Origin of the sequence: Methylobacterium terricola, from assembly GCF_006151805.1 — a bacterium.
Lineage (GTDB): Bacteria > Pseudomonadota > Alphaproteobacteria > Rhizobiales > Beijerinckiaceae > Methylobacterium > Methylobacterium terricola.
The window spans coordinates 1-100,155 of sequence record NZ_VDDA01000019.1 but is presented as its reverse complement, the minus strand read 5'-3'; the positions used below and the strand labels follow the sequence as shown (position 1 = coordinate 100,155).

The 100,155-nt window shown below is 66.4% G+C and carries 92 protein-coding genes, 1 tRNA gene and 3 pseudogenes; 52 read left to right on the top strand and 44 right to left on the bottom strand.

Annotation, left to right across the window (positions count from 1 at the left end; all coding sequences use genetic code 11):
• The first annotated feature begins 778 nt into the window (after window positions 1–778).
• The 8 genes from FF100_RS27840 (at window position 779) to FF100_RS27805 (ending at window position 10,242) form a co-directional block, all read left to right on the top strand.
• Complete coding sequence (locus FF100_RS27840) at window positions 779–1,747, top strand: NAD-dependent epimerase/dehydratase family protein (protein WP_139039008.1); 969 nt, start codon at window positions 779–781, stop codon at window positions 1,745–1,747.
• Entirely contained in the window at window positions 1,744–2,490 is a 747-nt protein-coding gene (locus FF100_RS27835; protein ID WP_139039007.1) for an SDR family oxidoreductase, read from the top strand. The genes FF100_RS27840 and FF100_RS27835 overlap by 4 nt, the downstream gene beginning before the upstream one ends.
• Before the next feature lie 9 nt (window positions 2,491–2,499).
• Window positions 2,500–3,888, top strand: a complete 1,389-nt coding sequence (locus FF100_RS27830; protein ID WP_139039006.1) for an NAD(P)-binding domain-containing protein — start codon at window positions 2,500–2,502, stop codon at window positions 3,886–3,888.
• Window positions 3,889–4,017: 129 nt separating this feature from the next.
• Window positions 4,018–5,616, top strand: a complete 1,599-nt coding sequence (locus FF100_RS27825) for an ABC transporter substrate-binding protein (RefSeq protein ID WP_139039016.1) — start codon at window positions 4,018–4,020, stop codon at window positions 5,614–5,616.
• 17 nt (window positions 5,617–5,633) lie between these two features.
• On the top strand, window positions 5,634–6,665 hold the full coding sequence (locus FF100_RS27820) for an ABC transporter permease (RefSeq protein ID WP_139039005.1): 1,032 nt from the start codon (window positions 5,634–5,636) through the stop codon (window positions 6,663–6,665).
• Window positions 6,666–6,669: 4 nt separating this feature from the next.
• Window positions 6,670–7,545 carry an ABC transporter permease gene (locus FF100_RS27815; RefSeq protein ID WP_139039004.1) on the top strand — a complete coding sequence of 292 codons (876 nt, stop codon included), beginning with the start codon at window positions 6,670–6,672 and terminating at the stop codon, window positions 7,543–7,545.
• Window positions 7,545–9,206, top strand: a complete 1,662-nt coding sequence (gene nikE / locus FF100_RS27810) for a nickel ABC transporter ATP-binding protein NikE (protein ID WP_139039003.1) — start codon at window positions 7,545–7,547, stop codon at window positions 9,204–9,206. Before FF100_RS27815 ends, nikE begins: the two co-directional genes overlap by 1 nt.
• Before the next feature lie 109 nt (window positions 9,207–9,315).
• Entirely contained in the window at window positions 9,316–10,242 is a 927-nt protein-coding gene (locus FF100_RS27805) for an N-carbamoyl-D-amino-acid hydrolase (RefSeq protein WP_139039002.1), read from the top strand.
• Window positions 10,243–10,338: 96 nt separating this feature from the next.
• Here FF100_RS27805 and FF100_RS27800 read toward each other — a convergent pair whose 3' ends face one another.
• Window positions 10,339–11,007, bottom strand: a complete 669-nt coding sequence (locus FF100_RS27800) for an aspartate/glutamate racemase family protein (RefSeq protein WP_139039001.1) — start codon at window positions 11,005–11,007, stop codon at window positions 10,339–10,341.
• Between the two features lie 14 nt (window positions 11,008–11,021).
• Between FF100_RS27800 and FF100_RS27795 the strand changes: the two genes are divergently transcribed.
• Window positions 11,022–11,363, top strand: a complete 342-nt coding sequence (locus FF100_RS27795) for a hypothetical protein (RefSeq protein WP_139039000.1) — start codon at window positions 11,022–11,024, stop codon at window positions 11,361–11,363.
• A 76-nt stretch (window positions 11,364–11,439) separates the two neighbouring features.
• Here FF100_RS27795 and phnF read toward each other — a convergent pair whose 3' ends face one another.
• Complete coding sequence (phnF, locus tag FF100_RS27790) at window positions 11,440–12,189, bottom strand: phosphonate metabolism transcriptional regulator PhnF (protein WP_139039015.1); 750 nt, start codon at window positions 12,187–12,189, stop codon at window positions 11,440–11,442.
• A 146-nt stretch (window positions 12,190–12,335) separates the two neighbouring features.
• On the opposite strand from phnF, the gene phnG reads away from it, so the two are divergent.
• The 10 genes from phnG (at window position 12,336) to FF100_RS27740 (ending at window position 20,719) form a co-directional block, all read left to right on the top strand.
• Window positions 12,336–12,749 carry a phosphonate C-P lyase system protein PhnG gene (phnG, locus tag FF100_RS27785; RefSeq protein ID WP_139039014.1) on the top strand — a complete coding sequence of 138 codons (414 nt, stop codon included), beginning with the start codon at window positions 12,336–12,338 and terminating at the stop codon, window positions 12,747–12,749.
• Complete coding sequence (phnH, locus tag FF100_RS27780) at window positions 12,749–13,336, top strand: phosphonate C-P lyase system protein PhnH (protein WP_139038999.1); 588 nt, start codon at window positions 12,749–12,751, stop codon at window positions 13,334–13,336. The genes phnG and phnH overlap by 1 nt, the downstream gene beginning before the upstream one ends.
• A gap of 4 nt (window positions 13,337–13,340) precedes the next feature.
• Window positions 13,341–14,465: a carbon-phosphorus lyase complex subunit gene (locus FF100_RS27775; protein ID WP_139038998.1), complete on the top strand. Its 1,125-nt coding sequence runs from the start codon at window positions 13,341–13,343 to the stop codon at window positions 14,463–14,465.
• Entirely contained in the window at window positions 14,462–15,352 is an 891-nt protein-coding gene (locus FF100_RS27770; RefSeq protein WP_139038997.1) for an alpha-D-ribose 1-methylphosphonate 5-phosphate C-P-lyase PhnJ, read from the top strand. The genes FF100_RS27775 and FF100_RS27770 overlap by 4 nt, the downstream gene beginning before the upstream one ends.
• Window positions 15,353–15,389: 37 nt before the next feature.
• Entirely contained in the window at window positions 15,390–15,860 is a 471-nt protein-coding gene (locus FF100_RS27765; protein ID WP_139038996.1) for a GNAT family N-acetyltransferase, read from the top strand.
• Entirely contained in the window at window positions 15,857–16,630 is a 774-nt protein-coding gene (gene phnK, locus FF100_RS27760; RefSeq protein ID WP_139038995.1) for a phosphonate C-P lyase system protein PhnK, read from the top strand. Before FF100_RS27765 ends, phnK begins: the two co-directional genes overlap by 4 nt.
• Window positions 16,630–17,346: a phosphonate C-P lyase system protein PhnL gene (gene phnL, locus FF100_RS27755; protein ID WP_139039013.1), complete on the top strand. Its 717-nt coding sequence runs from the start codon at window positions 16,630–16,632 to the stop codon at window positions 17,344–17,346. The genes phnK and phnL overlap by 1 nt, the downstream gene beginning before the upstream one ends.
• A 12-nt stretch (window positions 17,347–17,358) precedes the next feature.
• Window positions 17,359–18,495, top strand: a complete 1,137-nt coding sequence (locus FF100_RS27750) for an alpha-D-ribose 1-methylphosphonate 5-triphosphate diphosphatase (protein WP_139038994.1) — start codon at window positions 17,359–17,361, stop codon at window positions 18,493–18,495.
• The gene (gene phnN, locus FF100_RS27745) at window positions 18,495–19,028 is read left to right on the top strand and encodes a phosphonate metabolism protein/1,5-bisphosphokinase (PRPP-forming) PhnN (protein ID WP_139038993.1); all 534 of its coding nucleotides are present in this window, start codon (window positions 18,495–18,497) and stop codon (window positions 19,026–19,028) included. Before FF100_RS27750 ends, phnN begins: the two co-directional genes overlap by 1 nt.
• 152 nt (window positions 19,029–19,180) lie before the next feature.
• Window positions 19,181–20,719, top strand: a complete 1,539-nt coding sequence (locus tag FF100_RS27740) for a CYTH and CHAD domain-containing protein (RefSeq protein WP_139038992.1) — start codon at window positions 19,181–19,183, stop codon at window positions 20,717–20,719.
• A 25-nt stretch (window positions 20,720–20,744) separates the two neighbouring features.
• Here the strand turns inward: FF100_RS27740 and rlmB are convergent, their stop codons facing one another.
• Window positions 20,745–21,608: a 23S rRNA (guanosine(2251)-2'-O)-methyltransferase RlmB gene (gene rlmB, locus FF100_RS27735; RefSeq protein WP_139038991.1), complete on the bottom strand. Its 864-nt coding sequence runs from the start codon at window positions 21,606–21,608 to the stop codon at window positions 20,745–20,747.
• A gap of 129 nt (window positions 21,609–21,737) precedes the next feature.
• Between rlmB and FF100_RS27730 the strand changes: the two genes are divergently transcribed.
• Both FF100_RS27730 and FF100_RS27725 read left to right on the top strand, forming a co-directional pair.
• Window positions 21,738–21,813 (top strand) — tRNA-Glu (locus tag FF100_RS27730).
• A 105-nt stretch (window positions 21,814–21,918) separates the two neighbouring features.
• Window positions 21,919–23,730, top strand: a complete 1,812-nt coding sequence (locus FF100_RS27725; protein WP_139038990.1) for a DUF6538 domain-containing protein — start codon at window positions 21,919–21,921, stop codon at window positions 23,728–23,730.
• Window positions 23,731–24,336: 606 nt separating this feature from the next.
• Here FF100_RS27725 and FF100_RS38695 read toward each other — a convergent pair.
• The 5 genes from FF100_RS38695 to FF100_RS27700 all read right to left on the bottom strand — a co-directional run bounded on the left by FF100_RS38695 (window position 24,337) and on the right by FF100_RS27700 (window position 30,320).
• A complete protein-coding gene (locus FF100_RS38695; protein WP_425463363.1) occupies window positions 24,337–24,447 on the bottom strand; it encodes a hypothetical protein in 111 nt (36 codons plus the stop codon).
• Window positions 24,448–24,643: 196 nt separating this feature from the next.
• Entirely contained in the window at window positions 24,644–25,462 is an 819-nt protein-coding gene (locus FF100_RS27715) for a hypothetical protein (RefSeq protein ID WP_139038989.1), read from the bottom strand.
• Window positions 25,462–27,150: an AAA family ATPase gene (locus FF100_RS27710; protein ID WP_139038988.1), complete on the bottom strand. Its 1,689-nt coding sequence runs from the start codon at window positions 27,148–27,150 to the stop codon at window positions 25,462–25,464. Before FF100_RS27710 ends, FF100_RS27715 begins: the two co-directional genes overlap by 1 nt.
• A 6-nt stretch (window positions 27,151–27,156) precedes the next feature.
• On the bottom strand, window positions 27,157–28,788 hold the full coding sequence (locus tag FF100_RS27705) for a restriction endonuclease subunit S (protein ID WP_139038987.1): 1,632 nt from the start codon (window positions 28,786–28,788) through the stop codon (window positions 27,157–27,159).
• Window positions 28,785–30,320 carry a class I SAM-dependent DNA methyltransferase gene (locus FF100_RS27700; protein WP_139038986.1) on the bottom strand — a complete coding sequence of 512 codons (1,536 nt, stop codon included), beginning with the start codon at window positions 30,318–30,320 and terminating at the stop codon, window positions 28,785–28,787. Before FF100_RS27700 ends, FF100_RS27705 begins: the two co-directional genes overlap by 4 nt.
• A gap of 878 nt (window positions 30,321–31,198) precedes the next feature.
• Between FF100_RS27700 and FF100_RS38045 the strand changes: the two genes are divergently transcribed.
• From FF100_RS38045 to FF100_RS27685, 3 genes are all read left to right on the top strand, one after another.
• Entirely contained in the window at window positions 31,199–31,852 is a 654-nt protein-coding gene (locus FF100_RS38045) for a hypothetical protein (RefSeq protein WP_246102430.1), read from the top strand.
• 101 nt (window positions 31,853–31,953) lie between these two features.
• Entirely contained in the window at window positions 31,954–32,289 is a 336-nt protein-coding gene (locus tag FF100_RS27690; RefSeq protein WP_139039011.1) for a DUF3768 domain-containing protein, read from the top strand.
• Window position 32,290: 1 nt separating this feature from the next.
• A complete protein-coding gene (locus FF100_RS27685) occupies window positions 32,291–32,680 on the top strand; it encodes a hypothetical protein (RefSeq protein ID WP_139038985.1) in 390 nt (129 codons plus the stop codon).
• A 50-nt stretch (window positions 32,681–32,730) separates the two neighbouring features.
• Here FF100_RS27685 and FF100_RS27680 read toward each other — a convergent pair whose 3' ends face one another.
• The gene (locus FF100_RS27680; RefSeq protein WP_139038984.1) at window positions 32,731–32,997 is read right to left on the bottom strand and encodes a helix-turn-helix domain-containing protein; all 267 of its coding nucleotides are present in this window, start codon (window positions 32,995–32,997) and stop codon (window positions 32,731–32,733) included.
• A gap of 111 nt (window positions 32,998–33,108) precedes the next feature.
• On the opposite strand from FF100_RS27680, the gene FF100_RS27675 reads away from it, so the two are divergent.
• From FF100_RS27675 to FF100_RS27615, 11 genes are all read left to right on the top strand, one after another.
• A complete protein-coding gene (locus FF100_RS27675; RefSeq protein WP_139038983.1) occupies window positions 33,109–35,070 on the top strand; it encodes a hypothetical protein in 1,962 nt (653 codons plus the stop codon).
• 414 nt (window positions 35,071–35,484) lie between these two features.
• Complete coding sequence (locus FF100_RS27670; RefSeq protein ID WP_139038982.1) at window positions 35,485–37,893, top strand: hybrid sensor histidine kinase/response regulator; 2,409 nt, start codon at window positions 35,485–35,487, stop codon at window positions 37,891–37,893.
• Window positions 37,894–38,363: 470 nt separating this feature from the next.
• Window positions 38,364–39,839, top strand: a complete 1,476-nt coding sequence (locus FF100_RS27665; protein WP_139038981.1) for a sensor histidine kinase — start codon at window positions 38,364–38,366, stop codon at window positions 39,837–39,839.
• Window positions 39,840–39,872: 33 nt separating this feature from the next.
• Window positions 39,873–40,253: a response regulator gene (locus FF100_RS27660; RefSeq protein ID WP_139038980.1), complete on the top strand. Its 381-nt coding sequence runs from the start codon at window positions 39,873–39,875 to the stop codon at window positions 40,251–40,253.
• Window positions 40,254–41,190: 937 nt separating this feature from the next.
• Entirely contained in the window at window positions 41,191–41,931 is a 741-nt protein-coding gene (locus FF100_RS27655; protein ID WP_139038979.1) for a Crp/Fnr family transcriptional regulator, read from the top strand.
• Entirely contained in the window at window positions 41,928–42,170 is a 243-nt protein-coding gene (locus FF100_RS27650) for a hypothetical protein (RefSeq protein ID WP_139038978.1), read from the top strand. Before FF100_RS27655 ends, FF100_RS27650 begins: the two co-directional genes overlap by 4 nt.
• A 206-nt stretch (window positions 42,171–42,376) precedes the next feature.
• On the top strand, window positions 42,377–43,087 hold the full coding sequence (locus FF100_RS27645) for a Crp/Fnr family transcriptional regulator (RefSeq protein WP_139038977.1): 711 nt from the start codon (window positions 42,377–42,379) through the stop codon (window positions 43,085–43,087).
• Between the two features lie 338 nt (window positions 43,088–43,425).
• Entirely contained in the window at window positions 43,426–43,668 is a 243-nt protein-coding gene (locus tag FF100_RS27640; RefSeq protein WP_139038976.1) for a DUF6894 family protein, read from the top strand.
• A gap of 168 nt (window positions 43,669–43,836) precedes the next feature.
• Window positions 43,837–47,133, top strand: coding sequence for a GAF domain-containing protein (locus FF100_RS38035; RefSeq protein ID WP_246102429.1), 3,297 nt, complete (start codon window positions 43,837–43,839; stop codon window positions 47,131–47,133).
• Window positions 47,134–47,137: 4 nt separating this feature from the next.
• Window positions 47,138–47,512, top strand: a complete 375-nt coding sequence (locus tag FF100_RS27620; protein WP_139038975.1) for a response regulator — start codon at window positions 47,138–47,140, stop codon at window positions 47,510–47,512.
• Between the two features lie 398 nt (window positions 47,513–47,910).
• Window positions 47,911–50,814, top strand: coding sequence for a PAS domain-containing protein (locus tag FF100_RS27615; RefSeq protein ID WP_139038974.1), 2,904 nt, complete (start codon window positions 47,911–47,913; stop codon window positions 50,812–50,814).
• Between the two features lie 112 nt (window positions 50,815–50,926).
• On the opposite strand, the gene FF100_RS27610 is transcribed toward FF100_RS27615, so the two are convergent.
• From FF100_RS27610 to FF100_RS27600, 3 genes are read right to left on the bottom strand one after another with little or no spacing between them, the layout of a single operon-like run.
• Complete coding sequence (locus tag FF100_RS27610; RefSeq protein WP_139038973.1) at window positions 50,927–51,130, bottom strand: CsbD family protein; 204 nt, start codon at window positions 51,128–51,130, stop codon at window positions 50,927–50,929.
• 37 nt (window positions 51,131–51,167) lie between these two features.
• A complete protein-coding gene (locus FF100_RS27605; RefSeq protein ID WP_048430991.1) occupies window positions 51,168–51,344 on the bottom strand; it encodes a DUF1328 domain-containing protein in 177 nt (58 codons plus the stop codon).
• A 34-nt stretch (window positions 51,345–51,378) separates the two neighbouring features.
• Complete coding sequence (locus tag FF100_RS27600) at window positions 51,379–51,621, bottom strand: hypothetical protein (RefSeq protein ID WP_048430990.1); 243 nt, start codon at window positions 51,619–51,621, stop codon at window positions 51,379–51,381.
• A gap of 126 nt (window positions 51,622–51,747) precedes the next feature.
• On the opposite strand from FF100_RS27600, the gene FF100_RS27595 reads away from it, so the two are divergent.
• Both FF100_RS27595 and FF100_RS27590 read left to right on the top strand, forming a co-directional pair.
• The gene (locus FF100_RS27595; RefSeq protein ID WP_139038972.1) at window positions 51,748–52,047 is read left to right on the top strand and encodes a hypothetical protein; all 300 of its coding nucleotides are present in this window, start codon (window positions 51,748–51,750) and stop codon (window positions 52,045–52,047) included.
• A 794-nt stretch (window positions 52,048–52,841) separates the two neighbouring features.
• Window positions 52,842–53,438, top strand: coding sequence for a hypothetical protein (locus tag FF100_RS27590; protein WP_139038971.1), 597 nt, complete (start codon window positions 52,842–52,844; stop codon window positions 53,436–53,438).
• A 145-nt stretch (window positions 53,439–53,583) separates the two neighbouring features.
• Here the strand turns inward: FF100_RS27590 and FF100_RS27585 are convergent, their stop codons facing one another.
• The 8 genes and pseudogenes from FF100_RS27585 to FF100_RS27555 form a co-directional block, all read right to left on the bottom strand.
• Window positions 53,584–54,567, bottom strand: coding sequence for a hypothetical protein (locus FF100_RS27585; protein WP_139038970.1), 984 nt, complete (start codon window positions 54,565–54,567; stop codon window positions 53,584–53,586).
• A 159-nt stretch (window positions 54,568–54,726) separates the two neighbouring features.
• A complete protein-coding gene (locus tag FF100_RS27580; protein ID WP_139038969.1) occupies window positions 54,727–55,053 on the bottom strand; it encodes a hypothetical protein in 327 nt (108 codons plus the stop codon).
• 95 nt (window positions 55,054–55,148) lie between these two features.
• Window positions 55,149–56,048 carry a hypothetical protein gene (locus tag FF100_RS27575; protein WP_139038968.1) on the bottom strand — a complete coding sequence of 300 codons (900 nt, stop codon included), beginning with the start codon at window positions 56,046–56,048 and terminating at the stop codon, window positions 55,149–55,151.
• A 462-nt stretch (window positions 56,049–56,510) separates the two neighbouring features.
• Window positions 56,511–57,257, bottom strand: coding sequence for an alpha/beta hydrolase family protein (locus FF100_RS27570; RefSeq protein ID WP_246102442.1), 747 nt, complete (start codon window positions 57,255–57,257; stop codon window positions 56,511–56,513).
• Window positions 57,258–57,434 (bottom strand): annotated as a pseudogene (locus tag FF100_RS38030) (alpha/beta hydrolase); the annotation flags it as partial.
• Window positions 57,435–57,504: 70 nt separating this feature from the next.
• The gene (locus FF100_RS27565; protein WP_246102438.1) at window positions 57,505–57,951 is read right to left on the bottom strand and encodes a cytochrome P460 family protein; all 447 of its coding nucleotides are present in this window, start codon (window positions 57,949–57,951) and stop codon (window positions 57,505–57,507) included.
• A 61-nt stretch (window positions 57,952–58,012) separates the two neighbouring features.
• Window positions 58,013–59,047, bottom strand: coding sequence for an alpha/beta fold hydrolase (locus FF100_RS27560; RefSeq protein ID WP_139038965.1), 1,035 nt, complete (start codon window positions 59,045–59,047; stop codon window positions 58,013–58,015).
• 60 nt (window positions 59,048–59,107) lie between these two features.
• Window positions 59,108–59,524, bottom strand: coding sequence for an organic hydroperoxide resistance protein (locus FF100_RS27555; RefSeq protein WP_139038964.1), 417 nt, complete (start codon window positions 59,522–59,524; stop codon window positions 59,108–59,110).
• A gap of 369 nt (window positions 59,525–59,893) precedes the next feature.
• Between FF100_RS27555 and FF100_RS27550 the strand changes: the two genes are divergently transcribed.
• Complete coding sequence (locus FF100_RS27550; protein WP_139038963.1) at window positions 59,894–61,486, top strand: ATP-binding cassette domain-containing protein; 1,593 nt, start codon at window positions 59,894–59,896, stop codon at window positions 61,484–61,486.
• Window positions 61,487–61,503: 17 nt separating this feature from the next.
• Here the strand turns inward: FF100_RS27550 and FF100_RS27545 are convergent, their stop codons facing one another.
• Both FF100_RS27545 and FF100_RS27540 read right to left on the bottom strand, forming a co-directional pair.
• Window positions 61,504–62,796 (bottom strand): sensor histidine kinase, encoded by a 1,293-nt coding sequence (locus FF100_RS27545; RefSeq protein WP_139038962.1) that lies wholly within the window; start codon window positions 62,794–62,796, stop codon window positions 61,504–61,506.
• Complete coding sequence (locus FF100_RS27540) at window positions 62,793–63,536, bottom strand: response regulator (RefSeq protein ID WP_139038961.1); 744 nt, start codon at window positions 63,534–63,536, stop codon at window positions 62,793–62,795. The genes FF100_RS27545 and FF100_RS27540 overlap by 4 nt, the downstream gene beginning before the upstream one ends.
• A 209-nt stretch (window positions 63,537–63,745) precedes the next feature.
• Here FF100_RS27540 and FF100_RS27535 point away from each other — a divergent pair, with 209 nt between their 5' ends.
• Window positions 63,746–65,485, top strand: coding sequence for a redoxin domain-containing protein (locus FF100_RS27535; RefSeq protein ID WP_139038960.1), 1,740 nt, complete (start codon window positions 63,746–63,748; stop codon window positions 65,483–65,485).
• Between the two features lie 354 nt (window positions 65,486–65,839).
• Here FF100_RS27535 and FF100_RS37325 read toward each other — a convergent pair whose 3' ends face one another.
• The 5 genes from FF100_RS37325 to FF100_RS27515 form a co-directional block, all read right to left on the bottom strand.
• Entirely contained in the window at window positions 65,840–65,995 is a 156-nt protein-coding gene (locus FF100_RS37325; RefSeq protein ID WP_171070354.1) for a hypothetical protein, read from the bottom strand.
• 420 nt (window positions 65,996–66,415) lie between these two features.
• On the bottom strand, window positions 66,416–67,828 hold the full coding sequence (gene pyk, locus FF100_RS27530; RefSeq protein ID WP_139038959.1) for a pyruvate kinase: 1,413 nt from the start codon (window positions 67,826–67,828) through the stop codon (window positions 66,416–66,418).
• A gap of 53 nt (window positions 67,829–67,881) precedes the next feature.
• A complete protein-coding gene (locus tag FF100_RS27525) occupies window positions 67,882–69,138 on the bottom strand; it encodes a glycerate kinase type-2 family protein (RefSeq protein ID WP_139038958.1) in 1,257 nt (418 codons plus the stop codon).
• Window positions 69,139–69,148: 10 nt separating this feature from the next.
• On the bottom strand, window positions 69,149–70,228 hold the full coding sequence (locus FF100_RS27520) for a tartrate dehydrogenase (protein ID WP_139038957.1): 1,080 nt from the start codon (window positions 70,226–70,228) through the stop codon (window positions 69,149–69,151).
• A 40-nt stretch (window positions 70,229–70,268) separates the two neighbouring features.
• Window positions 70,269–71,567 carry an MFS transporter gene (locus tag FF100_RS27515; protein WP_139038956.1) on the bottom strand — a complete coding sequence of 433 codons (1,299 nt, stop codon included), beginning with the start codon at window positions 71,565–71,567 and terminating at the stop codon, window positions 70,269–70,271.
• A 166-nt stretch (window positions 71,568–71,733) separates the two neighbouring features.
• Between FF100_RS27515 and FF100_RS27510 the strand changes: the two genes are divergently transcribed.
• The 3 genes from FF100_RS27510 (at window position 71,734) to FF100_RS27500 (ending at window position 74,097) form a co-directional block, all read left to right on the top strand.
• Entirely contained in the window at window positions 71,734–72,438 is a 705-nt protein-coding gene (locus FF100_RS27510) for a GntR family transcriptional regulator (protein WP_139038955.1), read from the top strand.
• Window positions 72,439–72,828: 390 nt separating this feature from the next.
• On the top strand, window positions 72,829–73,011 hold the full coding sequence (locus FF100_RS27505; RefSeq protein WP_003600567.1) for a DUF3606 domain-containing protein: 183 nt from the start codon (window positions 72,829–72,831) through the stop codon (window positions 73,009–73,011).
• Window positions 73,012–73,293: 282 nt separating this feature from the next.
• A complete protein-coding gene (locus FF100_RS27500) occupies window positions 73,294–74,097 on the top strand; it encodes an ImmA/IrrE family metallo-endopeptidase (protein ID WP_246102425.1) in 804 nt (267 codons plus the stop codon).
• 415 nt (window positions 74,098–74,512) lie between these two features.
• Here FF100_RS27500 and FF100_RS27495 read toward each other — a convergent pair whose 3' ends face one another.
• The 3 genes from FF100_RS27495 to FF100_RS27485 are packed head-to-tail and all read right to left on the bottom strand — an operon-like array spanning window position 74,513 to window position 77,355.
• A complete protein-coding gene (locus tag FF100_RS27495; RefSeq protein ID WP_139038953.1) occupies window positions 74,513–75,727 on the bottom strand; it encodes an ABC transporter substrate-binding protein in 1,215 nt (404 codons plus the stop codon).
• A gap of 36 nt (window positions 75,728–75,763) precedes the next feature.
• Complete coding sequence (locus tag FF100_RS27490) at window positions 75,764–76,087, bottom strand: 2Fe-2S iron-sulfur cluster-binding protein (RefSeq protein ID WP_139038952.1); 324 nt, start codon at window positions 76,085–76,087, stop codon at window positions 75,764–75,766.
• A gap of 14 nt (window positions 76,088–76,101) precedes the next feature.
• Window positions 76,102–77,355, bottom strand: coding sequence for a cytochrome P450 (locus FF100_RS27485; protein ID WP_139038951.1), 1,254 nt, complete (start codon window positions 77,353–77,355; stop codon window positions 76,102–76,104).
• A 147-nt stretch (window positions 77,356–77,502) separates the two neighbouring features.
• Here FF100_RS27485 and FF100_RS27480 point away from each other — a divergent pair, with 147 nt between their 5' ends.
• On the top strand, window positions 77,503–78,048 hold the full coding sequence (locus FF100_RS27480) for a MarR family winged helix-turn-helix transcriptional regulator (RefSeq protein WP_139039009.1): 546 nt from the start codon (window positions 77,503–77,505) through the stop codon (window positions 78,046–78,048).
• Window positions 78,049–78,072: 24 nt separating this feature from the next.
• Here the strand turns inward: FF100_RS27480 and FF100_RS27475 are convergent, their stop codons facing one another.
• A complete protein-coding gene (locus tag FF100_RS27475; protein WP_139038950.1) occupies window positions 78,073–79,317 on the bottom strand; it encodes an NAD(P)/FAD-dependent oxidoreductase in 1,245 nt (414 codons plus the stop codon).
• Between the two features lie 410 nt (window positions 79,318–79,727).
• Here FF100_RS27475 and FF100_RS27470 point away from each other — a divergent pair.
• Both FF100_RS27470 and FF100_RS27465 read left to right on the top strand, forming a co-directional pair.
• Window positions 79,728–80,023, top strand: a pseudogene (locus tag FF100_RS27470) (transposase); the annotation flags it as partial.
• Window positions 80,024–80,291: 268 nt separating this feature from the next.
• The gene (locus FF100_RS27465) at window positions 80,292–81,596 is read left to right on the top strand and encodes a PQQ-dependent sugar dehydrogenase (RefSeq protein WP_139038949.1); all 1,305 of its coding nucleotides are present in this window, start codon (window positions 80,292–80,294) and stop codon (window positions 81,594–81,596) included.
• Between the two features lie 130 nt (window positions 81,597–81,726).
• Here FF100_RS27465 and FF100_RS27460 read toward each other — a convergent pair whose 3' ends face one another.
• Window positions 81,727–82,713, bottom strand: a complete 987-nt coding sequence (locus FF100_RS27460; RefSeq protein ID WP_139038948.1) for a helix-turn-helix transcriptional regulator — start codon at window positions 82,711–82,713, stop codon at window positions 81,727–81,729.
• A 68-nt stretch (window positions 82,714–82,781) separates the two neighbouring features.
• Here FF100_RS27460 and FF100_RS27455 point away from each other — a divergent pair, with 68 nt between their 5' ends.
• From FF100_RS27455 to FF100_RS27430, 6 genes are all read left to right on the top strand, one after another.
• Window positions 82,782–84,824 (top strand): AAA family ATPase, encoded by a 2,043-nt coding sequence (locus FF100_RS27455; protein ID WP_139038947.1) that lies wholly within the window; start codon window positions 82,782–82,784, stop codon window positions 84,822–84,824.
• A gap of 8 nt (window positions 84,825–84,832) precedes the next feature.
• Window positions 84,833–85,078, top strand: coding sequence for a hypothetical protein (locus FF100_RS27450; RefSeq protein WP_139038946.1), 246 nt, complete (start codon window positions 84,833–84,835; stop codon window positions 85,076–85,078).
• A gap of 147 nt (window positions 85,079–85,225) precedes the next feature.
• Window positions 85,226–86,026 carry a hypothetical protein gene (locus tag FF100_RS27445; protein WP_139038945.1) on the top strand — a complete coding sequence of 267 codons (801 nt, stop codon included), beginning with the start codon at window positions 85,226–85,228 and terminating at the stop codon, window positions 86,024–86,026.
• A gap of 20 nt (window positions 86,027–86,046) precedes the next feature.
• The gene (locus tag FF100_RS27440; protein ID WP_139038944.1) at window positions 86,047–87,030 is read left to right on the top strand and encodes a hypothetical protein; all 984 of its coding nucleotides are present in this window, start codon (window positions 86,047–86,049) and stop codon (window positions 87,028–87,030) included.
• Between the two features lie 412 nt (window positions 87,031–87,442).
• Window positions 87,443–88,009 carry a hypothetical protein gene (locus FF100_RS27435; RefSeq protein ID WP_139038943.1) on the top strand — a complete coding sequence of 189 codons (567 nt, stop codon included), beginning with the start codon at window positions 87,443–87,445 and terminating at the stop codon, window positions 88,007–88,009.
• A 412-nt stretch (window positions 88,010–88,421) separates the two neighbouring features.
• Window positions 88,422–90,239, top strand: a complete 1,818-nt coding sequence (locus FF100_RS27430; RefSeq protein ID WP_205825039.1) for a site-specific integrase — start codon at window positions 88,422–88,424, stop codon at window positions 90,237–90,239.
• A 26-nt stretch (window positions 90,240–90,265) separates the two neighbouring features.
• On the opposite strand, the gene FF100_RS37320 is transcribed toward FF100_RS27430, so the two are convergent.
• The 4 genes from FF100_RS37320 to FF100_RS38025 form a co-directional block, all read right to left on the bottom strand.
• Window positions 90,266–90,433: a hypothetical protein gene (locus FF100_RS37320; RefSeq protein WP_171070353.1), complete on the bottom strand. Its 168-nt coding sequence runs from the start codon at window positions 90,431–90,433 to the stop codon at window positions 90,266–90,268.
• Between the two features lie 2 nt (window positions 90,434–90,435).
• Window positions 90,436–90,996 carry a hypothetical protein gene (locus FF100_RS27425; RefSeq protein WP_139038942.1) on the bottom strand — a complete coding sequence of 187 codons (561 nt, stop codon included), beginning with the start codon at window positions 90,994–90,996 and terminating at the stop codon, window positions 90,436–90,438.
• A 103-nt stretch (window positions 90,997–91,099) separates the two neighbouring features.
• The gene (locus FF100_RS27420) at window positions 91,100–91,435 is read right to left on the bottom strand and encodes a hypothetical protein (protein ID WP_139038941.1); all 336 of its coding nucleotides are present in this window, start codon (window positions 91,433–91,435) and stop codon (window positions 91,100–91,102) included.
• Window positions 91,425–91,676 carry a hypothetical protein gene (locus FF100_RS38025; RefSeq protein ID WP_139038940.1) on the bottom strand — a complete coding sequence of 84 codons (252 nt, stop codon included), beginning with the start codon at window positions 91,674–91,676 and terminating at the stop codon, window positions 91,425–91,427. Before FF100_RS38025 ends, FF100_RS27420 begins: the two co-directional genes overlap by 11 nt.
• A 196-nt stretch (window positions 91,677–91,872) precedes the next feature.
• Here FF100_RS38025 and FF100_RS27410 point away from each other — a divergent pair, with 196 nt between their 5' ends.
• The gene (locus FF100_RS27410) at window positions 91,873–92,472 is read left to right on the top strand and encodes a DUF4142 domain-containing protein (protein ID WP_139038939.1); all 600 of its coding nucleotides are present in this window, start codon (window positions 91,873–91,875) and stop codon (window positions 92,470–92,472) included.
• Window positions 92,473–93,012: 540 nt separating this feature from the next.
• Here FF100_RS27410 and FF100_RS27405 read toward each other — a convergent pair.
• From FF100_RS27405 to FF100_RS27370, 8 genes and pseudogenes are all read right to left on the bottom strand, one after another.
• The gene (locus tag FF100_RS27405) at window positions 93,013–94,413 is read right to left on the bottom strand and encodes a hypothetical protein (RefSeq protein WP_139038938.1); all 1,401 of its coding nucleotides are present in this window, start codon (window positions 94,411–94,413) and stop codon (window positions 93,013–93,015) included.
• A 15-nt stretch (window positions 94,414–94,428) separates the two neighbouring features.
• On the bottom strand, window positions 94,429–95,007 hold the full coding sequence (locus FF100_RS27400) for a hypothetical protein (RefSeq protein WP_139038937.1): 579 nt from the start codon (window positions 95,005–95,007) through the stop codon (window positions 94,429–94,431).
• Window positions 95,008–95,237: 230 nt separating this feature from the next.
• Window positions 95,238–95,816: a hypothetical protein gene (locus FF100_RS27395; RefSeq protein ID WP_139038936.1), complete on the bottom strand. Its 579-nt coding sequence runs from the start codon at window positions 95,814–95,816 to the stop codon at window positions 95,238–95,240.
• 220 nt (window positions 95,817–96,036) lie between these two features.
• A complete protein-coding gene (locus tag FF100_RS27390; protein ID WP_139038935.1) occupies window positions 96,037–96,828 on the bottom strand; it encodes a DNA-directed RNA polymerase in 792 nt (263 codons plus the stop codon).
• Window positions 96,829–98,162: 1,334 nt separating this feature from the next.
• A complete protein-coding gene (locus tag FF100_RS38690) occupies window positions 98,163–98,411 on the bottom strand; it encodes a DUF6894 family protein (protein WP_425463362.1) in 249 nt (82 codons plus the stop codon).
• A 290-nt stretch (window positions 98,412–98,701) separates the two neighbouring features.
• The gene (locus FF100_RS27380; protein ID WP_139038934.1) at window positions 98,702–98,941 is read right to left on the bottom strand and encodes a recombinase family protein; all 240 of its coding nucleotides are present in this window, start codon (window positions 98,939–98,941) and stop codon (window positions 98,702–98,704) included.
• Window positions 98,938–99,621 (bottom strand): recombinase family protein, encoded by a 684-nt coding sequence (locus tag FF100_RS27375; protein WP_246102423.1) that lies wholly within the window; start codon window positions 99,619–99,621, stop codon window positions 98,938–98,940. The genes FF100_RS27380 and FF100_RS27375 overlap by 4 nt, the downstream gene beginning before the upstream one ends.
• Window positions 99,622–100,039: 418 nt before the next feature.
• Window positions 100,040–100,155 (bottom strand): annotated as a pseudogene (locus FF100_RS27370) (IS5/IS1182 family transposase); the annotation flags it as partial.

Sequence of the window (100,155 nt, the reverse complement as noted above, 5' to 3'; positions counted from 1 at the left end):
GGACCTGGGCGGGCTCGCAGGGGATCTGGTGGAAGGAGGCGACGAGGGCCAGCGCCCCGAGGCCGGAATCGGGCCGGGCGGCGGGCAGCTCGGCCTGACCGGGGCCGGCCTGTGCGGCCGTGTTCTGCACCATGTCCCGCTCTCCCCCATTCCGAGGCGCGCCGTGCCGGCGCGAACCCACGCCGCGTTCCGCTCCCGGTCTACAACGTACACGAGATTTCGACCGTTCGTGACCAGCCTGGAGCGGCCCGGGGCGGCGAAGTCGCGGCACCTCTCCGGGACGCGCATGTGTCACGCCGGCCGCCCGGAGAACCCCTTTGTCCCGGGTGGATGATGGTTTCATGACACCTGGACGGCGGGGCGGCCGACCCTGTGCGGACGGACGGCTGCCCGGGCGGAACGGTGCGCCCCTCCCCGATTCTTCCCGAAACGTGCGCGTCCGTCGCAGGGGACACCCCGATCCCGGCCGGATTCCGGATCAGGCCCGCGGGAATCCGGTGCGAGCCGAGCCCGGCGCCGGGTCGGTCGCGGCGGCCCGTGATGCTGTGCGGGCCGCAGGATTCGTTTCCCGGTTTGGCCCCCTCCGCCGGCCCGGAGCCCATCGTCGTCAGTAACGCAGAAGTTGTGCGGCGGGGACCGCGGCCGATCCTCGCCCGGGCGCCGGCCCGCTTCGTGCATGGCCGGGACAGGACATCATCGAAGGGCCACGCGTGCCGGCATTCCCCATCCGCGACGAACCGCCCGCCCCCTCGCCGGCCGGCTGGCCGCGGCCGTCCGCATGAGCATCGTGATCCTGGGCGGGGCCGGCTTCGTCGGGCTGAACCTCGCCCGCGCCCTCGTCGATCGCGGCCGGAGCGTGCGGCTCCTCGACCGGGCGCCGCCCCCGCCGCCGCTCCTGCGGGCGCTGGCCGCCCCGCCGGGCTCCCTCGTCCTCGGCGACGTCACCGATCCGGCCTGCCTCGCATCCGTGATCCGGCCCGGCACCGACGCCGTGGTGATCGCCGCCGCGGTAACGGCGGATGCCGCCCGCGAGGCGGCCGATCCGGGTTCGATCCTCGCCGTCAACCTGACGGCGATGGTGCCGATCCTCGACGCCTGCCGCCGGGCCGGGGTGCGCCGGGTGGTGAACCTATCCTCGGCGGCGGCCTACGGCGCGGCGGATGCGGCTGTCCTGTCCGAGGATCTGGCGACACGGCCGGAGAGCCTCTACGCCGTCACGAAGTTCGCCTCGGAGGCGGTGCTGGCGCGGCTCTGCGGCCCCTGGGGCCTCGACGGGGTCAGCGTGCGCCTGAGCGCGGTGTTCGGTCCGTTCGAGCGCGACACGGGTTTGCGCGACACCCTGAGCCCGCAGGCGCAGATCTGGGCCGCCCTGGCGGCCGGGGCCCCGGCCCTGCTGCCGCGGCCCGGCCGGCGCGACTGGCTCTACGCCCCCGACGCCGCCGAGGCCGTGGCCCGGCTCATCGCGGCGCCGCGGCTGGAGCACAGGCTCTACAACGTGTCGAGCCCGGCGGTCTGGCCGGTCCTCGCCTGGGGCGAGCGGCTGGCGCGGGGGAAGCCCGGCGCCGTCTGCCGCCTCGCCGAACCCGGAGAGACCCCGACGATCGCGCTGCACGGCGAGCGCGACCGGCCGCCGCTCGCCACCGCACGGCTGCGCGACGAGCTCGGCTGGGAGGCGGCCCATGGCTGCGCGGCCTCCGCGGACGCGTTCCTGGCTTGGCAATCCCGGTTGAAGGAGAGTGCGACATGAGGCTCGACGGCAAGGTCGCGGTGGTGACCGGCGGCGGCTCCGGCATCGGCGCCGCGACGGCGCGGCTGTTCGCCGAGGCCGGCGCTCGGGTGGCGGTGATCGACCGCGACCGGACGGCCGCCGAGGCCGTGGCCCATGAGATCGGCGGCCTCGCCCGCGCCTCGGATGTCGGCGATCCCGACGCGGTCGCGGTCGACACGGCGGCGATCGTCGACGCCTTCGGCGGCCTCGACGTGCTGGTGACGGCGGCGGGCTTCTCCGTCGGCGGCACCGTCGAGACCACCGCGCCGGAGGATTGGGATGCGGTGTTCCGCGCCCATGTCGGCGGGACCTGGCTGTGGGCGGGGCAAGCGGTGCCCCTGATGCGGGCGCGGGGCGGCGGGGCGATCGTCACGGTCGCCTCGCAGCTGGCGCTCGCCGGCGGGCGCGGCAACAGCGCCTACATCGCCGCCAAGGGTGCGGTGCTCAGCCTCACCCGGACCATGGCGCTCGACTTCGCCGCTGACGGCATCCGGGTCAATGCCGTGGTGCCGGGCGCGATCGAGACGCCGCTGCTCGCCCGCAGCTTCCGGCGCGCCGCCGACCCCGATGCCGCCCGCGCCGCCTCGGAGGCGCGGCACGCGATGAAGCGCCTCGGGCAGCCGGAGGAGGTCGCCCGCGCCATCCTGTACCTCGCGAGCCCGGCCGCCTCCTTCACCACCGGCGCTGCCCTGCCGGTCGAGGGCGGCTGGCTCTCGGCCTGAAGGAACCGCATGTCCCTCGACGCCCTGCTCGTCCGCATCCGCGACGAGATCGCCCGCACCGCGCATCCCCGCGCGCCCTGGCTCACGCCGCGCAAAGGCCCGGACGGCGAGCCGGCCCACGACGTCATCGTGGTCGGGGCCGGCCAGTCCGGCCTCGCCATCGCGTTCGGGCTGATGCGGGCGCAGGTGACCAATGTCCTGGTGCTCGACCGGGCGCCGGAGGGCCTGGAGGGCCCCTGGCTCACCTACGCCCGGATGCGCACCCTGCGCAGCCCGAAGGACTTCACCGGGCCCGATCTCGGCCTGCCGGCGCTGACCTATCAATCCTGGCACGAGGCCCGTTACGGCGCGGACGCCTGGGAGGCGCTCGATCTCATCCCTCGCGAGGACTGGGCCGCCTACCTGGCCTTCGTGCGGGTGGCGACGGGCGTGCCGGTCGAGAACGGCGTCACCGTGACCGGGATCGCGCCGGCGGAGGGGCTCATCGCCGTGACGGATGCCCGGGGCCGCGTGCGCCACGCCCGCAAGGTGGTGCTCGCCACCGGCCAGGAGGGAGCCGGGCGCTGGGCGATCCCCGAGGTGCTGGCCGACCTGCCGGCAGGCCGTGTCGCCCGCACCGACGACGCGATCGACTTCGCGGGGCTCGAGGGCAAGCGCGTCGCGGTGATCGGCGCCGGCGCCTCGGCCTTCGACAACGCCGCGACGGCGCTCGAGGCCGGCGCCGCCGAGGTCCATCTGCTGTGCCGGCGCGCGGAGGCGCAGGTGGTGCAGCCCTACCGCTGGCTCACCTTCGCGGGCTTCCTGCGCCATCTCGGCGACCTCGACGATGCCTGGCGCTGGCGCTTCATGAGCGCGGTGATGGGCTTGCGCGAAGGCTTCCCGCAGCCGACCTGGGACCGCTGCGCCCGGCATCCGAACTTCCATTTCCGGCCCGGCTCCCCCGTCACCGCGGCGCGGATGGAGGACGGCGCAGTTCGCCTCGACACGCCGAAGGGTGCGGTCGCCGCCGATCGCGTCATCGCCGCCACCGGCATCGCCGTCGATTACGCCGCGCGGCCCGAATTGTTAGCGTTTGCCCACAACATCGCCACCTGGGGCGACCGCTACGCCCCGCCGCCCGAGGCGCGCGACGACCGCCTCGCCGCCTATCCGTATCTCGGCGACGATTACGCCTTCACCGAGCGCGAGCCCGGCCTGACGCCGTGGATCCGGGACATCCACCTGTTCGGCATCGCCTCCACGGTGAGCCACGGCCCCTCCGGCTCGTCGATCAACGCGATGACCACCGCCGTGCCGCGCCTCGTCTCGGGCCTCACCCGGGGGCTGTTCGTCGCCGACCTCGACCGGCACTGGGCCGATTTCCGCGCCTACGACGTGAAGCAGGCGGTGCTGCGCTGACGCGATGCCTCGGGAGCGCCTGTTCCCGGAACGATCCCCGGTCTCGGGTGACCCGTGCTGGAACGGCCCTTGCAAGACGGCCGGCCGGAACCAGGGATGCAGGAAGGGACGGGCGTGACGAAGACCAGCATGCGGATGGGTGGCCTCGCGGCGGCGTTCCTCACCGCCCTCGTCGTGGCGGCGCCGGCCCACGCCCAGAGCCGGGCCGAGACCCTGCGCTACGTCACGGGCGCGGCGGTCAACACCCTCGACCCGACCATGCCGGGCACGACGCGCGAGGCCTTCGCGATCAGCCTCTCGACCTATGACCGCCTCGTCAGTTTCGGCCGCAAGAAGCTCGGCGACAACTGGGTGTTCGACCTCGACGCGATCCGCGGCGAGCTCGCCGAGCGCTACGAGGTCAGCCCCGACGGCCTGACCCTCACCTTCTTCCTGCGCAAGGACGCCAAGTTCCAGGACGGCACCCCGGTCACGGCCGACGACGTGAAGTGGTCGCTCGACCGCGCCGTCTCGGCGAAGTCGCTCGCCGGGCCGCAGCTCCTCACCGGATCGTTGACCAGCCCAGACCAGTTCACGGTGGTCGATCCCCACACGTTCAAGGTGACGCTGCCGAAGCCCGACCGGCTGGCCCTGCCGAACCTCGCCACTGTCTACGCCATCATCATCAATTCCAAGGTCGCCAAGGCGCACGCGACCCCCGAGGACCCGTGGGCGCAGGCCTGGCTCAAGGATCACGCCGTCGGCAGCGGCGCCTACAGCGTCGACGTGTTCAAGCCCGGCGAGCAGGTCGTGCTGAAGCGCAACGCCGACTGGACCGGCGCCGCGCCGGACAAGCCGGCCGGCTTCAAGCGCGTCATCGCCCAGACCATCCCCGACCCGGCGACCCGCGCCAACCTCGTCGAGAAGGGCGATGCCGACATCGTCATCGACCTCCAGGCCAACGACGCGCTGGCGCTGAAGGAGCGCGGCAAGCTGAAGGTGATCGCCACGCCGCAATTCAACGCGCTGACGCTGATCTCCTTCAACACGAAGATGCCGCCCTTCGACAAGGCGGAGGTGCGCCAGGCGCTCGCCTACGCCCTGCCCTACGACGCGATGTTCAAGGCCGCCCTGTTCGGCCGCGGCAAGCCCCTGTTCGGCGCGACCTGGGGCGAGGGCGATCCGGCCGCCGCCTTCCCGGTGGCGCAACCGGTGACCCTCGATCTGCCGAGGGCCAAGGCTCTGCTCGCCAAGGCCGGGCTGCCGGACGGATTCTCGACCACCTTCAGCTTCAATGTCGGCCAGGCCGCCACCGCCGAGCCGATGGCGGCGTTGATCCGCGAATCGCTGGAGAAGATCGGCGTCAAGGTCGAGATCCAGAAGCTGCCCGACGCCCAGATGTCGACGCAGGTGAGCGAGAAGAAGCTGCCGTTCTTCACCGAGGGCATCGTCGCCTGGCTGCCGTCGCCCGATTACTTCTACCGCAACTTCTACACCGGCAACCAGCGCTGGAACTACAGCTCGATCGACGATCCGGAGATCAACGAGCTCGCCGCCAAGGCCCGGTTCGAGCGTGATCCGGCCAAGTACGACGACGAGGTCCGGGCGCTGAACCGGCGCAACTTCGCCCTGATGCCGCAGATCCCGATCTGGCAGCCGAACCAGGATGCCGTGATGGCGCAATCGGTCGAAGGCTATACTTATCAGTTCCACCGCCAGGTCGATTACCGCGACCTGTCGAGGAAGTAGCAAGGGAAGGAGTGCTCATGGCCTCCGCCGGTATCGTCGCCCGGCGCACCGGGCGGCGTTTCCTGTCGTCGCTCCCGGCGCTCCTCGGCGTCCTGGTCTTCACCTTCCTGCTGATGCGGGTGCTGCCCGGCGATCCGGCGGTGTTCTTCGCCTCCGGACCCAATGCCGGCAAGGCGGAGATCGAGGAGATCCGCCGCCAGATGGGCCTCGACAAGCCGGTGCCCGAGCAGCTGGTGCGCTATCTCGGCGATGTCGCCCGCGGCCAGCTCGGCCGCTCGATGACGACCGGCCAGCCGGTGCTGACCGATCTGCGCCAGCGCCTGCCGGCCTCCCTCGAACTCACCTTCACGGCGCTCGCCATCGCGCTCCTGCTGGCGATCCCGCTCGGCATCGCGGCGGCGCTCCGGCCGGGCTCGGTGGTGGACCATGCGGTGCGCTTCCTGTGCGCTCTCGGGGTCTGCGTGCCGACCTTCGTGTCGGGCCTGCTGCTGATCTACGTGTTCTACTACCTGCTGGGCATCGCCCCCGATCCGACCGGCCGGGTCGACGTGTTCGCCGCGAGCCCGCCGGACATCACCGGCTTCCTGCTGATCGATTTCCTGCTCGTCGGCGACTGGGAGGGCTGGCGCGCCGCGGCCGGGCAATTGGTGCTGCCGGCGCTCACCATGGCGCTGTTCGTGCTGGCGCCGCTCGCCCGCATCACCCGGGCGGCGATGCTGAGCGTGCTCGGCAGCGACTTCATCCGCACCGCCCGCTCGCTCGGCCTGCCGCGCCGGCGGGTGATCGTCACCTATGCGCTCCGCAACGCGATCCTGCCTGTCCTGACCATCGCGGGCATCGTCTTCTCCACCATGCTCGGGGCCAACGTGCTGGTCGAGAAGGTGTTCTCCTGGCCGGGCGTCGCCTCCTACGCCCTCGATGCGCTGCTCGCCTCGGATTACGCCCCGGTCCAGGGCTTCGTGCTGCTGATGGCGAGCCTGTTCGTCGTCGTGAACCTCACGGTCGACGTGCTGTACGGCCTCGCCGACCCGCGCGTCTCGATCGAGTGATCCGATGAACGCCGTGTCCCCGACCCTCGCCCCGCCGCCCAGCACCCTGCGGCACGCCGCCTGGGTGCTCCGCGAGAACCCGCTCACCGCGGTCGCGGCGGCAGGCAGCGCGCTGCTCTGCCTCGTCGCGCTCTTCAGCCCCTGGCTCACGCCGTACGATCCCATCGCCTCCGACGTCTCGGTGGCGCTCCAGCCGCCGAGCGCGGCGCACTGGGCCGGCACCGACCAGCTCGGCCGCGACGTGCTCAGCCGCATCATCGCGGCGACGCGGCTCGACCTCGCCATCGCGCTCTCGGCGGTGAGCCTGTCCTTCGCGCTCGGCGCGGTGATCGGAGGGGTGAGCGGCTATGCCGGGGGGCGGCTCGACCGGGTGGTCGGGCGCCTCGTCGACGTGCTGATGGCCTTCCCGCTCTTCGTGCTGGCGATGGCGCTCGTCGCGGCCCTCGGCAACCGGGTCGAGAACATCGTCATCGCCACCGCCATCATCAACCTGCCGTTCTACATCCGCTTCGCCCGGGCCGAGGTGAACGTGCGGCGCGAGGCCGGCTATGTCGAGGCGGCGCGGGCCGGGGGCGAGGGCCACCTCGCGGTGGTGCTCCGCTTCCTCCTGCCGAACGTGCTCCCCGCCATGGCGGTGCAGATCTCGCTCAACCTCGGCTGGGCGATCCTCAACGCCGCGGGCCTCTCCTTCATCGGGCTCGGCGTGCGCCCGCCGACGCCGGAATGGGGCATCCTCGTCGCGGAAGGGGCCCGCTTCATCACCACCGGCAAGTGGTGGCTCGTCGCCTTCCCGGGCCTCGCCCTGATGCTGGCAGTGCTCTGCTTCAACCTGCTCGGCGACGGCCTGCGCGACATCCTCGATCCCCGGATGCGGACCTGATGCAGCCCTCCCCCTTGCTGTCGATCGAGGACCTGCGGGTCAGCTTCGCGACCCGTCGCGGCCCGGTCGAGGCCCTGCGCGGCGTCTCCCTGGCGGTCGCGCCGGGCGAGAGTCTCGGCCTCGTCGGCGAATCCGGCTCGGGCAAGTCCGTCACCGCCTTCGCGGCGGCGCGCCTTCTCGACCGGGCCGGGCGCATCACCGGCGGCCAGGTGCGCTTCCGCGGCCAGAACGTGACCCGGCTCTCGGCGGCGGACCTGCGGGCGGCGCACGGCCAGGCGATCGGGATGATCTTCCAGAACCCGCGGGCGGCCCTGAACCCGATCCGCACCATCGGCCGCCAGCTCGCCGACGTGCTGGCGGTGGGCGGCCTGTCGAAGGCGCAAAGCCGCGAGCGGGCGCTGGAGAGCCTGGAGGCGGTGCGCATCCGCGACGCCGCCCGGCGCCTCGACGCCTATCCGCACGAGCTCTCGGGCGGGATGTGCCAGCGGGTGATGATCGCCCTGGCCTTGGCCTGCCGCCCGGCTTTGCTGATCGCCGACGAGCCGACCACCGGCCTCGACGTGACGACCCAGAAGACCGTGATGGACCTCGTCGCCCGGCTCACCGCCGAGCGCGGCATGGCGATGATCCTGATCACCCACGATCTCGGCTTGGCGGCCCAGTATTGCGATCGCATCGCCGTGATGGAGCAGGGCCGCCTCGTCGAGGAGGGCGATCCCGGCGCGCTGTTCGCCAGTCCCCGCCACCCCTACACCAAGCGGCTCGTCGCCGCCTCGCCGACCCCGACCTCGACGCTGGCCGACCTCGTGCCGGAGGGCCCCCGTCCGCCGGCCCGGCCGCGGCCGACCCCCGCCCCCGGCACCCCGCCGCTCCTCGAGGTGCAGGCCGTGAGCAAGGTCTTCGGCGGCGCCATGGCGGTCGAGGACGTGTCGTTCAGCTTGCGCGAGGGTGAGAGCCTCGGGCTCGTCGGGGAGTCGGGATCAGGCAAGAGCACCACCTCGCGGATGATCTGCCGGCTCCTCGATGCGAGTGCCGGGCAGATCCTGTTCGACGGCGAGGCGATCGGCACGATCCCGGCCCGCGACTTCCACCGCTCGCCCCATCGGCGCGCGATCCAGATCGTGTTCCAGGACCCGACCGACAGCCTCAACCCGCGCTTCTCCGCCTTCGACTGCATCGCCCATCCGCTGAAGCGCCTGACGCCGCTGCGGGGCGAGAGCTTGCGGTTGCGGGTGATCGAGAGCGCCGAGCGGGCCGGCCTGCCGCCCGCCCTCCTCGACCGTTTCCCGCACCAGCTCTCCGGCGGCCAGAAGGCCCGCATCGGCATCGCCCGGGCGATCGCCGTGAAGCCGCGGCTCCTCGTCCTCGACGAGCCGACGGCGGCCCTCGACGTCTCGGTCCAGGCCGGGGTGCTCCGGCTCCTCGACGACCTGCGCCGCCAGGACGGCCTCGCCTTCCTGTTCGTGAGCCACGACCTCAACGTCGTGCGGATGATGTGCGAGCGCACCCTGGTGCTCCAGGGCGGGCGGGTGGTCGAGGAGGGCGTCAGCCGCGACCTCTTCCGGGCGCCGCGCACCGCCTACACGCGGGAATTGCTGGCGGCGATCCCGCATTTCCGGCCGGGGCAGCCGCGGGGGCTCGCGGCGGAGCCGGCGGCGTGAGCCTTCCAACCCCGGTCGTGCGCGTTCCTCCTCGTCCCGCGGGGGCAGGGCTGCCTGCGGGCGAGCCCGCGCCATTCCGTCAACTCGTTCCAGTACCTGAGGACTTTTCATGCGCGTGATCCGCACCGCCGCCGCCCAGCTCGGGCCGATCCAACAGGCCGAGGACCGCGACAGCGTCGTCGCCCGGATGATCGCCCTGATGGACGAGGCGAAACGCCAGGACGCCGACCTGATCGTCTATCCGGAACTGGCGCTCACCACCTTCTTCCCGCGCTGGTACCACGAGGACCGGGCCGAGGCGGATCACTGGTTCGAGCGCGAGATGCCGGGGCCGGCCACCGCCCCGCTCTTCGCCCGGGCCCGCGAGCACGGCATGGCGATGTCGTTCGGCTATGCCGAGCTGACCCCGGAAGGCCGGCACTTCAACACCTCGATCCTGGTCGACCGCGACGGCACCATCGTGGGCAAGTACCGCAAGGTCCACCTGCCCGGCCACGTCGAGTTCGACACCGAGCGCTCGCACCAGCACCTGGAGAAGCGCTATTTCGAGCCGGGCGATCTCGGCTTCCCGGTCTGGCGGACGATGGGCGGCATTCTCGGCATGTGCATCTGCAACGACCGGCGCTGGCCCGAGACCTACCGGGTGATGGGGCTGCAGGGCGTCGAGATGGTGGTGCTCGGCTTCAACACGCCGTCGGTCAACGGCCAGCGCGGGAGCGAAGGCCTGGAGGACCGCCTGTTCCACCATCGCCTCTCGGTCCAGGCCGGCGCCTACCAGAATGCCACCTGGGTCGTGGCGGTGGCCAAGGCCGGGAGTGAGGACGGCCACCCGCTGATGGGCGGCACCCTGATCTGCGATCCGAACGGGAAGATCGTGGCGGAACTCCCGGGCGAGGCCGACGGGGTGATCGTCGCCGCCTGCGACCTCGACGAGACCCGGTTCGGCAAGGAGACGATCTTCGACTTCGCCCGCCACCGCCGCCCCGAGCATTACGGCCGCATCACTGCCCAGACCGGCGCGGTGCTGCCCGACTGAGGTCGCACGAATTCCGATCGGTTGCGGCGCAAGGCGGATGCCGGGTTCGCTCAAGCGTGTGGAGCGAGGCTCCGCGGTCGCGGGCTGGAAATGGTATCAGCCGACCGCCACGATGCCGATCGCCATCGCGACCGCGGCCTGGGTCGGGTCGATGACCGGGATGCCGAGCTCCTGCTCGAGGCCGCGGCGGTGAATTGCCATGCCGGCGCAGCCCATCACGAGGGCGCCGGCTCCGTCGCGGTCGCGCAGGTCGCGGCCGACGGCGATCATCCGCGCAAGCGTGTCCGTGCCGCTCGCCGTCTCGGCCACCGTCATCTCGAGCGCCCGCTCGCCGGCGAGGCGCTCGGCCACGCCCATCTGGCGCAGCGCCCGCAGGTGGCGCGGGATCGAGCGGCTCGCCACCGCGATGACGCCGAACCGGTCGGCGCGCGCCAGCGCCGTCAGCACCCCGCACTCGGCGATGCCGAGCACTGGCCGGTCGGTCGCCTCGCGGCAGACATGCAGGCCGGGATCGGAGTAGCAGGCGATGACATAGGCGTCCGCCGCCTCGCGCCGCACCAGATCGCGCAGCGGCAGGGCCACCTGCTCGACATCGGCCTGCGACTGGATGCCGAACGGTCCCTCGGCGAGGGTCATGCAGTCGATGGCGATGCCGGCCCGCGCGAGCAGCGCCAGCGCCCCGTCGAGGCCGCGGGTGACGGTCTCGTTCGAGTTCGGGTTGATGACGAGGATGCGGCGCTCGCAAGCCCGATCGGTCGTCTGCATGGTGACCTCCTGGTGTGTCAGACCTTCAGCCTAGCAAGTTTCGGACGAGGAGCGTTCGTCTGAGTGAGCCCGCCTTCGACACCGTGATCCGCGGCGGCACCGTCGCGACCGCGAGCGACGTCTTCTCCGCCGATCTTGGGGTCCGCGACGGCCAAATCGCCGCGATCGGGCGCGCCCCGGACCGGCGCGTCACCCTCGCCGACGCCATGGTGGAGGACCGCACCGGCTTCACCCCCTATGTCGGCCGCACCGTGACCGGCTGGCCCGAGACGGTCCTGTGCCGCGGCCGGGTGATCGCCGAGGGCGGCGCGGCGACCGCGGAGGCCGGCAGCGGCGCGCCGATCCGGCGGGGCTGAGCACGGCACCGGCACCCCGCAGCCCCCGCTCCGATCGGGCGATGTCCGCTCGCCGGAGGGGGCGTGAACGGACCTCCTATCCCTCCACCACCAGCTCCACCCGATCCGCCGCGAACAGGCTGCGGGTCGCCTGGATCGGCACGCCTGCCGCATCGACGTTGACGCTGGTGAGCACGATGAGCACACGGCCCGGGGCGAGGTCGAGGCGGGCGGCCTCGTCGGCGGCGGCCGGACGGGCGTGGATGCGGGTCGACCGGCGCGTATAGTCGGCGATGCCGTACTCGGCAAAGGCGCGGGTGAGCGAGCCGAGGGTCGCGTAGGCCCGGTCGAAGCCCGCGAAGCGCGGCAGCGGCAGGCAGGTGCGGGCGGTCGAGAGCGGCGTGCCGTCGGCGCGGTGGACCGTCTGCAGCGCCAGGATGGACGCGCCGGGTGCGATTTCCAGGGCTTCCGCGGTGGCCGGATCGGCCTGTACGGTCTCTGTGCCGATGAGGTCGCCCCAGGCCTCGCGGCCCGCCTTGCTGACGATCTCCGAGAACCGGGTGCGCCGGCCGATCGGGTAGGCGAGCCGGGGCGTCTCGACGAAGGTGCCGCGCCCCTGGGTCGCCCGCACCAGGCCGCGCTCGGCGAGCGCCGCCAGCGCCCGGCGCACGGTATGACGGTTGACCCCGAACCGCGCCGCCAGCGCCGCTTCCGTCGGCAACTGCGCGCCCGCCCCCAGGCGCCCGGCCTCGATGTCGGCGGCCACGCCGTCCGCGATCTGGCGCCAGGCCGCCAGGCCCTCGCCCCGCGCCAGAACCGTCACCGTGCCGTCGCCGCCCGCATCCATACCGTCATCCAAACTTCATTTGCTCCGGGATCGTCGGTTGTCTATACCATTAGATAACCGAGATGCCAGCGGACCCCGCGATGCCCGATCCTAACCCGGCCGCCCGCCGGCCCGAAGCGCCCGACCTCACGGCCCGCCGCGCCGTGATGGCGTTGTGCGGCGAGGCTCACCCCGAGGAGCTGCGCCGGGCGCTGCTTCAGCTCGGCGCGGCCGAAGATCCCGAGGACCTGCGCCCGCCGGAGACCGGCCTGGTGATGACCCGCGGCCGCATCGGCGGCGACGGACGGCCGTTCAACCTCGGCGAGGCGACGGTGACCCGGGCGGCGGTGCGCCTGAGCGGCGGCGAGACCGGCTTTGCCTACCATCTCGGCCGCGACCGGGCGAAGGCCCGGCTCGCCGCCACCCTCGACGCCCTGTGGCAGGTGCGAGGGCGCCGCGCGGCGGTCGAGGTGGCGCTCGCCCCCGTCGCCGCCCGCCGGGCGGAGGAGCGCGCCGCCGAGGCCCGCCGGATCGCGGCGACGCGGGTGAATTTCTTCACCATGGCCCGAGGAGAGGATTGATGCTCGCCCGCGGCTTCACCGACCCGGTCCACGATTCCCAAGGCGTTTTCCGCGCCGTGATGGATGCCCTGGCGCGCCCCGGCACGATCCAGGGGCTCGCGACAGGCCTCGAGCCTCCGTCGCCCCTGACCGCCGAACTCGCCGCCATCGCCCTGGCGCTCGCGGATGCCGACGCGCCGCTCTGGCTCGACGAGCCGCTTCGGCAGCACCCGGCGGTGGCGGAGTTCCTGCGTTTCCATACCGGCGCCCGCCTCACCGGCACGCCGTCCGAGGCCGCCTTCGCGCTGGTCTCGGACCCCGCGGCCTGCCCGGAATTCGGCACCTTCGCCCAAGGGACGCCGGCTTATCCCGACCGCTCCACCACCCTGGTGCTCGCGGTCTCCGATCTCTCCTGCGGTGAGGGCTGGCGCCTCGACGGCCCGGGCATCCGCGGCGGCGCCCGCCTCGCCGCCGCGCCCGTGCCGGCGGACATGGTCGAACGCCTCGGCCGCAACCATGCCGGCTTTCCGCAGGGGGTCGACCTGATCCTCGCGGCGGCTGGCCGCCTCGCGGCCCTGCCGCGCTCGACCCGCGTCACCGGAGGCTAGCGCCATGTACGTGGCCGTGAAGGGCGGCGAGGCCGCCATCGCCAATGCGCACCGGCTGCTGGCCGAGGCCCGCCGGGGCGATTCCAGCGTGCCCGAATTGTCGGTGGCGCAGATCCGCGAGCAGATGGCCTTGCTCGTCGACCGGGTGATGACCGAGGGCTCGCTGTACGATCCCGACCTCGCCGCGCTCGCGCTGAAGCAGGCGCGCGGCGACCTGATCGAGGCGGTGTTCCTGGTGCGGGCCTACCGCACCACCCTGCCCCGCTTCGGCGCCTCGGAGCCGGTCGAGACCGGCGCCATGAGCCTCCGCCGGCGCATCTCCGCCACCTACAAGGACCTGCCTGGCGGCCAGGTGCTCGGGCCCACCTTCGACTACACCCACCGCCTCATCGACTTCGCCCTCGCCGCCGAGGGCGAGGCGCCGGTGGCGGCCGAATCCGAGCCGCTGGCGGATGCCGCCCATGCGCCGCGGGTCACCGATCTCCTCGGCCGGGACGGCTTGATCGAGCCCTCCGCCGCCGACGACGGGTCACCGCCCGGCGATCTCACCCGCGAGCCGCTCGACTTCCCGGCCGACCGGGCGCTCCGTCTCCAGGCGCTCGCCCGCGGCGACGAGGGCTTCGTGCTGGCTTTGGGCTACTCGACGCAGCGCGGCTACGGCCGCACCCACCCCTTCGTCGGCGAGATCCGGGTCGGGACGGTGGCGGTCGAGTTCGTGCCGGAGGAGCTGGGCTTCGCGGTGCCGCTGGGCGAGATCGACCTCACCGAGTGCCAGATGGTCAACCAGTTCCACGGCACCGCCGAGGTGCCGCCCCAGTTCACCCGCGGCTACGGCCTCGCCTTCGGCCAGAGCGAGCGCAAGGCGATGGCGATGGCCCTCGTCGACCGCGCCTTGCGGGCCGAGGAGCTGGGCGAGCCGGTCGGCGCCCCGGCGCAGGACCAGGAATTCGTGCTCGCCCATTGCGACGCGCTCCAGGCCACCGGCTTCGTCGAGCACCTGAAGCTGCCCCACTACGTCGATTTCCAGGCCGAGCTGGAGCTGGTGCGGCGCCTGCGCGCCGAGCACGCCGCCCGGCATGCGGCGCCCAAGGCCGGGACCGCGGCCGAGATGAAGGAGGCCGCCGAATGAGCGCCGCCCAACCTGACACCGGCTACAACTTCGCCTATCTCGACGAGGGCACCAAGCGGATGATCCGCCGGGCGATCCTCAAGGCGATCGCGATCCCCGGCTACCAGGTGCCCTTCGCCTCCCGCGAGATGCCGATGCCCTATGGCTGGGGCACCGGCGGCGTCCAGGTCACCGCGGCGATCCTGGGGAAGGACGACGTGCTCAAGGTCATCGACCAGGGCTCCGACGACACCACCAACGCGGTCTCGATCCGCGCCTTCTTCGCCCGCACGGCCGACGTCGCGGTTACCACGCGCACCCGCGAGGCGACCGTGATCCAGACCCGCCACCGCATCCCGGAGGCGCCGCTGCACGAGGGCCAGGTCCTGGTCTACCAGGTGCCGATCCCCGAGCCGCTGCGCTACCTCGAGCCGCGCGAGACCGAGACGCGCCAGCTCCACGCGCTGGCGGAGTACGGGCTGATGCACGTCAAGCTCTACGAGGACATCGCCCGTCACGGCCACATCGCCACCACCTACGCCTACCCGGTCGAGGTGGCGGGCCGCTACGTCATGGACCCGTCGCCGACGCCGAAATTCGACAACCCGAAGATGGACGACTGCCCGGCGCTCCAGCTCTTCGGCGCCGGCCGCGAGAAGCGGATCTACGCCGTGCCGCCCCACACCCGGGTGAAGAGCCTCGACTTCGAGGACCATCCGTTCCGGGTCCAGACCTTCGACCGTCCCTGCGCGCTCTGCGGCGCGGAGGGCGTCTATCTCGACGAGGTGCTGCTCGACGATGCCGGCGGGCGGATGTTCGTCTGCTCGGACACCGACCATTGCGAGGAGCGCCGGGCCGATGGCCATGTCGGGACCGGCGGCGTCGCGGAGACGGTGGCGCATGCCTGAACCGATGAATTCCGAACGATCCTTGTCCGAGACGCCGATGTCCGACCTGACCGTCCGCCGCGCCCGCACGCCCGACCTGCCGGCGGTGCTCGGCCTGTACGCCGAGCTGAACGGCGGCCGGGTCGCGACCCTGCCCCAGGCCGAGGCGCTGCTCGCCCGCCTCGACGCCTATCCCGATTACGGGCTCTACGTGGCCGAGGTCGAGGGCCGGATCGTCGGCACCTTCTGCCTCGTGATCCTCGACAACGTCGCCCATTGGGGCACCCCCTCCGCCCTCGTCGAGAGCGTGGTGGTGGCGTCCGATCAGCGCGGCACCGGCCTCGGCCGGCGGATGATGCGGGAGGCCGGCCGGATGGCCCACGAGAAGGGATGCTACAAGCTCGCCCTGTCCTCCAACGTCGACGCCAAGCCCGCGCACCGCTTCTACGAGAGCCTCGGCTTCGAGCGCTACGGCTACAGCTTCCGCCTGGATCCCCCCTTCATCCGCGACGAGGAGACGGCGGCATGAGCGCCCCCCTGCTCCAGGCCCGCGGCCTGGCCAAGCATTACGGCGCCCGCACGGCGTGCGCCGACGTCTCCTTCGATCTCGATCCCGGCGAGGTGCTGGCGATCGTCGGCGAATCGGGCTCCGGCAAGTCGACGCTGCTGTCGCTCATCGCCACCGAGCTGGCTCCTGAGTCCGGCAGCGTCTCGTACCGGATGCGCGACGGCGTGGTGCGCGACCTCAGCCACTTGAGCGAGGCCGAGCGCCGGGCCCTGATGCGCACCGACTGGGGCTTCGTGCGCCAGGACGCGGCCAAGGGCCTGCGCATGGCGGTCTCGGCCGGCGGCAATGTCGGCGAGCGGCTGATGGGGGCCGGCGCCCGCCATTACGGCAACATCCGCGGCACGGCGCTGGACTGGCTCGCCAAGGTCGAGATCGCCGCCGACCGGATCGACGACCCGCCGACGCGCTTCTCCGGCGGCATGCGCCAGCGGCTCCAGATCGCCCGCAACCTCGTCACCCGTCCGCGCCTCGTGCTGATGGACGAGCCGACCTCGGGCCTCGACGTCTCGGTCCAGGCCCGCCTCCTCGACCTGATCCGCGGCCTCGTCGCCGAGCTCGGCCTCGCGGTCGTCATCGTCACCCACGACCTCGCGGTGGCCCGCCTGCTGTCGCACCGGGTGATGGTGATGCGCGCCGGCCGGGTGATCGAGACCGGGCTCACCGACCAGGTGCTCGACGATCCGGCCGAGCCCTACACCCAGCTCCTCGTCTCCTCGGTGCTCGCCGCATGATGCCCGCCCAAGAGTATCCGGCTCTCGAATTCCGCGACGTCGCCAAGACCTTCACCCTGCATCTGCGCGGCGGCGTGCAGCTGCCGGTGATGGGCGGCGCCGATCTCGCCGTGTATCCCGGCGAATGCGTGGTGCTCGGCGGGCCGTCGGGAGCCGGCAAGTCCTCGCTCCTCAAGATGGCCTACGGCAATTACCGCTGCGACCACGGACGGATCCTGGTGCGCGAGGCTGAGACGGTGACCGATGTCGCCGCGGCGTCGCCCCGCGCGGTCCTGTCCCTGCGCCGCCGCACCATCTCCTACGTGTCGCAGTTCCTCCGGGTGATCCCGCGGGTCGGCGCCCGCGAGGTCGTGGCCGCCGCCGGCCGCGAGGGCGGCATGGCGCCGGACGACGCGCTCGCCCGGGCCGAGGAGCTCCTGTCGCGCCTCAACCTGCCCGAGCGCCTGTGGGACCTGCCGCCCGCGACCTTCTCCGGCGGCGAGCAGCAGCGGGTCAACATCGCCCGCGGGCTGATCGCCGAGCGGCCGATCCTGCTCCTCGACGAGCCGACCGCCTCCCTCGACGCGCGGAACCGCGCCGTGGTGGTCGAGCTGATCCGCGCCCGCCAGGCCGCCGGGGCGGCGTTGCTGGGCATTTTCCACGACACCGACGTGCGTGAGGCGGTGGCGACCCGGGTGGTCGACGTCACGGCTTTCGCGCAGACGCGCGCGGCATAGCAGGGGACCTCCATGCAAGACCGGATCCTCGACAACGCCACCCTGGTGCTGCCCGACCGGGTGCAGCGCGGCTGGCTCGCCATGGTCGACGGCTGCATCGCCGAGATCGGGGAGGGCCGCGCCCCGGAGCGCGGCCTCGACCTCGGCGGCGACCACCTGATCCCGGGCCTCGTCGAGCTGCACACCGACCATCTCGAGAGCCACTACGCGCCCCGTCCCAAGGTGCGCTGGCATCCCCTCGGCGCCGTGCTCGCCTACGACGCGCAGATCGCGGCGTCCGGCATCACCACGGTGTTCGATTCCCTGCGCGCCGGCAGCGACCCGGACGGCAGCGGGCTCGGCCCCGAGCTGATGCAGCTCGCCGGCGCGATCGAGACCGCCAAGGGCGCCGACCTGTTCCGCGCCGAGCACCGGACGCACCTGCGCTGCGAGATCCCCTCCGCCGACCTGATGGACACGGTGCGGGACTTCCTCGCGCGCTACCCCGTCGGGCTGATCTCGCTGATGGACCACACCCCGGGCCAGCGCCAGTTCCGCGACATCGAGAAGTACTACACCTACGCCACCCGCGGCGGCCGCTCGATCGCCGAGATCCAAGCCAACACCGCCCTGAAGATCCGCGACGGACAGGCCTTCAACGCGGTCAACCGGCCGGCCCTGGTGGCGCTGGCGCAGGAGCACGGCATCGCGCTCGCCAGCCACGACGACACCACCCTCGCCGACGTCGACATGGCGAGGGACGAGGGCGTGCGGCTGGCCGAGTTCCCGACGACGCCCGAGGCCGCGCAGGCGGCGCACGCGGCCGGCATCACCGTGATGATGGGGGCACCCAACCTGATCCGCGGCGGCTCGCATTCCGGCAACGTCGCCGCGGAGGCGCTGGCCCGCGAAGGCCTGCTCGACGTGCTCTCCTCGGACTACGTCCCGGCGAGCCTGCTGATGGCGGCGCTCAGTCTGCCCGAGCGCGTCGCGTCCATCACCCTGCCCGACGCGATCGCCACCGTCACCGCCAACCCGGCTCGCGCGACCGGCCTCGACGATCGCGGCGCGCTGGCCCCGGGTCTCCGCGCCGACCTCGTGCGGGTGCGCCTCGCCGAGGGCGTGCCGGTGGTGCGCCAGGTCTGGCGCCAGGGCCGGCGGGTCGTCTGATGGGCGCCGGCGGCTTCGTCCTGGTCGTCGGCCCGAGCGGGGCCGGCAAGGACACCCTCCTGCGGCTCGCCCGCGACGCCCTGGCGGGGGATCCCCGCTACGTCTTCCCGCGCCGCCTCGTCACCCGGCCGCCCTCGGCCCACGAGGACAACGAGCCGATCGGCGAGGAGGACTTTTCGCGGGGCGAGGCGGAGGGGCGCTTCGCCCTGTCCTGGCGCGCCCACAATCTCGGCTACGCGCTGCCGGAGACGAGTGCCGCGCTCGCCCGGGACGGGCACGTCGTCGTCTGCAACGTCTCGCGCCGGGTGGTGGCCGAGGCGCGCCGGCGCCTGCCCGCCGTCACCGTGGTCGAGGTCACGGCGCCGCCCGAGGTGCTGGCCGTCCGCCTCGCCGCCCGCGGCCGGCGCGAGGACGGCGATCTCGGCGCGCGCCTCGCCCGCTCGGCCGCGGTGACCGCCGACCTCGTGGTGATCAATGACGGTGCGCCGGAGGCCGGGGCGGACAGGCTCATCGCCCATCTGCGCGGGCGCTGACGCGGCCCCCGCCCCGCGAGACCTTCCCGACGGGAGGTCGCCCCGGAATCCGCGCGCCCATGGGCGGCCTTTGCGAAACTTTTTCGCCTCGTCCATGATTCCCGATCGGCGCCGCCGCCGTGCGGGCCGAACGGGAGACCAGGACCACCGTGATGAGCGAACCGCGCGAGACCGAGCTGAAGCTGGATGTCGAGGCCTCCGACCTCGCACGCCTGCGGGAGCATCCGCTGCTCGCCGGAGACTGGACCGAGTCCGAGCTGACCTCGGTCTATTACGACACGCCGGACGGCCGCCTGCGCGAGGCCGGCTACACCCTGCGGGTGCGCCGGAACGGCGAGCGCCACATCCAGACCGTGAAGGCGCAAGGGCCGGCCGCCGCCGGCCTGTTCGACCGGCCGGAATGGGAGGTGGACGTCGCCGGGCCGGAGCCGGAGCCGGCCGCCTTCGCCGGCACTCCCGTCGCCAAGCTCCTCGACGGCACGAAGGACCTCGCGCCCCTCTACACCGCGACGGTGACCCGCAGCACGCGCCGCCTCGCCGATACGGGGCCGGGCGGCAGCCGCATCGAGGTGGCCCTCGACCGCGGCCGGGTCTGGGGGCCGGACGACCGCGTCTCGCCGGTCAGCGAGATCGAGCTGGAGCTGACCGGCGGCGCGCCCGCGGCCTTGTTCGCCCTCGCCCGGTCGCTCGCCGCCGACGTGCCCCTGCGCCTCGGCGTCCTGAGCAAGTCCGAGCGCGGCGAGGCCCTGGTCGAGGGCCGCCTCGGCCGCGCCGTGAAGGCCGCGCCGGTGGCCCTCGACCCGGAGATGAGCGCGGCGAAGGCGTTCCAGGCCGTGGCCTATGCCTGCCTGCGCCAGATGCGCCTCAACGAGACCGTGCTGCTGGCGCGCCGCGACGTCGAGGCCCTGCACCAGCTGCGGGTGTCGCTGCGCCGCCTGCGCTCGGCCTTCTCGCTGTTCGGCGCGGTGATCGAGGACCGGCGCATGCCGGGGATCAAGGCCGAGCTGAAGCGCCTGAGCGAGCCCTTCGGCCACGCCCGCAACCTCGACGTCTATCTCGGCAAGACCCTGCCGCGCGAGCGCGAGCGGCGTCCGGACGAGACCGGCCTCCTGATCCTGGAGCGCCATCTCGAGACCGAGCGCGAGGCGGCCCACACCGTCGTGCGGGCGGTGCTGGAGGGCCGGGAGTGGCGCCAGCACCTCCTCGACCTCGTCGCCTGGATCGAGGCCGGCCCCTGGCTCGGCCCCGACAACCCGCATGCCGCCCGCCGCGACGGCCCGGCCCGGGCCTTCGCCACCGAGGAGCTGGAGCGCCGCCGCCGCCAGGTGAAGAAGCGCGGCCGCCACCTCGCCGATCTCGACCCCGAGGCGCGCCACCAGGTCCGGATCGCCGCCAAGAAGCTGCGCTACGGCGCCGAGTTCTTTGCCGCGCTCTATGACGGCAAGAAGGCCGCCAAGCGCCACAAGGTCTTCGTCGCGGCGCTCGCCGACCTGCAGGACCATCTCGGCGACCTCAACGACATCGCCACCGCCCACACCCTGGCGGCCGAGCTCGCCAGGGGAGCGCCGGAGGGCGCGGTCTTCGCCGCGGGTCTCGCCACCGCCGACACCGAGGCCCGCACCGGGCATCTGCTGGCCGAGGCCGCCACGGCGCACGAGGCGCTGATCGACGTGCGCCCGTTCTGGCGCTGACCCGCCGCGCCCGCGTCTGCCGCCTTCAGGCGCGGGGCATCAGGGCATACAGGGTGATCGCGGCGGCGTTCGAGACGTTGAGGCTCTGGATCGCGCCGCGGAACGGGATGCGGGCCATCACGTCGCAGCATTCGCGAGTGCGCTGGCGCAGACCCTTGCCCTCGGCTCCGAGCACCACCACCAGCGGCGCCCGCGGCCCGACCGCGTCGAGGGTCTCGGGCGCCTCCGAATCGAGCCCGACCCGGGTGAAGCCGCGCTCGCCGAGCTCGATCAGGGCCTCGGCGAGGTTGCGCACCACCACGAACGGCACGTGCTCGAGCCCGCCCGAGGCGGATTTCGCCAGCACGCCGGTGACCGTCGGCGAGTGCCGCGCCGTGGTGACGATGGCGGTGACGCCGAACGCCGCCGCGGTGCGCACGATGGCGCCGACATTGTGCGGATCGGTGATCTGGTCGAGGGCGAGCAGCACCGCGTCGTCCGGCAGCGTGTCGAAGGCCGGGCCCGCCAGCGGCTCCGCCTCGAGGTAGAGCCCCTGATGCACCGCGTCCGGCCCGAGCAGCCCGGTGATGGCGCCGGGCTTGACGATCTCAGGCGAGATGCGCAGCTCGCCCACCTCCTCGGCGAGCCGGAGCGCCGCGTTCTCGGTGGCGAGCAGCCGCCGCAACTCCCGGTTCGGGTTGCGCAACGCCTCCGAGACCGGGTGCCAGCCATACAGCACCGCCGGCCCGTCGCCGTCGCCCCCCGCCTCGCCGCCGGACCGTCCCGCGCCGCTCCTGCCCTGCCCGACCTTGCCGTGCGAGGGCCTGCCCTGCCCGGGCTTGCCGTATCCGAACTTGCCTTGGCCGAATTTGCCCGGCCCACCCGCGCGCGGCCCCTGCCTCGTCGTCATTTCGTCGTCCCGCCCGCGTTCGAGGCTCCACCAAGCGCCGACAAGACCGAGCCCTCGTGTCCCGTCAAGCCCATCAATCCGGTTGCCCTCCCGGCAGAACCCCACTATAGCTCCCCTCGCCCCGCTTGAGCGCCCTTCGTCTAGCGGTCTAGGACGTCGCCCTTTCACGGCGAAAACACGGGTTCGAGTCCCGTAGGGCGCGCCATGCGGTGGCTAAGCCATTGCAATCTCAGAATCTGTTGGTTTTCAGGTGCTTACCCGCCGGCGCGTGCTACACTCGCGTGCTACGGGACCAAGTACGATGGGCCGCATGAAGTTCGTTCAGCGCCGCGCCGGCCGTTACGAGTTTCGCTTTCCCCTCCCCGACGATCTCGCTGGCAAACCAGCCCCGCCTCCCTGGCCGGAGGCGCTGGCGGCTCTCGTCAATGTGCGAACCGGCCGCTTCAAGACCGAGGTCATCCGCTCTCTTCAGACCAATGACGGCCCGACGGCCGATCGGCGGGTGCTCGCTCACATCGCCGAAGCGCACCGGCTCGTCGATCAAGCGCGGCGCTTGCTGAGCGAGGGGCCGGAGGCAGCAATTAGCGCGGACCAGATCGCTGCTCTGGCGCGCGACCATGAGATCCATCTCCTCGGCACGGACGAGGTGATCCGCACGAAAGGCATCGGGCTCGATATGGCTTGCGAGGACGGCCAGGGCCCTCACGACGGGCTCGGTATGACGCTCGACGATCTGCGGGCCTACCGGATGCTAATCGAGGAGTTGGACCGCTACACGCGTCAGCAAGTCGCGCAGATGCGACCGGGCGAGTCGACGAGTTCCTTCGTCAATCGCGCGGTCGAGGCTCGTGGTATCGCTCTGGCGCCCGATGATCCTGCCTGGCGGCAGCTCGAACTCGCCTTTGCAAAGGCTCAGCGTGATGCCCTCGCCGGCATCCGAGCACGGCTCGCGGGTGACGACGTAGCGACCCCTGAGCGGCCATCTGAGCAGCGCCCAGCTGAGCCCATCGGCTTGGCGTTATCCGCCGCTCTGCGGCTATGGTCGGAAGCCGGCGGCGCTGGCGCAAGAAGGCCTCAGCCTTCCTCTATTGCCGAGGCCGAACGGGCCGTGCGACGCTTCATCGAACTCAATGGTGACGTGCCAATCACCGCGATCACCAAGGCTCAAGCACGCGCCTTCCGGGATGCCCTGGTTCAATTGCCAAAGGCACTCCCTGCCCGGTTCGGGCGGCTGCCCCTCCCTGAGTTGCTCAAACAAGATCTAAGCAGCTACCCGCGGCGCAATGCTCAGACTGTCAATAAGACCCTAGCCCTTCTCAGTGGCGTACTCACCCGTGCTGAACGTGACGGGCACTTCGAGGCGCTGCCAGCTTGGTCAAACCCGTTCCACATTGGCTTCGACGTCGCACCCGCCGAACGTGAACCCTATGAGCCATTTAGTGCAGCGGAACTGCAACGCCTGTTTGCTTCGCCTGTCTACGCGCGAGGTGAGCGTCCTCTTGGCGGTCAGGGTGAAGCGGCATACTGGTTTCCGCTGATTGCACTGTTTAGCGGCGCAAGACGCACTGAGATTGCCCAACTTAAAATTGGGGATGTGCGCCAGGGAGAGGCCGGTATTTGGTATCTTGACATCACCAATGAGGGCGCTGACCAAAACTTGAAGACCGCCTCGTCGGCTCGATCAGTGCCGGTCCATCATGAGTTGATCCGGCTCGGTTTGTTAGGCGTGGTAGCAACGCAAGCGAAGCTGTATCCACTGACGGCGCCACTCTGGCCTGCGTTTGCCCCACCTATCGACGCGAAAGCTAAAGCGTGGACCAAGTGGTTCGGGCGCTATCTTGGAATGCACGTTATCGATCACTCAGCAAAGACATTCCATTCGTTTCGGCACACCTTCAAGCGTGCTTGCCGTGAGGCGGGACTGAGTGAAGAGGTTCACAATGCATTAACAGGTCACGCTGGCGGCGGCGTTGGCCGCCGCTACGGGCGCGAGCGACGGGCTGATGGAACACTCGACTGTGGCATACCGCTTGCCCGGCTGCAGAAAGACATTGATAAAATCGTCTACCACGGGGTACAGTTTCCTGCCTCAGATGTGTATAACATCAAAAATACAATGTAATTTATTATTTGGATATGCATCGTAATTTAAGAACATATGTAGATATAAAATCAAATTTTGCTGATGAGCACGAAGCTGACGCCCGACTTTTCAGCGATGCCTATGAAGGTGCCGCTGCTGACTTAAATCCCTTCCTTGCCGCCAGTCGCATCGCCCAGTGCGTTGATATAATCGATGTTTATCATCAACTGGGCTGAGTACCCCATCATCTACCCCAACGCTGTTACTAGCTCCTGCCGAACGCACTCAGCCCGAGGTGAGCATGGTCGCCTGAGAACCCCGGATGATGGTAACGTTTGGCGACCAGTGCGTTCCCAATTAACACTCGGTGAAGTTCACGACCGCATACGATTTGTACAGCTTGCTGGGCGGGTCAGCCTTATTGATCCGGCGGATTCCCGGCTAGGCTGATGCGTGCCCACCGGTGCCGCTTTGTGCCTACAGGCTAATCAGAGGCCTTCGCTGGCATCTCCTTGGCGGTACAAGATCTGCTGCCGGTCAGCGACTACCTCTTAGCGAGCGCAGTTGATCGAACGGCTACGGACCAGCCCCGTCGGCTTCGACCGCGATTCCTTCTTTACTGTAGAATTGGCGGGTTTCCGACTCCTACATCAGAAGAGCCACGTCAATGCGCCCTGGCCTTGTTGCTAGCAATGCCTTGCCCTTTTCGGTCGCCAGAAAACGGCCGCGCGCAGGCGAAGCGATCAGCCCGGCCATGCTCATGTATAACTTGGCCCAGTGGATGCGATTGTGAAGCGCGCTGGCGGCCACTTGGCAGGAGCTCCTCGCGTTCCATAGCCGTCAGGGCCAGGTCAACTGCAATTTGTTCGACGATGTGGGCCATGCGGGTCTAATCGTCAACGGCAAGACGTAGGACGGGCAGCTTGACAGCCTAGTAGTCAGGGATTGTCATCTACGAATCGATAAGGCTTTGAAGCCAAGGATAATTGTTGTCTCTTCTTTTCTTCACATGATTATACATTTCTCCACTAAAATCGGATCCCGGTGAGATAGCGCGTCGGATGGCAGTCAAAGCAGACTTAAATTTTTTCTCACGCTTTGGAGTCCCATCCAGTTCATCGTACCGGTCTTTCGCAGATGATATTTTCTGATCAAGATCTCGAATTTGCGTAAGGCGCATTTTCTTAAGCGCATCCTGATGTAGATGATAGAGCTCTACTGATATCTCAACCCGCTTACGGTGATGAAGATCTTCCGTAGCTGGTACGGGATGACCAGACTCCAAGGAGCAACCAAGCAACTTCCAATCTCCATCCTCGCACGGATCAAGAAGCATAGGCTCCTCATCATCAAGATCGTCAGTAGCTACATAAGCTCGAACAGCTTCATTGCGTAGAGGAAAATGATCAGCTTTACCACCAGCAGTGCCGCCAAGCACGTCAAGGCGCCTACTGTTGCAGAAGGTGCATATATATCGGAAATTACGATAGTCGAATGCCAGCCAGCGATATCCCGAGGGCTCCTGCTTGGCTTCTGCCACCCGGTTCTTAGGACGGAAATGATCTATCGCGTTGTCTGACCTAGCTGCTGGCGCTTCGCAGATCCAACAACGCTTGTCAGATAGAAGCGCGAAGCGATCTTTCAGGCACCTCCAGACATCCGATAGGTCGTCAGGCTTCAAGCCTTTATCGTCCATATCTTTCTTGGCAGCAGCCGCTCTTTCAAGCCAACCTTCCGGCAGCTCGATCTTTTCCTGATCAATCCATCGCATCACTCGTCATCTCCAGATTCGTCAAGAACATCAGCAACTACCTTTCTAGCAATTTGTTCACGTTCTTCACGGCTTAAACGAGAAACACCTTTCACAACGTCCTCGGTCTTGAGTGCCTCAAAACGCTCATGCAACAATTCGCTTCTCAACTTTAGGTAACGCATATACTCGTCATCAGGGTGATCGAATCGGAACCCAAGACGCCCCAATTCGCGGTTGACCCTTGCGAGGTCTTTCTGCTCTTCATCTGTCAGTCTATCTTTGCTGCCAAGTTCGCGTTGTTTTTCAAGAAGCGCCTGCGTATCTCGATCTAAAGTTGATGCAATACCGAACATATCACTTGTTATAATGGATGCGTAGCCCATTCCTTTCGGACTTTCTTCCGGGAAAACTGACACGACCTGGCGGTCACGCTCGCTTCCCCGGCTGACCAGAATCTGGACCTGCTCTCGCTGTAGCTCTGCTATCGCCATGGGGTTATGCGTCGTAAGCACCACATGGCTGCTATAAGATCCTGAATCTCCGTCAGCTTCTGAGATAAAGTGCTCGATGTATCTAAGATAATCGACGCTCCAACGCGGGTTCAGATGAGTGTCCGGTTCATCGAGAAGAAACAAGCTCTCTTCCCCCGCAGTGAAGCGCATAAGACCTAAAACAGTTAGAAGCTGCCTCTCACCCTCACTCAGCTCCACAAATGTAATTGGCTCTTCATTCTTCTTTACGCGAACGTTTATTCGAATTTCATCGATAAGTTGAGAAACGTGGGTGCTTTCAAGATCGCGGAAGAACTCTGCCGGCGTCTGTTCTCCTACTAATTTCCGCAATGCAGCGAGATCCCTGATTAGATGGTACTTAAATTCTAACTGCTTTCGATTACCCCACTGAGAAACTACTTCAGTACGTTTGAAGCCAACAGGGCACAGAGAGATTTTCATCAAGCGGTCAAGGAAGCCCTGCACGACGCCTTTTGCATTCCAGAAGCGGCTATCGCCCTCTTTCGACATCCAGGGTGGCTGCCTTAAAACAAACATCACAGAGTCCAGCCCCGTCTCAGGATCTAGATTAAGCTGTTCCGCAAGAAATTTCTTAACTGCCGAGCTATCAACTATGAGGAAAGCTAATAAGACAAATTGACTGTGTTCAGGTAGCGCGAAAAACAGCCGTTTGAGCCCGGGGTCGTCCCCTGATCGGAGCTGCTTATCGTATCTAGTTAAATAGGGCAAATAGATATTTTTGAGGCGATTACTTTCGCCGGAGTAGTAGCTGAACACAAACCGAGGCAAATTATTTTCATCCCTTAAAAACTCTGAAACGCGAAGTGGTTCTCTTTTATTTATCTCACCTGACGCTGATGGATGCGCCAGCTGCTGCATTTCGATCTTCCATGGTTCCGCACGATCAGGATCGTGCTGTAGAAAGATCTTACGAGCTCTACTATCCTTCCCAATCTCATAGGAGAGTTCGAAGGCAAAATCGATCTGAGGTCTGCTTGCACGGGTAGGGCTGATGAGCTCCCTGAAAATAATAGAAATTGCTTCAAGGACGTTCGATTTTCCCGTGCCGTTCCAGCCGATAACTACTGTTACCCACTGCTTTTCGTCAAAATCTATGTACACATCCTTGAGATTTTTGTAAGCGTGCGTCGGGCTGCTTTTGGTGCTCCCGATCCTAAATTTGTCAAGCCTCATAGGAATTCACTTTCGCAGTTTCACCCTGTCGCCAAGCTTCAATCCAGATGACAGATCAGTTATTTCCTGAACGTCAATCTTTTCCTCCCTATATAGATCCAGCAACTGCCTGTATAATTTCTCCACATCCTCAGTGTGGGAGCCATCTTGAACGCCACAACGCTCAAATAGCTCTTGAGAACTCAACCATCCCTTTGCATTATCAAGCACCTCAAATATTGTGCGCGCCATATCGAGCGTCTTCCCTTGGCTTACGGGGATCCGTATCTTGGTTTTTGAAGGCTGGTTTATTCGATGGCGCTCAATTCTCTCTAGTAGTGAGCTGGCAGGCTCGTCGTTTTGATCTTGATCTACAAGTTCGCCGCGGAACGCTTCGGCGAGGAGGGCCTCGTTAAGTCGCCTAACTAGGCCTAGAGTGTACTTTGCGTGGTCCGCCACACGGTCGATCTTAGCGAACGCTGCTTCGATATGAAAGACGATTTCTTCTGCCTCCCCGTAGGATGGCACAGGGATCAGCATCTCAGATAATTTTGACTTGCTGATTGAAGCAAGATTAGTAGTCTGCTTTCCTTCATCAAAAAAATGTTTCTGCCCGAATTCATTGGTATAGTACGATAAATAGCGAGGTGGGATTGTGCCCGGTTTCAAGCGAACACGAAACACATGATTCTGATGGATGCAGTTGGCAATCTGTCCATCCCACACCCAGCCTCGTCCGAGTTTGTCGCGGTCTCCTCCCTCGTTCATGAGAACGTCACCCTCGCGAAGGATTAGCGCCCTGGCCTCCTTAGCGGTTACGCCTACAGTCTTCATCTCCCGTAGGTCGAGCCAGCCTCGCTGCACGTTTGCCACACGTAAGTACGGCAACTCCAGCAATTGATCATCTGATTTGCGTTTTTTGCCCAAAGTGATGCCCGCCTTGACATCAGCGATTTCTCCAAGTTGGGTTATTTTCCAATGAGACAGATGGTTAGCTTTTTTGTCGCTGTTCGCTCCAGTGTCTTCTATTAATCTCAATCCATCATCAAAAAACTTGGTGAGAACAGCTTTTTTGTAGTGAGACACAAGTGCTTCGACGCGGGTGAGTTCAGTGTGGGCGTGCCTTAATCTCGCATTAAGCGCATCCAATTTAGCGACGATGCGCTTTTGCTCAGCAAGAGGCGGGAGAGGAAATGGAACCTGCTGCACCTTTGAACTAGAAAGCTCTAGAAAAGTTGTTCCACTAGCAAAATTTTCAAGAAATTGCTTCGACCATCTTAGATAATATCGAGCAAATTCTGCAGAAATCCCGCCGAACAACGTTAGACTCTTGAAGCCTTGATTTGTTGCAATAGGGTTTGCTGCAATTGCGCAATAGCCTATTGGCGCGCGGGACGTGAAAAGTACCGCACCGGCAGGGAGAAGCTTGGCTGCGGATTTCCTATAGCCTTGCTCAGATAAGCTCCGACGGCCACGTTCGATAAAGGTTTTCTCGTAGCCTGCAAGATCGGCGGGGGTTATCCAAGCGATCCCTCCATCCTGGACAAAATTGGTTGGGTCATTCGCAGGCGGCGTACCTCCTCCCGTCACGTCCGCAATGCTTCCGATTGATGTCCAGCTCCAGCTCTTGGGGATCGGCCAGCGCGGCTCGATGCTCATCCTGCCACCTCCGGAAACTCATCACCAAGCTCTCCCATCAACGTCTCGATTTCCAGTGTGGCGGCCTGAAGATGGCCCAGGATGGCAGCAGCGATGTCGTCCGGCTCGGTCAGGCGTTCTTCAGCCTCTTCTTCTGCCTCACGCAACCAGGTGATATCGAGATTGTCGCTGCGACGGGCAATCTCCTCACGTTTAAACATACGCCAGCGACCGGCTTCGCCCTCGTCCTTTCCGCGTTTTGCGCCGTAAGGGTCTGTACCGAAAGCCTGTTCAAAATCTTTGAAATGGACATCCATCAGCGGAGCCGTCTTGCCGAATTTCGGCATCAGCGCGCGCAAATCATAGATCCAGACAGACTTTGTATTTCCAATCTGTGCCCTGCCGCGTGTCAGAAATATAACGTTGGTCTTAACGCCTTGGGCGTAGAAAATGCCGGTCGGCAGGCGTAGGATTGTATGTAGATCGCACCAGTCCATCATCATCTGGCGAAGCTGTCTGCCGCGTCCGTCTTCGAAAAGCACGTTATCCGGCACTACGATGGCGGCACGGCCGCCGGGCTGAAGAGCGCGGATGCAGTGTTCGACAAAAGGGAGCTGGTAGGAGGCGACTGAGGCGGTGACTGAAAGGTCATCCCGCGTTGTTGCGCCGCCTGCTGGTCCAAACGGTGGGTTGGTGAGAATTAGATCGGCTCGACCGAGGCCCTTGCCCTTGTCGGAGAGCGTATCACCAAGATCGATATGGTCGCTATCAATGTCGTGCAAATAGAGATTCATCAACAGCAGGCGCAGGGTACCCGGAACATTTTCCATACCGCGAATGGCCTGACGTTTCTGAAAATCCCGCTCACGTTCTCCAAGATTAAGATAATCGTCGGTGCGGGCACGCATGTAGCGGTCCGCTGCTATCAGGAAGCCGCCAGTTCCAGCAGCGGGATCCTGGATAGCTTCGCCGGGTTTCGGCTGCATGAGGCGGACCAATAGCTCGATAAGCACGCGGGGAGTGAAATACTGCCCAGCGCCGCGCTTAGTTTCTTCAGCGTTCTTCTGTAAAAGGCCTTCGTAGATGTCGCCAAACTGATCCCGCTCTTCTGAGAACCAATCTAGTTCGTCGATAGCCGTAACCAGGGCGGTTAGGTTCTGCGGTTCCCGCAGAAAAGTAGAGGCGCCGTCAAAAATTTTTTGGACTAAGTCCGGGAGCGGCTGAGCGTTTGCATAGCGGTTGCTTTCATCCGGTGTAACACTTCCACCTGGCGGGAGGATGAGCGCGTCGTCTTTGCCGAGGCGAGTGGTCGTGGCGCTGAGTGTGACGAGGATCTTGCGGTAATGCTCTAGCTTGGCTAGACCGTTGGCTGCAACTATGTCTGCCCAGCGCATACCCTTTGGTAGGCTGCCCGTTTCGCGATTGCGCTCTGCCATCATCTTTAGGAACAACAGGTAGGTCAGCTCGGTGACATACTGCTGGTAAGTTATGCCGTCCTTGCGCAAGACCGTGCATAGGCGCCAGAGTTTCTGGACGATGGCGTTCGCGTTCATGGCATGGGTCTTTTAAAGTCAGGGCTTATGGCTGCGCTTGTAGCGAGCGGAGGTTTCTGGTCAACGTGCATCAGTATGTCAGGCGGCGGGGGCTTCCCAGCCCGGCTGCCTCACGGTGCCGGGCCGAGCCCGCTTGATCCGCACGGCGCCTACCTGGCGGGGTGGATCGACGAGGGCTGCGATAACGCGATGGCCCTGTGGCGTGAGATCCGGGGGCAGGGCTATCCCGGGACGAGCCGGCAAGTGCATCGCTTCGTCGCCGAGCGCCGGACGAGGTCGGTCCGATCAGGCCGTACGCCCCGCTACGCCAGGGCCTGCGCGTCGGAGCCGCCAGGCACGCAAGCTCTATTGCCGTCCGCACTACAACTGGCGTTGTTGCTCGTCCAGCCAACCGCGGCGCTGGATGCGAGCGATGCAGTTGTGGTGACCTGCCTCGAGCAGGATGACACCGCACGGACTGTCACGGGTCTGGCGCTGCCATAAAAACTCAGAGTCATTGGTATGTCTCTCCCTCGGTAGGAAACTGCCAGAGAGTCTTTACCGAGTGCGTATTTTGGCTCTGGGGAGGTTGGTAGCCATAGGCCGACGACGAGCACCAAAGACAGCCCGACACACCCGAGCGGCAGCACTGGTTGCTGTCGAAATCCGGCCAATATATTGACTTATCTGTATTTTTGTGCGATGGTATTGTTGTTAAATGATTGATCAGTGCGCCGCACTGGCGCGGATCGATGTCAGCTAAGGAGATCTGCAATGCACCAGCGACCACCCTCCCTCGCCCGGCGTCGATCGCCGCCGCCCGGCCAACTTGCCCTCCACGTCAGCATCTTCGCCAAGGCCCCCGCTCCGGGGGCCTTCTTCGTTTCAGGAGCCTGCCGATGAGCGCCAAACCTGCTCCCCAGCTCGTCGCCGAAGTGCCGCTGCGGCCCATGACACCGGCACTCGTCCTGTTTGGCCGCGATGATGCCGGTCGGCCTCGGGCCGCCTGGTTCGATGTCAGCGAAGCCAAACTCGCGGCGCAAGCGGCCGAGGTGATGAACCTCCGATTGGTGCAACTCGCCGACGACGAGCAACGCACTTTCGCCGATCAGTTCACCCATGGCCGGCTGTTCGGTAGCGGCCGCGCCTTCATCCCCTACATCCGGCGCGAGCTCTTCCCCCGCCTCCTCGAACTCGCCGGCGTTCAGGTGGAGCCAGACGGCACGAGCTTGGATCCTGCCGCCGAGGATGGCCCGCCCGCGGCGACGCAAGAGCCGGAACGGGGAAAGCCGCCCCGCGCGACGACGGCAGCCCCTTCGCCGCCCGCTCCGCCCGGCCCCTTCGTCGGGCACAAGCTGCCGCGCGACCGCGACGAGATCGGGCTCGGCAGCATCGTGCTCGCCCACGAGGGGTCCGACGAGGGCTGGTGGGAGGCGGAGGTGATCGGCATCAACGGCACCGTCCACTCGCTCCGCTGGCGCGACTACCCGACCCAGCCCACCATCCTGCGCCGCGCCGACGAACTCGCGTTGCTGCCGCCCGCGAAAGCCTAGCCTTTCCACGCCCCCACCCGAGCCACACAGGCTGGCTCGGGTCCTCAGCGGCCGGCCGCCCGCCGCCCCCCACCTCCCTTCCGACATTCGAGGCTCTCATGCTGACCACCGTCCTCGACGTGGATCGCACCCGCGCGCTCAACGACATCCTCCGGCGCTCCCTCTCAGGCGGCCTGCTGATGCTCACCGCTGGCGTCATCGCCCTCGGCCGCGAGCGCCAGCAGATCATCCTCGACGCCATCGCCGCCTACGACGGCTTCACGCCTGACAACGATCCCCGCGGCGAACACGACTTCGGTGCGCTCGAGGTTGCGGGCGAGCGGGTGTTCTTCAAGATCGACTACTACGACCGCGCGATGACGGGGCACTCCCCGGATCCGGCCGACAGCAGCATCACGACGCGGATGCTGACCGTCATGCTGGCCGGGGAGTACTGACGTGGACGGACGCAGATTGCCAGCCTCGGCCATCCCCACCCCCGGGCCATGGCTGGTGCGCGGTGAGGCCGAGCCGGGCGCATCGCCCGCGCAAACCATGCTCGGGGTCGAGCCGGCGGCCGAGGACCGCCCGGGTGGCTGGCCCTACTTCATCCGGCGAGATGCACCTGTCGAACCCGGCGGCTGCCCGCTGCACATCGCCACCGGCATCCAGCGGCTCGCCGATGCCCAGCTCCTCGCCGCCGCGCCGGATCTCGCGGAACGGTTGCTCGCGCTGCTCACGGCGCCCGCACTCCGAGCGCGCGACCCCGACGCCCGGACCCGCGCGGCGATCGGCGCAGCTTGGGCCCTCCTCGTCCGAGTCGCCCCTCAGCTGGAGATCGGCGCGTGAGGTTGCCCGCGCACCCGGTGCAACCAGCCTCCTCGACCCGGTATCGAGGTTCACCCGGACTTCGCCCGCCGCCCGGCCCGCAACGGCATCGGCGGCTCGGCCCCGGCTTCGGGCTCGATGAACAGCGCCGCGATCGGCACGGTGAGGGCGACCGCCATCGCCTCCAGCGTCGAGATCGTCACGTTCTCTGAGCCGCGCTCGACCCGCCCGACATAGGCGCGGTCGATGCCGGCCAAGAGCGCCAACCGCTCCTGCGAGAGGCCCTTGGCGACGCGCAGCCGCCGCAGATTCCAGCCGATGAGTGCTCGCGCCTCCATGGCGCGAGAGAGCCAGTCCGCGGCTTGACAATCGACGGACCAACAGTCCCACATTCTCGCCATCAAAGGGCTCGGCCGCAGGCCGTCGGCCCGCTCCACGGAACCTCCGCCATGCTGCTGTCCGCCTCCGGAGCCTATTTCCTCGTCGCCTTGATCGCCGCCGCGGTGAGCTACGTCGTGGCGCACCGAAAGGGCCTCAACGCCGTCGGTTGGGCGTGGGCCTCGCTGTTGTTGCTCGTCCCCGCAGCGATCCTGCCGTTTGTGCCCTCGCGGCAGAGGCCGGACCGGTCGAGTGGCTTACCGGATGAGACTTGGCAGGCCCTCCTTGCCTACGATCCCGACTTCAAGGCGGCCGCGGGGCAGCTCGCTCCCTACGGCGCGCCTGCCCTTGACGAACTGCGGCGGACCTGGGCGGCGGTACCCGACAAAGGGGCGTTGCCGTCGATGGTCTCGGCCATCGAAGCACGGTGGTCGGGCTACACGGCAGCGGGTTTGACTCACGTTGAGACTCAAGATGGGATTGCGGTGCTGCGGGACGCAGCGGGGCATTATCACGTCGGCGAGCGTCAGACCGGCGACCTCCGCACGGCGCGCCTCATCGCCTCGGCCAGCGCGCGGCGGGCGCGCACGTCCTCGGTGGCTGGCGTCGTCGTCGGAGTTGCGGTCCTGGCCGCCGCGCTGACCGATGTCGGCCCGGCGCGTGCCCAACTCAGCGCAACCGGGATGACGGTGCCGAGCTGCGAGACCTACGATCGCGAGCGTCCGCGCGGTGGTGCTTTGGAGCAGCTGTCCGATCTGTTCGGCCTGTCGATCTACCGGTGGGGCGACGCCGAGTATGACCGCTATCGGGCATTCCTGCTGGACTGCAAGCGCACGCTTCCGGGCTTCCGCGAGGATATGACATTGCGCGATTGGGCAACTGCCGTCGAGAAGAGCATCGCCACCCTGAAGACCTACACCGGTTACGTGAACCGGTTCGGCGAGGCGATGGGCCGACAGAACGGATCTCGTCCCCGCCCGGGCGAGCCGGACTACACGCGCGCCTTCGAGATCCTGTCCTGCGACCGCTTCACCGAGGCGACGGTCAACGCGTGGACGCGCGGTGGGCCGCCTGATGCCTCGACGGCCGCACCGTTTTCGGTGCCGCTGGCGGCATGGCGCTACGAGGTCTGGCGCGCCTTCGAGAACCGCGTGCTGGCTTGCGGCAAGAAGTCCGGCTCGCCGGTCGAAGCCGACGAGAGCTGGATGCGCGTCATCGTCTCGCAACAGGAGGCGGGGAATGCCGCTGCGATCCGGCAGGCGCAGCAGGAGGAGGCCGCTGTCGCAGCACGGCTTGCCGGCATTCTGAGCCGGGCCGCCGAAGCCGAGAACTCAACCTCGGCCGACGACATCGCTGGCAAGCTCAAAGCCGTCGATGCACTCGCGGCGGGGCTGAAGCTCGCCCCCGACGAAGCCGCGCAGGTTGCGGCGGCACGAGCGCAGATCGGCGCACGGCTACGGGCAGCCCGACTGGCCGAAGCCGAAGCCTGGGAGCGGGACCGCCCGGCTCGGGAAGCGCGAGCCCAGCAGCAAGAAGAAGAACTGGCGGGCCTGCAACGTCAAAACCGCGAGCGTGATGATGCGGCAACGGCCGAGCGTGAACGAAACGTCCGAATCGAGGCAGAACGGCAGGCTGGGACCCGGGCGCAAGCCGAGCGGCAGGCGGCGGAGGCGGTAGCGCAACAGCAACGCGACGCAGCTCAGCGCGCCGCCGACCGGGCGGCGCAGGAGCGAGCCGCTGCCGAGACCCTGGCTCGCCTCCGGCGCGAGGAGGAGACGGCGCTGGCGCGTGATCCGTGCAACCGGGTCGAAGTGCGCCGGCAGTTAATGGAGGCCGCCAATGCGATGGACCGCGCACGCTTCGGGGGGCGCAAGCTGCTCGATTTGACCCGTGGGCTTACGAATTCGGGGCAACCGGATGCAGTACGTTCGTGCGTGTTCGACGCCGAGTGGTCTTCGGGTCAGCGTGGGCTGGTAACGATCACGGTGCGTAAGAACTCATTCGGTGACGATCTGATCGAGGTGCGTCCGTGAAATGATTCGCCATCGTACCCGGGACAGCTGATGTAAAGTTTCAAAGCCAGCGAACATAACAGCCCTGCGCTCCATCGATCACGCAGGGCTGTGACACCGAAGGGCTCCCCTAGCGCCGGCTGATCGGGCCAGGAGGTTGGGGCGCCGGGGGCTCGCTGGGTGGGTCGCCCTCGGGCGGGGCTGGGTCCGGCGGCGGGTCGCCGATGGGCGGCAATGGATCGTCTCCCGGCCGCGGCGTGTCCGATTGCATGTCATTCCCCTCAGAGGCGCCCCTGGGTAAGGGCGGACGTCAACGCGCGACGCGGACGAACGTCGCGGCCGATTTAAGGCCAACCTGTGCCGTGTTGCCGCGTTATGCGCTTTGCGATCGTCGTCCCGCGCCGATTCGGAAGCTGCTCGCGCTCAGAGGGGGTCATGGACGCAGAGATCGAGAGGCTGCGGCAGCGCGAGCGCGAGCTCGAAGCCCGCGTCGCTAGGCTTGAGGCTGAGCGCGGGGATGGCCTGCGCCGGCCGGATCGCGGTGAGCGGACTTCCGCGGCCTCCACCGACCTTCTGTTCACGGCAGCGGAGAAGACCCGTATGCCGCAGATCATCACCGACCCCAACTTGCCCGACAATCCCATCGTATTCGCCAATCGGGCCTTCCAGAACCTGTGCGGCTACGACGCTGCCGAGCTGATCGGGCGCAACTGCCGCTTCCTTCAGGGCCCTGGGACCGACCCGGCCGATGTCGCCAAGGTCCGTGACGCCATCGCTGCCCGGCGCGATGTGGTGGTCGAGATCCTGAACTACCACCGCGACGGCACGCCGTTCCGCAACGAGCTCTACGTCAGCCCCGTCTTCGATCCGGATGGGGGACAACTCCGCTACTTCTTTGCGAGCCAGCTCGACGTCACCCGCTTCCGCACCACCGAAGGGGTCTTGGCCGAGAGCGAAGCCCGGTACCGGACGCTCTTCGACGCGGTCGACAGCGGGTTCTGCATCATCGAGATGCGCTTCGACGCTGACGGCCGGGCGGTCGATTACCGCTTCGTCGAGGTGAACCCTGCCTTCGCGGCGCAGACGGGCCTGCATGACGCGGCCGGGCATTGGGTGAGCGAACTCATACCCGGGCTCGAACGCTCCTGGTTCGATACCTACGGCGAGGTTGCGCGGACTGGCCAGCCCGTACGGTTTGAGAGTGGGTCGATCGCGATGGGGCGCTGGTACGACGTCCACGCCCTGCGCATCGGCGAGCCCGAGCAGCACCGGGTCGCCATCCTGTTCAACGACATCACCGACCGCCGCCGCCTCGAAAGCCACCTGGAGGCCACCGCTCAGGAGCGAGCCGACGAGCGCGACATGGTGTGGCGCGCCAGCCGCGACCTCTTCGTGGTCTGCGGCTTCGATGGTGTCTTCCGCAAGGCGAACGCCGCCTGGACTGAAACGCTCGGATGGGATGTCGCCGATATCATGGGAACCCGCTTCGACGCGTTCGTGCATCCCGACGACTATGCGCAGGCCGCTGCGGCCTTCGAGCGCATCAGCGCCGGGCTTCCGCTGCATGACATCGACGTGCGCGTTCGGACGAAGGACGGCGGGTACCGGTGGCTTTCATGGAACGCCATTCCGAGGGACGACCACTACTACGCCGCTGGCCGCGACATCACGGAACGTCGGGCGCTCGAGGAGCAATTGCGCCAGTCCCAGAAGCTGGAGGCTGTCGGTCAATTAACCGGTGGCGTGGCTCATGATTTAAACAACCTACTCACAGTCATCAAGTCCTCGACCGACCTGCTGAAGCGACCCAACCTAGCGGAGGAGCGCCGGCTTCGCTACGTCAGTGCCATCTCGGACACGGTCGATCGGGCTGCCAAGCTCACCGGTCAGCTCCTCGCCTTCGCCCGGCGGCAGGCGCTGCGTCCCGAGATTTTCGCGGCGAACCGTGCGGTGGTGGCACTCGCCGACATGGTCGGCACGCTTACGGGAGCACGCATCCAGGTCGAGCTCGACCTGCCGGACGGAGAGCGGCGGGACCTTCACATCAACGCCGATCCGAGCCAGTTCGACACCGCCCTGGTGAACCTGGTCGTGAACGCCCGGGACGCGATGGACGGCGAGGGCCGCCTGCGCATCGGGCTTCGCCGCGCCAGCCGCATCCCAGCTGTTCGGGCGCATCCGCCACAGCACGGCGACTACCTCGCGGTTTCGATCTCCGACACCGGCGCCGGCATCGCACCCGAGAACCTGGAGCGCATCTTCGAGCCGTTCTTCACCACCAAGGTCGTCGGCCAGGGTACGGGGCTCGGGCTGAGCCAGGTGTTCGGCTTTGCCAAGCAATCCGGCGGCGAGGTCATCGTCGAGAGTAAGGTCGGCGAGGGCACCACCTTCACCCTTTACCTCCCACGCATCGCCGGGGCCGAGGCCGCGAACCCAGCCGTGGAGCCGGAGGCGCTCGCCGAGGGGCACGGTACCTGCGTCCTCGTCGTGGAGGACAACCTCGACGTCGGGGCCTTCGCTCAGCAGGCCCTGCGCGAGCTCGGCTACTCGACGGTCTGGGCGACGGATGCGGACAAGGCGCTGGCCGAGATCGAGCGCATTCCCTTCCGGTTCGAGGTGGTGTTCTCCGACGTTGTGATGCCGGGCATGAACGGGGTCGAACTCGCGACCGAGATCCGTCGACGACGGCCCGACCTGCCGGTGGTTCTGACCTCCGGCTACAGCGACGTGCTCGCGGCCGAGGGCACGCACGGCTTCGACCTGCTGCGCAAGCCGTACTCCGTGACGGACCTGTCGCGGGTGCTGCGACGCGCCGTGCAGGATGCGAGGGCGCGCGGCCGCTAACGGCCGCCGCGCGACAGTGTCTGATCATGAGTAGTTCGAAATCATGCCTTGCACCCACTTGTCGAAAATTCTTTCGAAATGTTGAAACCCAAATTCATTAGTAATATCTCCCCTGGCGCATCCTTGATCGCGCCGTTTATGGTATCATGCCGCCATACCATCTGCTTTACAGGATGCTCAAATGGCGGTAGCGTTGAATAATGTTCTAGCATCTCGTGACTCGAACAATTTTTAGACGGAGTGCACCGATTTCGACTCAAAAAGATGACTTTCGACATCTGAGATGCCGACCAAACCCAGCTGCCAACAGCCATTGCGATGAACCCGGTGCACATGAAGCGGGTGACACGGTCGCAGGTTGCGGTGGCCGGCCTCCTCTGAGGGAAGCGTCACGAAACAGCCAAGCCACAATCTGATTGTGTCCCAAATGAATTGCAGGTAGGAGCGCGGCTTCATCGAAAGAACGCTGCGTGACCGGGCCTCCGCTTAAATCACTTACTCGCGAAGAGCTGGAAGCCGAAGTCTTGCGACTTCGCGAGGCCATGTATGGTGTTGACGCCGAAGCGCAGCGAGTTCAGCAGCAATCGGATGTCGCGTTCCTGCAAAGCGTGCTGTCCTCGTCAGCCGATTGCATCAAGGTGCTCGACCTCGACGCCCGGCTGACCTTCATGACCGATGGGGGCATGAGGGTGATGGAGATCAGCGACTTCAACGATGTGAAGGGCTGTCCGTGGCCCGACTTCTGGACAGATCAGGGCAACCGCGATGCCTTGGCGGCTTTGGATGCGGCGCGGTCAGGCGGGCTCGGTCATTTCCAGGGGATGGCTCACACCTATCGGGGCACGCCCAAGTGGTGGGACGTGCAGGTCACGGCGATCCGTGGCCCGGATGGGCTGCCTCAAAGGCTGCTTGCCGTCTCGCGTGATATCACTGCCCAGAAGGCGGCAGAGAGCCACCTTGCTGCCAGCGAGGCGCGCCTCTCCACCGTGATGGAAACCGTGCCGGTCGGGATCCTGCTGGCCGAAGCTCCCTCCGGGCGCATCCTGATGGGTAACCGGCGGCTGGCCGAAATCCTCGGCCACAGCACCCTCTACGCCTCGTCCAGCAACGCCTACGGCGAGTTCGTCGCCTACCACGCGGATGGCAGGCCGGTGGACGCACAGGACTATCCGCTGGCTCAGATCACCAGCGGCCTGTGCAAGAAGGCTGCGATCGAGGTGCTGTACCAGCGTCCAGACGGCGAGCGGCGCTGGATCGCGATTTCCGGCGAGGCGATCGAGGACGAGCAGGGCGAGACAGTCGGCGCGGTGGTCGCGGTCAGCGACATCGGCGACCGCAAGGCGGCGGAGGCGCAGCAGGACATCCTCAACCGCGAACTGTCCCACCGCCTCAAGAACACCCTGACGCTGGTCCAGTCTATCGCGTCGCAGACCCTGCGCAACGCTCCAAGCCTCGATGCGGCCCGCGATGCACTGGCCGCCCGGTTGGTCGTGCTCGGCAAGGCGCACGACATTCTGCTGGCCGGGCAGACCGATAGCGCCAGTGTCGACCAGGTGGTGCGGGAGGCATTGAGCCTGCACGATGATAACGGCCGACGCTTCCGGGTCAGTGGCCCGAGCCTGTTTATCGGCCCCTCGGCGGCGCTCTCGCTCGGGCTGATGCTGCACGAGCTGGCGACCAACGCCGTGAAGTACGGGGCGCTCTCGGTGCCGAATGGCTGCGTGAATGTCGGCTGGGCAATAGATGGTACGGGCGCGGCTGCTGAGTTCTGGCTGGACTGGCGCGAGCAGGGTGGCCCGCCGGTGACGCCGCCAACCCGCAAGGGGTTCGGCTCGCGGCTGATCCAGCGCGGATTGGCCGGAGGCGAGGTGGCACTGCGCTACGCCGCCGAGGGCGTGGAATGCACCTTCAGCGCACCGCTCGCGGGTTTGCGCGTGGACGTCTGACAGCACCGACACAGACTTTGCGAAGGACGTCTGATGCCCTTGAAACCCGGTGCGGTGGCCCTTGTCGCTGAAGATGAACCGCTCGTGCGGATGGAAGCTGCCGACGTGCTCGGGGATGCCGGGTTCGATGTGCTCGAAGCCAGCACGACCCCGGCGGCGCTCGCCTTCCTTGAGATGCACCCGGAGATCACGCTTTTGTTCACTGACGTGGTGATGCCCGGGCCGATTGACGGGCTGGCGCTGGCTCACGAGGTTCGGCGTCGGTGGGCCGAGGTGAAGATCATCATCGTCTCGGGTCGGGTCACTCCCGATCCGGCGCAACTGCCGGAAGGCGCGCGGTTCTTGGAGAAGCCGTATGATCCTAACAGGGTGGCACGGATGGTTCGGGAGATGGGCTTGCGTCCCACGACCTGATTGAGCGGTAACATCACCCGCATCGATCCCCATTCCGGACGTTCATCGCGTGGGCATTCGAGAACCGCTGCCCACCCGTCGAGGATGCTCGCTTTCGTGCGGGTCCAACGGCTCCCACGGGCTGGCAGCGGGCCGGGGTGTTCCCTCCGAAGAGACCCGGCCCGCCAGTCTCGCCGTACGGGTGATCGGGAAGGCGAGACGACAAAGGTTTTGCACCCCATCCGCTGATGCACAATCTTTACGGAAGGATTAGACCATCATAGGGCGGGCCGGGGCGTTTTCTCCGTCATGGGGACCCGACCCGCCTGTGACGCCAGCCGAGCGGCTTTGGTGCGGCAGGCCGGTGTGACTGCCGAATCAATGATACCCTGCTGGATTGGTTCCGGATCCGCGGCAGACCCTGGCTCGACGAGGAGCTGTTCAAAATGCGCCGGCATGGCCGCCCCTCGCACCAAATCGCGGGGGCGATCGTTGGCACAACGGAGCTGGATTCAGCACGCCGATACTTCCCGCCACACGCCATCACATCTCAAAAAGCATGAGCGTGGCCGGTGTACCCAATTCCCGCTTCCTACCCACAAGGACAAGCGAGCGGAGCTTGGATACTGGGGTTAAAACCCAACCAGCTTGGCTATGTGATGGGCTGTGATGGGCGAAGGACCACTCGGGGTGAGAAGCGGATGTTCGATGCCAATGACGAGCATTCGGTTTGGGAGCGGCAGCGTACATTGTGGGAGATAGCTCAACGTCTTCCTGCCGTCCGGCGCCCTTCAGGCATCGCTATGGTCCGACAGCGTACCAAGTACAAATCCTTGTCTTATGATCCTTGTCAGGCATAACCCCTGATGTATTTGAGACCATCATCGGCTGATCTGAGACAGGTGCTGATGGCTGGGAGAGCCGCGTGCTTCCACCTGCAAAGTAAAAGGGAGTCGCTATGACCCCCACATTCAACCACTCCATGGACATGCTCATCCGCAAGCTGGACAGCATCGCGCAGCTTTCCGACGAGGAGCGGCGGGCTATTGCGAGCCTCCCGGTCACCGGCAGACTTCTAGGACCAGATCAGGACATCGTGCACGAGCACGACCATCCGTCGCAATGCTGCCTGCTGCTGGACGGCTGGGCATGTCGCTACCAGATCCTCAGTGAGGGTAAGCGCCAGATCTTCTCGTTCCACATCCCGGGCGACATCCCCGACCTGCAAAGCCTGCACCTGAAGGTGATGGACCACAACGTGTGCACGCTGACCCAGGCCACGGTGGCGTTCATCCCCCACGAGGCGATGCTCGAACTGACAGCCGCCTTCCCCGCCATCGCCGCGACGCTCTGGCGCGATACCCTGGTGGACGGGGCAATCTTCCGGCAGTGGATGGTCGGCATGGGCCGACGTACCGCGTGCCAGGCGGTCGCTCATCTCTTCTGCGAGATGTACGTGAAGCTTGAAGCTGTGGGCCTCGCGCGGGATCACGCCTACTATCTGCCACTCACGCAGTCGGAACTGGGCGACGCGCTCGGGCTGTCGAACGTCCACGTCAACCGTGTGCTGAGGGAACTGCGCACCAACGAATGGATTACACTGCACGGTGGGAAGTTAGAGATCAAGAAATGGCGGGAGCTCACCAATCTGTGCGGCTTTGATCCGACGTATTTGCATCTGGAGCGGCACGCCGCATGAGTCTCCACCTTCAATCAGTGCGCGTTAAGACAGGCAGCCACGACACGGAAGGGCTGCTGATCTTCGCCGATGATCTCCTCGTGGCCGTGCTGGTCCGCCTGTCCGACGATCACGAGGAGGATGCGGGCAAGTGGTTCCTCGAAGCAGGTTTCGACGGTGCTGATGATCCCGTTCAGCCCAAGTTCGTGGATCTAGACGAAGCCCAGGCGTGGATTTACCGTCGGCTGGGTGGGCATTAGCACCGTTGCACGATAATTCAGGCAGCAAGCGCAGGAATTTGACAGCAACGGGCGCTATCATTAAATTTTGGTGCGATAGCGCACTAACCAACGCCTATTGAAATTTCTGGCTCATCGCACCATTTACGCTTTATCGTCTGCCGATTTGTTCGGGCGCAGACGCTTAGGAGACCGCGTGTGCTCTTGCCCCAACCGGGAGCAGAGCCGTGGCTCAGCCTCAGCACGGAACCGTTCGCAACCGCCTCCTCAAGGCGGTCTCGCCCGACGACTTCGCCCGTCTCGCCCCCCATCTGGAAGCTCAGCCGATCAAGCTGCGCCAAGTGGTGATCACCCCCAACGAGCCGATCAGCCACGCCTGCTTCATCGAGGAGGGGCTCTGCTCGATTATCAGCCACACGGCCGAAGGTCGGCTGGAGATCGGCACCGTAGGCTATGACGGCTTCGTCGGTACGCCTCTCGCGCTCGGCACCAACCGGACCCCACACGCCTCGCTGGTGCAGGCAGAAGGCACGATGCTGTGCATCCCAGCAGCTGCCTTCCGTGCTGCCCTCGATGAGAGCGCGACCCTGCGGGGCGTCCTCGTGCGCTACGTGCAGAGCCTGATCGTACAGGTAGGACAGACCGTCTACGCCAACGCGGATCTCAACATCGAGGGGCGACTCGCCCGCTGGATCCTCATGATCCACGACCGCCTTCAGAAGGACGAGATGCCGCTCACGCACGACTTCATGGCGCTGATGCTGGGCGTGCGCCGTCCAGGTGTAACGACATCCGTGCACATCTTGGAGGGGGCTGGGCTGATCAAAGCCATGCGCGGGCGGGTTCGCGTGCTCGACCGCGAGCGGCTGATGGAGTTGGCGGGCGACACCTATGGCGTAGCCGAGGCCGAGTACGAGCGGCTGCTGGCTGAAGCTTGAGGATCGAGCGTTCGCGCTGGTGCTGCCCAGACCCCTGTGGAGTTTACAATGCGATGTTGAAGGCTTTTCGCTGATGACAAATCGAAGACTTGCCTACGAGAAAAATTAATCCGTCTCGGGGCAAGTTGCTGATATTGAGGTGAAATTCGTCAAACATCCTCATTTGATTGGCTGCATGGTGCCATTTTGACGCTGTGAACGGCGAATGTCACTTCTTAGATCTATGTTGGCGCATCGCCAAGTCCGCCAGCTTACGAACAAGAATCGTCGGTATCGATCACCGCCCCTCTGGCGACTGCGAGACTTGTGTGCTCTCGGCATAATTTATTAAGTTCGGCATGCCCCGTTTCTTCTTCGATATCAAAGACGATCACCTGGAGACCGACGATGTGGGATCCGAATTCCCCAATGCCCATGCTGCCCGCGACGCTGCGATTATGATCCTGCCTAACATCGCGCGGGATCACATAGCGTCACATGTAAGCCGAGAGATCTCGGTATTGATGCGCGACGAGGCAGGGCGAGGGCTCTTCACAGCCTCCCTCGGTCTCACCGCCGAGTGGTTGGTCGAGAGCGCCTGAGACATTCTCTGAGGCCAGTTTGTACAGGACGCCTTTTCTTAAGGGTCTGCTGCGGCTCGAAAGCAGGCCCCCTCATGGTCAAGCTGATTGGGTTTTGACCCTAGCGGCACGATGCTCAGTCTGCGAGAAGGTGGAGGCGGGGCGCGATGTGGCCCTATCGGCCTCGCGATGCAGAACGACACACCCGGCACAACCATCTGCGACCCCGACCGCCTCGCAGCCCTCGATGCGCTGGCCATCCTGGACACGCCACCTGAGCAAGGGTTCGACGACATCGTTCGTCTGGCGGCCCGTCTCTGCGCGACACCGGTCGCCCTCGTCAGCCTGGTCGCCGCGGATCGGCAATGGTTCAAGGCCCGCGTGGGCTTCCCGCCCTGCGAGACCAGCCTCAATGCCTCGGTCTGCGCTCACGCTCTCGTCGAATCGGATCTTCTCGTCATCCCAGATCTGACGGCGGACCCGCGCACGGCCGCGAACCCGCTCGTCACCGGCGAGCCCTCCATCCGGTTCTATGCCGGCGCACCGCTGCGCTTGACGGGCGGACAGGTCGTCGGCTCCCTGTGCGTGATCGATACTGCCGCCCGACCAGGAGGCCTGACGCCTGACCAGGCCGACGACCTGCGTGCCCTGGCGCGCCAGGTTTCGACCCTTCTGGAGATGCGCCGCGAGGTCGCGCATCGCGACGAGGTTCTCGACAGTCAGCGCGCCGAACTGCAGCAGGCGCGACGCCTCGAACTCCTCGCAAAGGCCTCTTCCTCACTCATCGCCGCGACCGATCCGGCGGCCGTGCTCGAACCGATCCTGGCCACGGGCACGCGAGCCTTGGGCTTCGACCTGTGCTTCATCTACGACATCGACCCTGAGGGCCGGCATCTACGGCTGATTCAGTCGATCGGCACCACCGACGAACAGCGGGCCGCCTTGAGCTGCGTCGATCTCGATCTGCCGCTCTGTGGGATCGTCGTTCGCACACGTCGACCTCTCGTGCTGGAGGCCGTGCAGGCGAGCATCGAGCCGCGCTACGCGCTCGCGCGGGAGGCCGGCTTCGACGCCTTCGCGGGCTATCCGATCCTGAGCCGCGGTCAGCTCGTCGGGGTGTTGTCGTTCGTCTCGACGCGCGAGCCGGCCTTCGACGCTGGAGCCCTGACCTTCTTCGCCACGCTCGCTCGGCTGATGTCAAGCGTCAGAGAGCGCCTCGATGTCGATGCGGTGTTGCGGGCCAGCGATACCCGCTCACGGCTCGCCCAGGAGGCTGGTCACATCGGCACCTTCGAGGTCGATGTCGCGAGCGGCCTTTCGCGCGTATCGGCCGAGCACTGTCGGATCTATGGCGTACCGGAGGCCGGGGTCTACTCGCTGGAGACGCTCACGGCGCTGGCCGTTCCCGAGGACCGCGCGCTCCCCTCGACCCAGGCCACGATCCGGGATGGCACGGCCTCGACCGAGGTGGAATACCGCATTCGGCGCGCCAACGACGGTGCCTTACGCTGGATCTCACGGATTGGCCGCTTTGTGCGGGACGACGCCGGCGCAGTGCTCCGCATGGTCGGCACGGTTCAGGACATCACCGCCCGCAAGGAGGTGGAGGCGGAATTGCGGGCCAGCGAGGCCTTGGCCCGCGAGAACATCCAGCGCGTGCAACTGGCCCTGGCGGCCGGCGCGATCATCGGCACATGGCACTGGGACCTGCCGACCGACCGGTTCACGGTCGATGACGCCTTCGCCCATTCCTTCGGTCTCGATCCGGCGCTCGGTCGAGACGGTATCCCCCTGGAGCAGATCGTCGCCACTGTTCATCCCGACGATCAGGCGGGTCTGGCGGCAGCGATCAACGAGGCCATCGCGCGGGGCGGAGCCTATGCTCACCAATATCGGGTCCGGCGCGCGGACGGACACTATTACTGGATCGAGGCTAATGGGCGGGTCGATCACGGGTCGGACGGCACCCCGCTGAGTTTCCCCGGCGTCCTTCTCGATGTGGAGGAGCGACGCGCGGCACAGGAAGCGTTGCGCGCGAGCGAGGCGCACTGGCGAGGCTTGTTCGAGCGCCTGAGCGAAGGATTTCAGCTGACGGAAGCGATCCGCGACAGCGCAGGTGTCATTACGGACTTCCGGATCATCGATATCAACCCGGCCTGGACCACACAAATCGGGATTCCAGCCGACCAAGTCATTGGATATACCGCACACCAAATTTTCGGAGGGAGCGCCCAGGACTGGATCACTGCATTTAGCCAGGTGGTCGAGATAGGCGAAACTTGGCGTTTCACCAAGCAGTTCGCTCCTAACGGCCGCTGGTACGACGGCAATGCGTTCAAGCTCGACGGCGACCGCTTCGGGGTCATCTTCCTGGATGCGACCGCGCGTGTCAGCGCGGAAAGCCGCCGCATGGCGCTCCTGGCCCTCGGCGACGACCTGCGCGACCTGACGACGGTCGGTGCGATGACTCAGGCCGCCGCCGAGATCGTCGGGCGCACCTTGGGCGCGACCCGCGCTGGGTTCGGGCGCATCGTCGGCGAGGTCGAGTACATCGACATCGAACAGGACTGGACCGCACCGGGTCAGGTCAGCATCGCCGGACGGCACCGCTTCGACGATTACGGCGACATACGGGCCAACCTTGCCCAAGGCGAGCCACTGGTCATCGACGACGTCACGACCGACCCGCGCACTAGGGACGATCCCGGCCCGATGCAGGCGATCGGCATCGGTGCCCTGATCAACATGCCGGTGCGTGAGCGCGGGCGTGCCGTCGCGGTGTTCATCGTCCACGACGTGCGGCCCCGGAACTGGACGGCCGAGGAGCTTGCGTTCCTGCGCAACGTCGCCGACCGGGTCGAAGTCGGCGTAGCGCGCGTGCGTGCCGAGGAGTTGCAGGCAGTCCTGAACAAGGAGCTGGCCCATCGGTTGAAGAACACCCTCGCCATCGTCCAGTCGATCGCCACGCAGACCCTGCGAGGTGTCACTGAGCGCGACCTGGTCGAGGCGTTCGAGCGCCGCGTGCTGGCCTTGTCACGGGCACATGACGTGCTGATCCAGAAGAACTGGTCGGCCGCCAAGTTGCGATCCGTGATGGAGAGCGTATTGAGTATGCAGACGGACCTAGACCGGTTTGCGCTCGACGGTCCTGACATGGACATCAGCCCGCAGGCTGCATTGTCGCTATCGCTTCTGCTGCACGAGCTCGCCACCAACGCCCTCAAGTACGGCGCGCTTTCGGCTACGACCGGTGCGGTCCGTGTAAGATGGCGCGCCAACAGCGGCGCTGCTCCGACGTTGGTCTTAGACTGGGCTGAAACGGGCGGGCCTGTGGTGACGCCACCACGCAACAAAGGCGGCTTCGGGTCGCGCCTGATCCGCATGGGATTGCTCGGAACCCGCGAGGCCGACCTGGATTTCAATCCTGGGGGCCTCAGAGCTCAGTTCCGCGCGCCGCTCGCCGAAGTTCAGGTTCAGGTTCACTAGTTCCATGGGTCAGTCTCACCCCCCGGCCTTGCCCCGAGTTCTCGTTGTCGAGGATGACCCGATCCTGATGATGGCGTTGACCGAGTTCGTCGAGAATGCGGGCTGTGAAGCCGTTGAAGCCACCAACATCGTCGAGGCGATCCAGATTCTGGAAGCCCGCACCGACATCCGCACGGTGTTCACCGACCTCGACATGCGCGGCTCGACCGCCGGGATGGAGCTGGCGCTGCTGATCCGCGATCGCTGGCCGCCGATCGAACTGCTGATGGTTTCCTCGCAGCCGTGGGATGCCACGCAGATCCCATCCCGCGGGGTCGTGCTCGGCAAGCCGTTCGACCGGCGGAAAATCGAGGCTACGCTTCGACGGTTCGCTGAATAGCTTACATGTGAAGTATGCAGCTGATACAAACTTGGCTGATAGGATGGACTGGGCGTCTCGTGGTGCGACACGCTGCAGGCATATAAACATGCATTATGGCGGCAAGCTCCGCGTTAGACGCGAGTACATTGGTTTATATCCGTCGAAATATCTCTGTTGTCCATTCTCGAATCGATTTTGAGCTCTAAAGAAGCCATTTCCGACAGATTTTGACTTCGCTCACATTGCGCTTGGGCGCTCGCCTTGACCGTTATGCGAGGCGCCCACAGGTGGAAAATTTCTGGCATAACGTTTACGATTCGGTCGCGCGCCAATCAATTCAGGCCTGATTGGAGCATGGGACGGTGACGCTGATTTCTCTGTTTTCGTAATGAGTTAGCTTCGAGGAAGGGTGTGGCGTGCCGGGACGTGAGTTAAGCAATCTCTCGCGGGAGGAGCTGGAAGCGGAGGTTTGGCGTCTGCGCGAACGGGTTCGCACTGGCAGCATCGATGCGGCCCGTCAGAACGCCGTGTTCGAGAGCGCCCTGGATTTCGCGATCGTCGTCACGGATCGCGAGGGAACCATCACCGACTGGAACAGTGGCTCCGAGCACGTCATGGGCTGGACCGCCGAGGAGATGCGCGGACAGGACGCCGCGCGCTTCTTCACGCCCGAGGACCGGGCCAACGGCCGGGTCACCTACGAGATGGAAACCGCCCTCAAAAATGGGCGCGCCCAAGATGAACGCTGGCACCTCAAACAGGGGGAGGAGCGATTCTGGGCCTCCGGCGAGATGATGCCGTTGCGCGACGACGACGATCGGCACATCGGCTTCGTCAAGATCATGCGCGACCGCACCGCCGAGCACATGGCCGGGGTGGCCCTCCGCGCAGGAGAGCTGCGCCGCCAGGCACTGCTTGAGCTGAGCGATCAGCTGGCTGAGCACGACCGCGATACCGCCAGCCTCGCCGACGTGGCGAGCGGCATCCTCGGCCGAGCCCTGGGCGTTCAGCTCGTCGGATACGGGCTGGTGGATCCTGAAACTGAAACGATCGACGTCGAGCGTGACTGGACCACCGACGGCGCGCATTCCATCGCCGGCTCGCTCAGGTTTCGAGATTTCGGCTCCTATATCGATGACATCAAGCGCGGTGAGACAGTCGTCATCGGCGACGCTCGCATCGACCCGCGCACCAGCGCCCATGCTGATGCATTGGAAGCGATCAGCGCCCGCGCTTTCGTGAACACGCCGGTGGTCGAGCACGGCCGCCTCGTATCGCTGTTGTTCGTCTGTAGCGCCACTCCGCGCAAATGGACCAAGGACGAGCTGCTGTTCATCCGCGAGGTGGCCGCACGGACCCGCACGGCAACGGCCCGCAAGCAGGCCGAAAGCGCCCTGCTGGCGCGAGAAGCGGAGCTTCGGCTGGTCGCCGATGCCCTACCGGTGCTGGTCGCATTCATCGATCGCACACTGACCTACCGCTTCGTCAATGCCGCTTGTCAGTGGTGGTTTGGACGCGCCCCGGACACGGTGGTGGGGCGGACCATCGATGACCTCCTTGGCGAGAGTGGCCTAGCTGAGCGTCGTGCCGGGATCGAGCGGGCCCTGGCCGGTGAAACCGTTCAGATGGACCTGGACTGGCCGTGGTCGGATGGGCGGCGACGCATCGCGGCCATCCGCTATACACCCCGCCGCGATGCCAGCGGCAGCGTCGACGGGTTCTACGTGTTCGCGCAGGACGTGACCGACCTGCGCGATGCGACGGCCCTGCTGGCCGCCCGGGCAGATACGCTGGCGCACGAGGTGGCGGAGCGGACGGTCGAGCGCGACCGGATGTGGGAGACCTCTCCGGACCTGATGCTGGAGATCGATTTCGACGGGGTGTTCCAACGGGTCAATCCGGCCTGGACGCGCCTGCTTGGCTACGCTCCTGACGAGCTCGTCGGCCATCACGTCAATGAGTTTGTCCTGCCAGCGGACCATACCGAGACGACCGGAGCTTATACGCAGGCAGCCGAGGGCGGGCAGCCCCGGCTCGTGAACCGCTACCGCCACAAGAACGGTTCGGTGCGATGGATCTCCTGGTCGGCGGCCCCGGCGGGACGAATGACCTACGCCACCGGCCGCGACATCACGGCGGAGAGAGAACAGGCGCAGGCGCTTGAGGCGACCGCGGAGGCTTTGCGCCAGTCACAGAAGATGGAAGCCGTGGGCCAGCTCACGGGAGGCGTCGCGCACGACTTCAACAACCTGCTGACGATCATCCGCTCGTCGGTGGACTTCCTGCGTCGTCCGAACCTCCCCGAGGAGCGGCGCAAGCGATACATGGATGCGGTCTCCGACACGGTCGAGCGTGCCGCCAAGCTGACCGGGCAGCTGCTGGCGTTTGCCCGCCGTCAGGCGCTCAAGCCGGAGGTGCTGAGCGTCGGAGAGCGACTGCGCGCAGTCGCCGACATGCTCGACACCGTCACCGGTGCCCGCGTGCGAGTGGTGACCGAGCTGCCGGACCATCCCTGCTTCATCGAGGCCGACGTGAGCCAGTTCGAGACCGCGCTGGTCAACATGGCGGTCAACGCCCGCGACGCCATGGAGGGCGAGGGCACGCTGACTTTGCGGCTCACCTGCGGACTACCGATGCCGCCGATCCGGGGACACGGGGGTGGTCCTGGCCCATTCGCCAAAATAGAGCTCAGCGATACCGGCAGCGGGATCGCCGAGGTGGACCTGGCCAGGATTTTCGAGCCGTTCTTCACGACCAAGGAGGTGGGCAAGGGCACGGGCCTTGGGCTGTCGCAGGTCTTCGGCTTCGCTAAGCAGTCGGGCGGCGACGTGAGCGTGCGAAGCGTGGTCGGCGAAGGCACGACGTTCGCGCTCTACCTGCCCGAGGTTGCGGCGCCGGTGGACCAGGCGAACGACCTCGAGGAGACCAGTCCCGCGCCCGACGGGCGCGGCTTGAGCGTGCTGGTCGTCGAGGACAACATCGAGGTCGGAAAGTTCGCGACCCAGATCCTCGAGGATTTGGGCTATCGAACCGAATGGGCGGCCAACGCGGAGGCCGCGTTGGAACGGCTCGGCCGCGACGGCGACGGGTTCGACGCGGTGTTTTCGGACGTCGTGATGCCCGGAATAGGCGGCATTGCTATGGCAGAAGAGCTGCGCCGCCGCCTGCCGACGATGCCGGTGCTGCTCGCCTCGGGCTACAGTCACGTGCTCGCGCAGAACAGCACGCACGGGTTCGAGTTGCTGCACAAGCCCTACTCGGCCGACCAGCTCTCGCGAATGCTACGCCGTCTCATCCATAGCCATCAGCGCCGCCGTTAAAAGCCGACGCCCACCCAGTGGGTAGAATCACAATTCTAGTTCCGATGATCCGCGTGAATAAAAAAGCCGCCCCTGCGTGGGGCGGCTTACCTCAGTCTGCCTGAGTGGCGCGTCAGAGCTTGCTCTTCACCGTGTCGGCGGCGTTCTTGATGCCGTCCTTGACGTCGCCAGTGGTCTTCTGAGCCTCGCCCTTCAGCTCCTGGGCCTTGCCCTCGGCCTGAAGCTTCTCGTTGCCGGTGGCGCTGCCGATGCCCTGCTTGATGTTGCCGATCGCCTCGTTGGCCAGACCCTTGATCTTGTCGGTGGTGCTGCTCATCGGACTGCTCCTGCGACTTAAGGGAAAGGAGATTGCTTCAAACGCGCGGGGCGCGACCGCGCATTAGGCCGACGACGGCCGAGATCGCGAACAGGACGATCGCCACGAAGAACACCAGCTTAGCAGCTTCCATCGCCGTGCCGGCGATCCCACCGAAACCGAAGAGGGCGGCGACCAGCGCCACGACCAGGAAGGTGACAGCCCAGGACATCATGGAGGTGAGCTCCCAAGGAGTGAGAAAATGCCAGTCAGCGGACCGCGTAGGGCGAGGCGAGCACCACACGCACCTTGCGGGGCAAGGCGGCGTGCGGAGTTGCCGGCGCGGCCTGAACCGTGGTGGGCGGGGCCTCCGGCGCGGTCAGCGTGCTGACGGGCAGCCGCAGCCCGGTATCGCCGAGGTAGACCGCCGCACTCGGCTCGGCCGACGCCGCAACGGAGCCCGCGAGGGTCACAGCTGCGGCAAGCATCGCGGAGAGGAGAGCGGTCTTCATGGCAGCAATCCGAAGCTTGACTGTCTGATGTGCTAAGAACGGCTAAGCTCGGAGGGGAGTTCCGTGGATTTTTGAGATGCGAGGGGTGGAACCTTGCCGAGCGGCACGGCTCACGGAGGCGGTCCGATGGCCGAGCGTATCGACGGCCGCGTGCAGTTTCGAGCGGCGGATGCGCCAATGGTGACGCTCGACGCCGCCGCCCATGGCTACGCCGTCAAGCGATGCGGCGAGCGGCGGCGCAGGCATCACCGATGCCGGCGTATGCTGCGGTGGAGTTTGCTTCGCCACGAAAAATGCCGGGTGGAGGAGACCCCCACCCGGCTTCCGATGCTTCAGCGAATGACCGCCCGCGTACGGATGACCCGCACGCCATCGTTGGTCGCAACCAAGTGCGTGAGCGCCACGGTAAGGTGGCGCTGCAGTTGACCTGGCCGGCCTTGAAACACGACGGTCCCAGTGCTCGGCCACCATTGAATGATTTCGCCTTCGTCCGAGCGGAACCGATGCAGGCGTTCGCGGTCGTGCCAAGACCAATCCCCGAACACCCCGCAGTCGATGACGGCGTTTTGTAGGCCCAAGAGTGAGCCTTTATACTTTGGATTCATCGTACGATCTCCGACCCCGGCAATAAATCCGGCAAAGATTATTTTACCGAGTCGTGATTTGGCCTGACGGGACACCTAAATCTGGGCCTACCACGCTGCAGGAGCCTTGACGGCTTGATGCAGGACGGGCCGTCTGGCACCGGGGGCCAACGTGACCCGAGCTCGCCTCGTCCTTGAGGCGGCCTATGAAGGCCCACTGCTGGCCAGTCTACTCAACGCCTCCCCGCGGCGCCTTGGGTAGCGTGCTGCTAACGCGACTCGGCGGGGTACCCCTGGCAACGCGGACGCATAGATCGACGGAGTCATAGTGCAGGCGCTGCTGCCGGCATGATGGTACAACATTGGACTTGTATATCTTAACCTATGGACACCAATGTTTGGGAGTTCGGCGTTTATTCGATCGTTATCAGTCCGAGATATTGTGCGGATTAACTTGTTTACACTGCACCATAAGATATCACAAACGGTCTGATCTGACTGGTTTTGACGCTGATGTCCCAAATCAGGAGTCGGTAAAATATAATTTCAGCTGCAGCTTCCCCCGACCGTTGGTATGCCAACGCTTTCGAGGCCTGCATTCATCAGCTTGCAATGTGCTTCCTATGCGGAGTGCATATGGAGAGTCATGTGCATATAGACACTGATTTCCACATCACCACACTGGTACATGCCTACAGCGACATGCTGATCATGAAGATGGGAGAAGGGTACACCCCCTACATCCTCTCCCTCCTATACAAGCCCCTTCGGGGCCCCCGGGAATGGGTACTGGGGGAGATGAAGCAGGGGATCACAGAGGCCTACAAGACCCTCTTGCTCCGGGTTGCCCGCAAGCCTCGCTCCCCCGCCCACCGCAATCGCCTCCCCGAATGGGTCCTCGTTCCGGACTGGCCCGTGCCGAAGGGGGCCAAGGCGAGCCTGCGCGAGGTCACGCTCAACAACGGTCTGCACTACCAGGGGCTCGCCCTCATCCCGCCCCGGAGCCGCCTCCGTGAAGGCCTCGACGCTCATTTCGCCACCCACCAGGCCCTCTACACCCGCGGCGCTGTCGCTCGCATTCACGCCGAGCCCATCACCCAAACGCCCCGGCGCGCCGCGTTTTACCTGTTCAAGTCCCTCCAGCGTCGCCGAGCGGACTTTGATAGTGTGATCATCCTACCTCGGGCGATTTCCGAGCTCGATGATAGCGGTAAAGTACGCAACGCAATCTAGATGGATTTATGTGTTAATTTATTCATAGATATTTAGCGTATTCCAACATCCAGATCTCGGTCATATTGATGCTGAGGCTAGAATTAGATAGCAAATAGTTTACAAATTGCCGGGGCGGTTGCCCGCCCCAGCGCATAAATCACATTCAGCGACGCTTCCAGACCGCTTTGCGCGCCCGAAGCCGCAGGAATTCTTTATCTGTACCGAAGCATATCACGTGGATCACCGCCTTCTGTCCCTCTTTCATATTCAAGAAGCGGGACTGCTGTTTCAAGTTGACCTCGAGCTCAATGGTCCGCCGCCCCGCCGGGTCACGACCACGCTCGACCACCGGCGTCACCCCAAACTCGAGATCATCAAGGATATCGAGTTGCTCGCCGTCCTCCGTGTCCTCATCGCAGCCACGGTCCATTACGCTCTCCTCGCCCTCCCCCGCTTCAACGTCGTCCGGTTCCTCGAAGGAGCCGCCATCCTCTAAATCGGCCAGGATCATGTCCTTCGGCGCACTCACCCGCTTATCATCCAAGTTGTAGTACTGCTTGGCGGCGGCGTAGTCCTCTTCGGTCCGAATTTGCTTGCGCCCCTTCTTCGGCTTGAGCGCCTCCCGCTCCAGATAGGCCTCGTAAAGCTTCTCGATGCCACCGGCCTGCTCGATCTCCTCGGCTACGAGGTGGACCGGCGTGCCGACGGTCATGATCTCGTGGAGGGCGGCAGCGTACTTGCCGGTACGGCTGCGCGCCTGCTTGGACGTCGCGTCGCACACGTAGTTCATCGTGTGTCGCAGCGCGTCAGTATGGTGAGTGCGCGCCTTCAGCTTCTGCTTGCCGGTCTGGAAGAACGGCTGATCGAAAAACGCCTTCCAGGCCTTATAATCATTGGAGTAGTGGCGACCGATGCCGACGCACATGGCCAGCACTTCGTACAGGTCGCGGCGGTAGCCCGCCTTCAGCTTGCGGAACTTGGACTGGGCTTCCAACGCCAGTCCGTTCGGGTTCTCCTTGATACGACGCCGAAGGTCCGAGTTGTCCGGCAGGAACGGTCCGCGATCGTTGCTTCCCTCGATGGGCTCAGTCGTCCAAGCATCATCCAACTGCTCGGGCTTCTTCGTGCCGCGCTTGCGCTTCGTCATGATAGTTTGGCCTTGGTGGAGCAACGCGCGCCGTTCTCGTTACGAGAAATGCAGGGTATCGCGGGTGCGCCGTTGCTGATGAGGGGGGCCGCCGCGGAGGGGGGATGAGCCCGACCGTGGCGGTGTGTTGAAGAAGCGCCTAGAGGTAACGGCGCTATATCAGCCGACGCGCTTGCGCTCGCCCGCCGCGATGAGGGCAGCAACGGCTTCCTGGTAGGGCCACTGCTCGGCACCCGTCCAGCCCATCGGCTTCTCCGGCGGATGGAGCGACGCAGGGAAGGTTTCGCCCAGGATCAGCTCCAAGATTTCGATCTGCTCAAGGCCGAACTGCAGACCGAGACCGACGAGACCGGAGTAGTCGATGATCACCGGTCGGTCGGTGGTGTAGCCGATGCGCCAGCGCACACTGCTGCCAATGGGATGGACTCGGCGCTGATGCACGTCGTACATCAACGGCTTGGTCGAGCTCTTGTTCTGTTCCACCATGTTGTGGCCTCCAGCCCTCGGGTTGAGGGCAAGGCCGTTGTACGCCACGTCACATCGGGTAGGGGGTCGCGCTGTGTGGCGACCCCTTCCTAAGTCTATGATTCTTTGTAAGAAACTGCATCCAGCAGATCCTCAGGGAGGGGCTGGAGCGTCGGTGCGGCGGGGGGTAATGGATGGGCGAGGTTGAGCGTCAGGAGCTCGTAGTCTCGCTCTTCCAGTCGCGCCTTCACAAATTGGTACTCGCCAACCGCTCGTCGCAACCCTGGCAAATCTCCAGCTTTCTCCAGCAAATTTCTAGCAAAAAGCGCCCAACTAGTTCTCTTGGGCTGAAACAGCTGGCTGCCAAAATGGCCATTCCAAACAAATCCCGCGAGAAAATCCCACTCTTTTCGGCATTGCTTACCCACTGTTTCACCGCCTAAATACGGATAGTACTTTCTGATTGTGGCATGTGCGTCGGTGCCTTGCTTTTGGTTGAAGAGAGATAAGGCTGTTTTCCATCCTCCTTTCTGTTTGGTATCTTCAACGTCGTAGCGGAGAGAGAAGTCATACAATGGGGCGCATCTTCGCTGATGACGACGGCGGATCTGTAATTTGAGGTCGAGCATTCTTGGACTATGTGCAACAGCAAATTTTCGGATACTGCCTGGATTTCTTAGTATATTTCGCAATATGTCTCTGGCATCTGGATTATCTAGATAATTTTCACTTAGATTTTCTTCGATTTTATAAGTCTTATCAATGTGCCACAGCAACTTGGTAGCAGCACAAGCGTCTGCTGAGGCCAGCACATCATTACTAACTGCCAGATATTGATCTGGATATTCCTTTTTATCCCGTTGCCTATCGTTGAGTTTATGTCCAAAAAGGACTGCGATTTGCATTTTATAAAGGCGAATAGCTCGCAGATGCAGTGAGTTCTGCGCATCTAGAATAAAATTTATATCATTAGATACGTTGTAGATACGATATTTGGAATTTTCTAGCGGGATCATGCGTATCCTCGAGCTTACTACAAGTGAACCTGACTTGGGGGCCTAAGGGGATATGGAACTGCCTGCGCTCCTGACTAGCTGTATGCATCTACTGTCGAAGTGCATGTCCACGGATGACCATAATCCGTGCCGGCAGGTCGAGCTTAACCAGAGGGCGTGATAGGCTGCCGTAGCACGTAGGCCCCTGGAGTAGGAATCCCGACTCCGCGGGAGTGCGGCTTCTTCTTCCCGATCGCCTAGCCCCAACTCTCCGACGCCATCTGCTTCCGCCAGGTGCAGAGCCAGTGCGAGGAGTGTGCCCGTCCGCACCTCCACTGGGTTTCTCACCTCGGCGACGGTCGGCGGTGGGTATGCCAAGATCTCAAGCTTGCGCGACTGCAATGAGCACCTGGTCCGGCAGCGTCCGCGCAACAAAGACCTGCTCGTCCAGCTTCAATATATGAAGGAAACCACCGCCGAACCCTAAATGCGCCGCTTCCTGGCCCACCGCCGCGGGTCGACCTGGAACGGCGTCGGTGCCGCGGCCAGAATTGGCTTCCAGGTCTCACTCCAGTCTTCGAGGGGCGCGGGATCGGACTTGTGGGCGAGGTCGAGGAAGGTGAGCCCGACCTCGGCGGTGGCCCGCTTCACCAAGGGGTTCAGCGGCCAGCCATTCCGGAGGGAGCGTTTGGTGAAGACGTTGTGCGGACCGCCCTGAAACACCACCAGGGCCTTCCGGGGGGTCGGGATCGCCGCGTAGGCGTCGATGCGGTCCTGGGCAGGCGAATAGCGGCCCGGAATGCGGATCGTGTCCTCCGTTGTAGTGAAGTGGAGCGTGGGGACGTCAACCGCAGCGAGGACCGCCGCGAGGTCGGTCTCGCCGTAGAAGGGCGACGCCGAGATCACGATGCTCGCCGTGAACCGCGGGTCCCGGAAGCTCAAGGGCTTCCCGTCGCGGATCACCTGGGCGCCGGTGAGGATCAGGGTCGTGTTCGCCCCGAAGGAGTGCCCGGCCGCGACGATGCGCTTGCGGTCGATGGCGGCGTGGACGGGGCTGTCACGCCGCAGCAGGCGGTCGAGGCCGAAGCTCACGTCCCGCGTCCGTTCGATGGCCTCACGCTCGTCCGCCGCGCCGCTGAGACGGTCGAGGAGCAACAGGGGGCTGCCCTGCCACAGCGTCTCGTCGCTGCCGGCGTGCTGGATGGGCACATTGGCGGTCCCGCGGGCCAACCATCCCTCGCCGAGGTAGCTGTAGCCCTTTCGGGAGCCGCCGAGCCCGTGGGAGAAGACGATCAACGGGACCGGACCCTTTCGGGTCGAGGTGGCCGGCCAATAGAGCCGGACCGGCTCCGGGGCATCCCACCCGCGGATGTGAAGCAGGGGATCGCCCGGAGGCAGCCGCCTCATCGATCGGGATCCGGGATAACGCCGCGATGCGCCGAGCCACGGATGACTCCGCGGCCCCGTCGCGCGAGCGTCAACGGGCGTAGCGGGTGAAGACGAAGTCGCGCTCCTTCACCCGCGCCTCGTGGCAGGCAAAGCAGGTCTGGTGCTGCGCCGCGTCGACGGGCTTGCCATCGATGAAGCGGCCGAAGCCCCAGCCGCCCGATTGCGGATAGCGCGTCGCGTCCTTGACCATGACCTGCACCGTCGTGGCGGGGCCCGGCACCGTCGCCGACTCGAACTCGCTGGAGGGCGTGCGCGTCCAGGCGAGCTTCACCAGGACGCTGCCGTCCGGGAACGGCAGCGTGCCGGCCCGGTAGGCCCGCACGGCGACGTCGTTGCCGAGCACCGCCCGCAGCTCGTTCAGCGGCGCGTCCTCGAGGGCCGGGGCGATCAGGCGCCAGTCGCGGTAGCCGTCCGGGACGGTGACGCCGTAGATCGGCGAGGCCGGTTTCGCCTCCTCGCCGGACGCCCGCGCCATCGCCAGGGCGAGGCCGGCGGCGGCACACAGGAGCAGGGCGCTCCGCCCGCTTGCGTGACGATCAAAAGCCATCGACGTCCACCACCGCCTGCGCGAAGGCCCGGGGCGCCTCCTGGGGAAGGTTGTGCCCGATACCGCCGGTGATCGTGCGGTGCTCGTAGCGCCCGGAGAATTTCTTGGCGTAGGCCGCGGGGTCGGGATGGGGGGCGCCGTTCGCGTCGCCCTCGAGCGTGATCGTCGGGATCGCGATGGTCGGGAAGCCGGCGAGCTTGCGCTCGGTCTCGTCGAACCGCGCCTCGCCCGGCGCCAAGCCGAGCCGCCAGCGGTAATTGTGGATCGAGACGGCGACGTGGTCCGGATTGTCGAAGGCCGGGGCCGAGCGGGCGAAGGTGGCATCGTCGAACCGCCATTGCGGCGAGGCGAGCTCCCAGATCAGCCGGGCGAAGTCGCGGGTGTAGCGGGCATAGCCCTCGCGCCCCCGCTCGGTGGCGAAGTAATACTGATACCACCATTGCAGCTCGGCCTTCGGCGGCAGCGGCATCGCGTTGGCCTGCTGGCTGCCGATGAGGTAGCCGCTCACCGAGACGAGGGCCCGGCACCGCGCCGGCCACAGGGCGGCGAGGATGCAGGCGGTGCGGGCACCCCAGTCGTAGCCCGCCACGAGCGTCCGCTCGATCCCGAGCGCGTCGAGGAAGGCGACCGCGTCGTGGGCGAGCGCGGCCTGCTGGCCGTTGCGCGGCGTCGCCTCGGAGAGGAAGCGGGTCGCGCCGTAGCCCCGGAGGAAGGGGATCAGCACCCGGTACCCCGCCGCCGCGAGCACCGGCGCCACCTCGGCGTAGCTGTGGATGTCGTAGGGCCAGCCGTGGAGGAGCAGGACCGGCTTGCCGTCCGCCGGGCCGGCCTCGACGTAGGCGACCTCGAGGTCGCCGGCCTGGACCCGCTTCAGCGGACCGAACGCGGCTTGCGGTCCTGATCCCGCCGGGGACGCACCCTGCGCCGCGGCGGCCGGACCGATCCCGGCGACCGTGCCGGCGGCCAGGACGGCACCGAGCTGTCCGAGCAGCTGCCGACGTTCCAGCGTGACGATCTCGTTCATGGCAACAACCCTCGTGATGATGGGAGCGGTCCGACTTCAGCAGGCCGGACGGATCGAGGCTCAGGCGACCGTCAGCACGACGTCGATGTTGCCGCGCGTCGCCTTCGAGTATGGGCAGATCTGGTGGGCGGCGGCGACGACCTGCTCGGCCAGGGTGCGATCGAGGCCCGGCACGTCGATCGTCAGCCGGGCGCTGAGGAAGAAGCCGCCGTCGTCCTGGTTCAGCCCGATCTCGGCGTCGATGCTCGGCGGCCGGGGCAGCGCGATCCCGAGCGTTCGGGCCGCGCGCTCCATCGCGCCCTCGAAGCAGGCGGACCAGCCGGCCGCGAAGAGCTGCTCCGGGTTGGTTCCCTCCCCGGCGCTGCCGGGCCGGGACAACCGCAGGTCGAGCCTGCCGTCGGGGCTGCGCGCCGTGCCCTCGCGCCCTCCGACCGTGTGAACGTGAGCCGTGTACAGGCGATGTGCCGTGTCGGTCATGGATCGATGCTCCTGGCGGTCCGCAGCGGCCCGTGGACCGGACGGCGGTGCGACGCCCGGCTCATGCCGTCCCCGTCGATCGTCGCCGGCATCGTCGTGCCCCCGCGGTTTCATCCCCAGTAAGCGGCCGGTTTTTGTGCCGAGTATGTGCTAACAAGCCGGTTTTGTAAGCGCATGTACGCTGCCGGAGCCGGGCGCCGGACCGGACTGGCCGCGAGGCCGGCGATCCCGGCGCTTGCGCGTGATCCCTGCCCTTGCGCGTGGTCCCGGCCGGGACTATCAGCGGCGCCCCTGCCGGAGCCGCGACGCCGATGAGACTGACCCTGACCGCAATGCCGATCCGCCTTGCCGCCAGGACCGTCTCCTCGCATGCCAGCCCAGCTCTCGCTTCTGAACGTCACGTGGTCCGCGCCTGACGGGCGCGCCGTCCTCTCCGACCTCTCCGTCACTTTCGGGCCCGAGCGAACCGGCGTCGTCGGCCGCAACGGCGCCGGCAAGAGCACGCTGCTCGGCCTCCTGGCGGGACGCCTGAGACCGTCCTGCGGCAGCGTCGTTCGCGACGGGACGGTCGCGCTGCTGCGCCAGTTCGCGAGCCTCGCCCCCGACGAGACGGTGGCCGACCTGTTCGGGGCGAGCGCCGGCCTGGCGCTGCTGCGCCGTGCCGAGGCCGGCGCGGGCGAGGCCGACGAGCTCGCCGCGGCCGACTGGACGCTCGAGGAGCGCCTGACGGGGGCGCTCGCCCTGATGGGCGTGCCGGTGAGCCCCGGGACGCCCCTGTCGCGCCTCTCCGGCGGGCAGCGTGCCCGTGCGGCGCTCGCGGCAGCGATCTTCGCGCGGCCGGATTTCCTGCTGCTCGACGAACCGACCAACGACCTCGATTCCGACGGGCGGCGGGCGGTTCACGAGGCGCTGCGGCGCTGGCGCGGCGGCGCGATCGTGGTCAGCCACGACCGATCCCTGCTGGACGCGATGGACGCGATCGTGGACCTGGAGCCGACGGGGGCGAGCCGCACCCGAGGCGGCTTCGAGGCGTACCGGCAGGCCCGTGCGGCGCGCCTCGCGGCCGCCGAGCACGACCTCGCGGTGGCCGAGAAGCGGGCGGCGGACCTCGCCCGCCGGGCACAGGAGACGGTCGAGCGCCAGCAGCGCCGCGACGCGGCCGGGAGTCGCCGCGCCGCGCGGGGCGACCTTCCCCGCCTCCTCGCCGGGGCCCGCCGGGACAACGCCGAGCGGACGGCCGGCGGCAGCGCGCGCCTGGCCGAGCGGCAGCGCGCCCTCGCCGAGACCGATCTGGCGCAGACGCGCAACCGGATCGCGTCGGTGAAGCCGGCCGCCCTCGCGGTCCCGCGGAGCGGCCTTCACGCCGACCGTCATGTCCTCGCGGTCGAGAACGTGACGGCCGGCTACCGGCCGGGGCGGCCCGTCCTGACCGGCCTGTCCCTGGCGATCACGGGTCCTGAGCGCGTCGCTTTGTGCGGGCGCAACGGGTCGGGCAAGTCGACCCTGCTCGCCCTCGTCGCGGGTCGCCTCGGCCCGTGGTCGGGACGGGTGTCGGTCGGCGTGCGCGCCGCCCTGCTCGACCAGCGCCTCGGGCTGCTCGACCGCGACCGGACCGTGGCGGAGAACTTCGCGCGCCTCAACCCGGGGGAGGACGCGAACGGATGCCGGGCGGCCCTGGCGCGGTTCCAGTTCCGCGCCGCCGCCGCCGACCGGACCGTCTCGTCTCTGAGCGGCGGCCAGCAGGTCCGGGCGGCGCTGGCCTGCGTGCTCGGCAACGCGGCGCCGCCCCAGCTCCTGATCCTCGACGAGCCGACCAACCACCTCGACCTGGAGGCGGTCGAGGCGCTGGAACTGGGCCTTGCCGGCTACGACGGCGCGCTCCTGGTCGTCAGCCACGACGAGGCGTTCCTCGGGGCCTTGCGGATCACGCGGCGAGTCGGCCTCGACGATCCCGCCGGGTGACCTGCGCGAGGGCGCGTTCAGGCGAGCGTGACGACGGCTTCGAGACCGCCGCCCGGGCGGTTGCTTAAGGTGAGCTTGCCGCCGAGCGCGGCGGCGAGCTGGTCGGCGATGGCGAGGCCGAGGCCGGTGCCGCCGGTGTCGCGGCTGCGTGATTCCTCCAGCCGCACGAAGGGCAGCAGCACCGCCTCGAGCTTGTCCGCCGGGATGCCGGGCCCCCGGTCCAGGACCGCGATGGCGAGCCGGCCCTCCTCCGCCCTCACGTCGATCTCGGCTCGGCCGGCGTAGCGCAGGGCGTTGTCGATCAGGTTGGTGAGGATGCGACGCAGGGCCTGCGGGCGCGTCGCTACGGTAACGTCGGCCAGGGCGGTGAGGGTCACGTCCCGGCCGGCGTCCTGGTAGTCGAAGACGAGGCTCTCGATGAAGGCGCGCAGGTCGAGGCGGGCCGTCGGCTCGACGTCGCCGTGCACGCTGCGGGCATAGGCGATCCCCTCGCGCACCAGTGCCTCGACCTCGTCGAGATCGGCCAGCAGCCGATCCTGGTCGGGCCCCTCGGCGCCCGTCTCGACCCGCAGCCGCATCCGGGTGATCGGGGTCTGGAGGTCGTGGGAGATCGCCGCCAGGATGCGCACGCGCTCGTCGAGGTGGCGAGCGATGCGGGCCTGCAGCGCGTTGAAGGCTCGTCCTGCGCGGGCGACCTCGTCCGGCTCGGCTTCCGCGAAGCGGGTCGCGGGCCGGCCGGGCTCCAGCCGGTCGGCGGCCTCGGCGAACCGGGTCAGCGGGCGCACCGCCAGCCGGACGGCGAGCCCGACGCAGGCCGCCAGCACGAGGAGCTGCACGCCCAAGGCCACCGGCAGCCACGACGCGACCGGTCGCATCGCCGGCCGCACGTCGATGGTCAGGCCTGAGCCGTCGGCGAGCACGACGTGACCCTGCAGTCGCTCCGTCGGCCCCGGCAGCGCGTCGAACCGCACGGAGAAGCGCGGCGCGAGGGCGGTGCGGATCTCGTCCGCGATCATCCGCGTCCGGGATGGGAGGTCGGGCGTTCCGGCCGCGCCGGGACCGAGTTCGTAGCGATAGGTCGGCCGGTCGAGCAGCGGCAGCCACCCGGCCCTCTCCTCGGCCGGAAGCCGATCCAGCAGGGCGACCGCGACGGCGACGTCGCGTTGGAGCGTCGTCAGCATGACCGCCCGCGCCGACTGGTCCCGTTCCAGAAGCATGATCGCGAAGGCGAGCCCCTGCCCGCACAGGAGCCCGGCGAGCAGGATCAGGAAGAGCCGGCTGCGCAGGCTCCCCGGCAGGCGCGGCCTCATTCCTCGCGCGCCTGCGCGATGACCACGGGCATCGCCAGGACGTAGCCCTCGCTGCGCACCGTCTTGATGTAGGCCGGCTCGCGGGCATCGTCCTTCAGGCGCTGCCGCAGGCGGCTGACCAGAAGGTCGATCGAGCGGTCGAACAGGTCGGCCTCGCGGCCCTGCGTGAGGTTGAGGAGCTGGTCGCGCGAGAGAACCCGCTGGGGATGATCGAGCAGGACGCGCAGCAGCCGGTACTCGGCGCCGCTGAGCGGCACGACCGTCCCGGCCTCATCGAGCAGGTGGCGGGCGGTCGTGTCGAGCCGCCAAGCGCCGAAAGCGACGAGCCGGCCGGCCTCGGTCACCTGGAGGTTGGGCGGCAGCATCCGGGTCCGGCGCAGGACCGCCTTGATCCGCGCGAGCAGCTCGCGGGCCGAGAACGGCTTCACCAAGTAGTCGTCGGCGCCCATCTCCAGGCCGACGATCCGGTCGGTCTCGTCGCTGCGGGCCGTCAGCATCAGCACCGGCGTCGTCCTGTGCCGGCCCGCCCGCAGCTCCCGGCACAGGACGAGGCCGTCGTCTCCGGGCATCATGATGTCGAGCACCACGAGGTCGACCCGGTTCGCCTTGAGGAAGGACCGCATCTGACGGCCGTCGGCGGCCAGGCTCACCCGCAGGCCGTTCTTCCTCAGGTAGCCCGAGACCATCTCGCGGATCTCGCGATCGTCGTCGACGACCAGGACGTGATCGATGTGCTCCACGGGTCCCGTCCCCCTTTCGCGCCAGGGATAGCGGGGCCGGGCCCGTCCGGCGAGCCGGTTCCGGTAACGCAATGTAGCCGGCCCGGCCGGTATCCTCGGGCGGGATCGCGCGGCCGCTACAGAGCGGTACAAGGATGGGGCGCGCCGCACACAGGCGGGACATGCAGGGCTGATGAGGAAGGGCGCTCGGACCAAGAAGGAGCCCGCCCGTGATTCTCGCCATCGCCGCCTATCTCGCGGGCGTGCTGACCCTCCTCAGCCCGTGCCTCGTTCCGGTGCTGCCCTTCGTGCTCGCGCGGGTCGACCGGCCCTTCCTGACCGGCATGTTGCCGTTCCTGGCCGGCCTCGGCGCAGCCTTCGTCGCGGCCGCCGGACTCGCCACCCTCGGAGGCGGTGTCGTGGCGTGGCTCGGCACGGCCGGTCGCGTCCTGGCGTTGAGCGTGCTCGCCGTCTTCGCACTCACTCTCCTGTCACCCCACGCCTCGGCGTGGCTGCACCGGCCCCTCGTGCGCCTCGGCGGGATCCTGTCGCGGCGCGCGGTTGAGCCGGGCTCCCGCCTGTCGAGCGGGATCCCGGGATCACTCGGCCTCGGCGCCGCCACCGGCCTGCTGTGGACGCCCTGCGCCGGACCGATCCTCGGCCTCGTCCTCACCGGCGCCGCCCTGAACGGGCCGGGATGGCAGACGGCGGCGCTGCTGGCCGCCTATGCCTTTGGGGCCGCGACGGCCCTGGCCGCAGCCGCCCGCTTGGGCGGCTCGGTGGTCGCCCTGATCCGCCCGCATCTCGGGCTCGGCGAGCGTCTGCGCCAGGTCGCCGGGGCCGCCATGATCGCGGTGCTCGCCGCGGTCGCCCTCGGGGCCGATGCGGACCTGCTGGCGCGCTACCCCGCGGCAGCGACGACCGCCGTGGAGGACGCGATCCTGAGGGTGCTGCGCGTCGATCCCGCCCAGGCCGCTCCGACCGCCGCTCCGACCGCTGGCGATCTCCCGGTCGAGGGCCGGCTGCCGAGCCTCTCGGGCGCCACGCACTGGCTCAACGGCGAGCCGCAGACGGTCGAGGGATTGCGGGGCCGGGTCGTGCTGGTCCATGTCTGGACCTATTCCTGCATCAACTGCATCCGCACGCTTCCCACCCTGCGCGCATGGGCCGAGCGGTACCGGGCGCAAGGACTGGCCGTGATCGGCATCCACGCGCCCGAATTCGCCTTCGAGCGCGATATCGGCAATGTCGCCGCGGCGATCCGGCGCTTCGCCCTGCCGTATCCGGTGGCGGTCGACAACGAGTTCCGGCTCTGGCGCGGCCTGCGCAACGCGTACTGGCCGGCTTTGTACGTCGTCGATGCGCAGGGACGCATCCGCCATCACCAGTTCGGCGAGGGAGGCACCGCGCAGGCGGACGCTGCCATCCAGGCCCTCCTGGCTGAATCCGCCGGAGGTCGTGCCTCCAACGACGGCCCGACGCCGACGCGAGCGGCCGGTATCGAGGCCGGTCCCGATCTCGCGCATCTTGCGTCCACTGAGACCTATGTCGGCTCGGACAAGGCCACGCATTTCGTGTCGCCGGAAGGAGTGTCGCCCGAGCCACGCCTCTATACCCCCGGTCGGCCGCGGTTGAACGAGTGGTCGCTAGCCGGACACTGGACCATCGAACCCGAATACGCCCGGCTCGATGCACCGGGCGGCAGCACGACGTACCGCTTCCGGGCGCGCGACCTCCACCTCGTCGTCGGGCCCGGACCCGACGGGCTTCCGGTGCCGTTCGACGTGTCTCTCGACGGCGAACCACCCGGCGCGGATCACGGCGCTGACATCGGATCAGACGGCGGCGGCGTCGTCGCGGCGACGCGTTTGTACCAGCTCGTTCGCCAATCCGGCCCCGTGCGCGAGCGCACGTTCGCGATCCGCTTTCATCGTCCTGGCGCTCGCGTCTATGCATTCACTTTTGGTTGAGGGTGTTGGGTGATCTGCTTCATTGTGTTTTGTATGGCCGTAACAGTCGTTATAATGTCCAGATACTACACGCACTCCATCGATCGGCTTTGTTGACCCAATCCGCGCGGTAGCCAAAACCGCCTAGCTCAGCTCGGTCAGTAGTTCGCGTGTCTCACCAGCGGCAGAGTGAGAGGGCCTCAGCCCCCTGCGCTGGCCGTCCGGAGCAAGCGAGCCAGAGACCAGCTTGACTGTGCGAAGGGCTGTTGAGGGTGATGAGCGGCCATTGGCCTTTCGCCCCGAAGCGGACACGCCGCTTCCGACCCAACCCAGCCGCTCAGACCATCACCGGCGCTTCTCAAGCGCGGCCGCTCGTCAGTCCTCAGGCAACTCGGCTCGCAGAGAACGCATGAAAGGCGGGAGCTTATCAACCTCATACTGTTTGAGCGATGCGACCCGCTGCTGTTCGAGGAAGTCGAGCCCTTCGCGGGCCGCCATCTCCTTCTCGACGGGGACCGATTGCGCCATCATTTCGTGGTATCGTGCTTCCACTTTGCGTCCCACGCCCGAGAATGAGAAGTCGTTCTCCCAGACGTGTCCGAGGGTGCGAGGACGGCGTGGATGACGTTGCCGATTTGCGTGCCCAGGAGCGTCATCAAGCCCGCCCTGGTGCCGGAGGCGAGCGTGCGGGCGAGATCAGGACCGTGTCGGCCCTCGGCAAGAGGAAAAGTAATACAGCCGTGGCGAGAAACAGGACATAGGAGTGCAGATGGAGAATGAAGCGTCCTGGACTAGCATGAGTTCGGGATTGCCGATCTGTTTGCGGGTGTCCTTGAATGCCGTGCGCTGAGGCTCGCTGTATATCATGATATATTAATCAGATAGTAGGACGTATTGCCGGCGCAAGATTGAGACGTGGCACGGCCCTTTACGCGCCCGCCAGATATAGATTCAGATTTGAAATAACCGGATATTGTTGGTGTTTCCGGTCGTATGGAAGGGAATGCCGGCCGCAATGATGATGTCATCGTTGGGCTTCGCGAATTCCTCGGCCTGCGCGTGCTGCGCTGCCTTGGCGACCATCTCCTCATAGCTGGCCACGTCCTCGGTCTGCACGCTGTGCGCTCCCCAGAGCAGACACAGCCGTCGCGCGGTCGCAAGGTTCGGAGTCAGCGCGAGGATCGGGGGCTGGGGCCGCTTGCGCGCCACCCGGGCCGCGGTCGTGCCGCTCGCCGTGTAGGTTACGATCGCCTTGGCGTGCAGCGCCTCGGCGAGCGTCGCGGTCGCGGTCGCCACCGCGTGGGGCGGCGTCTCCTCCTCGCCCGGGTCGGAAGCCCCCACGATCGAGCGGTAGAGCTTGTGCCCCTCCACCGAGCGGATGATCCGCTCCATCATCGACACAGCCTCGACCGGATACTGGCCGGTCGCCGACTCTGCCGAGAGCATCACCGCGTCGGCGCCGTCGTAGATCGCAGTCGCCACGTCGGAGGCCTCCGCCCGGGTCGGAGCCGGCGCGCCGACCATCGAGTCGAGCATCTGCGTCGCCACGATCACCGGCTTCACCGCCAGCCGGCAGGCGCGGATCAGCTCCTTCTGGCGCCCGGGCACGTCCTCGTGCGGGATCTCGACGCCGAGGTCGCCGCGGGCGACCATCACCGCGTCCGACAGGCGGATGATGTCCTCGATCCGCTCCAGCGCCTGCGGCTTCTCGATCTTCGCCAGCAGCCCTGCCCGGTCGCCGACAAGGGCACGCGCCTCAACCATGTCGGAGGGCTTCTGGACGAAGGACAGGGCGACCCAGTCGACGCCCAGCTCGAGGCCGAAGGCGAGGTCGGCGCGATCCTTCGCGGTCAACGGCGAGAGGTCGAGCAGCGTGCCCGGCAGGTTGACGCCCTTGCGGTTGGAGATGACCCCGCCGGTCACCACCTCGGCGGTGATGGACGCGGCATCCAGGCCGGTGACGCGCACCCGCACCCGGCCGTCGTCGATCAACAGGTCCTGCCCCGGCACGACGGCAGCGAAGATCTCCGGGTGGTGCAGCGGAATGGACTGCTTGTCGCCGTCGCGGCCCTCCAGCACGAAGCGCACGCCCTCCCCCGCCTCGAGACTGAGGCGACCGTCCTTGACGGTGCCGATGCGGATCTTCGGACCCTGAAGGTCCTGAAGAATCCCGATCGGGCGGCCCACCTCCGCCTCGAGCGCGCGGATGGCGGCGTGGACCCTGGCGTGGTCGTCGTGGGTACCATGGCTGAAGTTGAGGCGGAACGTGTCGACCCCGGCCAGGAACAGGGCCTTCAGCCGATCGGGAGCGGAGCTCGCAGGGCCCACGGTGGCGACGATCTTGGCGTGGCGGTGACGGCGCATGACGCGATCCGGCCGCGGGGAACGGCCGCCTTCTGATCTCGTGGAGAGGGAGGTCAGGCGATCAGGATCGCCCGGAAGTCGTTGACGTTGGTGAGGGTCGGCCCGGTGACGACGCCGTCGCCGAGGGCCTCGAAGAAGCTGTGCCCATCGTTGCGGTCGAGGCTCGCCGCGAGCGACAGGCCGAGGGCTGCGGCGCGCGCCTTGGTGTCGGGCCCCAGCACGGCGCCCGCGATGTCCTCCAGGCCGTCGACGCCGTCGGTGTCTCCGGCCACGGCGTAGATGCCGGGATGACCGTCCAGGACCGCCCCGAGCGCCAGCAGGAATTCCACGTTGCGCCCGCCGCGGCCGTCGCCGCGCACCGTTACGGTGGTTTCGCCGCCCGAGAGCAGCAGGCAGGGTTTCGGCACCGGCAGATCGTGGGCGGCGACGCTTTTGGCGATCCCGGCCATGACCTTGCCGACTTCGCGCGCCTCGCCTTCGATTGCGTCGCCGAGGATAAGAGGGGTGAGGCCCTCGCGCCGGGCGAGGCTCGCCGCAGCCTGAAGCGCCATCAGCGGGGTCGCCACCATCCGCAGGTCGGGGTTGCCGAGCCGCGGGTCGCCGAGCTTGACCGATTCCCCCCGACCGCTCGCGAGGTGGAGGCGAGCCTCCGGCAGCTCGATCCGGTAGCGGTCGAGGATCGCCAGCGCGTCGGCGCAGGTCGTCGGGTCCGCGACGGTCGGGCCGGAGGCGATGTCGAGGGGATCGTCTCCGGGCGTGTCGGAGATCAGCAGCGTCACCACCCGGGCCGGATGGCAGGCAGCGGCGAGCCGCCCGCCCTTGATGCCCGAGAGATGACGGCGCACGCAGTTCATCTCGCCGATCGCCGCGCCGGATTTCAGCAGGGCGTGGTTGACGGCTTGCTTGTCAGAGAGCGTCAGCCCCGGAGCCGGCAGCGACAGCAGGGCCGAACCGCCGCCGGAGATCAGGCAGAGCACGAGGTCGTCGGGCGTCAGCCCGGCGACGAGGTCGAGGATGCGTCGCGAGGCGGCTTCGCCGGCGGCATCCGGCACCGGGTGGGACGCCTCGACCACCTCGATCCGGGTGGTCGGGGCGCCGTGCCCATAGCGGGTGACGACGAGCCCGGAGAGGTCTCCCGGCCACGCCGCCTCGACGGCGCGGGCCATCGACGCTGCGGCCTTCCCCGCCCCGACGACGATCGTGCGACCGCGCGGCGGCTCCGGAAGGGCCTTCGCCAGGCTGACGGCCGGATCGGCTGCCGCCACGGCGGCGGCGAACAGCCGCCGCAGGAGATCTCCGGGCTCGATCACGGCGTCCCCCTTACTCGTTGTCGCCCTGGATGGCGGCGATGACGGCGTCGGTGACCTGGCGGGTCGTCGCCTTGCCGCCGAGATCGGGGGTGTGCAGGCTCGGATCTGCGGTGACCCGCTCCACCGCGCGCATCAGCCGGTCGGCGGCGGGCTTCTCGCCGAGATGCTCCAGCATCTGGCAGGCGGTCCAGAACGTCGCGATCGGGTTGGCGATGCCTTTGCCGGTGATGTCGAAGGCCGAGCCGTGGATCGGCTCGAACATCGACGGGAACTTGCGCTCCGGGTTGATGTTCGCGGTGGGCGCGATGCCGAGCGAGCCGGCGAGCGCCGCCGCGAGGTCCGACAGGATGTCGGCGTGCAGGTTCGTCGCCACGATGGTGTCGAGGGTCTCGGGCTTGATCACCATGCGCATCGTCATGGCGTCGACTAGCATCTTGTCCCAGGTCACGTCCGGGAACTCGGCCGCCACCTCGGCGGCGATCTCGTCCCACATCACCATGGCGTGGCGCTGCGCGTTCGACTTCGTCACCACGGTGAGCAGCTTGCGCGGGCGGCTCTGCGCCAGCTTGAAGGCGTAGCGGATGATGCGGGCGACGCCGGTGCGGGTCATCATCGAGACGTCGGTGGCGACCTCTTCCGGGTGGCCCTGGTGCACCCGCCCGCCGACGCCTGCATACTCGCCCTCCGAGTTCTCGCGCACGATCACCCAGTCGAGCTCCGGCCCCGAGACATGGCGCAGCGGGCTGGTGATGCCGGGCAGGATCCGGGTCGGGCGGACATTGGCGTACTGGTCGAAGGGCTGGCAGATCGCGAGCCTGAGGCCCCACAGAGTGATGTGATCGGGCACGTCCGGCGCGCCGACGGCGCCGAAGTAGATCGCGTCGTGGTTCCTGATCTGCTCGCGGCCATCGGCCGGCATCATCACGCCGTGCTTCTTGTAGTAATCAGAGCCCCAGTCGAAGTGGTCAAACTGAAAACGGAACGTGCCGTTCTTTTCGGCGAGGGCGTTCAGCACCTCGACGCCGGCGGCGATGACCTCGATGCCGATGCCGTCGGCCGGGATCGCGGCGATTCTGTAGGTCTTGGTCATGACAGTTCTCCGTATGGGATGAGGAATGTGGAAGGAGGGATCAGTGCGCGAGGGCGTCGGCCGTCTCGCTGCGCCGCCCGGCGCGAGCGACGATCAGCGTCACGATGGCGGAGAGGACGAGCAGGCCGGCGACGAAGAACAGCCCGCCTGTGAAGCTGCCGGTCTGATCCTTGAACCAGCCGATCGCCCAGGGACCGACGAAGCCCCCGAGGTTGCCGATCGAGTTGATCGTGGCGATGCCGACCGCCGCGGCCTGACCCGACAGGAACATCGTCGGCATCGCCCAGAGCGGGGGCTTGGCCGCGCTGATGCCGATGTTGACCAGGCTCAGCGCCGCGATCACCGCCAGGGTCGAGGCCGCACCACCGGCGAGCAGCAGGCCGACCGAGGCCACGAGGCAAGCGATCACGACGTGCCAAGTGCGCTCGCCGGTCCTGTCCGAGTGCCGTGCCCACAGGATCATCGCGACGATCGCCAGGGTCGGCGGCACGCCGTTGAGGAAGCCGACCGCCATGTTGGAGAGCCCGAAGCTCTTGATGATCTGCGGTGCCCAGATGCCGAGCGTGTAGAGCCCGGCCGATGTGCCGAAGTAGACCAGAGCCAGGGCGAGGACACGCAGATCCGACAGGCCCGCCATGATGCCGTGCTTGGCGCCCACAGTCTTGCGGGCGTGCTCCGCGTTCATCTCGGCGACGAGCCACGCGCGTTGATCATCGGGAAGCCACGTCGCATTCTCGGGCCGGTCGGTCATGTAGAACAGCACGACGACGCCGAGCACCACCGCCGGGACCGCCTCGATCAGGAACATCCACTGCCAGCCGTGCAGGCCGAGGATGCCGTCCATCGCCAGGAGCGCGCTCGACAGCGGCGAGCCGAGCACCACCGAGATCGGCGCCGCCGCCATGAACAGCGAGACGACGCCGGCGCGATAGCGGACCGGGAACCAGTAGCTCAGGTAGAGGATGATGCCGGGAAAGAAGCCGGCCTCCGCCGCGCCGAGCAGGAAGCGCAGGGTGTAGAAGCTGTACTCGCCCTTCACGAAGGCGAAGGCACCCGAGATAATGCCCCAGGTGATCATCACCCTGGCGATCCACAGGCGGGCGCCGACCTTGTCGAGGACGATGTTCGAAGGTACCTCGAACAGGAAGTAGCCGAAGAAAAATATCCCCGCCCCAAAGCCGAAAACGGCGGAGGAAAAGCCGAGATCCTTGTTCATCGTCAGCGCGGCGAAGCCGATGTTTACACGGTCGATGAACGCGATGAAGTAGAGCAGGCAGATGAAGGGGACCAGGCGCCATGCGACGCGGCGCATGGTGACCTGCTCGAGCGAGCGGTCCATCGATTCCTCCTATGGCATCGCCTGCAACGCGCGCCAGCTTTCGTGCCAACTTCCATGCAAGCTCGTATGGCGTATGCCATCGCAGTCGGGAACCGTCAACCGTTCCGTTGCAACTTGCATGGAAGCTGGTAAGCCAGACGGTGAGGTGTGTGATCGGGTTGGCGAGATGGCGCGGGCGAAATCGGCACGAACTGACGACAGCGAGAAGCGTCCCTCGCTCGTCGACGACGCCTACGCCGCCATGAAGCTGGCGATCCGGAACTCGGACTTCGCTCCCGGCTATCAGGCTTCCGAGCAGGAGATCGCGCTACGCCTTGGCATGAGCCGCACGCCCGTCCATGAAGCGGCAATCCGCCTGCAGGAGGATGGGCTGGTGCGGGTGCTGCCGCGGCGCGGTATCCTGATCTGCGCCATCGCACCGGAGGACATGCGCGAGATCTACGACGTGATTATCGCGCTGGAGGGACAAGCGGCGGAGCTGGTCGCCGGGCTGCCCGAAACCGAGCGGCTGCGAGCCGCTGACGAACTCGCGGCGCACACGGATACGATGGCCTCAGCGCAGATCGACGGCGACCTCCCGGCCTGGGGGGCGGCGGATGAGGGCTTCCATAGGGCGCTCGTCGAGCAGGCCGGCAACGGACGCCTGATCCGGATCATGCAGACCATCAACGACCAGTCGCACCGCGCCCGGATGTTGACGCTCAGGCTGCGCCAGGAACTCGATGCCTCGGTGACTGAGCACCGCCGCGTCATCGACGCCATTCGCGAGGCAGACGCGGCCGGTGCGCACCGGTACGCGCGCGAGCACCGCATCCGAGCGCGCAACAACCTTCTTCCCTTGTTGGAGAATTTCGGTCTCAGGCACCTTTAGAAACGACGCTGTCCAGATGTAGCCTAGCCTTTGCTGGCGCGATTGCATTGTGAGATTAATTGTCGCCACACCGGTGCGGATGGATTTCTTGTCGGTTCGACGGCTCGATCATGCCGCCTTGGTCGAGCCGTATGCTCTCGATGGTCTCTTGATCGCACCCCACCGCACCCTATCGAACGATTGCCTCGGCTGAGTCGGCTGGGCTGCTTGCTAAATTCCACAGGACCGGCTGCCCGGCCGGGCGTTCGTGGCCTCAGCTGCGCTCGGCAAACGCCGTGCCAGATTGGTTGCGATATCACCGCGGTTTCTAGCATCCTCTCGCCATCGTCATTGTCAGCGGGGCCGCTAGGTTCGTCCCAAACCGCAAATCATCACACCCCCAGGATCCCCATGGCCGGCCTCAAAGACAAGCGTGGCTTCATTGATAAGGACCGACTCGACCTGTCGGAACGCAAGGCTGTCGAGTTCTGGATGAAGCGATGGGGCGTCACGCAGGACCAGCTTACGGCAGCGCACCGGAAGGTCGGCCGAATGACAAAGGATATCGCTGCCGAGCTGGGCAAGAAGCGATAGGCGTGTGCTCGCAGCAAAAGGGACCTTTCGTCAGGAGACGTCATCGATGGTAAAGCAATCGCAAAGCTCAGCCAGCCCTCGATGCTGAACCCAAGATGCGGTACCGCCCGCACAAACTCGCCGTAATCCTATCGTGGAGTCGCGGGTGGGTGGCGGCCCGATGGATCGATTCAGGGACGGGAAGGGGCTGCACGGATGCCGGTTAGCAGGACAGACATCGCGAATGCGGGCTCACCGGAGGCGCTCGCTAAACACATCCTACAGGCCGAGCCGGACCTTTCGGTGCCCGTTCCGATCCAGGAGCTGTGCGCGCGTCTCGGCATCCTCGGAATCGAGACATTCGACACCGAGGAGTTCGAGGGCGGCCTCGTCACCGACGCGAAGCGGTCCGTGGGCACCATCCTCGCAAAGCGCGGGGGCGAACCGCGTCGCCGCTTCACCATCGCACACGAACTCGGCCACTTCCTAATGGCGCACCACGTTCCGGATCGGCCCGGTCGGTTTCTGTGCAAGAGTTCTGACCTGCTACGCCTCACAGCGAAGCCGGGTGATCCGCGACAGCGCATGGAGATGGAGGCCAACCGCTTCGCCAGTCTCGTGCTGATGCCCCCGCATCTGCTGCGGGGGGCCATGGAGGCCTTTCGCGAGCCCGACCTGCAGCACGTTCTTATGCTCGCGCGCGACTTCGCGGTCGGCAAGGAGGTGGCGGCTCGGGCTTACGTACAGTACCACCCCGAGCGGATCGCCATCGTTGTCGCGGGCAACGGCCGGGTGCAGCGGTGCTACCGCAGCCTCTCATTCCCGGAGATCGGCTGCGCGGTCGGTAGTCCGGTCCCGACACGGTCGCATTATCACAGTGGTCCGCATCGGCCGAACAATGCGGGCGACATCGCTGCGTGCAGTCCCGACATCTGGATTGATGTGAGGCGCGACCTACGCGCGCCGGCCCTCTACGAGCAGGTCTATCGCCAGCAGAACGGCTTCGCGATGATCCTGCTGCGTCTCGAGCCTGTCCCCGAGGACACCGCGGAGGAGCGCAGGCTGGAGGAGGGCTGGCGTCACCGCTTCCATTCGGGGCGACGGTAGCCACGCTTCAGCGAGCCTTCGGCGACTGGTCAAGTTTCGCGTGTAGCGAGCGTTCGATGCCTGTGTGAGAGCCTGTTGATCGGATCTCACGGAGTTGAAACCCTCGATGTCATTCCGGGGCCGCGCAGCGGAGCCCGGAATCCAGACACTCAGGTCGTTTTTGAGAGAGGCGGAGCGCATTCCGCTTGATCCTGGACCATCCGCGGTTCTGGATTCCGGGCTCCGCTGCGCGGCCCCGGAATGACGAGGAGAATAATTATGCCGTTTTACCAGTCAAACAGTCTCTGTCACCTGTCGCAATCACAAAATAATATTTTTAAATGATTGTTTATCTTATGGTTGATATTAAACAAGACCGATAAATACAATAAATTCCGCCGATCGAGTCTCAAATCGGCGGAAGGGCCTCCATCGATTATTTCACCATGGGGCAGCCGCCATCCGCGAGCGGCCGGAAGGCTTGATCCGCTGGGATTGTGTCGACAAGCTTGTAGTAGTCGTAGGCGCCCTTCGACTCCGCCGGCTTCTTCACCTCGAAAAGGTAGATCGGGTGGATTGCTCGCCCGTCCGGACGGACTGTGAGGTCGCCGAACAGCTGGTCGCGCGGGCCTTTGCGCTTCATCTCCGCCACCGCGGTTCGAGCGTCATCGCTGCCGGTGCGTGCCACAGCATCGAGATAGGCGAGCGTGGCCGAATAGACGCCGGCCTGGTTGCCGCTCGGCACCTTACCCGCCTGGCCGGGCCGGGCCGCGAACCGCTTCGCGAATGTCCGAGTCTCGTCGCTCATGTCCCAATAGAACGACTCGGTCAGCAGAAGGCCCTGTGCGTCCTTCAATCCCATCGCGTGCACATCGTTGATGAAGACCAGGAAGGCCACCAGCGATTGGCCGCTCTGCGTCAGGCCAAACTCATTGGCTTGCTTGACGATATTGATCGCATCTGCACCCGCATTGGCGAGTCCGACGACCTTTGCGCCCGACGCTTGCGCCTGCAGCAGCAGGGACGAGAAGTCCGCCGTGCCAAGCGGGTGGCGACTGGCCCCTTTCACGGTGCCGCCATTGCGGGTGACGTAGGCGCTGGCCTCCGACTCGATGCCCTGGCCGAGCGCGTAGTTCACGGTCAGGAAGTACCAAGACGTGCCGCCGCGCTTCATCATGGCGGCGGCGGTCGTGTTGCCGGTCGCCCAGGCGTCGTTGACCCACTGCACCGTGTTGGGCGAGCAGGCCTTGCCGGTGAGGTCCGAGGTGGCGGTGGCCGAAGCCAGGAACGCCATCCGGGTGTCGCGCAGGAGCGCGTTGACGGCCAATCCCACCGAGGAGTTCGGTACGTCGACCACCGCGTCGACCTTCTCGACGTCGAGCCACTTGCGGGTGATGGACGAACCGACATCCGCCTTGTTCTGGTGGTCGGCGCCGACGATCTCGACCCGGATGCCCTTGCCCCCGCCGGCAAAGTCCTCGGCTGCCATGCGGGCGGCCTCGACCGAGCCCTGACCATTGGTGTCCTGGAACGGGCCGGACATATCAGTCAGCACGCCGATCCGGACCACCCCGTCCGAAATCTCCGCCTTTGCTGCACCCGCCGTGAGCAATGTCGTTGCGAGCAGCATGGCCCGTGTCACCGTACGCATCGTCTTCCTCCCGTTGAAATTGATATTTTAAGCCGCTCAGACCTGACGGTCGGGCAGACGTACCACCAGTCCGTCGAGGGCGGCGGTCGCGATGATCTGGCAGGATAGCCGGCTCGTCGGCAGGCGCTCGGCGGCAGCGCCGTCGAGCAGGGCATCCTCGTCGTCGGACAGGGGCGGCAGACGCTCGGACCAGGCCTCGTCGACGTAGACGTGGCAGGTGGCGCACATCGCGTTGCCGCCGCACTCGGCCACGATCCCATCGAGGCCCTGGTTGGTCGCGGCCTGCATCAGGCTCGTGCCCTCGGCGACGGCAAGCTCCCGCTGCGTGCCGTCCGGGCGGATGAAGGTGATGGTCGGCATGGCATGGTCGTCCTTCAGGCGGCCGTCAGGGTGACGGGCAGGCGCTCGAGCCCGCGCAGGGTGTTGTTGTACCGGCGCACGACCGGTCCGGTGATCGCGATCGAGCCGACCTTCGCGGCGAGGGCCGACAGGATCACCTCGCCTTCGAGACGGCCGAGCAGCTGGCCGACGCACATGTGGATGCCGGACCCGAAGCCGACATGGCCGACCGTCGAGCGGATCGGGTCGTAGCGGCCGGGGTCGCTCCAGCGGCGCGGGTCGCGGTTGGCGGCGCCCAGGAACATCAGGACCTTGGAGCCCTCGTCGAGATGCACCCCGCCGATCTCGACCGGCCGGGTCGTGGTGCGGAAGAAGGTCTGGACCGGGCTCTCGAACCGCACCGCCTCCTCGAAGGCCGCGCGGGCGAGGGTCGGATCGGCCCGCAACGCGGCCCAGGCTTCGGGGAAGCGGGCCAGGCAGTAGATTGCGGCCCCGATGCTGTTCACCGTCGTGTCGAGGCCCGCCGTCAACAGCGAGCGCACGAGGAGCGGTGCCTCCTCGTGCGTGATGGCGCCCGTATCCGCGGCCGCGTGGATCGCCGCGCCGAAGCCGCCAGGCTTCAGGTTCTCGCGCTGGCACTGCTCCATGACCCATGCGACGTGGGGTGCCGCGGTTTCGAAGGCGCGTTGGCGCAACTCGTTGGGCGGCCCGAAGGCGTTGAAGGCGAGACCCGCATAGGGCAGCAGGTGCTCGCGCCCGTCCTCTCGCAGCCCGACCGCCTCCGGGAAGACCGAGAGCGGGAAGGTCTCGGCGAGATCGGCGACCGCATCGATCTCGCGACGTACCAGGAGCCTGTCGACGAGCTGGTTTGCAGCCGCTTGGAACCGCTCGCGCAGGGTCTTCATGACCGCCGGCGACAGGACCCGGCTTAGCACCGCGCGCGTGCGTCCATGGGCCGGCGGATCGGCTTCCAGGATCAGGCTTTGGGGCCGCCAGGGCTTCTCCTTGGCGAAGTCGCTCAGGCCCACGCCGCGGCCGGAGCAGAAAATCGCCGGATCGTGCAGCACGGCCCGCACCTCCTCGTAGCGCGCGACAGCGTGCACGCCCCAGCGCGGCAGCCACACCACCGGCCCCGCCTCTCGCAACGCCTCATGGATGCGGTGGGGATCCTCGAAGAACTCAATCGAGAAGGGATCGATGTCGACGATTGCGGCGCCTGTACCATGGACATCGACCGGCGGGACGGCCGGTGGCGCAGCAGAATTCGCTATATGTGACGGCTTTATCATGAGCGATCCTCCATGTTTTATTGCTATTTTGTATGTATCGAACGCGAAAGATTGGCCAGAATCTCCCCATTAAACGGAGATGTGCGCCTGGACGCGGCCGATCCGTCGAGACATAAGATGGAGCATCGACAGCGCAGCGGAGAGACGATGCCATCGGGTCGAGCAAGACGCGCCAGGGATCGAGCAATCGACCAGGCACCGGCCACGGACGCGACGCCTGGGCTGCGGCTCGACCTCGAGCGGTACGTGCCGGCGCTTCTCACCTTCGTCGCCAACAAGCTGTCGCACAGCGCCAGCACCACCTATCAGAGCCGCTTCGGGGTCAACGTCACCGAGTGGCGGATCATGTCCCTGCTCGCCATCGAGCCCGGCATATCGGCCGCCCGGATCTGCCAAGTGATCGGGTTCGACAAGGGGCCGGTGAGCCGGACCATCGCCTCGATGGAGAAGCGCGATCTCGTCGCCATCGACGAGGACCCGTCCGACGCGCGCCGACGCCTGATCCGCCTCACACCGCAGGGTGAATCGCTGCACGACGAGATCATCGTCGTGGCGCTGGAGCGCGAGCGACGTCTGACGGCCTGCCTGACGCCCGAGCAGCGGGACACCCTGATCGATCTTCTCAACCGCCTGCACGCGAACCTGCCAGCCGTGACGATGTCCGGGACATCCCGGCGCGAACGTCGGGACTGATCGAGATGGGACAGGCCGCTCCGCTCAGGCAGCCGCGGCAGTTCTGATCAGCGCCCGCAAGTCGAGGGCGAGGTCGGCCGCCTGATCGGGCACCAGCGGCAGGCGCTCGGCGATGAGCCGCCGTGCGATCATGTGGTCGGCAGGCCTGTTCACCGACTCGACCCCGACGAGGCGGTCGTGCCGGTAGCAGAAGACCGAGAACGCTCCCTGTGCCGGGTCGCCGCGCGTCACGGTCAGATCGTGCGGGTTCGCCAGACCGGCGATCTGCAGCTTCCAGCCACCCTGATCGCTCCAGAACCAGGGCAGGGCAGCGTAGGATGCCGCCCGTCCGGCGAGACGGGTAGCGACACAGCGAGCGTGGTCGACGGCGTTCTGAACCGATTCGATGCGCGTCGGTGCATTCCCGTCGAAGGAGTTCGGGAACGTGGCGCAGTCGCCGATCGCCGAGATGGACGGGTCCGACGTGAGAAGGGCGTGGTCGACCAGGATACCGTCGGCGACGGCCAAACCCGCCTCCGCCGCGAGTTCCACGTTCGGCACGACACCGATGCCGACCAGCACGAGATCGGCCGCGACCACGCGGCCGTTGGTCGTCTCGACAGCGGTGACGTGCCCGTCCGCTCCCGTGATGCGGCCCACGCCCACGCCGAAGGCGAACCGGATCCCGGCGGCCTCGTGTGCGTCCCGAAAAAAGGCTGAGGTCGGTCGGGAGACCGCCCGCGACATGACTCGGTCGGCGAACTCGACGACCGTGACGGCAATCCCGCGCGCCGCGGCCACCGATGCGAATTCGAGGCCGATGAAGCCGGCCCCCACGACGACGACGCTCTCGACGCCAGCCAGATACCGCTGGACGTCCTCGGCATCCGCCAGCGTGCGAAGCTGGAGCACACCGGCAAGGTCGGCCCCAGGAACCGGCAGGGAACGATTGCGGGCTCCTGTGGCCAGGATGAGGTGGTCATAACCCAACCGCTCGCCCGATGTGAGTTCGAGCTGCTGGACGGGCCGATCGATAAGGGCGGCCCGCTCGCCGAGCCTGAGCGTGATGCGATGGTTGGCGTAGAAGCTCGCCGGTCTCAGCGCCAGGGTCCCCGCCGTCGCCTTGCCCGCCAGGTAGGCTTTCGAGAGGGGCGGACGCTGGTATGGCGCGACGGGTTCGTCGCCGACGATCGTCAGCAATCCGTCGAAGCCCGCCTCACGCAGCGACGCAGCCGCCTGGAAACCTGCCTGACCGGCTCCAACGACGATGATGTCGCGGCACCCATTCATTGCCGAGCCCTGCGCATCGTTTCCTCCGAGGTGGGCGATTGAACGCTCTCATGCCCGATGCTCGCACGATTATGTTGCCATAGCAACCATTTTGTTGCCGTGGCAACCATATGCGAGGCGTCGTTCCAAGGCGCCTCGAACAACGATCACGCCCAGCTTACCGAGCGACATCCCGGTCAGAGGAGCTCTGCGATCCGAAAAAAACGTCCTGATGCATTATCTGAATTGCTAGTGTACGTGGGACCGTCAGGGGCACGGCCAGCGACGAAGACCAGAGATGTGTTGGCCCCCCTCCCCTCGCGAAGTCTGCTGCGGGGGTACCAGCGGACATCCCGAGATCATTAGCCAAGCTCGACTAGCGGTGCTATCAGGCCAGCGGCCGAAGCACGTCGGATGGGCTTTTGTCGGGTGATGCCGGAGCGCGGCGTCGGGAGTGCCGGGCACGCGGGATCAGACCGCGGATTGCCCGGCGCGGCATCAAGCGAACTGACAGGCTCGAGCGGTATCGCTGGGTGGTCGAGTGCAGCCATCCTGGTTCAACGGCGCCCGCCGCTTGCCCGTCCGCTATGAGCGGCGCGCCGGCATCTACGAGGCCTTCACGCTGCTACAGGCCAGCATCATCACCCTGCACCAGATCCAGAGGTTCTGTCAGGCGCTCTCGGAAGGAAGCTCCCGTCGCGCCTCAGGCACGCCGCCGCCTGGCTGATCGCAGCGTGTCGACCCGGAACGGCGCGGCTCCGCGGCCAAGATCGGCCTCCAGGTCGCGCTCCAGTCCTCCACCCGTGATCCGCTTGAACATGCGTGGTATCGATCGGGCTCTTGCGATGGCGATGTGGATTATGATCCTGGGAAGGCGGTCGCGCCGCCGGCGTAGTTCCATTTCCTCGGCAGCGCCCGTCTAGAACCGGTTCCGGCGGCCGTACCCAGCCCAGGTGCCTCCAGCCGATCAGGTAACAATCATTGGGAGAGGGTCGTTGAGCTTGTCGAATGCGTTCGCACGCGGTGTTTCGTTGATCGGTGGAGCCGCGTCCAGGCTGCGGCAATTTCGCGATGGCAGCTACGAACCTGCCTGGGGCAGTGCGCCCACCATTCCGACCGCAAAACCGCAGGGTCGGATCATGACGCTGAAGATGCCCTCAGCACGCGGGTGGTCACCGGGGCAGCTTCCGGTCGCTGCTCCCGGTTTGAAGGTCAATGCCTTCGCCACCGGGTTGGACCACCCCCGCTGGCTTCATGTGCTGCCGAATGGGGATGTGCTGGTCGCCGAATCGTCCGGCGAGCCGCGCAAGGTCATGCGGCACCTGTTCGACCACGCCATGACCGCAACCATGAAGCGCGCCCGCGCCGCGGGGGTCAGTGCAAACCGCATCACGCTGCTGCGCGACACGGATGGTGACGGCGTGGCGGAGACGTGCGAGCCGTTCCTCACAGGCCTCAGCCAGCCGTTCGGCATGGCCCTCGTGGAGGACAAGTTCTACGTCGGCAACACCGACGGCATCGTCGTGTTTCCCTACGCCGGGGGCAGCACCAGAATTGCCGGGCCTGGCCGCAAGCTGGTCGATTTCAAGCCCGGCGGCCATTGGACACGCAGCCTGCTGGTGAGCGCGGACGGGTCAAAGCTGTATGCGGGCGTCGGCTCGCTGAGCAACATCGGCGACGATGGCATGGCGGTCGAAGAGGGCCGCGCGGCCGTCTACGAACTCGACCTCGCCAGCGGCACGAGCCGCATCTTCGCCTCGGGACTGCGCAATCCTGTCGGCCTCGCCTGGGAACCGAGCACGAACGTGCTGTGGACGGTGGTCAACGAACGCGACGGGTTGGGCGACGAGACGCCCCCGGATTATCTCACATCCGTGCAGGATGGTGGGTTCTATGGCTGGCCGTACTCGTATTGGGGGCAGACAATCGATGACCGCGTGCCGCAGGACGCCACCGCCGTCGCCCGCGCGATCACACCGGACTATGCGCTGGGCGGCCACACTGCATCCCTGGGTCTTTGCTGGGTACCGGCAGGAACGCTGCCCGGCTTCCCGGATGGCATGGCGATCGGGCAGCACGGCTCCTGGAACCGCAGCACATTGAGCGGCTACAAGTTGGTCTTCGTGCCGTTCGAGAACGGCCGCCCGTCCGGACCGGCTCGCGACATCCTGTCCGGCTTTCTGGCGCCCGACGAGAGTGTCTCCTATGGCAGGCCAGTTGGCGTCACGCTCGGTCCCGATCAGTCGCTGCTGATGGCCGACGACGTCGGCAACGTGGTCTGGCGTGTGACCGGGGCCTGACGCCGGCCTCGAGGCTGTATGGCCTTGACCCTGGCCCGGTCGCTTGACACTGGGCCGCCGGCGGCTTCGACGCTTCGAACGACGTCTACGCCGCTTCTCCGGATCTTGTTCACCATCGCATAAGAGTGGCCTACGGAACCGGAAGTGTAAGTGATTTGCCGTGTTGCTCCATCGCTTGGTGCAGCTCGGCACACATCAATTCTCGAAGGGACAGTGGGGTAAGGATTTCGACGCTATCGCCCCAGGTGAAGAGATGGTGCGTGAGTTCAAGCAGGCCCCCGGCTCTGAAGCGGACAGTAAGCGAGCCATCCGGTTCCTCATCAAAGATTTGATTGGGGTGGAAAAGAAAACCTCGAGCTTCTTCCGCAGCATGTGGCATAAAGCGTAGAGTGATGTCCTGTGGCTCTTCCTGGTAGATGCCGAACGAGCGGGCAGCGTAGGCCCTGAGGTCGAAATCTGGTTGACGGCTGGAGCCTGTGTCAGCGAGGGTAACCTCATCGATACGATCCAGCCGCCACAAGAACGGCTCAGACTGTCCCACGGCCGGACCAACGAGGTACGGCACGCGCCCGAGCAGTAGACCCCATGGATCGACGTGGCGCTGGGCTCCCCGGTAGAGGAAGCGCATCGTCACGGACGCCTTGATTGCCTCACGTACCACCGCCAGGATCTTGGACGGGACGTGCGGGCGAGGACCCGCCTGCATCGCGAGCGACTCGGCCGAGAGCAGCGCCTCAAGATCGGGCCCGAGGCGGCGGAGGGCCTCGGCCTTCTGAGCGGCGCGCACCTTGCGGCCGAGGCTGCGCAGCAACTCCGCCCGTGCATCGTTCCCGGTCTGCGCGAGCTGCCGGATGGCAGCCTCTAGTTCGGCGAGCTCGTCGGGCGTCGGCGCGACAGCAAAGGCAGAGAGCCCGCCGGCGATACGGAAACGCTTGCCGCGCCCATCCGGTACCTCCTCCAGAGCGGGGAACACGTCGCGCAGGGCGTCTCGCATTCGCTCGGCCGTGCGCCGCCCCACACCGGCCCGATCGGCCATCTCGCCAAGCGTCAGCCCCTCGCGGGTTCCCGCTAGGTCGCGCGCGAGCGTGATGAGCTTGGCCGCCTGCTCCCACCGCATTGAGACCTCATACGTCCGATCCTGTCGCATCGCATGTCTACACCCGTCTGGAACGGGATCGGAAGGCGATGGATGGGTACGAGCAGACCATGATGCGGCATTACGCGCTCGCCGCCCTCAAGGCGCCGCGTTCGCGGGAAGCGGCCCGCCCGCGGCGACCCGACCGGCAGCTGGCCAAGTGGCTCGTCGACAACGCCCTGCGGCTCGGCTGCGAGCCGCCGGACGGGATCGACCCGGACGTGTTCGACATGACCGTCGGCAGAGTCGATCGCGCCACCTGGGCTGCGATGGGCCCGCTCCTAGACCAGCTTGGGGGAACTCGCCCGCCCGTTTCGTCGTCGCCGCTTCAGAAGCGCCTCGACTGGCTCTGCCGAACCCTGTCGCTCGGCGCGATCGATGCCGAGATCCTCGCCCTGTGCGTGCGCGTCACCCTGTTCCGGCCACTCAACGGTCTCGGCGGCGCCATCGCCCAGAACTACCCCGGCCACGACGAGATCAACGTGACGGCCATGGCCGCCCTGACCGGCAGGCCTGCGGAGGTCCTCCGCACGCGCCTCCGACCGGCGAGCCCGCTGCGGCTGCTCGGCCTGGTCGACGACCGCAACGGCGGCGACTACGCGCCCACGAAGACGGTGATGCGCATCGCCCGGATGACCACGACGCGGGAGGATTCCCTCCGCAGGGCATTGCTCGGCCGCGCGCCGCGCGCCACGCTCGCATGGGAGGACTTCGCCCATCTCGGGCCGGTCCGCGACCTCGCGGAGCGGCTCGTCGGGGCCGCGTTGCGCGACGGCGCCACGGGCGTGAACATCCTGCTGCACGGTGCTCCCGGGACGGGCAAGACCGAGTTCGCCCGAACGCTGGCCACCCGCCTCGACGCTAGCGCGAGCTTCGTCGGAGAGGCCGACGAGGACGACGGGGAGCCTACGCGCCAGGAGCGCATCGCCGCCTTCGCGGTGGCGCGCGCGCTTGCTGGCAGAGCGGGGCGTATTATCCTCGTGATGGACGAGGCTGACGACGTCTTCGCTGGCGTTGACGAGAACGACGGCGCCAAGCGCCAGGGGTCGAAGGTGTTCATGAACCGCCTCGTCGAGACCACCGAGGCGCCGACGGTCTGGATCACCAACCATCCTGAGCGCCTCGGGCCCGCGGTGATGCGGCGGATGTCCCTGGCGATCCGCCTGCGCGAGCCCGGTCGCGCGGGCCGCCGGGTCATGCTGGCGCGCATCGCGGCTCAGCGGAAGCTGCGCCTCGAGAGCGCGGACCTCGACCGGCTCTGCGCGCTCAGTGCTGCGCCGGCGATCCTGGACGCCGGGGTGCGGGCTGCGAAGCTGACGGGCGGCGGCGTGTCCGCGGCGGAACTCGCCACGCGCTCCATTGCCGAAGCCATGGGTAGCGGCCCGGCAACCGTCGGCTTAGCGGCCCCGTCCTTCGACCCGGGGCTGTCGCGCGCCGACATCGACCTCGCGCATCTGGCTGATCGCGTGGCGGCCTGCCCGGGGCGGGCCCTGTCGTTCTGCTTCCACGGCCTGCCGGGTACCGGCAAGAGCGCCTACGCGCGTCACCTCGCGGCACGGCTCGGGATCGATGTCGTCGAGCGCCGCGCCTCCGACCTGCTGTCGATGTGGCTCGGCGCGACTGAGGCGGCGATCGCGGCGGCGTTCGAGGAGGCCGCCGACCGGGGCGCCATGCTGATCCTCGACGAGGCCGACTCGTTCCTGCGCGACCGCAGAGGCGCGCGGGCGCGCTGGGAGGTGAGCCAGGTCAATGAGATGCTGGCCCGAATGGAGGCAGCGTCCCACCCGTTCGCCTGCACCACCAACCTCATGGACAGCCTCGATCCGGCCACGCTGCGCCGGTTCCTGTTCAAGGTCGAGTTCCGGGCGATGGACTGGAGTCAGGCCCGCACGGCATTCCGCCGTTACCTCGGCGCCGAGCCGCCGCCGGCCCTCGACGGCCTCGACCGCCTGACGCCCGGCGACTTCGCCCTGGTGGCCAGGAAGGCGGCTCTGCTCGGGGAGCGGCAGCCCGATGGCCTCCTGGCCCTGCTCAGGGCAGAGACGGACGCCAAGCCGGGTGCCGCGCGTGCGCCGATCGGCTTTACCCGGTGAGGTGCGGCATGTCGTCGTCCGACGAGACACGGATCGCGCACGCGGTGGCGCGCGAGTTCGCCGCGATTATCAACGTCGACGTTGTTGGGGCGGACGGCCTCCACCTCCAGCACGAGGACGGACAATCCGGCATGATCGCGGCGGATGACCTGCTCGAGGGCCGCCTGCGGGTCGTGGACCGGCGCGCCGGCGAGGTCAGCGAGTACGAGCACTTGGAGGCACTGGTCCGCGCCGGCTGGTCGTCGGTCGCGTGATGCCCGGGACGCTTATCAAGAGCGCAGTCGCCCCTCGCTTCCGTGTGGCTGGCGCGGCGCCGATGCGCCGCTATCTCTACGTCAGAGATCTGCGATGGTGGCCCTGCGACCGCTGCGGCGCGTTCCCAAGCGTCGCTGGGAGGAACGATGATCGGTGACGCTCCACCCGGGTTCGTCCGTGGGCGAGACGCTCCGCTCGCCACGGTCGGCATGTTCGCCCAGCCGGAATGGGGCGGAGGCTTCTTCGCGACGTTCGCGCCAGGCGAGGTGGTCCGCGTGCGCGTGCCAATCCCCTCGATCGTCGTGCAGTCGCTCGGCCGTCCGCTTCCTCCCTTCGCGAGCGCGAGCCTCTTCATCGACGCGTGGCCGGACTACGAACTGGACGTGATCTACGACGCGCCTTGGCTCGCGGCCGAGCCGGCGGCGACTCCGACCCGGTTCGCGCATGTGAAGCCGCGGACACGTCTCGTCCTGTGCGACGAGACGCTCGCCGCCGGCCTCGCGCGAGCTGGGTCGCTCCCACCGGCCGACCTCGTGATCGCGGCCGAGGCGGCTAGCCTCGCCGGTCTCGCAGAGGCGCTCGCCCTCGTCCTCACGGGCAATCTGTTGATCGGGCTCGACCTGCCGGAGATGCTCGCAATGGCTGGTCCGACGTCGGGGCAAAGAGCCCGCGCACGCGCCGTCCTGCTCCCGGGGCGCGGCGATGCTGCGATGGCAGCGGCCCTCCGCGCGTGGATCTCACGGGCAGCCACGGACGGTTTCGACGGCGGCCTGCTCGTCATCCAACTCGCCGCAGAGGACGAGGCCGAGCGCCTGACGCTGGCCGAGCTCGACGCCTTCTTCCAGGCCGTCGCAGGTGCCGAAGGCCGGCCCGCGCTGGCGACGGCCTCGGTCGAGGCGAGCGTTACGGCCGTTGCAGTTGTTGTGTTCCCGCGCATCCGCGCATGAAGTTTGGAGGAAACGAACACATGACCTGGCTCACGGATGTCGGCGCCTACAGACAGGCGTACATCGAGGCTGTGCAGAGTGCCAATGCCCCCAACGTGCTGCACCCGCAGTTCCTGGCCGATCTCAGCATACCGCAGGCCGTCGCCGTCCATCCCAGCTATTTCGAGAGCGAAACCCGGCTTCTTGTCATGGGACAGGAGACTCTGCGGAATACGATCCCTCTAGCTCAGGCCGATCCGTATCGCGCGTGGGGTCAACTCGACGGGAACGATATAGCTGCCCACTACGCAGCCGGTGGGCCTTTCTGGAATGCGTTCAACCTGTTCTGTGCGCGCTTCGGCCGAGCCGGCAACCTCTCCGTGGCTTGGTCGAATTTATGCAAGTCGCAGCTTCGGACACCTATCAACAACAGCGTCGCTGTTCGCCATCACCCCAATTGCGATTTCGACGCTTACGCTGCCTGGCAGTTTAATTTGTTCCATGAGGAAATGAAATTTCTTGCGCCTCATGGAGTTTTACTGTTCATTGGCGTCAATCATGGCCCAAACTGGTATGAAGAATTGCTCTACAGCATGTATCCCAACGCACACATGTCAGATTTCGGCATTGACGGAGTGCGGGTATGGACGTTGCCAGATATGGAGTTCGATTGTGTATCTGCAAAGCATCCGGCTGGCCGTCCCCCGGACGTGTGTATGAATTCTGCGAAGAACGCGACCTTCGCTTTGATGCGCTTGCTCAAACAGCGTGGGCACAACGTTTCGCTGCCAGCGGATTCCTGGTCCACGCGCCTGCGAGATTTGACGGCCTCCACACTGGTCGAGCTGACTGCTCTCTCAGTGGGCGTCAGGCTCAAGAATGTCGACGGGCGGTTTGCGAAGATCGTCGCGCCGGTCCAGGGCTGGCCGAACCCTATCGTCCTAGAGGACTGCTATTCTGGGGCATGTAGTTCGTATCCGACCGTAGAAGCCCTGATAGAGGACGGGTGGGTGCTCGACGAGTAATAAGCAGCCCCCGCCGTTCCGACGAAGACTGCGCGATGCCTCCCTTTCGTGAGCGCCCATTATGGCCGATTTTTCCTTGACTCAGGTTGAGCCGGCCTCGCGGCGTACGATGTGCGACCCTGATACAATGGGGTCGGCTGCTTCGGCTGCTGGTGCGAGCCCACACGCTTGCAGCACGGCAGCGGACGGTGCTGTAAGCCGTCATCCTCCATCCGCGCAGCTCCATCGCCGCACCTTCTTACGAGGTGCGGCGAGCGCGGTGCCGGCCACCGTAGGTCCGTCGATATTCGGTGCGCCGGACACCCGGACTGCGTTACCTGATGCGGAGGCTTCCCCTGCGTCTGGGCTCGACCTCATCCGGGACGTGCTACTCCGATTGCGAGTGCCTTCGGTCGGACTCGAAGGGCGCACGATGGCGGATGAGGAACGGGAGAGGCGGCGTGACCTCTACCGTCTGCTAGGGTTCGACGCTGAAGATTTTATCACTGCCGGCGAGCTTGTCGGCCGGCTGTCGGCGACGATCGACCGGGACCGCTGCGCCCAGTGGCAGTTAGATTGCCTTGAGCGCGATCTCGCCCACGCGATGCAGGCGGACCATGTGCGCTATCACCGCGAGGCTTTCAACATTCTGCTCGCCCGCCTCGCCCGTCATCATCACGCCGGGACCCATTGGTTCGGGAAATACTACGGCGAAATGCCGTCGTGGGATGATCTCGTTCTCGCAGCGATATTCGATCTGAAAAATTTTCATGGCTTCCTACGCGCACGCGACGAGATCATCGCATATGAGCGCGACCCCCTCACCTTTGATTTGCAAGTACAGGTCTCGATCGGCGGGTGTGTCCTTCGGTATGACGAAGATTTTGGCGTGATCGGGCGTCGCTTGTGCGGCTGGTTACGCGATACGTCGGTCGGCACCGAGGATCTGGTGCTGGAGAGAGTGCGGAACGTCGTCTGGTTTCTGCCGATCGAACTGTGATAGGGGGCGTTCAAGTGATCAACTGCCACCCTGGGGGACAGTTTGTAGAGCCGTCGATGTAGACGCTGGCGGCCATGGTGATGCCGGCCATCTGGCGCTCCCGCCGGAGGTCGGTATCGAACTCGTCGTTCAGCCAACCATGTCGAGGAACGCTTTGGAGCCGCTGGGGCGACGGTTAGAAGTCCCTGACATCGTGCCGCGTTCCGAGATAGTGCTACACCCGCGCCACATAAGCGTGCTACACTGCTGCTACGCGCGACCGGGAAAACGCTAGAAAAATCAACGTTCTGTGACGACGCGCCCCGAATCCCGTAGGGCGCGCCATGCGGGCGCAAGCCGTTGATACGGCTGAAACTCTGCTACAATCAGTGCCTTGCGAGCCGCCGGTCCTACAAACCGGTGCTACAAACTCATGGCACGGATGACCTACCGCGTTCAGGACCGCCACGGCACCTACTATTTCCGGCGCATCGTCCCAAAGGCGCTGCGGCCCTTCATGCCGGCCCCGTGGACGGGCAAGTCGGCTTGGACAAAAAGCCTCGGCACGAAGGAGGAGCGGAAGGCCAAGCAGCCCTTCGCCCGCTGTCTCTCGGACTGTGAGGCGGACTTCGCGCTGGCCGAGCGGGCCATGCGCGGCGAGCCCATCGAGGCGCCACGAAGCTCCCCTGCGCTCCCCTCCGATGCTGAGATTGAGGCCGAGGTCTTGGCCGGTCTCCTCGCCGTCGATGAGCTGGAGCGGCTGGAGCTGGACCCACGGCAGCAATTCCAGACCCCCGAGGAGCGGGCGAAATGGCCCGACCTGACGAAGCTCAAGCCCCGCGGTATGGCGGAGGACTACCACTACGTACTCGGCGGTGAGCTTGAGGCCCAGCACGCTGCCTACCGTAAGGCGCTCGCGCGGGTAGACCCCGAGATCGTGGACGGCGAGTGCCGGGCGTTCCTCCGTACGCACGGTCTGCCCATCGATCCCGCCTCCGACGCCTACCACGCGGTTGGACTCGTGATCCTCAAGGCCCATGTGCGGGCCTACGGTCTCCTCTTGCAGCGCCACGAGGGCGAGCCGGTCGAGACCCCCGCCCCTCCTGTCCCGCCTGCCGCCAGCAAGGGCCCTAAGCTGTCCGAGGCGTTCGAGGCCTGGAAGGCGGGGAGCGGTGCCCGGGGCGGCAAGAAACCGTCCGACAGGACCCTCTTGGAAGCCTCCTACGCCGTGCGTCGTCTAACGGAGTGGCACGGAGACATCCGCCTGGGCGACCTCACGCGGGAGCTGGCCAGGGACTTTCGGGATGCGCTGGCGACGGTGCCCACCCGCCTCCCCGATAACCTGAAGCGGCTCCCGATGCGCGAGCTGTTGGCCAAGGACCTGAAGGTCTACCCGCCGGTCCACGCAGCCACGGTCAACAAGACCCTCACCATCCTCGCGGCCATCATCAGCCACGCTGAGGCGGCCGGGCGGCTGGACGCGGTGCCAGGCTTCAGAAACCCCTTCGGCAAGGGCATCAAGCTCGGAATCGATGAGCGAGGCGAGGAAGGTCGGCAGGAATTCGGCAACGGGGACCTCAAGGCCATCTTCGACACGGGGGTCTATCGACAGGGCGAGCGGCCGAAGGGCGGCGGCGGTGAGGCTGCCTTCTGGTTCCCGCTCCTGGCGCTCCTGTCCGGGGCCCGGCAGGGCGAGCTTGCCCAACTCCGCGTGGCCGACCTGGCGAAGGATGCGGAGACGGGGGTCTGGTACCTCGACATCGGGACGGCCGGTGGGCGGAGCATCAAGACCGCCAGCTCACGCCGCAAGGTGCCGCTGCATCCGGCCCTGGAGGCCGCCGGTCTGCTCCGCTACCGCCAATCGCTTCTGGACGCTGGCACAGGCCTGGAGGCGCCCCTATGGCCGCACGTCGAGGCGGATAGCGAGGGGCGCCGGGCGGGGCCTTGGTCGAAGTGGTTCAACCGCTACCTGCGAGATAAGGCATGCATCGAGGACGGCTCGAAAGTCTTCCACTCCTTCCGGCACACCTTCAAGCGGATGGCCCGGGATGCGGGGCTGCATGAGGAGATGCACGATGCCCTGACTGGGCACGCCGGAGGAGGAGGCGTCGGGCGGGGCTACGGGAGAGGCTTCGGGCTCAAGGCGATGGCGGCCGAGATGGCAAAGATTGAGGCGCCTGAGGTGGTGCGGGGTCTGAGGTGGCCTAAGGCGGGGGGCGGCGAGGCGCCGGGGGCAAAAAACAAAAACTGATAGGCTGAGTGACCGCTGCGAGACACTTACGGCCAAAACATATCCCGCAGACTTCTGAGCTGTTCGAGTGCCAGATCGACGAGCGAGCCGAGACCCTCTTCAGTTTGCTTTTCTAGCACCTTCTTGGAAACGCGCACGAGCAGCCCGTCCGCCTTCTTTATCAGCGCCTTCTCGACCATGGGAGCCTTCAGCACGGCTAACACCGTCTCCAGTACGGCAATGAGCTGTGCCCGCTCGACAGCGCTAATAGCTCGCTGGTCCTCCGGTTATTAGAATGAGAAATCTGCTCTATGATGCTATCGAGCAGGACGGAGACGGCCATAATTTTTTGCTTAACATGCACATCATTTTGGATGGATATCCAGCCGTCTGCCTGGAAGGCAAACTTGGATTGCTCAATAGGCTCCGGCTTCCGGGCCTGCTGCTGCTCTGGCGTTTGCGCGGATACCTGAGACGGCATCACGGACGCCTGGTCCTGGCTCTTCAGGAAGCTCCTGATGCGTTGCGCCACTACCGTAGCTTCGCGAGCCTGAAACGGGCCACGAAATTTTGCGTACCGCGTCAAGATGTTGGCAGCAACGCCGAGCCTCACCGACGCATCGGAGTAAGCTGTTTGCCACTCCAGAATCTCCGCTACCGCCAGACAAAAATCACCGATATCGCCTACGTCGATCTTCTCGTGGCGCCACTGGCCTAGCAAAGAGAGTGCGTCCTCCGTCACCTCCAGAAGCCGGTGAACGTCTTCAATCGACATCATAGGGCGGTGCTTCTGATTAGGCGGCAGGCTAGTGCGGCGCTGAAATTCTATCGGGGTAGCAGCGCACCGCCAACAGCTCTCGCGTGCAAATCAACAGACCCCTTCACCCCTTCCCGCCCTGCACCACGCGCAGCTTCATGACCCCCGGAGGCAAATCCGGTGGTCTCCCGGGCCGCTCCAGGTCCACGAAATGCGCCTTGCACTTCGGCACGTACTGGCTCTTTGCCCTTCCCCTCGGCACGTCCCGCCAGGGGCAGTCCATCGCGATCCGGTCCAGCACCTCGTCTAACGGGGTCTCCGGTCCGAACTTCGCGGCCAGTCTCGCGAGCCTGTAGCTCCCCTGCCGGTCGGGGCATTGGGCACACGCCACCCGGACCACCACGTAGGGATACGCGGCGAGGTTGCTCGGTCGGGCCGGCGATGGATCGTCAAAGCGCATCGCCGGTGTCGTCCAGGCGCCCACGGACGAAGCCCCGGGAGATGAGGCGGGATCGCTCGCGGGTCCGGCGCTCGGCTTCCAGGAGGTCCGCCAAGGCATCCGTGATGGCGCACCGAAGGGCAAGCGCCGGGTCGCCTGAGGTCTGCGAGAGGTAGGCCGCAGCGATTGCCTCGACGGGGCATGAGGCACCGGCGGGAGCGGAGGGCGGGCCTTCAGCGGGTCCGGTGTGTCTCGCCAGCATCGTGTGCCCTCCGTCCGAATCATCGAGAACGAAGAGTGAACACGCCACGGGCCGGTTGGTTCGGTCAAGGTGGGCATTGAGCCACCATTCCGGCAGCAGGGTTGCTCCCCCATGCGTCAATGACGCCGAAACATAGGTACTCCCCCGGAGTTGGTGCCGGCGCTTAGTCGCCCTTCAGCACCAACGAGGAATGCCCATGAACCGCCGTATCGCTATCACCGCGCTCGCCTCGGCTATCGCGATCCCTTCCTTCATCAACGTGGCCTTCGCTCAGAACCCGACCAGCTCGGCTTCGTCCACCTCCGGGAACACAGGTGCGAAGATGGGCGAGGCTGAGGCCAAGCACGCTGCTGACACTCTGGCGGCTGGGTCGATGTCTCTGTCGGCCAGCCGGGTGGCCTTGAAGAAGGCCAAGGACGATGATGTCAAGCAGTTCGCTCAGTTCGAGGTCGCAGAGCAGGAGACCATTGCGGACGTACTGAAGGGGATGAGAGACCAGACCGTCGCAGCTAGCGGCCAAGTGAAGCCACCTTCCGATGCAGAAGTCACCAGCCAGCTCGATGCCAAGGGCAAGGCGATGCTGGAGAAACTGGAGAGCGCTAAGGCAGGATCGGCCTTCGACAAGGAATATATCAAGGGTCAGATTGAGGGCCACCAGGAGCTTCTGAAAATCCAGGAGGCGTATCTGGCTACCGGCAAGGATCGTGAAAACCTGAGCGTTGCCAAGCTCGCCCGTGGCCAGATCAAGGAGCACCTGGCGCTGCTTGCCGACATCGAGAAGGACCTGAAGGACTAAGCGTTGTAGCGAGCGGGGAGCGGGCATGAAGCCCGACTCCCAGCCATCCTCACGCCCTCGGCGCCGAGCCTACGCCGTCCGGTCGCCTCTCGACTTTCATAGACCCCCATCATCCGAGCCACGCCCATCACGAGGGCTTTGAGGTGCTCCCAGGTCCCTGAAGGTTCCTAGACCCCTTCTCCTCCCAACCCACCACCGCAGGAGTGGCATTGGGGTGGCATCGAGCCTGTTGCTGGAGGCAGTGCTGAAGGTGACCCACTCAGAGGAAGGAGCAAGAAGGTGACCTTCAGCACGGTCCCTCGCCATCATCGGCTCCCTATGTCCCTCCCCTCCAAGGGGCTGCACCAAGCTGCTAGGATGAGGAGTGATCTTTCACCGCCACTAGCCTGAGGGGGTCTGTAAGGCCGCCCTGCGGCAAGGCATGAAGTCTGCCTTAAGGCAGGGAGGAGAGAGGTGGCCGGGGCGAGGGGATTGGCTGGAGTAGCTACCACCTCATGGCCCTACCCGCATAAAGCAAACACCAAAGCCACTCGAAGCCCACTAAGTCACTGATGATGAATGATATTCCTCGATTGACGGCCGTGCGCGTAGCCCTTCCCCATACAGCCCCGACACAATCTCCATCACGTCGCACACGCGGCTCGCCTCCGACCGGGGGCATAGGATCGCATCGTGCAGGGGTAGGGCGGTGACGTTCTCCTTGTGCAGCGCGTGCAGGCAATCGATGAGGATTGCGCTCTCGATGGCGGCCAACTGAAACCCTACGCCCGTCCAAAAGCGGTGTGCGATGGGAGCATGGTAGCGCTCGATGGCCGCGATGAAATCCTTAGCTTTAGACCCTGGCGGCAGAGCTGCCTGCACGTCCCGGGGTAGGTTCTGGAGGCGCTTGCCCGCGTTGAGCATGGCGTTCGTCAGCTTCTTGTACGCCTCTCTGTTTCGGCCTCCGCCCTCGATGTCATAGAGGTCACCGGGCGGGACGGGTTGGTTGGCGAGATGGTACGTCGCCCGGACGTTGAATTGCTTGAAGTCGCAGGAGACAATCGGCTCTCCCTCCGGGTGCGCGGCTGACCCGAGGCGAAGGCGCTGGAAGCGGTCTACCTTCGGCATGTTGATCCAGAATGCCCCGTATAAGCGCCCGTTCTTCAACCAAGAGGCATCGTTGAAGACCCGCTTCACCGTCCGGCGCGACGGGTCCATTGGTTGGCCCAGCGTGTCGAGGTCCCCGCCAGGCGGCCCCGGTAAGAGAAAGATTGGCGCCCGGAGCAGGAAGCTGTTGATGCGCTCGACATTCCGCCGGAGCTTCTTCGTCCGACCCGTATCCTCGAACTCGATGCGCCGCTTTCCGCCCTCACGGCCTTCCCTAGGCTCCTTGAGGATCAGCACCTCGGGATCGGCCTCCCGCCGGAGGTCCTGCCATGCGAGGTCTGAGGGCGCATACCTGGCCAGGAAAGCTGCTGTAGGCCGAACGGTGGACGGGGCGGAATGGCCTCCCTTATAGCTGTAGCCGCGCGTCAGGTCGTGCGCGAGGTCCACCTCCGGGTGGGCTAGAAGGTCGAGCACGTCGGTGAATGCGAGCCCGTAGCAGACCGGCTTATAGCGGCTCTTGCCCCGGAGGGTTGCTGCATCCCGGGGTACGGCTAAAGGGCGGCTTAACGGGTCCAGGGTGCTCCATAGCAGGTTGGCGGCGATGGCCTCCGCGGCTAGCTGGTAGCTCGTGAGGGCGGTCTGAGTCCGGCGATGCTTGCGGGGCTTGAGGCGGGCTTCATGGGCCTCAAGGTCGGCTATGAGCGTGGCGATCGCGGTCTTCAGCCGGGCGGAGCCGGCACGCTTCTGCGGGTCGAACCGGACCCACCCATCCCGCTTGGAGTCGCGCGAAGGGTGTTCGAGGGGTTGAAGCCCCTCAAACTGTGCTGACCCGAGCGCTGTAACATTATCACACACCCGGGCGTGACCCTTTCAGTATCCCCGCGCCGCGATCAGCTTGCGCTGCCACGTTGGTCTCCAGCCAGGCATCTGGCTCGGGTGCGGGCCGTGCTTCTCCCGCTTGAGCTGCCGGATGGCCTCCTGGTCCCGCTCGGTCACCATCCGGCAAATCTCGTCCAACTCCTCCCCGATGAACCGGAGCACCCGGCCGCTGGAACGCGGGTAGACGTGCAGCCCGGCTGGCGCCGTGGTCCCATCCGAGAGCGGCATCTCCCACCGCCAATGCGAGCCTGATGCCAACCGGTGCAGCGCCTTCGCGGTCTGGACGATGCGGAACTCCCGCACACGGTGGGCCTCCCGGTCATCCTCGATGCACGCGGCCATCCCGAGGTGAACCGCGAGCAACCGGGCGGGCGGCACCTTGGCGGCATGCAGCCGAGCGAAGGCCACCCTCGCCCGGTACTTCGGTGACCGGCCCTTGATATCGCTCGCCCGGGGCGCCGGCCCGCCTCCGCTAGAGCCCCATAGGAGACCATCGAGGCACTGGAGAACGTGGGCGATGGTCGGGTCAGTTTTCTGCCGCTCCCGTATCCACGACAGGGCGGTCTTCACGTAGGGGCGAAGGTCGGTGGCCTTGATCGGCGGAGCGAACGGGGACCCGTGCCGGGCCCTCCGCTCGTTATGGTACTTGCACAGGGAGGCCCCGAGCCCGACCCCGGCGGCCCGCATTGTCGGCCGACCGCACCCTAGGATGGTGCAGCGTTGATGGTGGTCTTCTGCTGGGGAGGAGATGCGGGCCTGGAGCCGTGCCCGTTCTTTGCGGAGACCGGACGGGGCAGGCATCAGTAGTCGGCGAGCTTCAGCACCAGCTCGTCATGCATCAAGAACAAGCGCCCGAGATTGGCCTCGTACTCCGCCGCGTCCGCGCCTGCATCCCGCGCCAATTCGACGGCGTGCTTAACCGCTACCGCACGGGCCGCCTTCTTGGCGTTTCCAGCTCCGGCCAGCTCCAAGTAGTCCGGGTCAAGCTTGCCCGGGCCCGCCCATTGCCGCACGGCCTTCTTCTCCGTAGCATTGAGGATAATTCGAGAGATCGGCATGGTATCCATTGCGTGCCTCGCGAAGCTCAGCTTGACGTAGACCTCACCGCCATGCCGATTGGGGTTCGCAACGATGCTGTTCCCGTGGCGGGTCAACTCGCACAGGATCACTGTGCTGATTAAGGGTAGCTCGACTGTGATTGGGTCTGTGCCCTTGCCGTGGACGATGACGACGAACTTAGAAAGCTCGGCTTCTATATCGTCGCCTAGGTCTACGCCATGCTGAGCCCAATCGGGGAGCAAGCTCAAGGCTGCTTGACGATCACCCTTTAGACGCTCCGGCGTGATGAGCGGGGAAGAGACAAATTTGCTATCAGACATGAGGGCAATCCTCGTGAAAGGGGGGAAGTTTGCTCGCCGCGCTGCGGGGTGATGCACGAGGATGCATCCTCACGAAGTCGGCGAATGCCAGGGGTTGTCCAGGTCCCCGTGCCAGGAGCGATGCTCGACCGGCTCGTTTTGCGGATCAGGGCCCCAACCGTAGCCATAGGACGGCGGGTGCAAAACGCAGAGTGGCTAACCCCACGCCTAGCACCTTGCCTCAGGCTTGACAATAGGCGAGTTCTGGCGGGTGGTGCCGGTCTGGCAAGACCCCAGTCCCCTGCGCCTCCTCCGAACCAGCGAAATCAAGCCCGCCCGCCAGCCACCACGCGAGCCTGGGAGCATCCTGCGCGTGCGTCGCGAAGACACCCGGGCTCACTCCGATAACCGTCCAGCCATCCTTTATCGTCTCGACGGCGGCGTAGGCGAGCCCACCCTCGATATTCTCGTCTAGGCAAACCTCGCGGAGCGGGTCGCCATTTCGCTTCACCGGCAGCGCCGCCGCATTCACCGAGACCGCGAGGTGCGAGACGAAGCCATACCCGGCATCAAGGAGGGCGATCCACTCGAAGATTGCTGCGAGGCACTGCCAGGGCTTCGGCATATTTTGCCAATAGGCCGACGCCAGAGGATCCGCCACGATCTTGCGCCAGCGGGCCTCGTGCTCGAAGACCCAACGGACGCAGTCATCTAGAACTGGAGGCCTGCCCGCGCAGAGCGCAAGCTGAACTGCCAGCCAGCCCGCGCCGCCATCGTCCTCCTCGATTGCCTTGCCCTTGGTGAAGGCTGTGAGCCCCATAGCCAAGTCGCTGTGAGGGTGCTGGTTGATGCACACCACGTTGGCCGGTGGCAGCGGCGGAGGCGCCCACTCGCCCTCTATCGGCACGCCCAGCCACCAGAGCTTCCGAGAGGCAGCCTCGCGGGCGACCTGAAGCACCTTCTGATTGACGCGCACCAACGGAGCTGCTCGCGCGGTGGCCCCATTGCTCACGGCCAAATAGGGAAACGACATTCGCTCAGTCCCTCGACAGGCTGACTTGTTGACCCGCAGATGTGAAAGGGGAGGCCGCGCAACTCGTCTCTCGGCGACCGCTTCGTGCCACGTCCGGCTTGAGAGTGTCAAGAAAATATTTAGCAGAAATGCCGACAATTCGAGATCATGCCAACGCTCCAGGTTTCTGCATCGGTCTGGTCGAATGAGTTGGTCTGATGTCAGGTGGTTGTCGGGGGAGTTAATAGCGAGATTATCCTTGCGGCCCCAAGTGGGTATCGGTGGTCCCTCTCTACCATGCCGATACTAACCCTTGCGTGGGGTGGTGGCTGGGGTAGTGGGTACTGCGGGTGAAGTCGGGAGTGCCCCCTGGTGAGCACCCTCGGGTTGTCGGGGTGGTGGCCTCCGGGATGTCGTGATGCCCTGGCGGCTGCCGGTGGGCTCTCGCGACCACCTCATGGTGTTGGCCGCGCTGCCCTTGGTGCCAGTCGGGCTACTATCCCGCGACCATCCTCCCCGTGGGGTGGCGGCGTGGGTGGCGAAGTGTCGGGGCTTAGGGGGGAGTGGTCCCGAGGCTTTCCTGAGATACCCTCAGCACGATGTCATGGGGGATGGCAGGGAGGTGCCGGAGGGGTTGGCCTTTGGCCTCCCCAAGCCCGTTAGCGATGCCGTCCTTGCCGAGCTGGAGCGCCGCGAGGCTGCCCGCTCGAAGCCCGACCCGGCACCGCACCCGAAGCCCGACGCCTAGCTTCCTACCCGAACCCATCTCGCGACCAGCGCCTGGCCCAGCCGGAACCGGTGCCGTTGGACCCACGTTGTCGATCGCAAGCAGCGGATTCCCCTATCCGAACTACAGCACGCCCGCCGAGGTCCTATCCCTTAGGCGGGCGTTCTGCTGTCTAACTGCTAACTCTCGGCCGTGCTGGAACTGGCCGTACCGGCAATCATTGGGCTGGCTGTCACGTCCTCCCTGCCGCCTCCAGGCCTATCGGCTGGCGTCACGCGCGGGCCAGGCCTCGGAGCGGAGGAAGCAACCCGGCCCGCCGCCTCAGGCCTTGGCCACACCAAGCTGGAACCGCCGTAGTTCGAGCGCATTGGGCTTCCGTGGGAAGCTCCCATATCTGACGTATCACGACAACTTGACGCCCGCCGAGGCTTGATCCTTCTGGCGGGCGTTCTGCTGCCTGGGCGCAAGGTTGCCGAGGCCCGACTTAGACCAGGTAGACGGCTTGTGCGCTCACCCATGCAGCGCGAGGGTCGGCCACCTCGGCGAATAGGCCTTCTCGGCGAGGTCGGCGGGTCGGGTCTCCAATCGGAGGGAACGCCCCGGCCCGCCGCTGCGACAACCCTGCCCCCTAAGTCGGCCTCTCAGGCGGGCGTTCCGCTGTCTCAGGCTCCCATTCCGATGTCAGCGCGAGCTTCACGCGCAGCACAATCCCGCCCTCGCTATCCCGTACCGTAGTGGATGCCGTCTCGGGGAAGCCCTTCTGCGCCGCGTGGTGGGCCGACTCGCACAGCAACCGCACTGCCTGCGCCCGTGCCGCATGCGCATCAGCACACTCAACGCCGCATCGGTAGTTAGGCGAGCCGGACGCGTCGTGCATCTCGAAGAAGTACCAGGGCATGCTGCAAGCCCCCTGCTCAGGCGGCCTGAATGGCGTAGCCTCGGGAAGCTTGACCATCCGCATTTGGTCCCGCGTTAATCTAGGTCAAAGCGCCGAGCATTTAGCACCCGGCTTTCCCCGTGCGCCCTCGCACATCCCGAAGGCCCCTCCCGCAGCTACCCCTCTCCCACGCCCGCAGGCCCCTTCGGCCTGCCCCGGCTCGGCGGCAGTCTAGTGCCCGCGTTCCGCCCCCTCACGGGTGCCGGGCTGCCGCCTCTTCAACCCTCGCCTCAAACCGTCCTGGCGAGGACGCGACTCACCTGGACGGCGGACCATCGGCCACCCCGAGCGGTCGGGATACCGCGTTCGTTCAGGGCTACGGCGATACCTTGCAACGTCGTCGTACCCGCAGACCGCACCTCGGCGATGACAGGTGCTAGCTCGGCAGCGTGATGCACCGCCCGCTGCTGCCTCACGCGGATGCTGGTCTGCCGTCCCTTCTCGGCAAAGCGGTCAATACCCGTCTTCATACCGCCACCCGCGCCAAAGCCCGCTTCACCGCCGTGGCGGTCCACGACCCATTCCCCCGTGGCGTCGGGTGGCCCATCTCATTCAATCTTCGGGCCAGCTCATTGAGGCCCACCACGCCATCCCCCTGCAACCGCTCCAGGACCGGCAGCACCGCGAAGGCCTTATGGTCCGCCTTGCGCTGCCTCACCGCGGTCGCCTTGGCCACGTCGTCGGCCGTAGGCGGGGCCTCAGGCCGATAGCCCCGGTCGCCTCCGAGCTTCGTCCCCCTCGCCTTGGCCGCCGCCAGGGCTGCCTTCGTCCGCTGGGAGATCATCTCCGCCTCATGCTCCGCGAAGGCCACTAGGATGTGAACCATCAGCCGGTTGGCGTCCGGGAAGTCGCAGGCACGGAACTCAACCCCGCTGTCTTTCAGACTCGACACGAAGGCCACGTTGCGGGCGAGGCGGTCTAGTTTGGCGATGAGGAGCGTGGCGCCGGTCTTGCGGCAGCGCTCGATGGCGGCCTGGAGCTGCGGGCGATCGGTCCGCCTCCCGCTCTCAACCTCGACGTAGGGCGGCTGGAGGAGCACGTCGGTGGGCCTGAGGTGGGCCTGGATGGCGGCTTGCTGGGCTTCGAGGCCGAGCCCGGAGCGACCCTGCTTGTCGGTGCTCACGCGGCAGTAGGCAACGTAGGTGGTCACGGGGCGGCCCTCGGCGGTGGTCCCCTTAGGCTGAGTCCCGGGACTCGCCGTGTCAATACCCATCGACGCTCAATGATGCGTGATGACAAGGTGCAACTGATGGCGGGGCCGCTCGGCGGCTGGGTGCTCGGGTGGCGGGTGAAGGGGCTTGGTAGCGCGGCGCGAGGACGGCCCGAGGGCGGGCAGGCGGCTGGCCTAGTGGTGGGCCCAAGGTGCCGGGCGGCGGTACTGCTCCTGGCGCGGGAAGGCCGGCCTCGGGGCAGCGTGGCGCCGGCTCGGCGGCCAGCTCAAGGCAGGGGACCCGGCGGGGCTTGCGTTCGCTGCGGAGGGAATGGGCAGGCCGGGGTACGGGGGGAAACTCTGATCCGCCCGCACGAGGGTGAGGTGAGAATTCCGTGACCCCTACGGCTTAGAGCGCCTAACAGAACCGCCTGATCTGGCGGAGGGTGATGAGGCTTGCCTGCAGGAACGTGAAGGCCTCGTAGATGTCGGCGCGGCGTTCGTAGCGGACGGGCAAGCGGCGGGCGCGGTTGA

Bases quoted from the DNA above. Each gene is read 5' to 3' on its own strand.
- FF100_RS27450 (WP_139038946.1), top strand. From the start codon at position 84,833: ATGTCGTCGTCCGACGAGACACGGATCGCGCACGCGGTGGCGCGCGAG.
- FF100_RS27560 (WP_139038965.1), bottom strand. From the start codon at position 59,047: ATGAACGAGATCGTCACGCTGGAACGTCGGCAGCTGCTCGGACAGCTC.
- FF100_RS27620 (WP_139038975.1), top strand. From the start codon at position 47,138: ATGGGTCAGTCTCACCCCCCGGCCTTGCCCCGAGTTCTCGTTGTCGAG.
- FF100_RS27585 (WP_139038970.1), bottom strand. From the start codon at position 54,567: ATGACGAAGCGCAAGCGCGGCACGAAGAAGCCCGAGCAGTTGGATGAT.
- pyk (WP_139038959.1), bottom strand. From the start codon at position 67,828: ATGCGCCGTCACCGCCACGCCAAGATCGTCGCCACCGTGGGCCCTGCG.
- FF100_RS27455 (WP_139038947.1), top strand. From the start codon at position 82,782: ATGGATGGGTACGAGCAGACCATGATGCGGCATTACGCGCTCGCCGCC.
- FF100_RS27775 (WP_139038998.1), top strand. From the start codon at position 13,341: ATGTACGTGGCCGTGAAGGGCGGCGAGGCCGCCATCGCCAATGCGCAC.
- FF100_RS27520 (WP_139038957.1), bottom strand. From the start codon at position 70,228: ATGACCAAGACCTACAGAATCGCCGCGATCCCGGCCGACGGCATCGGC.
- FF100_RS27710 (WP_139038988.1), bottom strand. From the start codon at position 27,150: ATGAGGCTTGACAAATTTAGGATCGGGAGCACCAAAAGCAGCCCGACG.
- FF100_RS27425 (WP_139038942.1), bottom strand. From the start codon at position 90,996: ATGATGTCGATTGAAGACGTTCACCGGCTTCTGGAGGTGACGGAGGAC.
- phnL (WP_139039013.1), top strand. From the start codon at position 16,630: ATGCCCGCCCAAGAGTATCCGGCTCTCGAATTCCGCGACGTCGCCAAG.
- FF100_RS27765 (WP_139038996.1), top strand. From the start codon at position 15,390: ATGTCCGACCTGACCGTCCGCCGCGCCCGCACGCCCGACCTGCCGGCG.
- FF100_RS27835 (WP_139039007.1), top strand. From the start codon at position 1,744: ATGAGGCTCGACGGCAAGGTCGCGGTGGTGACCGGCGGCGGCTCCGGC.
- FF100_RS27490 (WP_139038952.1), bottom strand. From the start codon at position 76,087: ATGCCGACCATCACCTTCATCCGCCCGGACGGCACGCAGCGGGAGCTT.
- FF100_RS27555 (WP_139038964.1), bottom strand. From the start codon at position 59,524: ATGACCGACACGGCACATCGCCTGTACACGGCTCACGTTCACACGGTC.
- FF100_RS27750 (WP_139038994.1), top strand. From the start codon at position 17,359: ATGCAAGACCGGATCCTCGACAACGCCACCCTGGTGCTGCCCGACCGG.
- FF100_RS27840 (WP_139039008.1), top strand. From the start codon at position 779: ATGAGCATCGTGATCCTGGGCGGGGCCGGCTTCGTCGGGCTGAACCTC.
- FF100_RS27600 (WP_048430990.1), bottom strand. From the start codon at position 51,621: ATGAAGACCGCTCTCCTCTCCGCGATGCTTGCCGCAGCTGTGACCCTC.
- FF100_RS27485 (WP_139038951.1), bottom strand. From the start codon at position 77,355: ATGATAAAGCCGTCACATATAGCGAATTCTGCTGCGCCACCGGCCGTC.
- FF100_RS38045 (WP_246102430.1), top strand. From the start codon at position 31,199: ATGAGCGCCAAACCTGCTCCCCAGCTCGTCGCCGAAGTGCCGCTGCGG.
- FF100_RS27510 (WP_139038955.1), top strand. From the start codon at position 71,734: ATGGCGCGGGCGAAATCGGCACGAACTGACGACAGCGAGAAGCGTCCC.
- FF100_RS27820 (WP_139039005.1), top strand. From the start codon at position 5,634: ATGGCCTCCGCCGGTATCGTCGCCCGGCGCACCGGGCGGCGTTTCCTG.
- phnF (WP_139039015.1), bottom strand. From the start codon at position 12,189: ATGGATGCGGGCGGCGACGGCACGGTGACGGTTCTGGCGCGGGGCGAG.
- FF100_RS27480 (WP_139039009.1), top strand. From the start codon at position 77,503: ATGCCATCGGGTCGAGCAAGACGCGCCAGGGATCGAGCAATCGACCAG.
- FF100_RS27830 (WP_139039006.1), top strand. From the start codon at position 2,500: ATGTCCCTCGACGCCCTGCTCGTCCGCATCCGCGACGAGATCGCCCGC.
- FF100_RS27595 (WP_139038972.1), top strand. From the start codon at position 51,748: ATGGCCGAGCGTATCGACGGCCGCGTGCAGTTTCGAGCGGCGGATGCG.
- FF100_RS27670 (WP_139038982.1), top strand. From the start codon at position 35,485: ATGGACGCAGAGATCGAGAGGCTGCGGCAGCGCGAGCGCGAGCTCGAA.
- FF100_RS38695 (WP_425463363.1), bottom strand. From the start codon at position 24,447: ATGGCCGGGCTGATCGCTTCGCCTGCGCGCGGCCGTTTTCTGGCGACC.
- FF100_RS27660 (WP_139038980.1), top strand. From the start codon at position 39,873: ATGCCCTTGAAACCCGGTGCGGTGGCCCTTGTCGCTGAAGATGAACCG.
- FF100_RS27435 (WP_139038943.1), top strand. From the start codon at position 87,443: ATGGCGGATGAGGAACGGGAGAGGCGGCGTGACCTCTACCGTCTGCTA.
- FF100_RS27550 (WP_139038963.1), top strand. From the start codon at position 59,894: ATGCCAGCCCAGCTCTCGCTTCTGAACGTCACGTGGTCCGCGCCTGAC.
- FF100_RS27805 (WP_139039002.1), top strand. From the start codon at position 9,316: ATGCGCGTGATCCGCACCGCCGCCGCCCAGCTCGGGCCGATCCAACAG.
- FF100_RS27825 (WP_139039016.1), top strand. From the start codon at position 4,018: ATGCGGATGGGTGGCCTCGCGGCGGCGTTCCTCACCGCCCTCGTCGTG.
- FF100_RS27575 (WP_139038968.1), bottom strand. From the start codon at position 56,048: ATGATCCCGCTAGAAAATTCCAAATATCGTATCTACAACGTATCTAAT.
- FF100_RS27380 (WP_139038934.1), bottom strand. From the start codon at position 98,941: ATGAAGACGGGTATTGACCGCTTTGCCGAGAAGGGACGGCAGACCAGC.
- FF100_RS27675 (WP_139038983.1), top strand. From the start codon at position 33,109: ATGCTGCTGTCCGCCTCCGGAGCCTATTTCCTCGTCGCCTTGATCGCC.
- FF100_RS27715 (WP_139038989.1), bottom strand. From the start codon at position 25,462: ATGCGATGGATTGATCAGGAAAAGATCGAGCTGCCGGAAGGTTGGCTT.
- FF100_RS27640 (WP_139038976.1), top strand. From the start codon at position 43,426: ATGCCCCGTTTCTTCTTCGATATCAAAGACGATCACCTGGAGACCGAC.
- rlmB (WP_139038991.1), bottom strand. From the start codon at position 21,608: ATGACGACGAGGCAGGGGCCGCGCGCGGGTGGGCCGGGCAAATTCGGC.
- FF100_RS27495 (WP_139038953.1), bottom strand. From the start codon at position 75,727: ATGCGTACGGTGACACGGGCCATGCTGCTCGCAACGACATTGCTCACG.
- FF100_RS27605 (WP_048430991.1), bottom strand. From the start codon at position 51,344: ATGATGTCCTGGGCTGTCACCTTCCTGGTCGTGGCGCTGGTCGCCGCC.
- FF100_RS27395 (WP_139038936.1), bottom strand. From the start codon at position 95,816: ATGTCTGATAGCAAATTTGTCTCTTCCCCGCTCATCACGCCGGAGCGT.
- FF100_RS27545 (WP_139038962.1), bottom strand. From the start codon at position 62,796: ATGAGGCCGCGCCTGCCGGGGAGCCTGCGCAGCCGGCTCTTCCTGATC.
- FF100_RS27420 (WP_139038941.1), bottom strand. From the start codon at position 91,435: ATGCGCTTTGACGATCCATCGCCGGCCCGACCGAGCAACCTCGCCGCG.
- FF100_RS27505 (WP_003600567.1), top strand. From the start codon at position 72,829: ATGGCCGGCCTCAAAGACAAGCGTGGCTTCATTGATAAGGACCGACTC.
- FF100_RS27800 (WP_139039001.1), bottom strand. From the start codon at position 11,007: ATGCAGACGACCGATCGGGCTTGCGAGCGCCGCATCCTCGTCATCAAC.
- FF100_RS27445 (WP_139038945.1), top strand. From the start codon at position 85,226: ATGATCGGTGACGCTCCACCCGGGTTCGTCCGTGGGCGAGACGCTCCG.
- phnH (WP_139038999.1), top strand. From the start codon at position 12,749: ATGCTCGCCCGCGGCTTCACCGACCCGGTCCACGATTCCCAAGGCGTT.
- FF100_RS27410 (WP_139038939.1), top strand. From the start codon at position 91,873: ATGAACCGCCGTATCGCTATCACCGCGCTCGCCTCGGCTATCGCGATC.
- FF100_RS27390 (WP_139038935.1), bottom strand. From the start codon at position 96,828: ATGTCGTTTCCCTATTTGGCCGTGAGCAATGGGGCCACCGCGCGAGCA.
- FF100_RS27515 (WP_139038956.1), bottom strand. From the start codon at position 71,567: ATGGACCGCTCGCTCGAGCAGGTCACCATGCGCCGCGTCGCATGGCGC.
- FF100_RS27440 (WP_139038944.1), top strand. From the start codon at position 86,047: ATGACCTGGCTCACGGATGTCGGCGCCTACAGACAGGCGTACATCGAG.
- FF100_RS27460 (WP_139038948.1), bottom strand. From the start codon at position 82,713: ATGCGGTGGGAGCAGGCGGCCAAGCTCATCACGCTCGCGCGCGACCTA.
- phnN (WP_139038993.1), top strand. From the start codon at position 18,495: ATGGGCGCCGGCGGCTTCGTCCTGGTCGTCGGCCCGAGCGGGGCCGGC.
- FF100_RS27680 (WP_139038984.1), bottom strand. From the start codon at position 32,997: ATGGAGGCGCGAGCACTCATCGGCTGGAATCTGCGGCGGCTGCGCGTC.
- FF100_RS37325 (WP_171070354.1), bottom strand. From the start codon at position 65,995: ATGATGGCGCAATCGGTCCCCGTCGAGAAGGAGATGGCGGCCCGCGAA.
- FF100_RS27655 (WP_139038979.1), top strand. From the start codon at position 41,191: ATGACCCCCACATTCAACCACTCCATGGACATGCTCATCCGCAAGCTG.
- FF100_RS27475 (WP_139038950.1), bottom strand. From the start codon at position 79,317: ATGAATGGGTGCCGCGACATCATCGTCGTTGGAGCCGGTCAGGCAGGT.
- phnK (WP_139038995.1), top strand. From the start codon at position 15,857: ATGAGCGCCCCCCTGCTCCAGGCCCGCGGCCTGGCCAAGCATTACGGC.
- nikE (WP_139039003.1), top strand. From the start codon at position 7,545: ATGCAGCCCTCCCCCTTGCTGTCGATCGAGGACCTGCGGGTCAGCTTC.
- FF100_RS27565 (WP_246102438.1), bottom strand. From the start codon at position 57,951: ATGGCGCGGGCGTCCGGCGAGGAGGCGAAACCGGCCTCGCCGATCTAC.
- FF100_RS38025 (WP_139038940.1), bottom strand. From the start codon at position 91,676: ATGCTGGCGAGACACACCGGACCCGCTGAAGGCCCGCCCTCCGCTCCC.
- FF100_RS27430 (WP_205825039.1), top strand. From the start codon at position 88,422: ATGGCACGGATGACCTACCGCGTTCAGGACCGCCACGGCACCTACTAT.
- FF100_RS27770 (WP_139038997.1), top strand. From the start codon at position 14,462: ATGAGCGCCGCCCAACCTGACACCGGCTACAACTTCGCCTATCTCGAC.
- FF100_RS27705 (WP_139038987.1), bottom strand. From the start codon at position 28,788: ATGAGCATCGAGCCGCGCTGGCCGATCCCCAAGAGCTGGAGCTGGACA.
- FF100_RS27740 (WP_139038992.1), top strand. From the start codon at position 19,181: ATGAGCGAACCGCGCGAGACCGAGCTGAAGCTGGATGTCGAGGCCTCC.
- FF100_RS38690 (WP_425463362.1), bottom strand. From the start codon at position 98,411: ATGCACGACGCGTCCGGCTCGCCTAACTACCGATGCGGCGTTGAGTGT.
- FF100_RS27815 (WP_139039004.1), top strand. From the start codon at position 6,670: ATGAACGCCGTGTCCCCGACCCTCGCCCCGCCGCCCAGCACCCTGCGG.
- FF100_RS27580 (WP_139038969.1), bottom strand. From the start codon at position 55,053: ATGGTGGAACAGAACAAGAGCTCGACCAAGCCGTTGATGTACGACGTG.
- FF100_RS27725 (WP_139038990.1), top strand. From the start codon at position 21,919: ATGAAGTTCGTTCAGCGCCGCGCCGGCCGTTACGAGTTTCGCTTTCCC.
- FF100_RS38035 (WP_246102429.1), top strand. From the start codon at position 43,837: ATGCAGAACGACACACCCGGCACAACCATCTGCGACCCCGACCGCCTC.
- FF100_RS27700 (WP_139038986.1), bottom strand. From the start codon at position 30,320: ATGAACGCGAACGCCATCGTCCAGAAACTCTGGCGCCTATGCACGGTC.
- FF100_RS27650 (WP_139038978.1), top strand. From the start codon at position 41,928: ATGAGTCTCCACCTTCAATCAGTGCGCGTTAAGACAGGCAGCCACGAC.
- FF100_RS27590 (WP_139038971.1), top strand. From the start codon at position 52,842: ATGGAGAGTCATGTGCATATAGACACTGATTTCCACATCACCACACTG.
- phnG (WP_139039014.1), top strand. From the start codon at position 12,336: ATGGCGTTGTGCGGCGAGGCTCACCCCGAGGAGCTGCGCCGGGCGCTG.
- FF100_RS27610 (WP_139038973.1), bottom strand. From the start codon at position 51,130: ATGAGCAGCACCACCGACAAGATCAAGGGTCTGGCCAACGAGGCGATC.